Annotated in this window: 114 protein-coding genes, 5 tRNA genes and 1 pseudogene (2 of these 120 cut by a window edge); 80 read left to right on the top strand and 40 right to left on the bottom strand. The window is 37.5% G+C overall.

Going from position 1 to position 115,343, the window contains the following annotated elements:
* Positions 1–136 carry the end of a TonB-dependent receptor gene (locus GWI97_RS13665; protein WP_087802210.1) on the top strand. Its footprint begins 2,108 nt before the window's first position, so only the last 136 of its 2,244 coding nucleotides appear in the window; the start codon falls outside the window, past its left edge; its stop codon occupies positions 134–136.
* Positions 137–241: 105 nt separating this feature from the next.
* Here the strand turns inward: GWI97_RS13665 and xseA are convergent, their stop codons facing one another.
* On the bottom strand, positions 242–1,624 hold the full coding sequence (xseA, locus tag GWI97_RS13660; protein WP_103004676.1) for an exodeoxyribonuclease VII large subunit: 1,383 nt from the start codon (positions 1,622–1,624) through the stop codon (positions 242–244).
* A gap of 169 nt (positions 1,625–1,793) precedes the next feature.
* Here xseA and guaB point away from each other — a divergent pair, with 169 nt between their 5' ends.
* The 3 genes from guaB (at position 1,794) to GWI97_RS13645 (ending at position 6,337) form a co-directional block, all read left to right on the top strand.
* Complete coding sequence (guaB, locus tag GWI97_RS13655) at positions 1,794–3,260, top strand: IMP dehydrogenase (protein WP_036936121.1); 1,467 nt, start codon at positions 1,794–1,796, stop codon at positions 3,258–3,260.
* An 83-nt stretch (positions 3,261–3,343) separates the two neighbouring features.
* Positions 3,344–4,921 (top strand): glutamine-hydrolyzing GMP synthase, encoded by a 1,578-nt coding sequence (guaA, locus tag GWI97_RS13650; RefSeq protein WP_036936123.1) that lies wholly within the window; start codon positions 3,344–3,346, stop codon positions 4,919–4,921.
* A gap of 219 nt (positions 4,922–5,140) precedes the next feature.
* Complete coding sequence (locus tag GWI97_RS13645) at positions 5,141–6,337, top strand: tyrosine-type recombinase/integrase (RefSeq protein WP_161752050.1); 1,197 nt, start codon at positions 5,141–5,143, stop codon at positions 6,335–6,337.
* Between the two features lie 7 nt (positions 6,338–6,344).
* Here GWI97_RS13645 and GWI97_RS13640 read toward each other — a convergent pair whose 3' ends face one another.
* From GWI97_RS13640 to GWI97_RS13585, 13 genes and pseudogenes are all read right to left on the bottom strand, one after another.
* Positions 6,345–6,533 carry a hypothetical protein gene (locus tag GWI97_RS13640; protein WP_072064174.1) on the bottom strand — a complete coding sequence of 63 codons (189 nt, stop codon included), beginning with the start codon at positions 6,531–6,533 and terminating at the stop codon, positions 6,345–6,347.
* Positions 6,533–6,730: a hypothetical protein gene (locus GWI97_RS13635; protein ID WP_161752049.1), complete on the bottom strand. Its 198-nt coding sequence runs from the start codon at positions 6,728–6,730 to the stop codon at positions 6,533–6,535. The genes GWI97_RS13640 and GWI97_RS13635 overlap by 1 nt, the downstream gene beginning before the upstream one ends.
* Before the next feature lie 2 nt (positions 6,731–6,732).
* Positions 6,733–7,373, bottom strand: a pseudogene (locus GWI97_RS13630) (MT-A70 family methyltransferase).
* Entirely contained in the window at positions 7,370–7,843 is a 474-nt protein-coding gene (locus tag GWI97_RS13625) for a class I SAM-dependent methyltransferase (protein WP_161752048.1), read from the bottom strand. Before GWI97_RS13625 ends, GWI97_RS13630 begins: the two are co-directional and overlap by 4 nt.
* 50 nt (positions 7,844–7,893) lie before the next feature.
* Positions 7,894–8,562, bottom strand: a complete 669-nt coding sequence (locus GWI97_RS13620) for a hypothetical protein (RefSeq protein ID WP_161752047.1) — start codon at positions 8,560–8,562, stop codon at positions 7,894–7,896.
* Positions 8,563–8,631: 69 nt separating this feature from the next.
* Positions 8,632–9,165, bottom strand: a complete 534-nt coding sequence (locus GWI97_RS13615; RefSeq protein WP_161752046.1) for a hypothetical protein — start codon at positions 9,163–9,165, stop codon at positions 8,632–8,634.
* Positions 9,165–9,659, bottom strand: coding sequence for an ASCH domain-containing protein (locus GWI97_RS13610; protein WP_161752045.1), 495 nt, complete (start codon positions 9,657–9,659; stop codon positions 9,165–9,167). Before GWI97_RS13610 ends, GWI97_RS13615 begins: the two co-directional genes overlap by 1 nt.
* 23 nt (positions 9,660–9,682) lie before the next feature.
* Entirely contained in the window at positions 9,683–9,952 is a 270-nt protein-coding gene (locus GWI97_RS13605) for a hypothetical protein (RefSeq protein WP_161752044.1), read from the bottom strand.
* 55 nt (positions 9,953–10,007) lie between these two features.
* A complete protein-coding gene (locus GWI97_RS13600) occupies positions 10,008–10,265 on the bottom strand; it encodes a helix-turn-helix transcriptional regulator (protein ID WP_161752043.1) in 258 nt (85 codons plus the stop codon).
* Positions 10,266–10,309: 44 nt separating this feature from the next.
* Positions 10,310–11,392: a RecT family recombinase gene (locus tag GWI97_RS13595; protein WP_161752042.1), complete on the bottom strand. Its 1,083-nt coding sequence runs from the start codon at positions 11,390–11,392 to the stop codon at positions 10,310–10,312.
* A gap of 45 nt (positions 11,393–11,437) precedes the next feature.
* Entirely contained in the window at positions 11,438–13,162 is a 1,725-nt protein-coding gene (locus GWI97_RS13590; protein ID WP_161752041.1) for a PD-(D/E)XK nuclease-like domain-containing protein, read from the bottom strand.
* Positions 13,149–13,310, bottom strand: a complete 162-nt coding sequence (locus GWI97_RS18245; protein ID WP_004243375.1) for a hypothetical protein — start codon at positions 13,308–13,310, stop codon at positions 13,149–13,151. Before GWI97_RS18245 ends, GWI97_RS13590 begins: the two co-directional genes overlap by 14 nt.
* 248 nt (positions 13,311–13,558) lie before the next feature.
* Positions 13,559–14,167 carry a DNA-binding protein gene (locus tag GWI97_RS13585; protein ID WP_072068383.1) on the bottom strand — a complete coding sequence of 203 codons (609 nt, stop codon included), beginning with the start codon at positions 14,165–14,167 and terminating at the stop codon, positions 13,559–13,561.
* A gap of 134 nt (positions 14,168–14,301) precedes the next feature.
* Here GWI97_RS13585 and GWI97_RS13580 point away from each other — a divergent pair, with 134 nt between their 5' ends.
* The 24 genes from GWI97_RS13580 (at position 14,302) to GWI97_RS13470 (ending at position 36,658) form a co-directional block, all read left to right on the top strand.
* Positions 14,302–14,523 carry a hypothetical protein gene (locus GWI97_RS13580; protein ID WP_231135526.1) on the top strand — a complete coding sequence of 74 codons (222 nt, stop codon included), beginning with the start codon at positions 14,302–14,304 and terminating at the stop codon, positions 14,521–14,523.
* 139 nt (positions 14,524–14,662) lie between these two features.
* Positions 14,663–14,848: a hypothetical protein gene (locus tag GWI97_RS13575; RefSeq protein WP_004243371.1), complete on the top strand. Its 186-nt coding sequence runs from the start codon at positions 14,663–14,665 to the stop codon at positions 14,846–14,848.
* A 10-nt stretch (positions 14,849–14,858) separates the two neighbouring features.
* A complete protein-coding gene (locus GWI97_RS13570; protein ID WP_036976826.1) occupies positions 14,859–15,701 on the top strand; it encodes a hypothetical protein in 843 nt (280 codons plus the stop codon).
* A complete protein-coding gene (locus tag GWI97_RS13565) occupies positions 15,701–16,426 on the top strand; it encodes an ATP-binding protein (protein ID WP_004243368.1) in 726 nt (241 codons plus the stop codon). The genes GWI97_RS13570 and GWI97_RS13565 overlap by 1 nt, the downstream gene beginning before the upstream one ends.
* A 246-nt stretch (positions 16,427–16,672) precedes the next feature.
* Entirely contained in the window at positions 16,673–17,086 is a 414-nt protein-coding gene (locus GWI97_RS13560) for a hypothetical protein (RefSeq protein WP_161752040.1), read from the top strand.
* The gene (locus tag GWI97_RS13555) at positions 17,083–17,478 is read left to right on the top strand and encodes a RusA family crossover junction endodeoxyribonuclease (protein WP_161752039.1); all 396 of its coding nucleotides are present in this window, start codon (positions 17,083–17,085) and stop codon (positions 17,476–17,478) included. Before GWI97_RS13560 ends, GWI97_RS13555 begins: the two co-directional genes overlap by 4 nt.
* Positions 17,479–17,525: 47 nt before the next feature.
* Positions 17,526–17,777, top strand: a complete 252-nt coding sequence (locus tag GWI97_RS18240; protein WP_202609431.1) for a hypothetical protein — start codon at positions 17,526–17,528, stop codon at positions 17,775–17,777.
* 215 nt (positions 17,778–17,992) lie between these two features.
* Positions 17,993–18,568 carry a hypothetical protein gene (locus tag GWI97_RS13550; RefSeq protein WP_161752038.1) on the top strand — a complete coding sequence of 192 codons (576 nt, stop codon included), beginning with the start codon at positions 17,993–17,995 and terminating at the stop codon, positions 18,566–18,568.
* 59 nt (positions 18,569–18,627) lie between these two features.
* A complete protein-coding gene (locus GWI97_RS13545) occupies positions 18,628–18,987 on the top strand; it encodes a hypothetical protein (RefSeq protein WP_161752037.1) in 360 nt (119 codons plus the stop codon).
* A gap of 104 nt (positions 18,988–19,091) precedes the next feature.
* Positions 19,092–19,655 (top strand): terminase small subunit, encoded by a 564-nt coding sequence (locus GWI97_RS13540; protein WP_049203721.1) that lies wholly within the window; start codon positions 19,092–19,094, stop codon positions 19,653–19,655.
* A complete protein-coding gene (locus GWI97_RS13535) occupies positions 19,655–21,139 on the top strand; it encodes a hypothetical protein (protein ID WP_004243357.1) in 1,485 nt (494 codons plus the stop codon). The genes GWI97_RS13540 and GWI97_RS13535 overlap by 1 nt, the downstream gene beginning before the upstream one ends.
* A gap of 185 nt (positions 21,140–21,324) precedes the next feature.
* Positions 21,325–21,534, top strand: a complete 210-nt coding sequence (locus tag GWI97_RS13530) for a hypothetical protein (RefSeq protein WP_020945812.1) — start codon at positions 21,325–21,327, stop codon at positions 21,532–21,534.
* 9 nt (positions 21,535–21,543) lie between these two features.
* The gene (locus GWI97_RS13525) at positions 21,544–23,208 is read left to right on the top strand and encodes a portal protein (RefSeq protein ID WP_161752036.1); all 1,665 of its coding nucleotides are present in this window, start codon (positions 21,544–21,546) and stop codon (positions 23,206–23,208) included.
* Positions 23,205–23,519: a Bbp19 family protein gene (locus GWI97_RS13520; RefSeq protein WP_161752035.1), complete on the top strand. Its 315-nt coding sequence runs from the start codon at positions 23,205–23,207 to the stop codon at positions 23,517–23,519. The genes GWI97_RS13525 and GWI97_RS13520 overlap by 4 nt, the downstream gene beginning before the upstream one ends.
* A 28-nt stretch (positions 23,520–23,547) precedes the next feature.
* A complete protein-coding gene (locus tag GWI97_RS13515) occupies positions 23,548–24,225 on the top strand; it encodes a peptidase (protein WP_161752034.1) in 678 nt (225 codons plus the stop codon).
* A 15-nt stretch (positions 24,226–24,240) separates the two neighbouring features.
* Complete coding sequence (locus GWI97_RS13510) at positions 24,241–25,221, top strand: major capsid protein (protein ID WP_161752033.1); 981 nt, start codon at positions 24,241–24,243, stop codon at positions 25,219–25,221.
* A gap of 58 nt (positions 25,222–25,279) precedes the next feature.
* Positions 25,280–25,711, top strand: coding sequence for a Bbp16 family capsid cement protein (locus tag GWI97_RS13505; protein WP_161752032.1), 432 nt, complete (start codon positions 25,280–25,282; stop codon positions 25,709–25,711).
* A gap of 8 nt (positions 25,712–25,719) precedes the next feature.
* Positions 25,720–26,061: a hypothetical protein gene (locus tag GWI97_RS13500; protein ID WP_099660564.1), complete on the top strand. Its 342-nt coding sequence runs from the start codon at positions 25,720–25,722 to the stop codon at positions 26,059–26,061.
* Between the two features lie 51 nt (positions 26,062–26,112).
* Complete coding sequence (locus GWI97_RS13495; protein WP_004243342.1) at positions 26,113–26,718, top strand: hypothetical protein; 606 nt, start codon at positions 26,113–26,115, stop codon at positions 26,716–26,718.
* The gene (locus tag GWI97_RS13490) at positions 26,718–29,180 is read left to right on the top strand and encodes a hypothetical protein (protein WP_161752031.1); all 2,463 of its coding nucleotides are present in this window, start codon (positions 26,718–26,720) and stop codon (positions 29,178–29,180) included. The genes GWI97_RS13495 and GWI97_RS13490 overlap by 1 nt, the downstream gene beginning before the upstream one ends.
* 1 nt (position 29,181) lies before the next feature.
* Complete coding sequence (locus GWI97_RS13485) at positions 29,182–29,652, top strand: hypothetical protein (protein WP_237585393.1); 471 nt, start codon at positions 29,182–29,184, stop codon at positions 29,650–29,652.
* Entirely contained in the window at positions 29,652–30,200 is a 549-nt protein-coding gene (locus tag GWI97_RS13480; protein WP_004243338.1) for a hypothetical protein, read from the top strand. The genes GWI97_RS13485 and GWI97_RS13480 overlap by 1 nt, the downstream gene beginning before the upstream one ends.
* A gap of 2 nt (positions 30,201–30,202) precedes the next feature.
* Complete coding sequence (locus tag GWI97_RS13475; protein WP_237585392.1) at positions 30,203–33,268, top strand: hypothetical protein; 3,066 nt, start codon at positions 30,203–30,205, stop codon at positions 33,266–33,268.
* 9 nt (positions 33,269–33,277) lie between these two features.
* Positions 33,278–36,658, top strand: coding sequence for a hypothetical protein (locus GWI97_RS13470; RefSeq protein ID WP_161752029.1), 3,381 nt, complete (start codon positions 33,278–33,280; stop codon positions 36,656–36,658).
* A gap of 31 nt (positions 36,659–36,689) precedes the next feature.
* Here GWI97_RS13470 and GWI97_RS13465 read toward each other — a convergent pair whose 3' ends face one another.
* Positions 36,690–36,941, bottom strand: a complete 252-nt coding sequence (locus GWI97_RS13465) for a hypothetical protein (RefSeq protein WP_161752028.1) — start codon at positions 36,939–36,941, stop codon at positions 36,690–36,692.
* A gap of 173 nt (positions 36,942–37,114) precedes the next feature.
* On the opposite strand from GWI97_RS13465, the gene GWI97_RS13460 reads away from it, so the two are divergent.
* Complete coding sequence (locus GWI97_RS13460; RefSeq protein ID WP_161752027.1) at positions 37,115–39,244, top strand: hypothetical protein; 2,130 nt, start codon at positions 37,115–37,117, stop codon at positions 39,242–39,244.
* Between the two features lie 16 nt (positions 39,245–39,260).
* Here GWI97_RS13460 and GWI97_RS13455 read toward each other — a convergent pair whose 3' ends face one another.
* Both GWI97_RS13455 and GWI97_RS13450 read right to left on the bottom strand, forming a co-directional pair.
* Positions 39,261–40,292 carry an acyltransferase gene (locus tag GWI97_RS13455; RefSeq protein WP_161752026.1) on the bottom strand — a complete coding sequence of 344 codons (1,032 nt, stop codon included), beginning with the start codon at positions 40,290–40,292 and terminating at the stop codon, positions 39,261–39,263.
* A 19-nt stretch (positions 40,293–40,311) separates the two neighbouring features.
* Complete coding sequence (locus GWI97_RS13450) at positions 40,312–41,301, bottom strand: acyltransferase family protein (RefSeq protein WP_161752025.1); 990 nt, start codon at positions 41,299–41,301, stop codon at positions 40,312–40,314.
* A 229-nt stretch (positions 41,302–41,530) separates the two neighbouring features.
* On the opposite strand from GWI97_RS13450, the gene GWI97_RS13445 reads away from it, so the two are divergent.
* The 4 genes from GWI97_RS13445 to GWI97_RS13430 are packed head-to-tail and all read left to right on the top strand — an operon-like array spanning position 41,531 to position 43,012.
* Positions 41,531–41,902, top strand: a complete 372-nt coding sequence (locus tag GWI97_RS13445; RefSeq protein WP_020945795.1) for a putative holin — start codon at positions 41,531–41,533, stop codon at positions 41,900–41,902.
* Complete coding sequence (locus tag GWI97_RS13440; protein ID WP_161752024.1) at positions 41,899–42,171, top strand: phage holin family protein; 273 nt, start codon at positions 41,899–41,901, stop codon at positions 42,169–42,171. The genes GWI97_RS13445 and GWI97_RS13440 overlap by 4 nt, the downstream gene beginning before the upstream one ends.
* Before the next feature lie 2 nt (positions 42,172–42,173).
* Entirely contained in the window at positions 42,174–42,518 is a 345-nt protein-coding gene (locus tag GWI97_RS13435) for a M15 family metallopeptidase (RefSeq protein WP_161752023.1), read from the top strand.
* Positions 42,518–43,012 carry a hypothetical protein gene (locus tag GWI97_RS13430; RefSeq protein WP_161752022.1) on the top strand — a complete coding sequence of 165 codons (495 nt, stop codon included), beginning with the start codon at positions 42,518–42,520 and terminating at the stop codon, positions 43,010–43,012. Before GWI97_RS13435 ends, GWI97_RS13430 begins: the two co-directional genes overlap by 1 nt.
* Positions 43,013–43,352: 340 nt before the next feature.
* Here GWI97_RS13430 and GWI97_RS13425 read toward each other — a convergent pair whose 3' ends face one another.
* The gene (locus tag GWI97_RS13425) at positions 43,353–43,940 is read right to left on the bottom strand and encodes a hypothetical protein (RefSeq protein ID WP_052038484.1); all 588 of its coding nucleotides are present in this window, start codon (positions 43,938–43,940) and stop codon (positions 43,353–43,355) included.
* Positions 43,941–44,087: 147 nt separating this feature from the next.
* Between GWI97_RS13425 and GWI97_RS13420 the strand changes: the two genes are divergently transcribed.
* Positions 44,088–44,867: a nucleotidyltransferase domain-containing protein gene (locus GWI97_RS13420; protein WP_087802244.1), complete on the top strand. Its 780-nt coding sequence runs from the start codon at positions 44,088–44,090 to the stop codon at positions 44,865–44,867.
* Positions 44,851–45,903, top strand: coding sequence for a DNA polymerase beta superfamily protein (locus GWI97_RS13415; protein ID WP_103004679.1), 1,053 nt, complete (start codon positions 44,851–44,853; stop codon positions 45,901–45,903). The genes GWI97_RS13420 and GWI97_RS13415 overlap by 17 nt, the downstream gene beginning before the upstream one ends.
* A 128-nt stretch (positions 45,904–46,031) precedes the next feature.
* Here GWI97_RS13415 and sra read toward each other — a convergent pair whose 3' ends face one another.
* Together sra and cutA are read right to left on the bottom strand one after the other, a co-directional pair.
* Positions 46,032–46,265: a stationary-phase-induced ribosome-associated protein gene (gene sra, locus GWI97_RS13410; protein WP_036936229.1), complete on the bottom strand. Its 234-nt coding sequence runs from the start codon at positions 46,263–46,265 to the stop codon at positions 46,032–46,034.
* Between the two features lie 380 nt (positions 46,266–46,645).
* Positions 46,646–46,954, bottom strand: coding sequence for a divalent-cation tolerance protein CutA (cutA, locus tag GWI97_RS13405; RefSeq protein WP_036936231.1), 309 nt, complete (start codon positions 46,952–46,954; stop codon positions 46,646–46,648).
* A 372-nt stretch (positions 46,955–47,326) separates the two neighbouring features.
* Between cutA and GWI97_RS13400 the strand changes: the two genes are divergently transcribed.
* From GWI97_RS13400 to GWI97_RS13385, 4 genes are all read left to right on the top strand, one after another.
* Positions 47,327–48,310, top strand: a complete 984-nt coding sequence (locus tag GWI97_RS13400; RefSeq protein WP_036936233.1) for a sugar-binding transcriptional regulator — start codon at positions 47,327–47,329, stop codon at positions 48,308–48,310.
* 254 nt (positions 48,311–48,564) lie between these two features.
* The gene (gene modA, locus GWI97_RS13395; RefSeq protein WP_036936236.1) at positions 48,565–49,320 is read left to right on the top strand and encodes a molybdate ABC transporter substrate-binding protein; all 756 of its coding nucleotides are present in this window, start codon (positions 48,565–48,567) and stop codon (positions 49,318–49,320) included.
* A gap of 99 nt (positions 49,321–49,419) precedes the next feature.
* A complete protein-coding gene (locus GWI97_RS13390) occupies positions 49,420–50,196 on the top strand; it encodes an ABC transporter permease (protein WP_103004681.1) in 777 nt (258 codons plus the stop codon).
* Positions 50,190–50,816: an ABC transporter ATP-binding protein gene (locus GWI97_RS13385; protein WP_036936241.1), complete on the top strand. Its 627-nt coding sequence runs from the start codon at positions 50,190–50,192 to the stop codon at positions 50,814–50,816. Before GWI97_RS13390 ends, GWI97_RS13385 begins: the two co-directional genes overlap by 7 nt.
* A gap of 21 nt (positions 50,817–50,837) precedes the next feature.
* Here GWI97_RS13385 and GWI97_RS13380 read toward each other — a convergent pair whose 3' ends face one another.
* Positions 50,838–51,530 (bottom strand): XRE family transcriptional regulator, encoded by a 693-nt coding sequence (locus tag GWI97_RS13380; protein ID WP_087802252.1) that lies wholly within the window; start codon positions 51,528–51,530, stop codon positions 50,838–50,840.
* Between the two features lie 109 nt (positions 51,531–51,639).
* Complete coding sequence (locus GWI97_RS13375; RefSeq protein ID WP_036936246.1) at positions 51,640–51,897, bottom strand: hypothetical protein; 258 nt, start codon at positions 51,895–51,897, stop codon at positions 51,640–51,642.
* A gap of 705 nt (positions 51,898–52,602) precedes the next feature.
* On the opposite strand from GWI97_RS13375, the gene GWI97_RS13370 reads away from it, so the two are divergent.
* Both GWI97_RS13370 and GWI97_RS13365 read left to right on the top strand, forming a co-directional pair.
* Positions 52,603–53,010: a DUF4878 domain-containing protein gene (locus tag GWI97_RS13370; RefSeq protein WP_036936249.1), complete on the top strand. Its 408-nt coding sequence runs from the start codon at positions 52,603–52,605 to the stop codon at positions 53,008–53,010.
* A complete protein-coding gene (locus GWI97_RS13365) occupies positions 52,989–53,570 on the top strand; it encodes a YiiX/YebB-like N1pC/P60 family cysteine hydrolase (RefSeq protein WP_087802255.1) in 582 nt (193 codons plus the stop codon). The genes GWI97_RS13370 and GWI97_RS13365 overlap by 22 nt, the downstream gene beginning before the upstream one ends.
* Before the next feature lie 69 nt (positions 53,571–53,639).
* On the opposite strand, the gene GWI97_RS13360 is transcribed toward GWI97_RS13365, so the two are convergent.
* A complete protein-coding gene (locus tag GWI97_RS13360; protein WP_036936252.1) occupies positions 53,640–54,428 on the bottom strand; it encodes a glucose 1-dehydrogenase in 789 nt (262 codons plus the stop codon).
* Between the two features lie 250 nt (positions 54,429–54,678).
* On the opposite strand from GWI97_RS13360, the gene GWI97_RS13355 reads away from it, so the two are divergent.
* On the top strand, positions 54,679–55,383 hold the full coding sequence (locus tag GWI97_RS13355) for an RNA ligase family protein (protein ID WP_036936255.1): 705 nt from the start codon (positions 54,679–54,681) through the stop codon (positions 55,381–55,383).
* A complete protein-coding gene (locus GWI97_RS13350) occupies positions 55,380–56,516 on the top strand; it encodes an AAA family ATPase (protein ID WP_161752021.1) in 1,137 nt (378 codons plus the stop codon). Before GWI97_RS13355 ends, GWI97_RS13350 begins: the two co-directional genes overlap by 4 nt.
* Before the next feature lie 146 nt (positions 56,517–56,662).
* Here the strand turns inward: GWI97_RS13350 and GWI97_RS13345 are convergent, their stop codons facing one another.
* Positions 56,663–57,154, bottom strand: a complete 492-nt coding sequence (locus tag GWI97_RS13345) for a DUF4822 domain-containing protein (RefSeq protein WP_036936261.1) — start codon at positions 57,152–57,154, stop codon at positions 56,663–56,665.
* Positions 57,155–58,182: 1,028 nt separating this feature from the next.
* On the opposite strand from GWI97_RS13345, the gene GWI97_RS13340 reads away from it, so the two are divergent.
* The 4 genes from GWI97_RS13340 to GWI97_RS13325 all read left to right on the top strand — a co-directional run bounded on the left by GWI97_RS13340 (position 58,183) and on the right by GWI97_RS13325 (position 62,295).
* Positions 58,183–59,403, top strand: a complete 1,221-nt coding sequence (locus tag GWI97_RS13340; protein WP_036936264.1) for a PfkB family carbohydrate kinase — start codon at positions 58,183–58,185, stop codon at positions 59,401–59,403.
* Positions 59,404–59,430: 27 nt separating this feature from the next.
* The gene (locus GWI97_RS13335; protein ID WP_006532984.1) at positions 59,431–60,168 is read left to right on the top strand and encodes a glutamine amidotransferase; all 738 of its coding nucleotides are present in this window, start codon (positions 59,431–59,433) and stop codon (positions 60,166–60,168) included.
* A gap of 128 nt (positions 60,169–60,296) precedes the next feature.
* Positions 60,297–61,253 carry a DMT family transporter gene (locus tag GWI97_RS13330; protein ID WP_036936267.1) on the top strand — a complete coding sequence of 319 codons (957 nt, stop codon included), beginning with the start codon at positions 60,297–60,299 and terminating at the stop codon, positions 61,251–61,253.
* A gap of 10 nt (positions 61,254–61,263) precedes the next feature.
* Positions 61,264–62,295: a methylphosphonate esterase gene (locus GWI97_RS13325; RefSeq protein WP_161752020.1), complete on the top strand. Its 1,032-nt coding sequence runs from the start codon at positions 61,264–61,266 to the stop codon at positions 62,293–62,295.
* A gap of 108 nt (positions 62,296–62,403) precedes the next feature.
* On the opposite strand, the gene glpX is transcribed toward GWI97_RS13325, so the two are convergent.
* The gene (gene glpX, locus GWI97_RS13320) at positions 62,404–63,384 is read right to left on the bottom strand and encodes a class II fructose-bisphosphatase (RefSeq protein WP_087802261.1); all 981 of its coding nucleotides are present in this window, start codon (positions 63,382–63,384) and stop codon (positions 62,404–62,406) included.
* A 206-nt stretch (positions 63,385–63,590) separates the two neighbouring features.
* On the opposite strand from glpX, the gene GWI97_RS13315 reads away from it, so the two are divergent.
* The 10 genes from GWI97_RS13315 (at position 63,591) to GWI97_RS13270 (ending at position 71,274) form a co-directional block, all read left to right on the top strand.
* Positions 63,591–66,623 carry a DUF2339 domain-containing protein gene (locus tag GWI97_RS13315; RefSeq protein ID WP_161752019.1) on the top strand — a complete coding sequence of 1,011 codons (3,033 nt, stop codon included), beginning with the start codon at positions 63,591–63,593 and terminating at the stop codon, positions 66,621–66,623.
* A 96-nt stretch (positions 66,624–66,719) separates the two neighbouring features.
* Complete coding sequence (locus GWI97_RS13310) at positions 66,720–67,124, top strand: GFA family protein (protein WP_036936274.1); 405 nt, start codon at positions 66,720–66,722, stop codon at positions 67,122–67,124.
* Positions 67,125–67,418: 294 nt separating this feature from the next.
* Positions 67,419–67,982, top strand: a complete 564-nt coding sequence (locus tag GWI97_RS13305) for a LuxR C-terminal-related transcriptional regulator (RefSeq protein WP_224215349.1) — start codon at positions 67,419–67,421, stop codon at positions 67,980–67,982.
* The gene (gene uvrC / locus GWI97_RS13300) at positions 67,966–69,798 is read left to right on the top strand and encodes an excinuclease ABC subunit UvrC (RefSeq protein ID WP_036936278.1); all 1,833 of its coding nucleotides are present in this window, start codon (positions 67,966–67,968) and stop codon (positions 69,796–69,798) included. Before GWI97_RS13305 ends, uvrC begins: the two co-directional genes overlap by 17 nt.
* A 55-nt stretch (positions 69,799–69,853) precedes the next feature.
* Positions 69,854–70,402 (top strand): CDP-diacylglycerol--glycerol-3-phosphate 3-phosphatidyltransferase, encoded by a 549-nt coding sequence (gene pgsA, locus GWI97_RS13295; RefSeq protein WP_036936280.1) that lies wholly within the window; start codon positions 69,854–69,856, stop codon positions 70,400–70,402.
* A gap of 141 nt (positions 70,403–70,543) precedes the next feature.
* Positions 70,544–70,619, top strand: a tRNA-Gly gene (locus tag GWI97_RS13290).
* A gap of 25 nt (positions 70,620–70,644) precedes the next feature.
* Positions 70,645–70,718: transfer RNA gene (locus tag GWI97_RS13285), tRNA-Cys, on the top strand.
* A 5-nt stretch (positions 70,719–70,723) separates the two neighbouring features.
* Positions 70,724–70,810: transfer RNA gene (locus tag GWI97_RS13280), tRNA-Leu, on the top strand.
* A 126-nt stretch (positions 70,811–70,936) separates the two neighbouring features.
* Positions 70,937–71,023 (top strand) — tRNA-Leu (locus GWI97_RS13275).
* Positions 71,024–71,187: 164 nt separating this feature from the next.
* Positions 71,188–71,274: transfer RNA gene (locus tag GWI97_RS13270), tRNA-Leu, on the top strand.
* Positions 71,275–71,927: 653 nt separating this feature from the next.
* Here the strand turns inward: GWI97_RS13270 and GWI97_RS13265 are convergent.
* The 3 genes from GWI97_RS13265 to GWI97_RS13255 form a co-directional block, all read right to left on the bottom strand.
* Positions 71,928–72,365 carry a helix-turn-helix domain-containing protein gene (locus tag GWI97_RS13265; RefSeq protein ID WP_161752018.1) on the bottom strand — a complete coding sequence of 146 codons (438 nt, stop codon included), beginning with the start codon at positions 72,363–72,365 and terminating at the stop codon, positions 71,928–71,930.
* The gene (locus GWI97_RS13260) at positions 72,362–73,348 is read right to left on the bottom strand and encodes an AraC family transcriptional regulator (RefSeq protein WP_036936284.1); all 987 of its coding nucleotides are present in this window, start codon (positions 73,346–73,348) and stop codon (positions 72,362–72,364) included. The genes GWI97_RS13265 and GWI97_RS13260 overlap by 4 nt, the downstream gene beginning before the upstream one ends.
* A gap of 163 nt (positions 73,349–73,511) precedes the next feature.
* Positions 73,512–73,742: a FaeA/PapI family transcriptional regulator gene (locus GWI97_RS13255; RefSeq protein WP_036936285.1), complete on the bottom strand. Its 231-nt coding sequence runs from the start codon at positions 73,740–73,742 to the stop codon at positions 73,512–73,514.
* Between the two features lie 950 nt (positions 73,743–74,692).
* On the opposite strand from GWI97_RS13255, the gene GWI97_RS13250 reads away from it, so the two are divergent.
* The 6 genes from GWI97_RS13250 to GWI97_RS13225 all read left to right on the top strand — a co-directional run bounded on the left by GWI97_RS13250 (position 74,693) and on the right by GWI97_RS13225 (position 81,189).
* Positions 74,693–75,256 carry a fimbrial protein gene (locus GWI97_RS13250; RefSeq protein WP_123822165.1) on the top strand — a complete coding sequence of 188 codons (564 nt, stop codon included), beginning with the start codon at positions 74,693–74,695 and terminating at the stop codon, positions 75,254–75,256.
* 474 nt (positions 75,257–75,730) lie between these two features.
* Positions 75,731–78,370 carry a PefC/AfrB family outer membrane usher protein gene (gene pefC / locus GWI97_RS13245; protein WP_123822164.1) on the top strand — a complete coding sequence of 880 codons (2,640 nt, stop codon included), beginning with the start codon at positions 75,731–75,733 and terminating at the stop codon, positions 78,368–78,370.
* Positions 78,363–79,091 (top strand): type 1 fimbrial protein, encoded by a 729-nt coding sequence (locus GWI97_RS13240; protein ID WP_036936289.1) that lies wholly within the window; start codon positions 78,363–78,365, stop codon positions 79,089–79,091. Before pefC ends, GWI97_RS13240 begins: the two co-directional genes overlap by 8 nt.
* 90 nt (positions 79,092–79,181) lie before the next feature.
* Positions 79,182–79,883, top strand: a complete 702-nt coding sequence (locus GWI97_RS13235; RefSeq protein ID WP_036936292.1) for a fimbrial chaperone — start codon at positions 79,182–79,184, stop codon at positions 79,881–79,883.
* A 24-nt stretch (positions 79,884–79,907) separates the two neighbouring features.
* Positions 79,908–80,561, top strand: coding sequence for a hypothetical protein (locus GWI97_RS13230; protein ID WP_036936294.1), 654 nt, complete (start codon positions 79,908–79,910; stop codon positions 80,559–80,561).
* A gap of 13 nt (positions 80,562–80,574) precedes the next feature.
* Positions 80,575–81,189, top strand: coding sequence for a fimbrial protein (locus GWI97_RS13225; RefSeq protein ID WP_036936297.1), 615 nt, complete (start codon positions 80,575–80,577; stop codon positions 81,187–81,189).
* 2,379 nt (positions 81,190–83,568) lie between these two features.
* Here the strand turns inward: GWI97_RS13225 and GWI97_RS13220 are convergent.
* Complete coding sequence (locus GWI97_RS13220; protein WP_036936300.1) at positions 83,569–84,633, bottom strand: ABC transporter ATP-binding protein; 1,065 nt, start codon at positions 84,631–84,633, stop codon at positions 83,569–83,571.
* Positions 84,634–84,887: 254 nt separating this feature from the next.
* Here GWI97_RS13220 and GWI97_RS13215 point away from each other — a divergent pair, with 254 nt between their 5' ends.
* From GWI97_RS13215 to GWI97_RS13205, 3 genes are all read left to right on the top strand, one after another.
* A complete protein-coding gene (locus tag GWI97_RS13215; protein WP_052038488.1) occupies positions 84,888–85,904 on the top strand; it encodes an extracellular solute-binding protein in 1,017 nt (338 codons plus the stop codon).
* Positions 85,905–85,953: 49 nt separating this feature from the next.
* Positions 85,954–87,495, top strand: a complete 1,542-nt coding sequence (locus tag GWI97_RS13210; protein WP_036936302.1) for an ABC transporter permease — start codon at positions 85,954–85,956, stop codon at positions 87,493–87,495.
* Positions 87,496–87,733: 238 nt separating this feature from the next.
* On the top strand, positions 87,734–88,096 hold the full coding sequence (locus GWI97_RS13205) for a hypothetical protein (protein WP_087802271.1): 363 nt from the start codon (positions 87,734–87,736) through the stop codon (positions 88,094–88,096).
* Positions 88,097–88,512: 416 nt separating this feature from the next.
* On the opposite strand, the gene GWI97_RS13200 is transcribed toward GWI97_RS13205, so the two are convergent.
* The 4 genes from GWI97_RS13200 to copM form a co-directional block, all read right to left on the bottom strand.
* The gene (locus GWI97_RS13200) at positions 88,513–89,544 is read right to left on the bottom strand and encodes a glycosyltransferase family 9 protein (protein WP_036936306.1); all 1,032 of its coding nucleotides are present in this window, start codon (positions 89,542–89,544) and stop codon (positions 88,513–88,515) included.
* 288 nt (positions 89,545–89,832) lie between these two features.
* A complete protein-coding gene (locus GWI97_RS13195) occupies positions 89,833–91,002 on the bottom strand; it encodes an iron-containing alcohol dehydrogenase (protein ID WP_036936307.1) in 1,170 nt (389 codons plus the stop codon).
* A gap of 242 nt (positions 91,003–91,244) precedes the next feature.
* Positions 91,245–92,156, bottom strand: a complete 912-nt coding sequence (locus tag GWI97_RS13190) for an AraC family transcriptional regulator (RefSeq protein ID WP_036936309.1) — start codon at positions 92,154–92,156, stop codon at positions 91,245–91,247.
* 164 nt (positions 92,157–92,320) lie between these two features.
* On the bottom strand, positions 92,321–92,695 hold the full coding sequence (copM, locus tag GWI97_RS13185) for a CopM family metallochaperone (RefSeq protein ID WP_087802273.1): 375 nt from the start codon (positions 92,693–92,695) through the stop codon (positions 92,321–92,323).
* Between the two features lie 289 nt (positions 92,696–92,984).
* Between copM and GWI97_RS13180 the strand changes: the two genes are divergently transcribed.
* The 5 genes from GWI97_RS13180 (at position 92,985) to GWI97_RS13160 (ending at position 96,890) form a co-directional block, all read left to right on the top strand.
* Positions 92,985–93,770 carry a class I SAM-dependent methyltransferase gene (locus GWI97_RS13180; protein WP_123822163.1) on the top strand — a complete coding sequence of 262 codons (786 nt, stop codon included), beginning with the start codon at positions 92,985–92,987 and terminating at the stop codon, positions 93,768–93,770.
* A gap of 202 nt (positions 93,771–93,972) precedes the next feature.
* Entirely contained in the window at positions 93,973–94,392 is a 420-nt protein-coding gene (locus GWI97_RS13175; RefSeq protein WP_087802275.1) for a hypothetical protein, read from the top strand.
* Between the two features lie 460 nt (positions 94,393–94,852).
* Complete coding sequence (locus tag GWI97_RS13170; RefSeq protein ID WP_036936320.1) at positions 94,853–96,082, top strand: sugar transporter; 1,230 nt, start codon at positions 94,853–94,855, stop codon at positions 96,080–96,082.
* 133 nt (positions 96,083–96,215) lie between these two features.
* Positions 96,216–96,548 carry an SMR family transporter gene (locus tag GWI97_RS13165; RefSeq protein WP_036936322.1) on the top strand — a complete coding sequence of 111 codons (333 nt, stop codon included), beginning with the start codon at positions 96,216–96,218 and terminating at the stop codon, positions 96,546–96,548.
* Between the two features lie 33 nt (positions 96,549–96,581).
* Positions 96,582–96,890 carry a putative hemolysin gene (locus GWI97_RS13160; RefSeq protein WP_036936325.1) on the top strand — a complete coding sequence of 103 codons (309 nt, stop codon included), beginning with the start codon at positions 96,582–96,584 and terminating at the stop codon, positions 96,888–96,890.
* Between the two features lie 65 nt (positions 96,891–96,955).
* Here GWI97_RS13160 and dsbB read toward each other — a convergent pair whose 3' ends face one another.
* Both dsbB and nhaB read right to left on the bottom strand, forming a co-directional pair.
* Positions 96,956–97,480, bottom strand: a complete 525-nt coding sequence (gene dsbB, locus GWI97_RS13155) for a disulfide bond formation protein DsbB (protein ID WP_103004690.1) — start codon at positions 97,478–97,480, stop codon at positions 96,956–96,958.
* Positions 97,481–97,654: 174 nt separating this feature from the next.
* Positions 97,655–99,199, bottom strand: a complete 1,545-nt coding sequence (nhaB, locus tag GWI97_RS13150) for a sodium/proton antiporter NhaB (RefSeq protein ID WP_161752017.1) — start codon at positions 99,197–99,199, stop codon at positions 97,655–97,657.
* 233 nt (positions 99,200–99,432) lie between these two features.
* Here nhaB and fadR point away from each other — a divergent pair, with 233 nt between their 5' ends.
* The 5 genes from fadR (at position 99,433) to GWI97_RS13125 (ending at position 106,255) form a co-directional block, all read left to right on the top strand.
* Positions 99,433–100,152: a fatty acid metabolism transcriptional regulator FadR gene (fadR, locus tag GWI97_RS13145; RefSeq protein ID WP_036936331.1), complete on the top strand. Its 720-nt coding sequence runs from the start codon at positions 99,433–99,435 to the stop codon at positions 100,150–100,152.
* A 473-nt stretch (positions 100,153–100,625) separates the two neighbouring features.
* The gene (locus GWI97_RS13140) at positions 100,626–101,930 is read left to right on the top strand and encodes a D-amino acid dehydrogenase (RefSeq protein ID WP_036936333.1); all 1,305 of its coding nucleotides are present in this window, start codon (positions 100,626–100,628) and stop codon (positions 101,928–101,930) included.
* 13 nt (positions 101,931–101,943) lie between these two features.
* Entirely contained in the window at positions 101,944–103,056 is a 1,113-nt protein-coding gene (alr, locus tag GWI97_RS13135; RefSeq protein ID WP_036936336.1) for an alanine racemase, read from the top strand.
* Between the two features lie 49 nt (positions 103,057–103,105).
* Positions 103,106–105,409: a carbamoyltransferase HypF gene (gene hypF / locus GWI97_RS13130; protein ID WP_036936338.1), complete on the top strand. Its 2,304-nt coding sequence runs from the start codon at positions 103,106–103,108 to the stop codon at positions 105,407–105,409.
* A gap of 93 nt (positions 105,410–105,502) precedes the next feature.
* Positions 105,503–106,255 carry a MipA/OmpV family protein gene (locus GWI97_RS13125; protein WP_036936340.1) on the top strand — a complete coding sequence of 251 codons (753 nt, stop codon included), beginning with the start codon at positions 105,503–105,505 and terminating at the stop codon, positions 106,253–106,255.
* 104 nt (positions 106,256–106,359) lie between these two features.
* Here GWI97_RS13125 and GWI97_RS13120 read toward each other — a convergent pair whose 3' ends face one another.
* Both GWI97_RS13120 and gapA read right to left on the bottom strand, forming a co-directional pair.
* Positions 106,360–107,244, bottom strand: a complete 885-nt coding sequence (locus tag GWI97_RS13120) for a D-hexose-6-phosphate mutarotase (RefSeq protein ID WP_036936341.1) — start codon at positions 107,242–107,244, stop codon at positions 106,360–106,362.
* 113 nt (positions 107,245–107,357) lie between these two features.
* Complete coding sequence (gene gapA, locus GWI97_RS13115) at positions 107,358–108,353, bottom strand: glyceraldehyde-3-phosphate dehydrogenase (RefSeq protein WP_036936343.1); 996 nt, start codon at positions 108,351–108,353, stop codon at positions 107,358–107,360.
* 343 nt (positions 108,354–108,696) lie between these two features.
* Here gapA and msrB point away from each other — a divergent pair, with 343 nt between their 5' ends.
* Together msrB and GWI97_RS13105 are read left to right on the top strand one after the other, a co-directional pair.
* A complete protein-coding gene (gene msrB / locus GWI97_RS13110; RefSeq protein WP_036936345.1) occupies positions 108,697–109,134 on the top strand; it encodes a peptide-methionine (R)-S-oxide reductase MsrB in 438 nt (145 codons plus the stop codon).
* A gap of 82 nt (positions 109,135–109,216) precedes the next feature.
* Entirely contained in the window at positions 109,217–109,498 is a 282-nt protein-coding gene (locus tag GWI97_RS13105) for a YeaC family protein (protein WP_036936348.1), read from the top strand.
* A gap of 121 nt (positions 109,499–109,619) precedes the next feature.
* Here GWI97_RS13105 and pncA read toward each other — a convergent pair whose 3' ends face one another.
* The 3 genes from pncA to sppA all read right to left on the bottom strand — a co-directional run bounded on the left by pncA (position 109,620) and on the right by sppA (position 113,410).
* A complete protein-coding gene (pncA, locus tag GWI97_RS13100) occupies positions 109,620–110,264 on the bottom strand; it encodes a bifunctional nicotinamidase/pyrazinamidase (RefSeq protein ID WP_036936350.1) in 645 nt (214 codons plus the stop codon).
* Between the two features lie 22 nt (positions 110,265–110,286).
* Positions 110,287–111,309, bottom strand: coding sequence for an asparaginase (ansA, locus tag GWI97_RS13095; protein WP_036936353.1), 1,023 nt, complete (start codon positions 111,307–111,309; stop codon positions 110,287–110,289).
* 244 nt (positions 111,310–111,553) lie between these two features.
* Entirely contained in the window at positions 111,554–113,410 is a 1,857-nt protein-coding gene (gene sppA, locus GWI97_RS13090; protein WP_036936357.1) for a signal peptide peptidase SppA, read from the bottom strand.
* Between the two features lie 543 nt (positions 113,411–113,953).
* On the opposite strand from sppA, the gene GWI97_RS13085 reads away from it, so the two are divergent.
* Both GWI97_RS13085 and selD read left to right on the top strand, forming a co-directional pair.
* The gene (locus GWI97_RS13085) at positions 113,954–114,505 is read left to right on the top strand and encodes an NAD(P)H nitroreductase (protein WP_087802279.1); all 552 of its coding nucleotides are present in this window, start codon (positions 113,954–113,956) and stop codon (positions 114,503–114,505) included.
* A gap of 15 nt (positions 114,506–114,520) precedes the next feature.
* A protein-coding gene (gene selD / locus GWI97_RS13080; protein WP_036936362.1) for a selenide, water dikinase SelD crosses the window boundary here: on the top strand, positions 114,521–115,343 show its 5' portion. It continues 221 nt past the right edge of the window; only the first 823 of its 1,044 coding nucleotides appear in the window; the start codon lies at positions 114,521–114,523; its stop codon lies off the right edge, out of view.

The following is a 115,343-nucleotide window of genomic DNA, read 5'->3' as shown; positions in this document are numbered from 1 at the left end:
GCATAACTTAATGAATAAAAACTATTCTAATGCACTTGATAGAAGTAATTCATCACCAATTATGCAAGATTCGAGTGCTAATACACAAACAGCTCGCGGTAGAAGTTATCTTTTTGCAGGGGAAGTGCGTTTTTAATATAACGTAATGATTATCTTAAAACATAAATAATAAAAAATCGGCACCAATATTATTTTGATGCCGTTTTTATATTTATATAAAGCTTAAATCACTTGATTTGACTTAATCGTTATTTTTAGCAGTTGTTTTGCGTTTTGCTCTTATCTTTTGTTTTTTCACTACTTCACTGGTGATCCAACCATCTTCAACACGTGTTTTTAATGGATCGCCCACTTTCACTTGTTTGGTGTTTTTCAGCACTTCTCCAGACGCTGTCTCACTAATAGTGTAACCGCGAGAAAGTGTTGCGAGAGGGCTCACGCTTTCTAAACGAGAACAGCTAATAGCAAACTGTTCACGTTGACGAGATAGCTGTTGTGAAATACTTTCTCGCATACGGTAGATCAACAGCTGTTGTTGGCGAAGTAATGCTTGAATTTTTGAGTTAGGTGCTTGGTAATTAAGACGTTTTTGTAATTGTACCTGTTGATGTTGCTTAGTTTGTAATAGTCGCTGAAAACTAGAAATTAAGCGCTGTTGTGTTGAGGCTAAAACATTTTGCTGACGAGCAAGGCGCAAATGAGGGTGCTGTTGTTGTAAACGATGATGGAGTTGTGTTATTGCGCGAAGCTTTTTCGCTAAATAGTAATCCATTGCCATTTCAAGGCGTTGTTGTTGAGATTGCAATTGGCGTAATAGTTCAAGTTTATTACGACTGATTAACTCAGCAGCTGCAGAAGGCGTTGGGGCCCTAAGGTCGGCAATAAAATCGGCAATAGTAACGTCGGTCTCATGGCCAACTGCACTCACAATAGGAATTTCGCTGGCAAAAATAGCACGAGCAACACGTTCATCATTAAATGCCCAGAGATCTTCTAATGAGCCACCGCCACGACCGACAATTAAAACGTCACACTCTTTACGATGGTTAGCCAGTTCAATAGCATGAACAATTTGCATAGGAGCTTCAGCACCTTGCACCGCGGTTGGATAGATAAGTACAGGCAAAGAAGGATCACGACGACGAAGAATATTTAAAATATCGTGTAGTGCTGCACCTGTTGATGACGTGATAATACCAATTTGTTTGGCGGGTGATGGCAGAGTTTTTTTATGAATGGCATCAAATAAACCTTCTGCGCTGAGTTTCTGTTTTAACAGCTCAAATTGTTGTTGTAAAAGTCCGTCACCCGCAGGTTGCATACTTTCAACAATCAATTGGTAATCACCTCGTGGTTCATACAATGTAATTGTTGCACGCACTAAAACTTGCTGACCATGTTGAGGACGAAAATTTACTTTGCTATTTTGACCACGAAACATCGCCGCTCTAATTTGGGCATGAGTATCTTTTAACGTAAAATACCAGTGTCCAGAAGAGGGTTGAGTAAAATTGGAAATTTCAGCGCTGATCCAAATGCGACCCATTTCCATTTCTAATAACTGGCGAACGGTCTTATTTAGACGGCTAACAGTAAAAATATTATTGTTTATCGGTAGTGTCATGTGAGCCAGATCAAATTTTAAAACAAAGACTTAATTGATTGATACTACCTAAGTTCGTGGCAGGATCAATAAAAATTTTGAAAAAAAGCTAGAAGCAACCGATTACGGTGTGTATAATTCCGCGGCAATATTTTCTATTTCCTAAAAGCCGCCTTGGTGAGATATTGCTATGTTACGAATTAAAAAAGAAGCACTTACATTTGATGATGTTTTGTTAGTTCCTGCACACTCCACTGTTCTTCCTAATACTGCCGATTTATCAACTCAACTGACTGAAACTATCCGTCTAAATGTTCCTATGCTTTCTGCTGCAATGGATACTGTGACTGAAGCGCCTTTAGCTATCGCATTAGCTCAAGAAGGTGGAATTGGCTTTATCCACAAAAACATGTCAATCGAACGCCAAGCTGAAGAAGTTCGTCGTGTGAAAAAACATGAAAGTGGTGTGGTCACTGATCCTATCACCGTAACACCAGAAACTTCTTTACGCGAAGTTCAAGCAATGACAGAACGCAATGGCTTTGCAGGTTACCCTGTTGTCACTAATGATAACGAATTAGTCGGTATTATTACTGGTCGTGATGTTCGTTTTGTGACTGATTTAGATCAACCTGTTACTGCAGTAATGACACCTAAAGATCGCTTAGTAACCGTTCAAGAAGGTGAAGCCCGCGATATCGTTATGCAAAAAATGCATGAGAAACGCGTAGAAAAAGCGTTAGTGGTTGATAATCACTTTCACCTGAAAGGTATGATCACAGTAAAAGATTTTAAAAAAGCAGAACGTAAACCTAATGCTTGTAAAGACGAACATGGGCGTTTACGCGTTGGTGCTGCTGTTGGTGCGGGAGCAGGTAATGAAGAGCGTGTGGCCGCATTAGTCGCGGCAGGTGTTGACGTTTTACTTATCGACTCATCACATGGCCATTCCGAAGGGGTATTACAACGTATTCGTGATACTCGTGCTTTATATCCTAACTTACCTATTATTGGTGGTAATGTTGCAACAGCAGAAGGTGCTTTAGCACTGGCAGATGCTGGTGTTAGCGCAGTTAAAGTAGGTATCGGCCCTGGTTCAATTTGTACAACACGTATCGTAACAGGTGTTGGTGTACCACAAATTACGGCTATCGCTGATGCGGTTGAAGCACTGAAAGATCGCAATATTCCTGTTATTGCTGATGGTGGTATTCGTTTCTCTGGTGATATCGCGAAAGCATTAGCAGCAGGTGCGGCTTGTGTTATGGTGGGTTCAATGTTTGCAGGCACAGAAGAATCTCCAGGCGAAATCGAACTATTCCAAGGTCGTTCTTATAAATCATACCGTGGCATGGGTTCATTAGGCGCGATGTCTAAAGGTTCATCAGACCGTTATTTCCAAACTGATAATGCAGCAGACAAATTAGTCCCAGAAGGTATAGAAGGTCGTGTTGCTTATAAAGGTTTATTAAAAACTATTGTTCACCAACAAATGGGCGGTTTACGTTCGTGCATGGGTTTAACAGGTTGTGCAACTATTAAAGAATTAAATACTAAAGCTGAATTTGTTCGCATCAGCGGTGCGGGCATTCAGGAAAGCCATGTTCATGATGTTACTATTACAAAAGAATCACCTAATTATCGCTTAGGTATGTAATTTATTCCGAGAAAGGCTTGTTGTACTGATACGGGGCAAGCCTTTCAACTTTATGACTTTATCTGTTTTGGAATTCACCACAAATGACAGCAAATATCCATAATCATCGCATTCTTATCCTTGATTTCGGTTCACAGTATACGCAGCTTATTGCTCGTCGTATTCGTGAAATCGGTGTTTATTGTGAACTCTGGGCATGGGATGTAACCGAAGAGCAAATTCGTGAATTTAATCCTAATGGTATTATTTTGTCTGGTGGTCCTGAAAGTACGACAGAAGATGACAGCCCTCGTGCACCAGAATACGTATTTAATGCAGGCGTTCCAGTACTAGGCATTTGTTATGGCATGCAAACGATGTCGATGCAATTAGGTGGCGATGTCGAAGTTTCTGGTGAGCGTGAATTTGGTTATTCACAAGTTGAGATCCGTGAAACCTGTGCATTATTCCGCGATATTCAAGACTCAGTAAGTGAAGATGGCAAACCATTATTAGATGTATGGATGAGCCACGGCGACAAAGTAACTGCTATCCCTTCAGATTTCGTCACAGTCGCAAGCACTGAAACCTGCCCGTTTGCAATTATGGCCAATGAAGAAAAACGTTTCTATGGTGTTCAATTCCACCCAGAAGTGACACATACTCACCAAGGCTTAGCTATTTTAAAACGTTTTGTTTTAGATATCTGTGGTTGTGATGCATTATGGACTTCGGCTGCAATCATTGAAGACACCGTTGCTCGTTTGAAAGAGCAAATTGGTGATGATCACGTTATTTTAGCGTTATCAGGTGGTGTTGATTCATCTGTTACCGCGTTACTCTTAAATCGAGCAATTGGCAAGCGTTTAACTTGCGTATTTGTTGATAATGGTTTGCTGCGTCTAAATGAAGCAGAACAAGTGATGGAAATGTTTAAAGGTAAGTTTGACCTTAACATTATCCATGTTGAAGCTGAAGATCGCTTCTTGGCTGCACTGAAAGGTGAAAGTGATCCAGAGAAAAAACGCAAAATAATTGGTCATTCTTTTATTGAGATTTTCGATGAAGAAGCGGTTAAACAGCCACAAGTTAAATGGTTAGCGCAAGGTACTATTTACCCAGATGTCATTGAATCCGCGGCATCTGCAACGGGTAAAGCACACGTGATTAAATCACATCATAACGTGGGTGGCTTACCTGATGACATGAAATTGGGTTTAGTTGAGCCATTAAAAGAGCTATTTAAAGATGAAGTTCGTAAAATTGGCCTAGAGTTAGGTTTACCTTACGATATGCTTTATCGTCATCCATTCCCAGGCCCAGGTTTAGGGGTTCGTGTATTAGGTGAGATCAAAAAAGAGTACTGTGATTTATTACGTCGAGCGGATGCTATTTTTATTGAAGAACTGCATAAAGCTGATTTATATAACAAGGTCAGTCAGGCGTTTACTGTGTTCTTACCTGTACGTTCAGTCGGTGTAATGGGTGATGGCCGTAAATATGATTGGGTCGTTTCATTACGCGCAGTTGAGACGGTAGACTTTATGACGGCACATTGGGCACATTTACCGTATGACTTCTTAGGACGTGTTTCTAACCGTATTATCAATGAAGTAGGCGGAATTTCCCGTGTTGTGTATGATATCAGTGGTAAACCACCAGCAACGATTGAGTGGGAATAAAATACCGTTTATCAGCAATAGTTGATAAAGGTTAAAAAACCAAGAGCCATCAGTAAGTTACTGGTGGCTTTTTTGTTTTCTATGGTTGGTAATGGTTGACAAGAACCGAAAAAAATGACGGTATATGTGGCGGTGTCATTTATAAATAAAAATAATTTCAACCAAACACCGTCGCAATAAAACCTATTTTTTGACGGTGTTTTGCCGAAAGGTGGAAGCATGCTGACCGATACAAAACTAAAAAGCTTAAAGCCACAAGAGAAACTTTATAAAGTGTCTGACAGAGATGGTTTATACGTGGCAGTCAATACTGGCGGGACTTTATCGTTTCGATATGACTATCGATTTAATGGGAGAAGAGAGACGATATACTTTGGTAGTTATGGTCCTGACGGTGTTTCTTTGGCTAAAGCGAGAGAAATGCTAATTGAAGCTAAAAAGCTCTTAAATGCAGGTATATCACCGGCTTCGAGAAAACGTGACGGTGTGGAGTCGAAAAAGAACAAGACGGTGTTTCGTGAGTATACCGTCAGATATCTTAATGATACCCAATATGCCGACTCTACAAGGGCCATGAAAGAAGCGATTATTGAAAAAGAAATCTATCCCGTATTCGGTAAGCTTCAACTAGAAGAGATCACCACACCACGGCTGAGAGCATTGTGTGAAAAGATAAAAGATAGGGGCGCAAAAGCGACTGCATTACAAGTGCGTGAGATAGTTGGCTCTGTTTTTACTTATGCCATAGATAGAGGTTATGAAATTAGTAACCCAGCAGATGCAATAAAGGCATCTTCGATAGGGACTTTTCAGGCACGAGAAAGGGCAATATCACCGAAAGAAATCGGTATCTTATTTCGTGAACTAGAAAACTATAGTTGTTATCCAACCTTAAAATTGGCCGTTAAATTTGTCTTGCTGACATTAGTCAGAAAGTCTGAGTTTATTCACGCCACATGGGATGAAATAGATTTTAAAAATAGGCAATGGGTGATCCCTAAAGGGCGAATGAAGGGGAGAAAAGAGCATGTTATTTATCTCTCTGACCAGGCAATGGATATCCTAACTGGTATGAAAGTTTGCGCCATGGGAAGCAATTACTTAATGCCTGGTCGATATGATATTAAAAAGCCTCTTTCTAATGCTGCATTGAATAACGTGATTGATGGCACCGTAAAACGTATCAATGAAAAAGGTATTGAGTTCGAACCGGTTACTGTTCACGATTTACGACGCACGGCAAGCACGCTATTGCACGAAGCAGGTTATAACTCAGATTGGATAGAGAAATGTTTAGCACACGTTCAAAATGGCGTTAGAGCCGTTTACAACAAAGCTGAATATGCTGAACAGCGCAGGAAGATGTTACAAGAGTGGGCTGATATGGTGGATGAATGGATAAAAGAGAAAGATTAACGCTCGGTCATTCTTCGCCAAGTGTTTTATAAGCAAGTAGTGACGATAGATAAAGCACACCAACAACAGGCCAGATTGTGGAGTAAAACAGTCTGGCGACAATATTTTTTATATTGTCGCTTTCGTGTTTAGACTCTGAAAACAGATACCCAGCAAGCCATAAGTACACCGCTAATAATGTGAGTAAAATAATCATTAGCCGTTTTTCCTTTTGAACTGAGCGTGATCATCACCACACTCTTTAGAGCAATAAACGCTGTTTTCTGTTACAGGCTCTTCACGACACCAGATACAAAATCCCGTTAAGCTTTTTGCTGGTGGTTCTCTGTTTGCTAATGCGGTGTTGATTTGTAGAGCCGTTAAGTCATTAGCATCATCTGCGATATCAGGCATATTTATTCCTTACAAATAAAATGAGAGTTGATAAGTTCGATACTGTTGTTAGGACATTGATTGCCCCATGCATCCCAACCTTGTGACATGTCACGAGCGAATAGCTCAATGCGATTTACATCACCGTACAACTCTTCAAGACGGTTTTTTACTTCCCACGGCTTTTCGCTATGCTCACCTAAACAACTAAATACGATTTGCTTAACGCTAGCACTAATGCGCTGTAATCCATTACCTCGAGTAGCGATTAAAACATCTTCACTATTGGCTCTGGTGTAGTTACCTCCATTCATTTTTGTTTCAGCATCTAATAGTTCAAACAGGTCGTGATAATCAAATAACTCACTGTTTTGAATCGACTTATCAATTCGTTGCCATGCTAAAGGGTTAAACTTAATCCATGTAAAAGCTTTCATTGTGCGGACTTTAAAGCCCCAAGCTTCAGCTAATTTAATAGCCTCGAGTACAAAATTACCTGTATACACATGGCAAGAACTGCGTTATCAGATGCGATAGAATGAATAGGGATATGGGTTAAATTGAAGAGAGAAGTTGTTGGATAATGATTTTTAGCAGCACCGTTTGAAACTTTATTTTTGTAATCCCAAGGAGGATCACAATAGATAAGGTCGTATTTTTTCATTCGTTCCCTTTATAAAATGCTATCCAGTGTGTTTTATCGTTTTTCCCTACACGCTGAACAGTAGTTGGTTTTTCATTAGTTAAAGCTAATATTTGTTTAACTGGTATTTGAGTTTCATTCCACTTAAACAATAAGGTTCCATTTGGCTTTAACACACGAAATGCTTCACTAAACCCTTTTGATAAATCTTCTTTCCATGAGTCTTTATTTAACGAACCGTATTTTTTAAACATCCAGCTATTTTTGCCAACTCTAATTAAATGAGGAGGGTCAAACAGCACTTGATAAAATGAATTATCTGGTAATGGAAGGTTTTTAAAATCAGAAATAATATCTGGTGTTATATTTAAAATTCTCCCGTCACATAAAATATGTTCTTCGGCTCTAATATCATTAAATAAAACACGGTCATCTTGTTTATCAAAATAAAACATGCGAGAGCCACAACACATATCAAGTATTGGCTTCATTGTATCCTCTGGATTTTAGGTATAAAAAACCCTGCTAGTGCAGGGTGATGCTATAAACTTTTACAGTAATCTTTGAAATCTTTTACACATAAATCAATTTTACATATAGACTCATCTATACTTAAAGAATTTAAATATTCGAGTATATTTATCCCGTTTTTACATGGAGATTTTAATATTAAAATTAAATTTTCAATGCATGTAGTTATTTGAATACTGTGTTTGTATAGAAATAGATAATTTTCTGAAATATTTATATTAACTGATGCGGAGTTTGAGTGTATAGAAGACAAGGATGAGCTATCAAATTTAAACATTCGAGCATTACCTAATTCTTTCCCATCTTCATCTTTTAAAATAAATGCATGTATATCATGACCACCAATATATTCTACAAATGAATTGTTGTTTTTGTCTAATAAGTTACGTAGTTTAACCAATTGAATTACTATTGTTTTTAGCTCGTCAGCATATGCAGTAAATATATTTAGATAACTAATAGATATTTCTTTTTGCCTTTTCTTTTCTGAGTTTTCTACATGTTTTTTTTGTAAAGAATAAACAGTAATGGTGGCAACTATACCAAATGTAGACATAAAACTGAAAAACGTACTCCATTTGTTATTGTCGTCAATATTCCAATAAAAGAATATAGCGAAAGTTACCACCATCAAAACAATTACCGCAACAACAAGGAACGTTAGCCATTTTTTACTCATAACTCCTCCTTAATTAAAGCAGAAATCATACTCACATCCATGTGACTAATCCACTGTCAAAACACCTCCTTAATTCACATTTATTTGCTTTAATGCCTCACGAATAGCGTTTAATCGTGATTCCATTCGCCAATAGTCGGGGTTTTCTTGTTTAGGCCATGGAGCTAACCACGGATCATCTCCAAGAAGATCACCATATTTATTAAATGGGTCACAACTAAGTACATCCTGTTTTATATCATCCCTATATTCAGCATCATCAAACATGCTACGAGCTTCAAACTCGTTAATATCCTTATTCTTTCTTAACTCGATTATTTGCTTTCTGACAAATGCAATATTTTCTTTATTATCAGCGTCAATTTCCCTTTCTAAGCTTGAATCTAAACAACCAATCCAATATTGGTTTGTTATCCATAATAAAAACTCAGTAAGAGACATTCCCATGCCACCCCAGTAACATGACCATGACTTTCCAAACTCACTAATAGTCACTCGACCTTGACGGTTATTACCGTAATCTTCAAGGTAAACATGGATAGGGTCGTGTCGCTCAAGATCTGTTATTACTAACTTAGTAACTTGAGATTGTTCAATTTTCATCACTCCACCTTTTTAAACTCAATAACCCATCCCCATTCGTTGCTTACCCAGCTGTCTTTTCCGTATATATCTATCCATATTTGAGCGAACCATGAACGCGAAAAATCAGGGAAATCATACTCACGCGATACAGCGTCAATGGAAGCGTGATTTTGTGGTGCGCCTTCTTTCATTGCGTCTTGCTGTGATATTTCCTGAACCTGTTGCAACCAAATATCAGTAATTTCAATTTTTCCTTTGATATTACCGTCCTTGTTTGCAATGTTGATAATGTCGCCAATCTCACCATACGGGCAATCAACATCAACAAATCCATGCCGCCATGCTGCGCATACTTGCTCTGATAGTGTGTAATCATCTTGCCATGCGCTAAGATAGCGTAACCCATCTTCGGTTACTTTTGGTTGTGGTTTAATCGGCCTGCGTGTCTGCGTTTTTCTGCCATCTATGACAGCCTTTAGCATTACATCGTTAAACTTGATTCTGTCTTTCATATTCATTCTTCCGCATTGCATCCTTACCAATAAACCATGACAGCCGTTGCTAAAAATGCACCTTTAACATCTTTGCTTGATTCATGGTAATACGCTGAATAACCAGGCTTGGGAACTGCTTTGAAATAACAAATATCTACCTTGTTGTATTTTTCCCAAAATTGGCGGTCACTCTCATCTATTTCCCCAGACTCAATGGCTGAATTAATCACCTCGTTGGCGGTATGTTCCCCTTTCATTAGTAGCGTTTGAATACTATCGTTGCTAATTTGTATAATTGATGGATGTTTCATCGTCATTCCTCTTCATTGCATCCTTACACTGAGTTCTTTGGTTAACGGGTAGGGGTTAGACGTTACTCACAAACTGCCCAGCTTCATTACGCTTACGTTCGGTGTAACACTTGGGTGTCTCTCTTGATTTAGCTTTCTTATCTATCCATTCATATACTTCATGAGCCTCCCATGCCACGCAACGCACCGACAAATACATACGCTTTGGAAAATCGCCTTTCTTCTCTAAGGTGCGAATAGTTGAACGAGAAAGCCCTGTTAGCTTTAAAACATCAGGCATACGAATAGGGTTGGTAGGTAATTTAATATTCATATTTAAACTCCTTGCGGAGCAGTACCGCTCCGCATTAAATAGGATCACTGGTATTCAGGGCGCATATCATCAAGCGTGATAGAGAAAGACTCGTATAACTCATCACCGAGTTTTCTTTTGCTTGATTTAAGTAGCTTGTCTACTTTTTCAAATGCTTCTGTGGCTTCGGGTGAGCCAGATTCAGGAAGTGAGTTAATAGAAGCTTCTAGGGTATTGCGTGCATCAATGCGGTGGTATGCCTGTACTGCTTTATTTTTTAATTCAGTAAATAGGTTGATCCCCATTTCATTTTTTAAGTTCTCAATTTCTGCACGAATATTTTTAGCTTCTTCGACAGTTTGAACATCATCAATAGCTAATCTAAAGGCTTCAGCATTGAACTTAGGGATAAACTCGCCTTGAGTCTCGTTTACCGGTTCAGCATTGATTGGCTGTTGCTGATTGGTGATTTCATTAATGCTTACACGTTCTTTCGGTGGAGTGATGTCTTTAATCGGACGATCTTCAAGTTCTTCTGGTGTATACACACCTAGGATAACTTCAGGGCAATAAAGACGGGCCCAATATTTTACAGCGAGATACGCTAACTGCTGTTTTGGGTTTGTTGACCAGAGAGGGGAATTGCGAGTAACGACACTAGATAGGTAAATTTTCTCTCCCCACGTAATTTCACTTTCACCACGAAGAATTGCCCCTACACGTATCCATAAACCATGCTCATCTGCATCAGTCCAATCACGAACACGAAATGAATAGTCTTTACCGTTTCGTTGTTTTGTTATTTCTTTGCTTTTGGTTAGTTTCTCCCAACCAGTTTCGCTATATTCATAATGAAAGCGCCCTTGAATAGCTGTTGAGCTTGATACTAAGGCGTTTACTAATTGCGCCTCATACCCAAGAACGCCATTAACGGTATAGGTTTTTTGAGCCACAACAAACGGGTTCATATCCCATTGCATCGCTTGCATGGTAATGGCTAAACAATCAGAATCGTTACCGCGCAAATGTTCGGGTACTGTAATTTTCCCTTTAGCCATTATTTTTGAAAACTCAATTAGGCTACTTAACTTATCAGGGTTGAATACTGCTAAGTTGTTACTCTGATCAATAGTGGCTACTTCTGACATAATATTTACTCCAAGCGTGCGCCTGATTGTTCAAGCGCAGTTTTATTAAGCGACTTCGTTTTGCAGTTCTTCTAACTTTCTCTGCTCAAAGTCAGTGATACCGATAGTGAGAGTAGTGGTGATTGGCGCTGGCCAATATCCTGTATCCATAGCTTCACGGATATCACGCAGTGTCTTTTTGTACTCAGCGCGACCCAGTTCAAGTAACTCAGGAGAGGCTTCAACGATAGCAACCCAGTGGTAATGCTCGTCTTTGTTAACGAATATCCAGAAGAACTGATCCAGCATTGCCACGTCACAATACATAGCTGCACTGATGTGATAATCTCGATTAATGATTTCTCTGCGGATCATGGCTTCAATGGCATCTTGTTTAAATCGACCAAGTGCTACTGATTTGAGGTCAAAACCTAATCGGTTATTTTCTGTTTGAATTTCGATATCAGGACGAACACGAATTTCAAGGCCGGTATCTTCATCAATGCCGTAGTAGCTCACTTCTGATACGCGGTTAGGATGGTTTAATAAACTGGATGCTTCTTTGTGGTTCATAACAGCGTTACGCATGTTATTTGCCATTTCATAGTCAACGGTTTGAACATGAATTTTTGAATCGTCACTAAGCCATTGGCTAATGATTTCATCTTCAAATACAGCATCAGGTTTTACTTCTTTAATGACCTGCATGAGATCATCTTTCTTGACGGGTTTTCTAAGTGGCTCAGGCTTATTTGTTTCTGCTAAATATAATTCAGGGTTGATGTGGTGGTATATCTGCTCAAGTAATGCGTCTGTATTACCTGAGGTTTTCAATGGTGTTGGCAAAGTATCATTATAGGCTTTGATACAGGCTTTCATTGCTGCACCAGTAAATTTTCCATCTTCGGGGATGGTTTTAAATTTATCGGGCAACTGCATGTATATCTGACCTAGATCTTCGGCTTTTCCGCTGGTGGAAAGTTGCGGTGTCAGAGTGGCATTATGTTCTTCAATAATTGCTTTTAACTCATCTTGTGAGAGCTTTTTAGGCAACTTATTGTTGTATTCGTCAATCCATGACTTCATTGTTTCCGTTGTTGTAAAGGCACCTTCTGGAATAATTGGTTTAACACTGAATTCAGCATCAAACTTTTCAGGTTCCATTGTTAACGTGTGAAATGCGCTACCTAAGTCGAAACAACGCTTATTTTCACGCTCAATAACTTTTGTTACATGGCGTAACTCGTAATACATCAAACTAATACGAGCATCTTTTAGCATCGAACTACTGATACCGTTTGAACTGTGATACACCTCGTTAGGAATATCGGGATAACGACCAGGTTCAAAATAAGCAGGTTGGTCATTTTTTTCCTTTGAAATATCTTCTACCTCCTTGAGTTGACCGCTTTGGTTATCTTTAGTAGCGTGAAAAATCACCTCTTCCTGAGGCGCTTCCTTTTTTTCTACCTCATTTGAGGTGTTTTTTGGATTTATTAATGAGTTAAAGTGATTAACTCTATGACGAACGCTACGCATATCAGGGTTATCAATAAATGACATAATAGCGTTAACGATTTGCTCTTCACTGAGTTCACTGCTGATATTAGGAACCAATGAAAGTGCAAGTAGCGTGATATTAATAAAGTGGTCATATTGCTTAAATTCTTCTTTTTCAATATCACCGTTGATATGAGCTGTTAGCGCATCTACTTGTTCGCTATCAGTAATATCTTGGTTAAGTAAAAGAGCTTTTGCAATCAACATATTTAAGTGCTTAGTGTCTGACATTTTGTTTACCTACTAATTGTTCTGTTTGTAATGCGAGCTTTCTTACATAAGCCCACTCAATACCGGCTTTAAAATTGTCAAATGACTGTGACTCATTTAAGCCAGATAAGGTAAATACATGCTTACCGTCTTTGATATAAAAGATCATGACTAATCACCAAATTGGTTATGTCTGAGCGCATTAAAAAATCAGTCTCTTTTATCCATATTGTTAAAGAGCAAATTAACCGTATTGGTTAACTTATGCTTTTAATCATAACCATAAATTAACCATTGTCAACCATGAAAAACAAATAAATCACCAATATGGTTATGTTTGTTTTTATCACTATGAAATTTAATGATTTATTAAGAGTAAAAAGAAGCCAGTATATGACTTCTTTTTAATGGAAAGGGTTAGTCGTGGGAGATAGGCTGGTTTTTATTAATGATAAATTCAATGAAGTTTTCAATAGCAGCTTGTTCGCTGGTGGGAAGTTTTGAATAGGCTCTTCTATCATAGTTAATAGTGCCTTTATCATTTTTAGGGATCAGTAATTCATAGGCTTGGCGACCCATTGCTTTTGCAATGGCATCAATGCTTTCAGCGGTGGCACTGGCTTCACAATTAATAATGCGGTTAACTGTTGATTGTGCAAGCCCTGAATCGACAGAAAGCTTAACTCTTGATTTTATTCCATCGTTTAACATAAATGTTGTGATGTTATCTGAGAGTATCTTGCCAATTTCAGTCGGAATATATTCCTCTTTTTCTGACTCCGCATGACCTTCTTTTAAGTGGTCTACATCCATCCAATATTTGCTAATTCTAGTCACATATTCAATTTTGCGTGACATTGGGTCGGTGAGTTCACGATGACTTTTTAAATCTTTTGGTGATAGGTAACGAGAGATCATACTTGGTGCTACGCCTAACGCATCAGCCAATAGTTTTTGTTTGCCGTTGTAGTAGCGTTCAATAATATAAATCAGGTTATCTTTTCTAATTTCAGCAATGCTTTTCATTTCTCCAAGTCCTTTGGTGTCTATTCTTTATACAAATTTGATTAAGTTATGGTGTATTAAACAAACAAATAACCCTTTTGGTAAAGTACCTAAACGGTTACTATTATTTATTGGTTAATCAAATTGGTGAAATTATGGAAGTTTTCGACTTTAAAAAATTTTGGAATGGCTTAACGATTAAGCAAAGAGAAGCATTCTCTCAAAGAACGGGATATAGCCAATTGTATCTATCACATCAGCTACGCTATGCAAAACGCAAACCATCACTAAGTAAACTCAATAAGTTATATGATGTCTGTATTGAGTTCGGTGCAGATGCAACCAGAGAGCAATTAATCAATTTCTTTATTCGATAATAATTCAAAGGCTGTTTATAGATAAGGATCACTTCGGTGGTCCTTAATTTTTTATTGATAACCAATAAGTCTTTTTAGGTTGATATATTTTAAAATAACGGATAGCATTTGCACATACACATAATCAAATGAGGTTGAAATGGAGATTATTAGTCGAAAAGAAGCTGCGTCAAAAGGGCTTGGAAAATTTTTTACAGGTAAGAAATGCAAGAACGGTCATGTTGCTGAACGTTATGTTTGTAATGGTGTTTGCGTTAAATGCAACTTTGAAAATTCAACAGTCTATCGCTCTGTGTTAAAGCAATTAATTAACAGCGCTAAGTGAATGGTGTTTTATGCGTGACTATGGAAAAGTTTCCCCACAATTTTGGATAGGAAAAACAGGTAAGGAAATAAGAGAAAAAGGGCATGAAGCACTTATTGTCTCTATGTACTTATTAACCAATCCTCACGCCAATATGATCGGAATGTATTACCTACCTATTATCTATATGGCGCACGAAACAGGGCTAGGTTTAGAAGGGGCTTCTAAGGGGCTTCTAAGGTGCATTGAAGCAGGTTTTTGCCACTATGATGAGGATGCTGAAGTTGTTTGGGTGATCGAGATGGCAAAATATCAAATAGCATCATCTTTGAAGCCATCAGATAACCGGTGTATCGGTATACAAAGAGAGTATGACTCTCAGCCTAAAAATCAATTTCTATCAATGTTTTATGATAAGTATAAAGATGCTTTTAATTTAAGTTCTGCAAGAGAATCATCGATAAAAAATGAAAGGGGCTTGGAAGGGGCTTTGAAGACCCTACGAAGCCAAGAACAGGAGCAGGAACAAGAACAAGATATAAAACCCCCTAAATCCCCCTTGAAAAAAAAGTCGGTACAAAAGCGAGGTTTTAATATCCTGGAAGAAAAAATACCTGATTGGCTAAATCCTGAAGTTTGGGAGAAGTGGATTGAGTACCGAAAGGAAATCAAGCACCCGATAAAATCGAAACAAACGTTCAGTGGACAAATAAAATTACTCACTGAGTGTTATGAGTTAGGTTTTTCACCTGAAGAAATAATTAGCAAAACCATTACAAATGGCTGGCAAGGACTATTCAAACCAAACGTTTCACCACCACAACGGATCATTCAACCTCAAAAGAACGATGAGTTTATACCGGAGGACTTCTGATGACTGCATCATCAACCTTAGCAAGGCTAAAGCGAATAATGCCTGAGCATATTAAACCTAAATTTACTACTTCTGCTGAATTAATGGCATGGCAACGAGAGCAGGGTGAAATTGATTCAATGAGGATCGCAAATGAAAACCGAGTAGCTCGTTTAAATAAAATCATGGGTAGATCAGGTATTAGCCCATTACACCAAAATTGTTCATTCGATAATTATGACGTTACATGTGAAGACCAACAAAGAGCGTTGTACAAAGCTAAGAGATACGCTGAGCAATTTGGTAAATCATTTGGTGGGTTCATTTTCAGTGGTAATCCTGGTACTGGAAAAAATCATTTAGCGTCAGCCATAGGCAACCACATTATCCAAAAAGGGAAAAGTATTCTGATCGCTACACTGCCGGACATAATGATGAAGGTTCGTGAAACCTATCAAAAGGATGCTAAAACAACAGAGTCAAAACTGATAGATGATCTGTGTGATGTTGATTTGCTAGTGCTTGATGATGTGGGTGTACAACGTGGAAACCTCAATGAGGAATTAATTATATTTCAAGTAGTGGACCGAAGACTAGCAAACAAAAAGCCTGTTGGAGTGCTTACAAACCTAAATTATACCCAACTATCCAAAGTGTTGGATGAACGAGTAATAGATCGACTCCGAATGGGAAATCCAACAACGATAAATTTCACATGGCAAAGCTATCGGCGTTTAGTTAAGTAATTTCGTAAACTAAAAATCAAATAGGGGTTATTGGATATCAAAATTCTTAGCGTAATAAACACTGGTGAGTTTTATTTGTTGTAGGTATGCGATTGGGTGTCTGAGTAGTGAAAACAGCGTATAGACGATTTGAGAGCGTTTTAAGTGGGTATGAGTTTAATTAAAAACTCTGTTTTTTTATACTTGAAAACATAACCAAATTGGATATATTAACCATAATGATTAATCTCTTAAGGGTTATCGTACATGAAATTTATGCAGGATTTTGTTGTTGAAATATTACATGACAAGAAAAAACCGTTATCAGTTAACGAAATAACCGAGATTGCCTCAGAGCTTGATGGTAAGAAAAATCGCTCAACGACCAATTATGCGTTGATCAAGTTGGTTGAATGCGCGGTTGTTGAGCGCAAAGCGGTAGTCGGTATTGGTTATGTATACACGCTAGCGCCTGATTACATGGAGCGTCTACGTGATTTAGATATCAAAAAAGAAGCCTCTCTAATGACCAAGAAGTCAGCAAAACCTACGGATAGGCATGTTATCTGTCAGAAAGGCTCACTAACTTACGTCAGAAAGAGTTTACCACCGTTACAGCATGGAAAGATTGCTGATATTCATAACCGTATGAACGCAATGCTGGTGGCGGTACGCGCATGAAACAGCAAATTTATTATATCAATCCTGTATCAAAGCCACGTATGACACAGCGTGACGTATGGAAGAAAAGACCCGTTGTCGTTAAGTACCACGCTTTTTGTGACGAGATGAGAGCTAACCGTTTTACGTTACCGGAAAGCGGTGCTCACCTAACGTTTGTTATTCCTATGCCTAAATCATGGAGCAAGAAGAAACGCATTGAGATGAATGGTAAACCTCACCAGCAACGTCCTGATGTCGATAATCTGATTAAGGCCGTTATGGACGCCATATTTGATGAAGATTGCAGAGTGTGGAATATCAGTGCGTCAAAGCTTTGGGGTGAACAAGGGAAGATAGGGGTAACGTTACCTGAAAATACAGAAAATCATGAACTTATTACCATTCGTTAAGTTCGTGACTGAGTTAATTAATCGTTGAATGAGTTTGGGAAGAAATTATGAGCCAAGAAATTGATGCTATTAGGCCATTCAACATATCAAACAACCGTGACATGTCACGCAAGAGGATTTTTCAGATGGATGACGGAGCGGTTTACAAAATTACTGGCACATGGAACGGAAAACCATTTGAAAAGCTAATGCAAGCTGAATGTGAATTAGATGCAGAGGCAACGATAATCTTCTGGGCTAATTTATGTGGCGCTCATGCAGACAATTTGAGCGTCGAATACCATAGCGCTATTAATTGAGGGTTGAGTGATGAAAGGAACAGAAATTAAAAAATTGATGTGGATTTATTCTGATGAAAGGATGAGACGTAAGCGAAGATATGTGAAAGCTGGAAAACAAGCGGACGATTGGAATCGTAAGTTATATAAGCCATATCGTAGTGAGCGAGTTATGAACCGATTGTTACGATTAAATTCATTGAAACTTGTGAGTTTTTTTAATTGAGGTCGAAATAATGGTATGTGCTGATTGTGGTGGAGAAGTTGTTTGGATTGGACCTATAACAAATTTATCTCATACGGAATGTAAGCAGTGTGGTGCAATAAATAATTATCTTAACGAACAGGGTGAGGATGATTTGCAAAGCAATGAAATTGCAATGATGAAAATTAAGACCTCAAAACTTACAGGTAGAGCGCTTAACTATGCAGTAGCATTAGCAGTTGGTGGATATGAATTAATTCCAGTACCTCCTGATATTGATGGAAAAAATGAGGGGATGGTATTAGCTCCAGTTGGATATTTAGAGAGCGGTTATACATTTCCACCTAAAGGTGGGCTACGAATTGATTTTTTCGTTAAGCAATATTCAAGTGATTGGCGTGAATGTGGCGAGCTTATAAATAACTACTGGATTGATTTAATGTTTGAGGAAGTTGATGGGGTTAATTATTGCTATGCATCACCGCCACATTTAATGGGTGATTACGCCACTGCTAATACTGCTCAAGAAGCTATTTGCCGAGCGGTTGTTATGCTTGAGATAGGTAATGAAGTTGAGATACCTGAGGAGCTAGTAAATGTTAACTAAGTACATTTTATTCGCTGTATTCTGGTGTGTCGTTGTTACTGTGATTGGAGTGTCACTTAATGGCTAAATCACCTGCTGAACGTAAGGCATTACAACGTAAGCGCCAAAAGGAGTTTGGCGTAACGAAGATTGAATTGCTGGTGGATAATCAAGAGCTGGAGATGTTAATGCGTAATTGTTTTCTGCGTATGCCTGGTCGTGAACCGTATGATGTTGTTGAATACTTGCAGATGCTTATTCGTAAAGATGATGCCGAGTATAAACGACAAGCTGAGGAACTATCTAAGCGTAAGTGTGAGCGTTGTGGTGAGCAGTTACCTGTTCAGCAATGTTGTTTATCTGGTGATGCTAAATGTTGGGTAACTTATGGATATCGCGAATTACAACTTAACTTGGTTGACAGAACGATAGCAAAATAGAAATTTGGTTGACGCGATTTTGTCAACCAAATAAGTTTAGGTAATGCTTATAAAATTTGAATGTTATATTTTGAATAGCCATAATAACCAAAGAGGTGATGATTATGACTATCAAAAGACCAAGAAAGAAACCTGCACGACAGCCAACGCCTATCAACGACAAGATGGAACGTTTCTGTCAGGAATATATCAAATCCCCCGATAATCAAACTGATGCTGCAATCTCTGCTGGATATGCGTCTGGCAGTGCTTGCAAACGCGCATCACAGCTAATGGCTGATCCCCGTATTCAAGAGCGTATCGCACAACTTATGCAACAGCGCAATAAGCGCACCAAGATGAGTGCAGATAATGTACTCAAGCGCTTAGTTGATATGCTTGATGCAGATATTGCCGATATTCTCAATGAGAAAGGCGATATTAAACCAATATCTGAATGGTCACCTATTTGGCGTAAAAGTGTTGCTGCATTCGATATCATTGATATTGACGGTGATACTCGCATTAAAAAAGTGAAGTTGCTGGATAAAATTAAGGTGCTTGAACTGATTGGTAAGCACGTTGATATCAATGCTTTTAGAGATAGGGTGCAGGTTGATGTAAACGTATCGCTGGCTGATAAGTTGGCATCTGCTCGTAAACGTGCTCAGCAAGGGAGCATTGAGTAATGTCAGAAGCTTTGCAGAAGTCACCAGAAGAACAACTCATTGAAGATATTGCATCATTTACGCATGATCCATTAGGTTATGCGTATTACGCATTTCCGTGGGGTGAAGCTGGTGGAGAGCTTGAAGAATACAATGGCCCTCGTCAGTGGCAAGCCGAAGCATTAAATGAAATCGGTGAACATCTACGCAATCCAAAGACACGCCACCAGCCATTATTACTTGCTCGTGCTTCTGGTCATGGTATCGGTAAATCGGCATTTATTTCAATGATCATCAAGTGGGGTATGGATACCTGCGAAGATTGTAAGGTAGTCGTCACTGCCAACACTGAAAATCAGTTACGCACTAAAACGTGGCCAGAAATAGCGAAGTGGCAACGGCTATCACTTACCAATAATTGGTTTACTTGTACTAAGACAGCTATCTACTCAAACGATCCTAATCACGCTAATGCTTGGCGTGCTGATGCGGTACCGTGGTCAGAGAACAATACGGAGGCATTCGCAGGGCTTCACAACAAAGGTAAGCGAATTATCTTAGTATTTGATGAAGCGTCTAACATTGCCGATCTGGTATGGGAAGTGGCAGAAGGGGCGTTAACGGATGAAGGTACCGAAATCATTTGGATAGCATTTGGTAACCCAACTCGTAATACAGGGCGCTTTCGTGAGTGTTTTCGTAAGTTTAAACATCGTTGGAACACCAAGCAGATTGATAGCCGTACCGTTGAAGGTAGCAACAAAGAGCAGATTAAAAACTGGGAAGAGGACTACGGCGAAGATAGCGACTTCTTTAAAGTCCGTGTTCGTGGTGTGTTCCCGTCAGCATCAGAACTACAGTTTATCCCAACAGGTTTAACTGATGAAGCCATGAAGCGGATTGTCACACAGGCAGAAGTTGCTCATGCGCCTGTAATTATTGGTGTTGACCCTGCCTATTCTGGTATTGATGACGCGGTGATTTATTTACGTCAAGGTTTATTCAGTAAGTGTTTGTGGACGGGCTTTAAAACAACTGACGATGTTGTTATGGCAAAGCGTATTGCTGACTTTGAAGATCAATACAAGGCTGATGCTGTTCATATCGACTTTGGATATGGTACCGGCATTCACTCCATTGGAACAAGTTGGGGGCGCGTGTGGCGTTTAGTTAAGTTTGGCGGTGCATCAACAGATCCACAAATGCTAAACAAACGTGGTGAAATGTATAACAGCGTTAAGACATGGCTAAAAATTGGTGGGGCTATTGATGATCAGGAAACCGCAGATGATTTGTCATGTGGTGAATACAAGGTTCGTGTTATCGATAGCAAGATTGTACTAGAAGATAAAACAGAAATTAAAAAACGTCTTGGTCGTTCACCGGGTAAAGGTGATGCGCTAGCACTGACATTCGCCTATCCAGTCACCAAAATAGATAGAAATTATTCCTCACCTCATTCTGGCGTTAATGTCAGCAATTCAGATTACGATCCATTCGCATAAAAAAAGCCCTCTGGAGTAGAGGGCAAACAGTCCTAAGTTAAAGCACGCTGTCGTGGTAACAATACCGAGAAAAAATGCAGTGGCATTGCATAACCAAAATGGTAGTTATAATTTTTAATATTGTCAAATAGCATGTATTATTAATTTAATATGCAATATTGGTTAATTTAATCTATGGGTGAATTATGTGCGGATTAGGCTCAACTCCAAAAATTACTACTCCTCCACCAGTTCAGGCAGCACCTCAAGAACAAGATGCGGCAGTAACGGGTAGTCGTGATGATGAAATGCGTCGTCGCCGTGCAGCCGCAGGTCGTAAGTCTACGTTACTAACAGGTGCGCAGGGTGCGACAAGTTCAGCATCCACCAGCGGTAAAACCTTACTTGGTCAATAAGGGGTGACTATGTCAACGCCATTGAAACAACAGCTACTGCAACAATTTAATCAGTTGGAAACAGAGCGTAGCTCATTTGAACCGCATTGGCGTGAATTGTCAGATTTCACTCGTCCTCGTAGTACGCGCTTTACTGCGTCTGATGTTAATCGAGGAGATCGCCGTAATAGTAAGATCATTGACCCTACGGCGTCTTTAGCTTCATCGGTACTTTCCAGTGGAATGATGTCAGGCATTACAAGTCCTGCTCGTCCTTGGTTTCGTTTAGCGACACCTGATCCTGATTTAATGGATTATGGCCCTGTAAAACTTTGGCTAGAAACCACCGAACAGCGTATGAACGAGGTGTTCAATCGTTCTAATCTCTATCAGTCATTACCGTTGATGTATGGTGATTTAGGTACTTTCGGCACTGCTGCAATGGCAGTTGTTGAAGATAGCCAGCGTATTATTCGTACTGTTCATTTCCCTCTTGGCAGTTACTACATTGCGAATAGCCCAAGCCTAAGTGTTGATGTTTGCTATCGAAAATTTACGATGACCGTTCGTCAGTTGGTGATGGAGTTTGGGCTTGATAGCGTCAGTGATACTGTTAAATCAATGTGGAATTCAAGCCAGTACAGCCAATGGGTTGAGGTGGTTCATGCTGTATATCCAAACCTTGAGCGACAAACAGGAAAGTTAGAGGCGAAGCATAAGCCTTTTAAATCCGTTTATCTTGAAGTGGCGGGTGATAACGAGAAAGTGTTACGTGAATCTGGCTATGATGAATTCCCGATCATGGCACCACGCTGGGAAGTGAACGGCGAGGACGTTTACGGTTCATCCTGTCCTGGTATGTTGGCGTTAGGTGGTACTAAAGCACTTCAATTAATGCAAAAGCGTAAAGCGCAGATGATTGATAAGCTGACCAATCCACCTTTACAAGTGCCAGCCTCATTAAAAAACCAACGGGTAAATACCATACCCGGAGGCATTAACTATCTTGATGAGGCAAATCCTACTAATAAAATTCAAACGATTTTTGATGTTCAACCCGTAGCATTGAAAGCACTACTTGAAGATGTTCAAGATACCCGTCAACTGATTGATACAGCTTACTTTGTTGATTTGTTCCGCATGATGCAAATGGTGAATACGCGCTCTATGCCGATTGAAGCCGTTGTTGAAATGCGTGAAGAGAAGCTATTGCAATTAGGGCCTGTTCTGCAACGCCTTGATTCTGAGTTACTCGACAAACTGATTAATCGCACTTTCTCAATCTTAGTAAATAAAAACTTACTTCCCATTGCACCTGATGAAATGCAGGGAATGGATCTAAAGGTTGAGTACATTTCTGTAATGGCTCAGGCACAGAAAGCGATTGGCGTTGGCAGTATCGAACGCTTTGCTGGCTTTGTTGGCAATCTGGCAAAAGTTAAGCCTGAAGCCCTTGATAAGCTTAATGCTGATGATGCTATTGATAATTATGCGTCTGCTATTGGTGTCTCTCCAACTATCGTTGCAACCAATGAGCAAGTACAAGCCATACGTCAACAACGACAAGCACAGCAACAACAAATGGCTCAGATGCAAATGGCGCAGTCCGCTATTGATGGTGCTAAAACGCTCAGTGATACCAATCTTGATAATGATAGTGCCTTGTCCGCTATGGCTGGTGGAGGTGCTCAATGACACATCCATTCGATGCGTATGAAGACGAGAGAATTGCTCGCACCGAATACGATATTCAACGAAAAAATAGGCAAGAGAAAGAAGAACAACAGCTAAAAGAGGTTATGTCCACAGAAGCTGGGCGTGCTGTTATTTGGCGTTTGATTTCTGACTCTGGCGTATTTCGTAGCTCTTTTTCTAACGATCCCTATGCAACTGCCTTTAGAGAGGGTGAGCGTAACTATGGGTTAAAAGTTTTCAAGCAATTACACCAAGTTTGCCCTGAGCTTTATGCGCAAATGGCAAATGAAGCAGTTACACCAAGCGTTTAACCAGATTTAAAGAATGGGAGAAACAGTCATGAACTTATGGCAGAAACTAATCATGCGTCGCTTGTATAACGAGCAACACGGCGAGGGAGGTGAAGGTGGTGGCGGTACTGCAACGGAACCTACTCAAGAAACATCAGCAACAAATAAAAATGAGCCACCAGCAAACAGTGATGATCCTACTAAAAGCACTGAAAAAGAGAATGGTGGAGAGCAGGGCAAGCCGGCTGATAAGAAAAATGATGCCAATAAATCAGATGTAGGTGCGCCTGAAAAGTATGAGTTTAAAGCACCAGAAGAAGGGCAAGAACTTGATAAGGGTGCATTAGACGTCTTTGAGCCGATTGCTCGTGAGCTGAATTTAAACAACGAACAAGCGCAAAAACTGGTTGATGTTTATGGCTCTAAAATCATGCCAGCGATTAATAAGCAACTTGCTGAAGGTTGGCAAAAACAGACAGAGCAATGGGCTGAAACTGTTAAAGCAGATAAAGAGCTTGGTTCCGCTGAATCTATCGGTGCGGCACAAAAAGCAATGGATAAGTTCGGTTCACCTGAACTGAAACAGTATTTAGAAGAATCAGGACTAGGTAATCATCCTGAGCTTATTCGTATCTTTGCCGGTATTGGCAAAGCAATGTCAGAGGACGGTCTTGTCACTGGCAACAGTAACGGCAGTAAAAGTGCTGCTGATGTTTTATTTGGATAACAAAGAGGAAATAACATGCCTGCTTTAACTCTCGTTGATTGGGCTAAACGACAAGGCCCTGACAGCAAGCAAGCGAAGATCGTCGAATTGCTGAATCAGTCTAATGAAATCCTTGATGATATGGTTTTCGTTGAAGGTAACTTACCAACGGGTCACCGTACAACTGTTCGTACTGGTTTACCATCTGCAACATGGCGTTTGCTTAATTATGGTGTACCGCCAAGCAAATCAACCACAGCACAGGTTACTGATGCGATTGGTATGCTGGAAACCTATTCTGAGGTTGATAAAGATCTTGCTAACTTGAACGGGCAAAAGAATGAATTTCTATTGTCTGAATCAATTGCATTCTTAGAGTCAATGAACCAGCAAATGGCTGAAACGGTTATTTATGGTGATGCGACGGTTCATCCTCAGCGCTTTACGGGTTTAGCTGCACGCTTTAACGATATGAAAGCAAAGAATGCAGTCAACATCATTGATGCTGGTGGTACTGGCAGTAACTTAACTTCTGTGTGGTTAGTCGTATGGGGGGAAAACACGGTTCACGGTATTTTCCCTAAAGGTTCTAAAGCAGGTTTAGAGCAAAATCATTTAGGTGAAGTTACTTTAGAAGATGAGAACAAAGGTAAATACCAAGGCTTTCGTACTCACTTCCAATGGAAAAATGGTATCTCAGTTCGTGACTGGCGTTATGTTGTCCGTATCGCCAATATTGATTTATCCAAAATTGGTAAAGATCCAGAAAAAGCGGACACACTCGATTTACCAGACTTGTTTATTCAAGCAATTGAGAAGATCCCTAACCTCTTTATGGGGCGTCCTGTTTTTTATTGTAACCAGCAAATCCGTAGCTGGATGCGTCGCCAAATTAAAAACAGCAAAAACGTCAATATTTCTATGGCAGAAGTTGCCGGTAAGAAAGTTGTTTCATTCGATGAAATTCCTGTTCGCCGTGTTGATGCCATCTTAACGACTGAAGATCAGGTGGAATAAGTTATTGCGGTGTCGTTTAACGGCTCCGCTAACTTTCATTTATTTGGAGATAGTCAAAATGATTTTAGATAAAGAAACGCTTTTTTCACTGGATCAGGCGGTTACTGCATCTGCTGTAAGTAAGCAAATTATCGACTTAACGCCAGTGCATGGCGCATTTCGTGATATCGGTATTGGTGAGCCATTAGAGCTGTTTGCACAAGTGACTGAACAGGCTAAAGCTGCAGGTGAAGCGACGGTTCAAATTAATTTAGAAACCGCGACAGACGATAAATTCTCTGATGCTAAATCTATCTTTGAATCTGTGGCAATACCAATTGCTGATTTAAATGCAGGTAAACGTATTGTGGCGAAAGTACCTCAAGGCGTTTTGAAGTACCTGCGCCTGCAATATGTTGTTGCAGAAGGTCCATTAACGGCGGGTAAGTTCACTGCGGGCATTAACCTAACTGTTGATGCTCATCCTATTTACGATGCTGTAACTCAATAAGGTGTGACATGTCACGATATAAGGTTTTAAAAAAATCATTTATCGCTGGGCGTCTACTTGAAATCGGTGAAGAGGTTGAGTACGACGGTATAGCTGGCGATAACTTAGCGTTAATTGGTGGCGCTGATGCTCGACTTAATACTCATAGTGTGGCTGATGGGGCTGGTGATAATACTGGTGAAGGCATAAGTAATATTGCTGTTAGCGGTTCAGGTGTGGCAATTGATTCAAGCCTTGATGTGCTTCGTGAGCAATATACCCAGCTATTTGGTAAAGCACCTCATCACAATATGGGCGCAGATAAAATGCGCACCGCAATAGATGAAAAGCGGAAAGAACTTGGGGTTTAACCCCCGATGATAAAGGGGGCGGAAGCCCCTTTTTTATTGGAGATAAATGATATGGCCTCAGAAATTGAAATTTGCAATATTGCATTAAGTCGCATTGGTAATAGTCGTTCAATTAATAGCATGACTGAAGCCAGCAAAGAAGCCGTTCAATGTAACCTTCATTATGCGCAATGCCGTGATAGTGTGCTTGCCGATTTTCCTTGGAACTTTGCGACTAAAAAGGTGGCATTAGCCAATACAAATAATCCCCCACCTAATTGGGCGTATGCCTATCGCTATCCTAATGATTGTCTAAAAGCCATTGGTATTGTTGAACCTCATCAAAAGTACCGTAGACCAGATACGGCAATCCATTTTCATGTTGGTTCAGATGAAAATGGTACTGGTCGATTAATTTTTACTGATCATCCTAGTGCATGGCTTGAGTATGTTGCACGTATTACTGACGTCAATATGTTTGATGCGTTATTTAAAGATGCCCTTGCATGGCGTTTAGCTGCTGAATTGGCTCGTCCATTGGCATCAAATGCGGGTATTGGTGGTGAAGCACTACAAATTTACCAAGGTGTTATTAAAAGCGCGGCAGCACATTCATTAAGTGAGTCAGCAGAGCCAACTGATTATATGGATGAATTCACACAAGCGAGGTTGTCATAATGCCATTTAGTCTTATTCAACCTAGTTTTTCAGGCGGTGAAATTGCACCAAGCCTATATGGTCGTGTTGATCTTGCGAAGTATTCAACTGCACTGCGCAAGTGCCATAACTTTATTGTTCGTCAATATGGTGGCGTTGAGAATAGACCAGGCACACGATTTATTGCTGAAACAAAGTATCAAAATAAGAAGTCTCGCCTTATTCCTTTCCAATTCAGCACCGTACAAACCTATGCGTTAGAGTTTGGTGATCGTTATATTCGCGTGTTTAAAGATGGTGGGCAGGTTCTCTATGCTGATGGTGAACATAAAGGCGAAGTGTTTGAATTAGCGACACCTTATAAAGAAGCTGATTTATTTGATTTGAAGTATACGCAATCAGCCGATGTTATGACGATTGTTCATACTGATTATCCACCAATGGAGTTACAGCGTTACGATCATGATGATTGGAAGTTAGTCTCCGTTGAAACAAAGAATGGCCCCTTTGAAGATATCAATACCGATAAGGCAATGAAAGTTTATGCCAGTGCAAGCACGGGGCAAATTACGTTAACGTCTACGCATGATATTTTTGGTACCGAGCAAATAGGTAAACAGTTCTATCTAGAACAACGTGATATTGATGCGGTTCCTGTATGGGAAACAGATAAAACAACCAACCTTAATGATCAACGCCGAGCTGACAGTAACTACTATCGTGCCAATAGTGGCGGTAAAACAGGAACACTAAGACCGTCACACACGGAAGGAATGAGCTGGGATGGTTGGGGGGGTGATACAGGGATACAGTGGGAATATCTGCATAGTGGTTTTGGTATCGTAAAAATTGAAACAGTTAGTGAAGATGGCAAAACAGCCACAGGAAAGGTGATCTCTTATATTCCATCCAATGCCGTTGGTGAAGATAATGCAAGCCATAAATGGGCGCGTGCAGTGTGGAATGATGTTGATGGTTATCCAAGCACCGTTGTTTATTATCAACAACGTTTATTCTTTGCTGGCTCTCGTGCCTACCCACAAACGATATGGGCCAGTCGTAGCGGTGACTATAAGGACTTTGGACGCAACAACCCTATCCAAGATGATGATCGCATTATCTACACATATGCAGGTCGTCAAGTTAATGAAATTCGCCATTTGATTGATGTCGGTTCGCTGGTGGCATTGACCTCTGGTGGTGAATATCAAATCACAGGCGATCAGAACAAAGTACTTACACCTTCCAGTTTTTCAATGTCATCACAAGGGGCTAACGGCTCAAGTGATTTACCGCCAATCTCTGTTGCGAATATTGCGCTTTATATACAAGAGAAAGGCAGTGCTGTGCGTGATTTATCGTATTCCTTTGATGTGGATGGGTATCAAGGCACTGACTTAACTATGTTGGCAAATCACCTATTTCAACGCCACCGTATTGTTGATTGGTCATTTACTACGGTTCCATATTCTATTGCATGGTGCATTCGTGACGATGGGTTAATGCTGGCTTTAACCTATTTAAGAGAACAACAAGTTTTTGCATGGGCGCCACAATCGACAGAAGGGAAATTTGAGTCAACGTGTTCGATCAGTGAAGGCAATGAAGACTCAGCTTATTTTATTGTCCAGCGTACAGTAAACGGCAAACAGGTTCGATATGTAGAGCGCTTGGCTAGCCGTTTATTTACTCGTACAGAAGATGCTTTCTTTGTGGATTCAGGCTTAAGTTATGACGGTAGAAACACAAATGATGTAAAAACAGCAACCATCACGGGTGGATCAGGTGAGTGGAACTATCAAGAAAACTATCAATTAGTGATTTCAGGCAATCCGGTCTTTAGTGCTTCTGATATTGGTAGTGCCGTCAATATTCCTTATTTTGAAGATAATGAACATAAAGAGCTTCGCTGTAAGATTGTTCAATATGTATCTGCAAATCAAGTGGTTATTTCTGCTAATCGCAATATTCCACCAGCATTACAAAATACGCCCACTACTGAATGGAGTATTGCCCGCTATCGCTTTGCTGGCTTAAATCATCTTGAAGGTAAGACAGTTAATATTCTTTCTGACGCTAATGTTTCACCACAGGCTATTGTCACCAATGGCGCAGTGGAAATTGATACACCATCAGCCGTGGTACATATCGGATTACCTATTACCAGCGAATTAGAAACGCTTGATATCCATATCAATGGGCAAGAAACATTACTTGATAAGAAGAAGCTTATTAAGGTTACCAGCTTAATTGTAAATAGTAGTCGGGGTATTTGGGCTGGTACTGAAAAAGAACGGTTATATGAGTATCCTCAACGTCAATTCGAGTTTTACGACAATCCTGTCGATGATGCCACAGGCATTGTTGAAATTAATTTAGATGCAGATTGGAGCAAAAACGGACGTGTCTTTATTAGACAGGTTGATCCTTTACCGTTAGCGGTGCTCTCTGTTATTCCGCGTATTGATGCTGGTGGTTTCTGATATGAAAAAACATCATGTACAAATTATTCCTGCCACTCATGAACATATCGTTCGTTTATTGCCACATGTAAGACAAGCTGATGTTGATGAGTTCTACGCTATGTCAATGCAAACACCTGAACAGGTATTACGACATGGCTTATCTGTTTCTACTAAAGCCTATGCCGGCATTATTAATGATGAGGTGGTGACTATTTTTGGTGTTGCTTCTGGCTCATTACTTACTGGTTTAGGTGTTCCTTGGTTGGTGGGGACTGACTTATTAGAGCAACATCAGAAAACCTTTCTACGACGCTGTAAACCCATCTTAAAACAGATGTTAGTGCAATACCCAACACTGATGAATTATGTCGATGAACGTAATCATATTGCTAAGGCTTGGCTCCATTGGTTGGGGTTTCAGATTGAAGAAGCAAAGCCAGCAGGTTTACTTCAGTTACCTTTCCATCGTTTTACATTGAGGGCTAAATAATGTGTGAACCAACAACATTAGCGGCAGCAGTAATTGGTACTTCTGCGTTGCAAGCATACGGACAATATACCGATGGTAAATTTCAAGCATCAGTGGCCAATCAAAACGCCAAAATTAATGAAGATGCTGCACTTGATGCAATTAATAAAGGAAATGCTCAGGCACAAGAACAGCGTAGACGTACTCGCCAATTGGCCGGCACACAGGCGGCAACAATGTCAGCCAGTGGCATTGATTTAAGTACTGCGGGTGCTTTAGATATTTTGGGTGATACTGCCGCAATGGGTGAGCTCGATGCGTTAACTATGGTAAATAACGCTTCTCGTGAAGCGTATGGCTATCGTATGCAAGCTGAGAATGATCGCCTTAATGCAAAAATGGCAAGACGCTCAGGCAATATGGGTGCAATGACAACGTTATTAACAGCACCTATTCAAGCTTATGGCGCGTATCAGTTGGCTGGTGGTACATGGAGTCCGTTCGGTGGTGGTGGCTCAGGTGCTGCGAAAGCCGGCAAGACATTTGCTAAAGCACCAAAAGGATTTTAATTATGCCAAAGGTTCCTACATACGATAATAGAACGGTTATGCCTGAGCAGTTACCAAATAATGGGTTTTCTGTTCAATCATCACCTGATGCTTTTGGCGCTGGCTTTGGTCGTGCTGGTGAGCAATATGTCGGTTTATTTGCAGAAGCAAAACAAAGAGCCAATGTTGCACTGGCGCAAGATGCCGCATTACAGCTACGACAAAAAGCCAATGAACTGATGACCGATCCGCAAAATGGATTACTTTCTCAGCAAGGTAAGAATGCGATTGGTAAAGCATCTGAGTACGAACAGTCATTTCGTGATTATGCCGGTGAAATATCATCAACACTGCCTGACGATATTGTTCGACAAAGCTTTATGCAACAAGTGCAAGAAATGGGTGTTCAGTTTGCATCACAAGCTAATCGTCATGAGATGGGGCAAATCAAAGCTTATGAACAAGATCAGTTTCAATCAACGCTAACATTAAATGCAGAGTCTGCCGCATCAATGTACGGAGATAATCAGGCTTATATCTCTGCACATAAACAAGTGTTTCAGCAAATAGAAGAGTTTGGATTATCACACGGTTGGGGTGAAGAGCAGATCCTCGCCAAGAAACAAGAATTCAAAGTGGCAACTGCTCGTAAAGCGATTGAAAATCAACTCGGTGCTGATTATATGGGGTTCTTAGAACGAAATGGAGAACCTTCAAGCCTTGGTGGTGCTACCAGAAATAATGCGTTCTATGGTGGTACTGTTAGTAAAGTTAAAGGAATGACCCAGCAGGGCAATATTAACTTACTCAATAGACCAACAGTTAAAAACGAAGACGGCTCAATTAGTACAGTAAGAACGATTTCTATTGGTACTGATGATGGTGAAGTGCTAATACCTACCGTAAGTGACGATGGCAAGCTGTTATCTGATGATGAAGCCATTGCGTTATACGAGCAAACAGGTAAGCACTTAGGAATTTTTGATAACCCAGAAGATGCAACTGCTTACGCTGATAATCTGCATAAACAGCAAGAGAATATGTATACACCTAGTAACGGTGATACAAGAGGCGTTAGAAACAACAACCCTGGTAATATTCGTATATCTAGCAATAAATGGGTAGGGCAAACCGGTGATGATGGTGCATTTGCTAAGTTTGCCACACCTGAGCACGGCATTAGAGCATTAGGTAAAAATCTACTTTCTTATGCTCGACAAGGTTTCGTTACACCTGAGCAGATTATTAATCGTTGGGCGCCACCAGAAGATAATAATGATACTCAGGCATACATTGAGTATGTATCTGATTACCTCGGTGTTGCACCTAATCAGCCATTAGATTTAACGAATTTAGATACCTTAACACATTTATCGACAGCGATAATGTATAAAGAGAATGGGCGTAACCGTGTTAATTACACTGATGAGCAGATAGCAACAGGTATACAGTCAGCACTTGGTTTTGTTGAATTACAAGCGACATCAGAAGCACCAAAACTATTAACTGGATCTGCCGCTTTCGATGCCTTAGATGAAGCTGACCAAGCAAAATATTTACGACAAGCAGAACAACTACGTAAGCAAAAGCAAGGTGAGTTACAACAACAATTCGGTACTCGAGTCGCTGACTCTTACGCAGCATGGGAAAGAGGACTTGAAGCACCTAATGCGCCTACTCATGATGAATTAATCTCTGCGTTTGGCTATGACAAAGGTTCAGCTATGTCTGCTGATATGCAAGAAGCTAAACGTTATGCTGGTTTTATGTCAGCAGCTAAAGAGATGTCTCCACAAGCACAGCAAGCTTTGTTATCACAAATTAGACCTCAAACGGGAGAAGCAAACTACGAAAGCAAAATTCAACGTTGGGAGAAATTTGGTAAGTTCGTTGAAGGTAATATCAACGAACAAGATAAACAGTTTGCAGCTAACCGATTACAACTTTCAATACAAAATAACTTTCCGCTTGATCCTAATGATAAGAATAATCAGCAAGCAGCAGATGATTACTTTGAACAACATATTCAGCAGAGCTTTAATTTGCGTGATGATAATAGCTTAAATGCCGTTGCTGAACTTACTGCAAGAACAGGGATTATCCCATCACAAGTTAAATCTGTATTGAATATGGGGGCAACATCTAAAGATCCTGAAGTTGTTCTTCCTATCGCGAAAATGTATGGGCAGATATTTGATAACAATCCGGCATCAGCTACGGATATCCCATCAAGCACAATGGCGTATTACTCAAAAGTATATAGTTTAAGTCGTGCGGGTATGCCTGATGAGAAAGCGGTAGAAACTGCATTTAAGACGACATTTGAACAAGATGAACGCACTAAGCAAATGATCGCTTCTCAAATCAGGGATAAAGGATATATCAAGGATAGAGATAAGGCAGCACAATCTAATATCAATGATTTTTACCCTTGGTATAAACCATTTTCTTCACCAAACGTCAGTAAGCCTGGTACACAAAATGGTGCTTACTTACGTGACTATCAAACACTGTATGACGCTAACTTTGCTGAAACAGGCGGTGATGCAGAACTAGCCAAGAGAATGACCAACGCTCAAATTAAAAGAACATGGGCGGTATCTAATATCAATGGCAGTGAAGAAGTTATGCGTTATGCACCAGAAGCCGTATACGGTATTAATGAATCAGGTGCTGGCAACTGGATCGCTGGACAATGGGAAGAAGAGAAAAAGCAATTAATGTCTAAGTCATTTGGTGGCGCTTCTTCTGGCACTGAAATCGTTATTGTCTCTGATGCAGTGACACCAAGAGATTACAGCTACGGCATAATGATAAAACAAACCGGTAGTGATGATATCCCTATTTATCGTCCATACACGGGAGATAACGGCTTACCTATTCGCTTTAAACCTGAGCAATCATCATCCCCGATGTATAAAGCTATTATGAGAGAAAAAGAAAAAAATATAGAAAGAGCAAGGGCACAAAGAGAGGGGTGGGAGTTCATCGATCCTGATAATCCACCGATGAAAGTAGAAAAAGGTATCTTTTTTCATACCCTCACACCTGAGTTTAATCCAGACCCAAGACAAAAAATGGTTAAATAGGGGGAATGAATGCCAATATATGAATTAAAAGATGAGACAATAACTTCGGATATTAATTCTATCCAACAAAAAGAACCAACCTATGGTGATAATGTTTCACCGTCTTGGTATGACCCTATTAATCCGCTTGATGATAGACGGCAAACTAAAGAATTACGTGATGCGGCGTTTCGTATCGATAACTCAGTGGGTAGCTTGATTGCTACTGCACCTTTTAATCAATTTGAAGATGTAGAAGGCTATAACCCATTTGAAGATGAATTAACGCTTTCAGGCTATGAAGACTATGCTGATGCTTTTATTCATTCAAACTCTCCTCAAGAAACTGCTGCAATAAAACAACGTATTGATCGTGAGCGTAACGATAAGCAAATGTTAGCAGATGCTGGCGGTGCTGGTGTTGTGAGTAGTATTGCTATGGGGGTTATTGATCCAATTAATGTTGCCGCAATGATGATACCAGGTGGTGCAATAGTAAAAGGCGGTAGTGTTGGTGCAACAGCAGGTAAGTTTGCGCTAGCAAATACCGCTGGTGGTATTGCATCTGAAATGGCATTACATAGTACCCAAGAAACACGAACATTAACTGAAAGTGCAATTAACATTACACTTGATGCCATGATTGGTGGAACCTTAGGTTCAGCTGCGCAATTAGTAAAAAACCGTGGTGAATTGGTAACAAAAGTAAGAAATGATTTAATTGGAGAACAACAATCAGGGCAACAAAATATTCCAAATAATATTCCTGATAATTCTAGTGTTGGTGCTATGGAAGTACCTAACACCACATTAGAACAAGAAACCTTAAAAGGGCCATCATTTATTAATAGCACAATGAATGTTAGCCCTGTTGGCCGTGTTGCTCAATCCCCCTCTAAAACAGCGCGCCAAATTAACCAACAACTCACAGAAAATAACTTTACCTTTGCTAAAAATGAAGAAGGCATTGCGACATTTACCGCTGTTGAAACAAAAGTGAGAGGTTATGAAACTCTCGTTTATAAGCAAGTAGAATCAACGAAAGACCACTTTAAACAGTATAGTCAATCTGGTGGCCGTGATATGAGCTATTACCAATTTAGTGAAGCTGTTGGTGATGCTATGCGCAATGGTGATACTCATGCGATACCACAAGTGGCAGAGGCGGCACGTTCTATTAGACCTATTGTCGAAGCAACCAAAGATAGAATGGTTGAATTAGGGATCTTACGTGAAGGTGTAAAGGTGACAACAGCACAAAGCTATTTCCCTCGTATTTATAAATTCGACAAAATTTTAAATGATCGTACTGAATTTAAGAAAATCATTGCTGACTGGTTAGAAGAGATTAATCAAACCTCAATAAATAAAGCTAAAGGTAGCCTTGATCGTGCTGAAATTGGTATTGATAAAGCACGTAACGCTTCACCACAAGCTGAACGTTTAGGGCTTGAGATTAAAGAGGCTGAGAGTTGGTCAGGTAAAAAATCTTTGTTGATGGATGATATTAATAAATATCAAAAAATCATTAATGAAAAGAACGCGGTAGAAGTTGAGCTAAATTCACTTTCTAACCTTACTAAGCTAAATAAAACACAAACAAGAAGACAGGCAACATTACAAAGAAAGTTACAACGTATTAATGATGCTGAGAATAAATTGCCTGCGTTACAACGTAGTGTTGATATTCTTGATAACCCTCGCAAGTTTAGAAATGAACATCGTCGTTTAACACGAACAGCAAATTCATTAACTCGCCATGACAGAATTAGACAATCCGCATTAAATCGCATGACACCTTTAGAGCGTGAAGAGTTAGATGCGGCAGCAGATGATATCGTTAATAAAATTATTGGTGCTCCGTCTGGCATTGTACCCAGTGAACTGATCCCTGATGGGTTAGTTAAACGTGCTGGTTTTACAAAAGATAGAACGCTAAACATTCCTGATGAACGAATTAAAGACTATCTCGAATCAGATGTTAACTATGTGATGGAAAACTATATTCGCCAAGTTGCGCCTGAAATTGAACTTACGGCTAAATTTGGCCGTGTTGATATGGATAATCAAATCAAAGCGATTACAGAGGAATACAACCAACTTATTGCTGATGCAACCACGCCTAAAGAACGCAGTCGATTAGAAGCACGAAGAGAGGCGGATTTACGTGATATTCGCGCGATGCGTGACCGTTTATTAGGTACTTATGGAGCACCTAAAGATCCAGCAAGTCTATTTGTGCGAGCTGGCCGTGTGGCTCGTCACGTTAACTTTTTACGTTTATTGGGGGGTATGACAATATCATCGTTACCTGATATGGCTCGTCCGATTATGCAACACGGTTTACGTAGTGCGTTAAAACCATTGGGTAAGATGCTAACTGATATCAGTGCTATGCGCATTGCTAAGGCCGATTTGCGTGAAATGGGTATTGGCCTTGAATATGCATTATCCAGTCGTTCTAAAGTGATTGCTGACCTTAACGATCCATATAGCAGACGTAGCTATTTAGAACGTGGTTTACAGTGGTCATCACAGAAATTTGGCAACCTTACGCTGATGAACCAATACACCGACACGATGAAAATGTGGTCTGGCGTTATTACTCAATCTAAGGTACTGAGAGCTGCAAATACTTTAGATGCTGGTGGTTCGTTAAGTAAACGAGAAATAAAGAAACTGGCTCATATTGGTATTGATAAATCAATGCTAAAGCGTATAGCAGATCAGTTTAAGCGACATGGTGAAGACTTAGACGGCATGTTAACAGGGCATAGCCATTTGTGGGATGATCGTGTTGTGCGTGAAACTTTCCAAGCGGCAGTATTAAAAGATGTAAGAACTACAGTTATAACACCAGGCATTGGTGATACACCATTAATGATGAGCAGTGAACTAGGTAAGATAGTTATGCAGTTTAAAACCTTCTTCTTTGCTACTCATAATAGAGCGTTGGTCTCAGGCATACAATCGGGTGATGCATCATTCTATTATGGTGCATTGCTTCAGGTTGCACTTGGATCCCTAGTCTATGTTCTCAAGGCCAAAATGGCAGGACGAGATATTAATACCGAACCGGCTAATTTAGTAAAAGAGGGTTTAGACTGGTCAGGAATGATGGGCTGGTTAGGTGAGCCTAACAACGTATTGGAAAACCTTAGCGGTGGTACTTATGGTATGAGTGCCATGTTTGGTGGGCCACCAGCATCACGTTATCAAAGCCGTAATGGGATTGGTGCATTGCTAGGTCCTACATTTGACCTTGGCGGTGATATTAAAAATATCACATCAGGTGTATTAAACGGTGAGTTTGATGATAGAGAAGTGCGATCTGTACGAAAACTATTGCCTTTCCAAAACTTGTTTTATTTGTCACCATTATTAAATCAAGTTGAGGAGCAGATGAAGTAACAAATAGCACCGCTTAAGCGGTGCATTACTCTCATTTCTTTAATTCAGCTAAAATACATTCCACCAACGGTATTATATTTTTATTGCCTCTCATCTTTTGAACTATAAAGTTTCTCATTGCTATCAGTTCTACAAGTGGAGCTGATACATCATGACCATCTTCTCCCATCTTTGTTAAAAGTGCTTCAAGGTTTGATTTTGTAATTAATTTTTCAATCCCTTCATCGGTATTCACTACATCTGGATAGTTAGCTGGTGCAGGGTATTTATACTTCTTTTCCATGGCTAAAGTCCTCACTAATGAAAATAATTACGTAAACTATAATAATGTAAATGCATTAAAATGTTCATCTAAATGGTTAATTTAATTTTCTATTTGATAGCCATTATTGCAAATATGGATATATTTTGTAGTTAAACGTATCATGTCTTCATTAACACCAGAGGAGATGAGCAATGACGGTATCTACTGAACTAAGCCATGAAGAGTATGTAGGTAATGGCGTAACAACGGATTTTGATTTTCGTTTCCGTATCTTTGAAAGCAAACATTTGATTGTTGTGGTTGCTGACAGTGACGGCATTGAAACAACATTAAAGAATGGTACTGATTACACTATTGTCGGTGCAGGTTCTTATCATGGCGGTAAGGTGGTTTTAAATAAACCTTTAGCTAAAGGCTGGAAGATATTATTAGAACGTGATTTACCTGTTGTACAAGAAACTGACTTACGTAATCAGGGAAAATTCTTTGCTGAGGTACATGAAGATGCCTTTGATTATTTAACGATGTTAATTCAAAAAGCATTGGGTACTTTCTCTTTAAGCTTACGTAAGCCTACCTATCTATCGAATTACTATGATGCCAAGGGCAATCGTATTGCTAATTTGGTACCGCCAAAGTTAGGTACTGATAGTGCCAATAAAGACTATGTTGATAACAGTATTAAAGATATTGATAGTAAGACACTACGAGTCAAGGATAAACCTATTAATGCGTTACCAAACACTGAACAGCGTGCCAATAAAATTTTAGCGTTTGATGATCATGGCCAGCCAATAACTGTTTTACCAGAGAGTGGTTCTGCTTCGGATGTATTGATTGAATTGGATAAGCCCACTGGTGCATCAATGATTGGTATGCGTTCAAATAAAAGTATTCAATATGAAATCGATTCGTTATATAAATCTATAAAAACGTTGCCATCAAAATTTAGCATTGCTTATTCGGAAGATATTGTAGGCTTTGATTATGCCCAAGGCCTTGCTGAAACAGATAATTACTGGTTTATCGGCTATGACAATGAGCACACTGGGCATGTTAAGCGTATCTGTAAATTAGACTTCACAAGTATTGATAGTGGAATTATTACCTCATCACATTTACAGGGGATCGCTGTAATTGATGACAATACCATTATGGTGGGTGGCTACAATGATGGTGAGATTATCAGTTATAGTTTCACAACAGGGATATCAACAACTATAACTACTGTTGGATTCAGGAAAGATTATCCGTTCTGCTGGGATGGTGAGTATATCTACCAGATACAAAATATCGACCCGAATATTTCCACCGCTGAATTCAGTTATTTGGCGTTACTGAAGCCAGGTATTGGAATTATTAGGTACTCAGAAATGCTAAGGAAGTATATTAGACAAGGTTATATTCAAGGTATGACTATTCATAATGGGGAGCTTATATTTTTTACTGGTGGTTCATTTTCAGGAGATAAGCTAGCAAACAGGAACATTGCAACAATTTATAAAACATCGTTGTCTGGTGTTTTACTTGACGCAAAACAATTTTATAAAACAAGTTTTATAGCTAATTTTGGAACAACACAATCATATGAATCGCAAGGAATAAGCTGTATTAATAATAAACTCACATTATCATGCTATGTGTCTGGTAGATTATTGTTATTGCGTGAGGATGATTCTATTTCAGGCAAGGATATCGGGACAAGTTATAGTTTAAGTGAAGTGTTTTATCATGGTATTAATGAGGTTGGTATTTCTGATTCTCAATTATTATCTAAAGGTATTCAATTAATTGTAAGTGCAATGGTGGAAAATAGCCGATTAGTTCAGTCAGTATCATCTGATACCCCTAGCTTACAATCTATTATCGGTATGCAGTATGGCGTATTAGAAATTATAAAAATAACAAATTATCGTGCAATTTGCAGATTCTATTATTGCGCTAGTGGGTTTTTGTCACCAAAGTCAGCAATTAGTTATGTCTTTGGTGATACGGCAACACCATTTTATTATCACAAGTTAGGTAGAATGATTTCTCCAGTATTGTATCAATCAGCTACTATTGCTGAAATAGGAGAAATATTGATACCGAATATTTTATCTCTAAACAAACTAGTAGTAGAAGTGACAAACACAACAGCAACAAATCCAGTAGTACGTAATGTTTATGATACAGATGATATTAGTCACATGACTGAAAACGCAATCTCTGTAGTAACTTCAGTGGGTGGAAGTGATATATCATATAGAATAACATCATCAGGAATAAAAGTATTAGCTATAAAAGGGTTTCCCATTATAAGATATATCACGGGGTCTTAAATTTTAATTGGGGTCGTTACACGACCCTTCTTAATAATGGTATTTTAGATAATATAAAAACAAGTATCAAAGATAGAGTAAATGTTAATATTGATGATATAACAGTCAATATGAAATTACTTTCTGCTAAATATATATTATTAAAATATTTAATTTTCCATGTCAATGGCATGATTAACATATGGCAAAGATATATTCCGAAACTATATTTGGATATTTTTGATATAGATGTTGGAGTCGTTTTTATTTTCATGAGAATAATATAAATACCACAAGACATCATTAATACATTTGGCATAAAATATGCCTGATATGTTTCTTTAGGTATTCCATTGGAGCTAACAAAGTAAGTTAGATATATTGTTGATATTAATCCAATCAAAAAAACAATAATCGCATATGATATTTTTATTTTACATTCATTTTTTTGTAAAAAATAACCGAGTAAAGCAAATCCAGACCACAGAGGGATAACGTCGAGTTTGAAAATAAAAAATAAATTTCCTTTTATAATATCAAAACTTTGAAGAAAAGGTATTGCAGAAAACCAAATGAACCATAGTAGTAGTGAATATTGTACTACAGCCTCATTATAGGATATTATCCTTAATAAAGGAATCATTAAATAAACACCAATAATTGCATATAGAAACCAAAGATGAAAATAGGCTGAGTATTTTAATAGTAACCATGGTTCAAAAAAAACATTTGGATTAGCATGTGCTGGATCTAATTGATAAAGGTTTCTCGCAAATAATATATATATATATGACCAAAAAATTAATGGAATGATTATTTTAAATATTCTTTTCTTAAAAAATAAAATTATAGGTTCATTTTTTCCTATTAGTAATGCACCAGATAGCATAAATAATACAGGAACACACCATCTAGTAGCACTCATGATAATATTAAACTGAGTCCAGTTATCACTCCATATTTTAAATGGTGAAGATGATGTATGTAAAAGGATAACAGAAAAAATAGCTATTATTCTAAGAAAGTCAAAATTATGTCTTTTTTTATTTAAACCATTTAAGTAGTTCATATGTAAACTCTTTTGTATTTTATTGAAAATATTTATACTTATTAAAAGTATATCTATGTAACACACAAGATACACATATTATAAAAAGAGAAAAACATATTGCTGCAAAAGGAGTTAGTACATATAAGTTAAAACCAAACATGGATGTTAATGATAAGATTATCCCTTTTGAAATACTTTCTGTTCCACAGATAACTAATGTTTTTTTCCCAACGTTACTAATTAATTCTATTTTTGATAGTATTAAGCTTATGAAAATGAAATTATAAATTATAATTAATGATATGATTGGTGTTATTGTTAAAGCGATAGGTTTTATTCCGTAGGATAATTTATAAAATATTGAGTTGCCATTTATGTAAAGATAGATTGATATCAGTGAAAGAAAACTAAAAATAAGTATATTTTTTATGTTCAACAGTTCTATTTTTTTGATGTTATCTGAAAACAAATAACCTAAGGTGTAAAATAGCATATAATAAATAGAGCTATCAATGTTAAATACAAGTTGTGGTTTTGATGATGGTGGTGAACTTGGTAATAAGGATATTAAGTAAAATAAAATAATAGATGCTAATAATAATGAGGATTTATTTTTGAAAATTTTACTTGTTATTTCGAAAAAGATTGATGTAAAAAAAAGGCAAGGAAAAAACCATAAAGCTTCAGCATAAAAAGTAGTATTTCTTATTCCAAATAGTAATGGGCTTATAATATCAAATATATCTTTATTAGAGTTTGGGAATCGAAGAAAAAAAACTACTATTGCAACAATTGAAAAAACAAAATAAGGAATTATTAGTGTTCTAAATTTTTTTGCTATAAATAAAAATATACTCTCTGAATTTTTGTGAAATATACCTGATAAAAAGAAAAATAATGGCACATGAAATAGGTATACAAAGCTATATAGTTTCCCCGCACCTTCACCTATGTGACCAAGGATTATAAAAAATATTCCTAAAGCCTTTAATGTATCAATCCATAAAATTCTATTTTTTATATTCATAAAAAGTCCAAAGTTTTCAAATATTGCTAATTACTATAAGAAAGATTCTTACATTGTGCTAAAGAGTAAACAATTTTTCATTTTATCATTAAAATAATTAAAAAAATATGTTCAGTATAAACATTATTCCTATATAATATTTGGTATTCATTATTCTTTTTTTGCATTTTTGTTTATCTTGTTGGTTATGTAGTATTATGATTATTCATTAATCACTGGTACTACACTCATGCAAGAAGATGTCTACACAAAAGCAGGGATCGGCACTACTGCTTTTCTTGGTTACTTCGCAGGGCTTCCAGCAGAAGTTGTTATGGGTTCACTGTTGGGAGCTATCTTCTTTACTACAGCTGCTACTGAATATAGCTTTAAACGTAGATCGGTATTAGCTTTTCTAAGCTTCGTTTGTGGTCTTATATTCTTTAGCCCTGCAGCAACTATCTTTATTTCTGTTACTGGTCTTTTCGGTGTGAAACCTGAGCAATACGAAATCGAACATATCGATGCCGTAGGTGCTTTTGTTTCCGCTTTGCTTGTGGTTAAGTTAAGCGTAAAAGCATATGGAAGGGCTGATATACCGAAACAAGGAGGGCAACAATGAAATGCGAAACATTGCTCACTATTGTTAATGCCATCATCTGTACCGTCATATTTCTACGTGTGTTCTATTTTAAACGTGGCGGCAGACAACACTGTAAAAAAGGTGGATGGTTAGCTTTCCTCATTCTTGCTTACTCTTCAAGCGTACCTATTCGCGCTTACTTTGATCCTAATTATCACGCTGATATCTACAACATCTTTGCCAATATCCTGATCTGCACAACGTTGCTGGTCAGTAAGGGTAATGTTATCAAGTTTATAAAGGGGTGAATATGTCATTAGTTGATAAACAGAATACGTTTACAGGTATGGTTGCAAAGCTGATCACCTTTGCTCAGCAGAACGGGTATAAGCTGACATTTGGTGAGGCTTATCGAACACCAGAACAAGCACAGCTTAATGCAAAGAAAGGATCGGGTATTAGCAACAGTCTGCATACTCAACGTTTAGCAGTTGATTTCAACCTATTTGATGCTAACGGAAAATACCTTACAGTCACCAGCGACTATAAAGAGCTGGGTGAGTATTGGGAATCATTGGGTGGAAGTTGGGGCGGGCGTTTTAAAACTCGCCCTGACGGTAATCATTTTTCATTAGAGCACAATGGGGTTCGTTAATGAATAAAACCGTCATAGCGTTAATTGCTTTGGCTGTTTCCTTTACCGCTGGCTTTGTTGCTGGCGGTATTTATTTTGATAACCAAGCAATGAGTAAACAGATTGCAGGTAATCAATTAGATGAAAAGGATGTGGCCACAAATATTGATCTGCGTAAACAAGCAGACAATGAACAGCAGAATAGGTTGGAGATATACCATGACGAAGAACAGCATGATACGATACGCACAGATACTTTGCTTGATCGTGTTCTTAATCACTTTGATAGGGTGCAGCTCTCAACCGGTACCACGAAAACAGAAGTTGCAAGTACCGATAACGCCAATACCTGCCGAGTTGAGAAAGCCAAAGCCAGTGAACTTTCTCGACAACTACGAGAAACACTTGAACGATATGGGCGTGAAGCTCAGCGTGCAGATGAAAATACCAGAACACTCAACCTTTGTATTTCAGAGCTGGAAGCGAAGGAAAAACTCCTCAATTCTTACCGATGAAAAAGTAGACAGATTTCATAATGACGGTATCGGTGACGGTGTTAGTGATATCTAATTTAAATATAATTTATATTTATCAGTGAGTTAATTTTCTAGAATATAATTGAGTGGGAATAAAATAACGTTTATCAGCAATAGTTAATAAAGGTTAAAAAACCAAGAGCCATCAGTAAGTTACTGGTGGCTTTTTGTATGTTTCTATTCATTAGAGATAGGATTATTTTTATAAATAATAAATTTAATAAAGTTTTAAATTAATACTTAATTATCTTTTTTAAGATCATGAATCTGATTTTATTCAGATGGTTGCTCTAATAATTTTTTATTAAAATAAAAATCATTAAATACCGTTACCAATAACTGTTCTTAATTCTTTTTTAATATCTTCTTCAAACCATGTACCGTTATTAATAACAACTATGTTGTCGATTTTATCTGCTAAAACAATCTCAGTTTTAATATCCCTTTTATCTAATAATATTTGTATATGTTGTAAATAACGGCGCTTACCAGTAAACCAATTTTTATTAATAGTAAGTAAATTTATAGCATCAATATATCCGCATCCTATCCATTGTTTTAAATGAAGTAATGAGATTTTATTTTCTTTGGAAAAAGTAGGGCGAAGAAGATAAAACTGACCACATGCAGTTTGGGTATCGTAAATTTCTTGTAGAAAATCTTCGACACTTTCTCCACTACTAACAATATTAATTTTACCCGTAAAGGTATCCACTAAATAGGCATTTACACCAATATAACAATGTTCTAGTTGATTATAAATAACATAGCCTTCAGAGTTACAACGGATTATCCAAAAATCTTGTTTAGGTGATAACTCACAAAAATAAATAACAAATTGCTCAGCATAAGGAGTTGAATGACAATGATTAAGAACGATATCTTGTGCTTGTTGTGAGGTTATCATTTTAATTTATAAACCACCTAATTACACATGGGGAAAATGAGAATTTGACTAAGTTTGTATTGGCTTATGTCTGTGTTATAACCATAGAATATTAGCGTTAAGATGTAAATTAGTGAAAAAAGTCACAAATAAGGAGATAAGGACATCATGCAAAATGAGATTTTAAAAAAAATACCACAAATAGAGCAAGAGTATCAGGTAAAGCTACTCTATGTTGCTGAAAGTGGAAGCCGAGCTTGGGGATTTGCATCAACTGATAGTGATTACGATGTCCGAGGTATTTTTATACGTCCGCGTAATGCTTATCTTTCTATCGATAAACCTAAAGAAACTTTCGAATGGATAGAAAATAGTTGGTTTGATGTAGGTGCTTGGGATATTACCAAAGCACTACACTTATTACGAAAATCGAACTGTATATTATTAGAATGGCTCCAATCGCCAATAATTTATCAACAATATCCTAATGTTCAAAAAGAGTTATTTGAGTTAGCAAAACTCTATTATCAACCAAAAGTAATTGTTCATCATTACAGAGGAATTGCTAAAGTTGTGAGTGGCTATTCTCCAGAAAATAAAACAAGAAATGAAGCTGATGTAAAACCTATAAAATTAAAGAAATGGTTCTATCTATTACGCTCTCTGCTGTCGGCTTATTGGACAGTAAAAACAGGTGATATACCACCTATGGAGCTAAATAAATTGATAAAAATCCTATCCGTAGAAGAACAAAAAGCTATCCATGAATTAGTAGAATTTAAATCAGATAAAGATGAACATTTTACTTGGGTCCCAACAGATGCGATGCAACACCTAGTTATTTTTTTATGGCGAGAGACGGATATTCAATTAGCAAAAAGAATAGTTCCAGATAATGATATTTTAAATAATTGGTTTAGGAAAAAATTAGATGAAACTGACCATTGAAGATATAAAACCTTACCTTTTATTTGAAAGTATTGCTGGAAGTCGTTCACATAATCTTGCGACAGAAACGTCAGATACAGATATCAAAGGGGTGTTTTATCTCCCAAAAGATCTCTTTTATGGATTGGAATATACACCACAAGTAAGTAATGAAACCAATGATATTGTTTATTATGAGCTTGGGCGATTTGTGGAACTATTGTGTGTATCTAATCCTAATATATTAGAACTTCTTAATTCACCAGAACATATGGTTATTTATCGGCATCCCTTAATGTCATTAATAAAACCTGAATGGTTTTTATCTAAAACATGTGTTCAAACATTTGTACACTATGCACAAGGACAAATTAAGAAAGCTCAAGGATTAAATAAAAAAATAGTCAATCCAGTCGACAAAAAATTAAAAAATATTCTCGATTTTTGTTATGTCATTGAAGATGGAAAAACAATACAAGTTAATTCTTGGTTAGATAATCGTCACTGGAAACAAGAGTATATTGGGTTAGCAAAATTAGCTCATGCCCAAGATTTATATGCGATGTATTATGACGAGATATCGCTTTTTCAAGGTATAATGAAAAAAGAGACTGCTAATGATGTCTTACTAAGTAGCATCCCCAAAAAAGCTAAAGTACAAGGATATCTAAGCTTTAATAAAGAAGGTTATAGCGCATACCGTAAGCAATATCATGATTATTGGCTGTGGGTTGAGCGGCGTAACAATGCACGTTACCAGCAAAACATCGATCACGGGCGAAGTTACGATAGTAAAAATATGATGCATACATTTAGACTATTGTATGTTGCATTAGGTATTGCACAAGAAAATAAAGTAAAAGTTTGGTGTGATAATAGAGATGATTTATTAGCGATTAAAGCGGGAAAATTTAGTTATGATGAATTATTAGAGCGTAGTGAGAGGCTTATCAAAGATATAAAAAAAGCATTTCAATTAAGTGCACTACCTGATGAAATTAACCATTCAATTGTAAAGAATACGCTCATAAATATAAGAAAAGAGCTTTATAAATAACAGGAAAATAAATTAATTTAGAAAACTAATATCCCTTACCTTATGTAAGGGATATGCTATTTTTAATATTTTATGTATACAAATTGATTACAAAAATAGTTCTTAAATAGCGTCAACGTATAAACATATTAATTAGTAGCAAGATACTCTGGATAAGCATCTGTTAACTTCATATATATACGCTTATGCTCTGCATTTTTTCTGAAGTCCTGTTTTAAACAGATTTTAGCTGTATTTTTTAACTCAGCGGGTACATTTTCAGCATTTGCAGAGGCAATAATGGAAAAACGGACTTTCCTTTTAGTACGACTTAAATTATAAGGTAAACCTAAAATACGTCTTGCGACTCTGTTTGTTTTCATAACTCACTCCTTTTTGTATGTTAATTAGAGAAAGCTTTTTTATTATAACAGAAAATAAAAAGAATAAGATGTTGCTAACGTTATTAATTTAGCATTAAAGGCTATTTAACCTATATATTTAAAATATACTAAGAATTAGAAAAAAAAACATACTTGATCGTATAGGATTTAATTAATCATCTAGATTGTTGTTAGTTGAAATTAAAATATTTATCATTATAAAGTGTATTTTAAATACCTATCACAATCAGAAAAAGAAATTTAATTTAATATTAACAATGGGTTATTTGTCTCATTAATGAGATGATGTAAAATATTTTTATTCACAATTTATTGTCATTTTTTTGAAAAAGAGAACTCGATGAAAACTTAACGTTATATTAATTCAAGGAGTTATAGATCCAATTAAGATAACCTTTAAAACCACTTTCAATCGGTATTATAATGACTTCGGGAGTATCATATGGATGTATTTTGACAAGAGTATCAATTAAGTTTTGTTGTTTACTCTTTTCGGATTTTATCATCATAAGTATTTCATTATCTTCAATAATTTCATTATTCCAGTGATAAATGGATTTTATTTGAGGTATTAAATTTACACAGGCAGCTAGTTTTGCATTGATGAGGTTGTGAGCTATTTCATTAGCAATTTTTTCATTTGGTGCTGTTGAGTATGCAATTATCATTGTTTTTTCCTTGTGAAATCAATTTGATTCTTTATAGCAACAATAAGACTTAGGTGATTTTAATTTTATCAAAATAAAACTTTTTAAAACTTAAAGCTAATATTTTTATTTTTATCAAAATAAAACAGTATTTTCAAAAAAAACTTTCTCGTTATGAACCGTTTACGGCATTATTAAGGGCTTTTTACGTATTATGAGGTTCTTGTAGTAAAGAAAAATATCAGGGTGCCGATATTATTAGTAGATTAATAGAATGTATCTATTTGTGTTATAAGGCTTAATTTAGATAAAGACATTTTTATCTTTAATAATATCTCTAATATAAAATAAATTAATTAGTCAAAAGATTTATAAAAATTTGTGGGGTTTAAAATGGATAATAATTCGCTAAAGAACGCGAGTTTATTTGATAATGATCCCGTTCTCTATGCTGCATGGCTTTACTATCAGGACGGACTCAGTCAAAGTGAAGTTGCAAATATTATGGGTGTTTCTCGAGTCACTGTCGTGAAATATTTGCACTTAGCTAGAGAAAAAGGATTCGTAAATATTAGTTTAGATTCATCGGTATTTTCTACGATTGATTATGCAATCAGAATAAAAGCAAAATTCGATCTTAATAATGTGCTTATTTTACCTGATGAAGAAAAAAATAAATCGCAACATACATTAAATATGAACAGAGAAAGATTAGCAAAAGCAGGAGCTATGTATCTTTCTCAAATAATAAGTGATGATGATATTTTAGGTGTTGCTTGGGGACGAACAATTTATAAGTTAGGTAATTACCTTCCACCCAAGTCATTAAAGAATGTCACCGTACTACAAATGATAGGTGCTGTCGCACCACAACCTGATTTTAAAACGGCAGAAGCAGCTGCATTAATTGCAAATAAATTATCAGGATGCAGTATTAATTTACATGTTCCGGCTGTTGTTTCAAGTGCGCGTTTAGCTATGGAGCTTCAAGCCGAACCAATTATTAGACGTAATTTTTCAGCGCTGAATCAATGTAATAAAGCACTCTTTGTTGTAGGTAATACACTTGATGATAACCCTTTGGTAACAACCAGTGTTTTAACCCGAAGTGAAATGGCGCAATACCGTGCATTAGGTGCTGTAGGTGTGATTTGTGGACGTTTTTATGATGCTCAAGGCAATCCTTTGGTTTCTGATATTGACCTGAGGATCATGGGAATAAGCCTAGCTCAGTTAAGGCAAATACCACAGCGGCTTTTTATCGCTGGGGGAGGAGAAAATATTCAAGCAACAATAGGGGCGATAAAGGGAGGTTACGCGACTGATATTGTTATCGATGAAGTGACGGCTTTGGCATTATTAGAGCTAGAAAGTTAATAATAAAATCCTCGTGAAAACGGGGTTTTTTCGTGTAAACCACTATTTTATAATCTATTTTTTCTGATAAAAATAAACATATTGACGTATTTATTTTTATCAGTTTCTTTTTGTGAAACTCACAGATAAAAGAAAAGGTAAAAATGATAAGTTGTTAACATTTTTCTCTTTTTTTATATGATCCTCTTGCCTTAGACTTTTATCTCATTCATTATATAAAAAATTACATAACGATAGTTAGGGTTACCCATTTTATGAAAAGGCAATTACTGACTGGCCTAGGGTTAGCACTAGGATTAATTTGTCATAATACACTTGCAGCTGAACTTCATCTTTATGCTGGTGCAGGTTTAAAACAACCGATAGAACATGTTATTAATGTATTTGAAAAAGAGACAGGAAATAAAGTCACAATTGAATATGGCGGTTCAGGCCAAATATTAACACGTTTCAATTTAACTAAGCAGGGTGATTTATTCTTTCCAGGTTCACAAAATTATGTAGAAAAGTTGGATAAAGAAGGATACGTTGTTAACCAATATTCTATTGTTCGCCATATTCCCGTTATCGCTGTGCGTAAAGATAAAATCGGTGATATTAAAACACTGGAAGATCTTGCGAAGAGCTCGTTAAAACTAGGTATGGGCGATGCCAAAGCTATTGCATTAGGAAAAAGTGGCGAACAACTTATTGATGCATCAGGTCAAGGCGATAAATTACGTAATAAAGTGGTTGTACGCACTGCTACAATTAAACAATTGCTTATGTATTTACTTAATGGCGAAGTAGATGCTGCTATTATTGGATATGCAGATGCAATAAAAAACCAAGATAAGTTGGTTTTACTTCCCGTACCAGAAGGTAGCCCTGAAGAAGTAGCAACACTTGCGGTTTTAAAAACATCAGCAAGCCCAAAAGAAGCTCAGTTACTGGCCGATTATTTTACACGCGCTGAAGGGATAAAAGCTTTTACTGATTATGGTTTTCTTCCTGTAATTTCAAAACCATAGATTTTTCTCACATAAATTGTATTTTTCGCCACCAACTCACTGGTGGCTTTTTTTATTATTAAAGCAAAATAAATCTTATTTTTAAAAAAAGGAAATAACGTGTTTCGTTGGGCATTAATTCCACTTTTTTTATTGTTATTTTTGATCTTAGGATCACTCATTGCATTAATATGCCAACTTTCATATGTTGAGTTTAGGCAAGTTATTACTGATCCTGAATTTCATTTTGCTATTGGTATGTCACTTAGTACAGCATTAACTTCTTTATGTTTGGCGATTATTTTAGGTGTGCCAGCTGCATGGGCAATGGCAAGAATACCCTTTAAAGGAGATCGTTTTATTGATGCTTTACTTGATTTACCTTTGGTGACACCGCCTTTAGTTATTGGTATCGGATTATTGTTATTATTAGGAAATCAGGGACCTTTAACGGGATTTTTCCCCGAATTATCACGTTCACTCTTTTCTCCTTTAGGTATTATTATTGCTCAAACTTACGTTGCTAGCGCTATTATTATGCGAAATAGTCTTTCTGCTTTTAAATCTGTTGATCCTGCCTATATTCAAACAGCGCAAAACTTAGGGTTAACACCAACAAAAACATTTTTTCTTGTTGAAATTCCTCTTTGTTGGCCTGCATTAATGAGTGGATGCATTATTGCTTTTTCTCGTGCGATAGGTGAATTTGGCGCCACTTTAATGTTGGCTGGCGCTACTCGTTTAAAAACAGAAACATTGCCAATGGCAATTTATTTAAATATCGCAAGTGGCGATTTTACGCTAGCGATAGGTTGTGCGCTTGTTCTTATCGCTATTGCGATCACTTTATTATTTGCGTTGCAGCGCTTACAACAAGAAAGGAAGACATCATGCTAGAAATTCGTTCATTAACGTCGGGTATATTAAAAGATGTTTCGTTGGGGATAGAAAAAGGAACATGTTTAGCAATAACGGGTACGTCAGGAAGTGGTAAAACAACACTTTTAAATGCAATAGCGGGATATACTTCGTACTCTGGAGATGTCTATCTTGCAGATAAAAATATCAATACACAGCCAGTGTGGCTACGTTCTTGCCGATATTTAAATCAACGACTTTATTTATTTCCATTTATGACTGTAACGCAAAATTTATGGTTGGCGCAATATGGAGCAAAGCAAAAACGTAGTAAAGAAAAAGAGCGGATAATCTTAGAACAAATGGGAATTGCACATTTAGCAACCCGTTATCCACATCAAATTTCGGGTGGGGAGCAACAACGTGTTGCATTGGCAAGAGCGCTTATTAGCCAACCCAAACTGTTATTACTGGATGAACCTTTTTCGAGTTTGGATTGGGAAACACGTTATCAGCTTTGGGACTTAATTGGCTCCTTGAAATCTAAGGAAATGACGATGATCATGGTGACTCATGAACCGCGTGAAATCAGAGCACTAGCTGATAAATCGGTGTTATTGTCTAAAGGACATGTTATTACTGAAAATTCAATACGGTGAGATTACATTGTTATTTATTAATTACCATGCCATTACTGACCAGTGAATAATTCGGCCCATAATTTTTACAGAGTCAGTTTCAGCGGTTTCATCAGGAAATTCGTCTTTGTTGTAGCTACGAATAATCAACTTACCTCCTGGTTGGCGATAAAGTAATTTTATTCTGAATAACGCATCTTGCTCAATAGCATAAATACCACCGTCAACGATACGAGTATTACCTGTATCTACAGTAACGGTTGAACCATTCGGGATAACGGGAGACATGCTGTCGCCATAAACAGAAAAACAAATAACATTTTGAGATGATGCGCCATAACGGCGTAACGTACTTTTTGAAAATCTTAATTTATATCCGTTATGATCTTCATTAGTACAACAGCCATCACCCGCGGCGAGTTCAATACTTTTAAAATAGGGAATTTCTACTTCATCTGCATCTAAAGGGGTATTGCTATCCCATTCACTAACAGGTTGCCATTCATTTTCAGGTGGAATTTCAGAAGCAATATCAGGTTGTTCTTCACCTTCTAAAAGCCAAGTTAAATCGCAATTTAATGCTTTTGCTAATTCAGGTAAAAAACGGGGGCGTTTAGTTTTACCACTTTCTAATTGTTCGATAGATTGCTGTGTGGTGCCTGCTAAGGTAGCAAGTTCTGATTGTGTTAAACCTAACGCAATGCGCTTGTCTTTGGTACGTTTCGCAATAGACATTAGTGACTCCTAATACGTGTCCTTACATATTCAAGTACAAAGAGTATACCGTAAAAAGAAAACAAATTAAATTGTATTTTATCTTAATGATAAATTTAAAGTAGGTTAACTACTTTATTTGGAAAACATCATCTGCACTGTTTGGTGGTGTGAGATAAGGATTCTCATCAGTAACATCAGGATCTCTTAAGACTTCTCCACAGAAAATAATAAGGTCAGGTCTTTTTTGTTTTAAGTAGTTAAGTCGTGTTGTGCATTCATCTTTAGTATAAATTGTTTCTGTAATAGGAACTGCATCACAAGAATCATTTCCACAAGGACTTACCAATAACACATAACCGACCAGCATGAGCTGTGAAGTAAACATAAAATATCCTTTTAACTATTCATGTTTGGTCATCAAAATCAGACAGCTAGATTACCTATTTGTTGATAAAAAAGCAGTTTTTATTTGTCTTAAATAGCATTAATGATGTAAAAAGGCGTATGTGATCACAATTTTTCTAGTGTTTGTTTGTATTTATTAGCGATGTGTTATAGGCAAATAACGTAAATAAGATGGAATAATACGAGAAAATATATTGTGAAAACAAATAGAATTGTTTTTTAACATAATTTAATGTTCTAATATTGTTATAAATGACATTAAATTGAGATACTTCATAAAATATTAATATAAATAATATTTGTTAGTTAGATAAATTAGGATGAATTACGCGATATTTAGTCAAAATTAAAGCAATTATAACAATAAAAAGAGAATAATTTTATTTTTAATACTTTCAAAAATAATGATGTTTAGTATTATCAAATTTGGGCTTTCATCGTGCTCTTGCAAAATATAAAAATGAATGGAAAAAATTAAATTATTTTTTATTTTTTGATAAATAAGAACATAAAAATATGCCGGATTTATTTTTATCACGTATAATTTATAGTAGAAAAATCTAAAGTAGTGTTCTTTATTGAGGTAGTGATTAAATAATATATTAGTTATTTTATATCTTAATATAGGGCCTGTTTTTATTAATTCTGTTGTTCGGAAAATAACGTATTAGGGTAATGGTGAATTATGTTAAAAAGAATAATGGGTTCTCTATTTTTAATATTTGCAGTAATAACACTATCAGCTTGTAATGATAAAACGGATGGTCCTGGTGTGGTAGCGGTTGCATTTGTTGAAGCGATTGCTGAAGGAAATGGTGATAAAGCTATTTCATTAGTTAATTTAGGTGAGATAGAAAAGGATCCAAGAGCTGAACAATTTAATAGCAAATTTAAAATGATTGTTGCTGAAACAGGAAAACAAGTTAAAGAGCAGGGTGGTTTGAGTAAAGTTGAAATCGTCAGTATTGAATATAGTGACGATAAAAATAGTGCGATTGTGACATTAAAAACCGTATTAAAAGATGGTGTGGAAAAAACTAAGGCACAAGAGATGGTTAATGTAGATGGTAAATGGAAAGTAGCTTTCAAGTGATCATTCGTGTATTTAATATTTTAGTTTTATTCTTAGTGAGCGCATTTTATGCGCTCGCTTTGCCTTATGATTTAAAAAATGGCGATTTAGTTTTTCGAGATGGCGATGAAGCGATCAGTGAAATAATTAAGCAAGTCGATAGAAGTGGATTTAGTCATGTAGGAATGGTGTGGATTTCGGATAATGGTATTCAAGTGATTCATTCAACACCCAGTGAACATATGGATAGAAAAGATGGCGTGACTATTGATAATCTAGCTTTTTTTATTCGTCGAGCAAAACCTAATTCTGTCCGCTTTTATCAAGTGAAAGGAAGCGAAGAAGCTAGAAATAATGCTGTGCAAATCGCATTAAGTCGTGTGGGTGAAAATTTTAGTATTTACCCGAAGCAAGGTGTTTATTGTACAGAATTAGTTGCTGATGCGTGGCTAAAGGCGGGAGTATCTATTTCAACAGGAACTCAAAAATTAGATATGCCATTTATTTCAGATATTTCTCTTATTCTTCCTGAAAATTTAATCAACTCTGAAAATGTTTTTATTTATTTAGAAAAAGAATAAATCATCACACACCCCCACTTCTTAGTCATTTTAATAACCAAAAAGTGGGTGTTTTATTACTCGTTAGTCTTAACCTTTACCGCCTTGAAAAGAAGAGTAAAGGGTCATTCCACCATCAATAAAAATGGTCTGTCCTGTAATATAGGTTGATTGTTCTGATGCTAACCATGCGGCAACGTTGGCAACCATTTCTGGTTCAGCTGCATATCTCATCGGGATCATATTTTCTAATTCTTCACGAAGAGTATCGTCTTGCATTTTTTCTTGATTGATAGGCGTATTTACTGCTCCTGGGCCAATCGAATTAATTCTAATGCCGTGGCTTGCATATTCAAGAGCAAGAGATTGAGTCAGCATTCTTACACCACCTTTACTTGCGGCATAACTTGCAAATGTTGGCCAAGGGATAATCTCATGAACAGATGACATATTAATGATATTGCCTTGAATGTTATTTTCTACAAAATATTTTAATGCAGAGCGGGCAGTGAGAAAATAGCTTGTTAAATTTACATCGATAATTTTACGCCAGTCAGCTAAATCAACAGCGTGAGAGGGTGTTTGTGTTTCAATACCCGCGTTATTAATAAGAAGATCTAGCTTACCAAAATGGTTTATAGCGCAATAAATAAGATTATGAGCAATATCCTCGTTACTAATGTCACCCCCAAAAATAATTGCTTTACCTGAATTTAATTTATTTAAATCAGTTGCAAGGCATTGGGCCTCTTTTTCATTAGAATGATAATTAATTACGACATTCATTCCTTCAGCGATTAATCGAGATACAACAGCAGCACCAATACCTCTTGATGAACCTGTAACGACAGCTACTTTTCCTTGGAGATCGTTGTACATGTTTCCTCCGATATTTGATGTCAAAATTAGGCAAAAAAGTAATATAAGAGATAAAAAAGTTATTTATCTAGCACTCTATTCAGCTTGAGGTTAATATAACCATCTCCTTATTTTCTCTCTCTTTATTGTAGGTTGTTATTATGTAATACGCATTAAGGCACTGAAGGAATAGTGCAAATACAGAAAAATTGACTTACCGAATTTCTCTTTAAATTTGGTAGGATTTCTGTTACTTAATGAGTATTAAATAATGAATAATCAATCACAAAAATATGATAGAACCTATCACTATCCTTTTTCACCGGGCACAACGAATGATGATCGTATAAATGTGCAATGGTGGAAGGATATTTGCCAAATAAAACACCTTATCCATACAGAAAAGTTGGATGGAGAAAATAATTGCCTAAATAAAATGGGCGTTTTTGCACGCTCTCATGCCACACCAACGCAATCGGCATGGACTTCTCAATTGCGTCAACGTTGGCAGTTGATGAAAAATGATTTAGGTGAATTAGATATTTTTGGTGAAAATCTATATGCCATTCATTCTATTGAATATGCGCACTTAGAAGAATATTTCTATGTGTTTGCGGTTCGTTATAAAGATAAATGGCTAGGTTGGGAAGAAGTGCAGTTTTATGCTTCTCTGTTTGATCTTCCTACCGTGCCAGAAATTAAACTGCCTGAATGTCAGGATAAAACAGAGTTTGAAAATATGATTGTTTCACAAGCCAAACAGGTAAGTTTTTTTCAATCTCAAGATGTTTTAACGCAAAAGCCAACTCCAATGGAAGGTATTGTGACACGAGATGCACAGCCATTTTCTTTAAATGATTTTTCTCATCGTGTTTTTAAATATGTCAGAAAAGATCATGTAAAAACGGATGTTCATTGGAAAAAGAACTGGCGACGCGCGCCGTTAATCTGGGAAAAAATACAGGAGTCTCAATGATGCTTCACAAGAAATTACACACTGAAATGTCATGGGAACAACTTTGTGAACTGTATGATGAAATCAGTGATATGGCTGGTGTTATACAAGACTCGATTCATCATGCAGAAGGTGATGTGGCAATACATACACAACGAGTAATCAATTCAGTTAAATCATTACCTGAATATAAAACTCTGACAGAAAGAGAGCAGCAAATTTTATGGATATCGGCATTGCTTCATGATGTAGAAAAACGTTCTACAACACGAGAAGAAGAAGGGCGTATTATTTCACCTGGTCATGCACGCAAAGGCGAATTAACAACGCGACGTTTTCTCTATGAAAAAGTACCTTTAAGCTTTGCCGATAGAGAGCAAATTGCAGCTTTAGTTCGCTTTCATGGATTACCTTTATGGGTAATGGATAAAACAGATCCTAAAAAAGCCTTAATTGTTGCATCGTTAAGAGTGGATTGCTATTTACTGGCTTTATTGGCTAAGGCCGATGTTTTAGGGCGGGATTGTGATGATAAACAAGGGCTTTTTGATAAAATAACTTTATTTATGCTTTATTGTGAAGAGTTAAATTGTTGGCGTAGACCTGCACCATTTCCTTCTGATGAAGCCTGTTTTCACTATTTTTATACAGAAAATAGCACTGATTGTAATTATGAGCCTTATCCTGAAAAAGGCAGTGATGTCACGATACTGTGCGGGTTACCTGGTATGGGGAAAGATACTTATATTCGTCAATTTTGTGCAGATATTCCTATCGTGAGTTTAGATGACCTACGCAGGCAACATAATATTAAACCCGATAATCGAGATGCTAATGGTTGGATAGCACAAAAAGCAAAAGAGCAAGCTCGTATTTATTTGCGAGAGCATAAACCTTTTGTTTGGAATGCCACGAATATTACAAGGCAAATGCGCGATCAGCTGGTTACTTTGTTTTATCGTTATAATGCAAAAATAACGCTGGTTTACATTGAAGTGCCTTATGCTCAATGGCAAAAGCAAAATAATGCAAGGAATGAAGTGGTACCTATTAAAGTAATGGATCGTATGTTAAGTAAATTGGAAGTTCCAACACCGGAAGAAGCACATAAAGTCATTTATTGGATTGAAGGTAAATCACAATCATTATTTTAATGTAACCTGTTAATTTCGATATTTAGCTTTGTTCAAACCGTAGAGTGAGAAGTAAGTTATAACCATAAAGTAAGGGCTACTTTGGTTTTACAAAATAGCCCTTTTTGTTTGGAAGAGAATAAGACTAGGTAAATAATGTATTAAATTTATTTCTTAATATGATGCACAATGTCGAAATAAGTGTTGCGATCTTCTGCGTTTGGATAAATACGATAAGTATATTCATCGTTATTAATCGTGATATTTTCTACATCACGGGTAAATAGCGTTTTACCTTCAGTATCTTTAGCAACTAAGGTACGTATCTTGCCATCATCTGACATTGACCAATCGCCTTGCATTTTTTGTTTACCTTCCGGTGTAAACATAATGAATGTGCCATTCGGATAATATTCAGCAAGACCAAAATAATTACTGACTTGGGCATTATCGGCAGTTGTTTTATTGCCTTTTTCGTCAATCGCATCAGTCGTTACCCAGACTTTTTCTATCATGACTTTCTCATAATCATTAAGTTCTTTTTGAGTTTGGATAACACCTTGAGCCTGAATATTAGCCGATGATGTTGAACTCTCCGCGGCAAAAAGGGAAAAGCTAGCGCTTAATAATGAGATTGCGATAAGTGACTTTATTTTCATTGATATATCCTTATTTTACGTTGTACTTTTTGTCAGGAGTTTATATTTTGTCTGACGGTATGTATAAATTTAGGCATAAAATGGATGAAGTGCGAGGAAAGAAGTATGACAAAATGTTTCTGATAAAAAGATTAACTGACAAAAATAACTAGCGATAAATATCGTGTTTGTTTGTTTTTTTAGTTTTATAATCTAATTATATTTTTATTCCAGTTATAATTATGTCAAATTGAGTGAGTAAAAAACAAATGCTCTTCTTTGATGGTAAATGAAAAAAAATAAAATTCCTCATTGATTTACAAAACAAAATTAAAGTTTGACTAAATGATGTATCAAATAGACAAAGTATAATGGGTTTTTTTGATAAAAATCGCTAGAAAAAAAGATGAAATCAAAAAATAAGTTTTATTTCTCCTAAAAAGGAACTTCACTATTTGATTTAACGTTATCAAGATCACAAAAATAGAAGATGAATATTGAGTGTGTTTTAGCCATTGCTTTTATATTACTTAACTAAATGACGCCAATTTATAGAGAGGGGGCTGTTTTCAGTCAATATAATGATTAAATTTTCTTTATTATAAAAACGTTATGAAAATAATGATGATAAAAATAATTAATGCATTGCTCGATTCAATTAAATTGTATTTAATTTAAGCATTATTACTGCTTTTTTGTATAAAGATACAATTAATTTTTTGTAACTGCCTATCTTTAAAAGTAATTTTTATTTTTCTGTTTTAATTTATATTACTACCCATCGCCAAAAATAAAAATATAGTATTAAATTTACTTATGATAAATAATTTAAAAATAAATTATTTATCGCATTGTTTTTTCTTAAAAAGAAATAAGACTTTAATTTATTTATTAAATAATCTTACGATTATCGTTATTTATTTCTGTTTATTTTTGTTTTTTATTTTTGTATTTCTGCTTTTTTTTGCTTTTAATAAATAACATATGATTGTAATCACAATCCCATAACAACTAATAAACTAAAGTTGTTGCCATAGAGGTAACATTAAATGAAAGCAGAGCGTCATAAAAAAATAATAAATCTGATCAAGGGTAATGGTGCAGTAAAAGTTTCTGTTTTAGCAAAAGAACTTGATGTTACCAAAGAAACAATTCGATCAGATTTAAATACATTAGCCGAAAAAGGAATTATAAAAAGATGCCATGGTGGCGCTTTTATAGAATTTGAGACATTAGATAAAGTGGCTAAGAAAGAAATTATACAATTTCTAGAATGTAATGATCAAATTGATAAAAACGATTTAGCAAACAAAACAGCAATAAATAAGGTGTGCGTACTGGGTTCATTTAATGTTGATATGATTAGCTATTTGCCTAGATTGCCAGAAGCCGGGGAATCCTTATTATCGAATAAGTTTATCTTCTCACCAGGAGGTAAAGGTTGTAATCAAGCACTGGCCGCTAGCTATGCCGATGCTCAAGTGCATTTTATTACTAAAATAGGTACTGACCAATTTAGTGATTATGCAGTTAATTTTATATCGTCATCAAGAATAAAAACATCAACGATATACCAAACTGAAAATTATCAAACAGGTACAGCCTCTATTTTTGTTTCAGAGGAAAGTGGAGAGAATATTATTTCTATTTACTCAGGCGCTAATATGGATATCTCAGCAGATGAAGTAAAAATACAGAAAGATAAAATTATTGATGCAGATATTATCTTATTACAGTTAGAAACGAATATTGAAGCATTAAAAGAAATTATTGCTATTGGAAATGAAAATAATATTCCTATTATTCTTAATCCAGCGCCTTATAACAAAATAGTTAATGAATTACTTCCTATGATAGATGTATTAACACCTAATGAAACGGAAGCGAGTTTATTATCTGGAATAGAAGTTATTGACTTAGTATCTGCAAAAAATGCGGCTGTTTCTATTTATCAACAGGGCGTAAATAAGGTGGTTATTACGCTAGGTAGTAAAGGTTCGTTAGCTTATGACGGATATAAGTATATTTACTCGCCGGCCTATCCGGCAGTGGTAAAAAATACTGCAGGGGCAGGTGACGCTTTTAATGGTGCGCTCGCCGCCTCATTGGCAAAAGGAAAGCAGTTTTCTTATGCGTTACGCTATGCATCAGCTTTTTCATCATTAGCTGTTGAGACGAGTAATGCTTCAGAAATGCCTGAAGATATTAATGTCATGCATCGCATCAATCAAACAACATATTCACAGATTGTCACCCAATCCCCTGAATAAATAATCTTTTTTGAAAGAGGAATAAAAATGAAAATCTTATTTATTGGTGAGTCATGGCATATTCATATGATCCACTCTAAAGGCTACGACAGTTTCACTTCTAGCAAATATGAAGAAGGTTCAACGTTCTTATTAAGTTGCTTAAGAGAGAAAGGTGTTGAAGTCGATTATATGCCAGCTCATACCGTTCAGGTTGCTTTTCCACAAACAGCAGAAGCTTTAGCTAAATACGACGTCATTGTGATTAGCGACATTGGAGCTAATACATTCCTGTTGCAAAACGATACATTCTATAACATGAAAGTTATTCCTAATGCTCTGGGATTAATTAAAGAATTCGTGGTGAATGGTGGTGGCTTATTAATGATTGGTGGTTACTTATCATTTATGGGTATTGAAGCTAAAGCAAACTATAAAAACACATTACTTGCAGAAGTTCTGCCTGTCGAAATGCTTGATGGTGATGATCGTGTTGAAGCACCTGAAGGTGTATTCGCAAGTGCAGTGAATGCAGAACATGCATCGGTAAAAGGCTTTGGCGAATGGCCGATGTTCCTTGGTTATAACAAAGTATCTGCTAAAGAAAATACAGAAACAGTATTAAATATTGGTGAAGATCCATTGCTGGTATTTGGTCAATTTGAAAAAGGGAAAACAGGTTGCTTTATGAGTGACTGTTCACCGCACTGGGGGAGTAAAGAATTTTTAGCATGGCCACATTATGCTGATATGTGGGTCAACATTCTGAAACAAATCGCGCGTTAATTTGAATTAAGAATAACTGTCATAAAAAGTAAAAAGCGCAGAGTTGCAACTCTGCGCAAATAAAAACCGATTACTTGAAAAATAAAAAAAGAAATCACTCATAGCCAATAATCCAAAAGGAACATCTTATGAGTACAAAAAATTTATCAACACCCTTGCTGATGTTAGCAACTGTGTTAGCAGGTATGCTATCACCAATGCAATCTGCGGTGAATGGGCAGTTAGGACACGTTTTAAAAGATGGTAACGCCAGTGCGGTTATCTCTTTTGCCAGTGGTTTAGTGGTGATGTTTTTTATCATTATGTCGAAAAAACAGTACCGTCAGCAATTTGCTTCTATTCCAAGTTTAATTAAAACGCGCAAAATTCCATTATGGAACTGGTTTGCGGGTCTTTGTGGTGCGATGGTTGTTTTCTCTGAAGGGGCTTCGGCAAGTGCATTAGGGATTGCGACATTCCAAACAGCATTAATTTCAGCACTGTTATTATCCGGTTTATTGTGTGACCGCTTTGGTATCGGTGTCGATGAGAAAAAATATTTCACATCATATCGTATATTAGGTGCTGTGCTGGCCGTAGTTGCAACTCTATTTGTTGTTTCTCCACAATGGCATTCAACTTCATTTATTTATTTAGCAATCTTACCTTTCCTTGCAGGGCTATTAGCTGGTTGGCAACCCGCAGGTAACTCTAAAGTCGCGGAAGCGACAGGTTCCATGATGGTATCTATCACTTGGAACTTTATTGTTGGCTTTACAGTTTTAACGATTGCTTTAGTTGTTCGTATGGCATTAGGTCACATCACCCTAGAATTACCAGGAACGTGGTGGATGTATTTAGGGGGACCTTTAGGACTGATGTCTATCGCATTAATGGCTATTTTAGTTCGCGGTTTGGGTTTGCTGATGTTAGGCGTTGCCTCTACAGCAGGCCAGTTGTTGGGTTCTGTCTTAATTGATCTGTTATTACCTTCATTAGGCAATACCGTTTATTTGGTGACAATTATCGGTACATTATTTGCGTTAGTGGGGGCGATTGTTACCACAATCCCAGAGTTCAGAGCCACAAAACCTGCGAAAGCATAGGAGTAACATGATGAAAGGTTATATTCAAACTGTAACAGGCCCTGTTAAAAAAGAAGATATGGGACTGACATTACCTCATGAGCACCTGTTTAATGATCTCTCTGGTGTTGTTGATGAACCTTTTTATGAATTCTCACATGTATTAGTTGATAAAAAAATCAGTGCAGATATCCAATGGGGACTTAAATACGATCCATATTGTTGTTGCGATAATATGGATAAGAAACCAATCGAAGATGTTATTTTTGAATTAAATAACTTCAAAGAGTTAGGCGGAAGAACGATTGTTGATGCAACTGGCTCTTCATCCATTGGACGTGACATTAGAAAACTAAGACAAGTTGCAGAAATAACAGGTATTAACGTTGTGGCTTCTTCAGGGCTTTATATTGAGAAGTTTGAAGGCGAGCGACTGGCTGATGATATTGATGCAATGGCAAAGATTATTGATGATGAATTGAATGTAGGTATCGATGGCACTGATATTCGTGCAGGTATGATTGGTGAAATTGGGGTTTCTCCTTTCTTTACTGACGGCGAAAAAAATAGTTTACGTGCCGCCGCAATCGCCCAAAATAATAATCCTCATGCTTCTATGAATATTCATATGCCAGGCTGGCAACGTCGTGGTGATGAAGTTTTAGATATTTTATTATCTGAAATGGGCTGTAATCCTGCTAAAATTTCATTAGCACATTCTGATCCATCGGGTAAAGATATTGATTATCAATGCAAAATGCTTGATCGCGGTGTTTGGCTTGAGTTTGATATGATTGGCCTTGATATCTCTTTCCCTAAAGAGGGCGCTGCACCAAGTGTTATGGATACTGTTGAAGCTGTCGCAACCTTAATTGAAAGAGGTTATGGTAGCCAAATTGTATTAAGCCATGATGTGTTTTTAAAACAAATGTGGGCAAAAAATGGGGGAAATGGCTGGGGATTTGTTCCGAATGTCTTCCTTTCATTATTAGCTCAACGTGGTGTTGATAATTCTATTATCAAAAAGTTATGTGTTGATAATCCAGCAAATTTATTGGCTTAAATCTGAGTTCAAATAAATAACAATAAACATACCCCTTGAAATCTTTAGCGGCATCTTAATCGAGTGCCGCTTTTTTATGTCTCAAAGAGTAGGAGACAAACTGAAAAATTAACGTAAATGGTAATTTTTAATATAACGTAGTGAATGTGTTGAACCATTAATCACTAAAGAGTGTGTTTGTAGATATTGGGATTGTTGGTTAACACCAGATAAAAGATCACCGGTCGTAATGGCGGTTGCTGCAAACATTACATCGTGATTACGAACTAATGTATCTAGTGATAATTTGATATTTACATCGGTTCCCATTTTATGACAGCGAGCTATTTCACTGACAGCAAAATCTCTATTTTCTGCAGTATTTCCTTTTGCTATATCGCGAGTGATCAGACGAGCTTGCATATCTCCTCCAAGCGCCTTAGCAATCGCGGCACTAATAACACCTTCTGGAGCTCCGCCAATACCGTACATAACATCAATACAGTTATTTGGCATTGTGGCATATAAAGAAGCAAGAACATCACCATCCGGTAACGTAATGACATTGATCCCTTTGGTGCGAAGATCGTTAATAACATCGTGGTGGCGAGGTTTGTCTAAAATAGCCAGCGTAAGTTGCTCAAGTGGTTTATTTAATGTTTGTGCAATTGCATCAAGGTTATATTCTAGGCAGTGATTAAGATCAATAACACCAGACGCTTGTTTACCGACAATTAATTTTTCCATATACATATCGGGTGCGTGTAAAAAACTGCCTTCAAAGCCTGCTGCTAAAATTGCAAGAGCATTGTTTTCTCCCGTAGCTACCATGCGAGTGCCATCAATAGGATCAACAGCAATCTCTATTTTTTCACCTTTGCCACGACCAACTTGTTCGCCAATATAAAGCATTGGCGCTTCATCTATTTCGCCTTCACCGATAACGATTTCACCATTGATATCTAAGCTATTTAAACGAGCTCTCATGGCACTTACAGCGGCGTCATCCGCTGCATTTTTATTTTGTTTTCCGATCCAAGGCATTGCTGCAATAGCCGCAGCTTCTGTGACGGAAGCAATCGCGTTAGTTAATTCGTCATTTAATTTCATATTATGAGTGTGCTTTTTAATATAAATGGAAGATTAAGGGAATTAATAGATCATACCTTTTTTTTGAAATTGTGTGGTAGGTTTAAATCAAGAGTTCTTAAAATTGATTATTTAGGAATAAACTAAGATAAATCTGTGAAAATTAAAGTATAACTAAGGTTAAGAGATTAAAACCATGTGATGCTGAATACAAAAGGATTAGGTTTATGGACGATTTTTTGACGCTTATTATTATAATATTTGTCGTGGTATCTTTGTATTGGCAATATCATTCTTATACAAATACCAACTCATTGTTGTATCGAATTAAGCAACTTGAAGAAAAACTGACCGAACAACAAGCGAAATTATTTAAGTTATTAAATAAAAAGGGTGCTGTAGATGAGCGTACAGCACTTGATGCGAGTAAAGATGAAGTAGGTGATTTATCCTGTGAAATAAAAAGGGAGCTAAAATCAACTTCATCAAGTAATCAGTCTCAGACAAGTACACTTACAGAAGGAATACAAGATAAGGTTGAGAATAAAGAATCTCCTGCTCCTCAACAAGCACAAGCATCAAGAGAAACGTCATTTGATAAAGTTTCTCCGAAAGAACAGCTATCGGTTGCTGATGCCTCTACCTCCATAAACAAAACACTTAACACAGAAGATCAACATACTAATAATTCAGCATCGGCTAAGTCGGGCTCGCAACCTTATCAACCTAAAATTTCGACGAGCCGTTTTGCTCATCGTTATCAGAACGAGCCAGAAAATACGCCACCTGATATTACGCCAACATCACATCTAGAAAATACCGTGAATGTAGCGAGAACTAATCTTTCTGCATCTCAATCTGCTAATTTAGGAGCAACAACATCTCAAGTCAGACCTGCATCACAATACAGGCCTGCTTTAAATTTGAATACACGTTCTCAGCAAAAAACAATTTTGGGGCTTATTTGGAATTGGGTCGTTACTGGAAATCCGCTGGCAAAAATAGGGATGTTATTACTCTTTTTTGGCCTTTCTTATTTACTTAAATACAGTATTGAAAATGAGCTTATCTCCGCATCAACACGCTTAATGATGGCAGGAAGTGGTTGTTTGGCATTATTAGGGATCGGCTGGTGGCTTAGAAAGAAAAATCTGATATATGCACTTATTTTGCAAGGTGGCGGAATAGGTGGGCTTTATATCACGATATTTGCGGCGACTAAAATTTATGATTTTATTCCTATTGGTATTGCCTTAGCCATTATGGTGTTTATTTGCATCGCCAGTGTTATTTTAGCTGTTCTTCATCGAGCTATTAGCTTAGCAGTATTAGCCTCATTAGGTGGTTATTTAGCGCCGGTGTTATTGTCTACAGGAAGTGGCAATTATATTGCGTTGTTTAGTTATTATCTTATTCTTTCTATTGGCATTTTGGTTATCAGTCATTGGCAAGTTTGGCGTTTATTAAATCTTATTGGTTTTGCTTTTACCTTTAGTATTGCTTTTGTATGGGCGATACCAAACTATACGCATACTGATTACTTACCTTGCCAACTTTTCTTAATGGCCAATTGGTTAATCTTTGGTGTTGCAACTGAACTTTCAACGTTAAAAAATAAACTGAAACTCAATATTCCTTTCGATGCCACATTATTATTCGGCACACCATTGATTGGTTTTATCTTCCAACATCGATTAGCATCAGAATGGGAATATGGTGTTGCTATTGCTTCATCTCTTTATGGATTAGCCTATTTTGCACTAAGTTGGCTTGTGCTTAAATACTATCGCGAAGAAGGAAAATTACTGGCTATTGCCTTTTTTATGCTGTCAGCCACATTTGCTACTTTAGCCGTACCATTTGCTTTTTCTGCTGAATGGACATCGATGGTATGGGCAATTGAAGGCGTAATGATACTTGCATTCTCTGTTTTACAGCAACAAAAAAAACCAGCTATCGCAGGGACTCTTTTAGTTGCAGTATCCTTTGCTTTAATGTTTAACACACGTGTTATTTTGTTAGGCGATTGGCTAATGCTTATCACACTAGTCATTGTCGTATTCGCTGTAGCGGTACTGTGGTATCGAGCTAAATTTATTAATATTGATAGCCGTGCTATTGGATATGTGACACTATTTATTGCTGTGGTGAGTTGGGGATATTGTGTATTCACTTTGCAAGAGTATGGTGAATATTGGTTCTCTCCAAGTGTAAAATCCATTACTTTTGCTTTTATTCTTATTAGCTGCTGGGGAATGTATTTAGCCGGTAAGAAAGCACTATTTTTTGAATTAGCAAGTTGCTCTGTTTTATTATGGCCGATGTCAGCACTTATTATGTTAGTGTATATTTATTTAGCCGGATCATTAATAGATAATTGGTTAAGTGCCATTATATGGGTGGCAATATTTGCGAGTGGTTTTTGTTTACTTAAGGTTAATACATTATTACCAGCAAAAAGATTAAATAAAGCATTAATTCATATTATGCATCTTGTCTTTATTGGATTATTCTTGTTGACTGAAGTTGTTTGGCTAATGGGTACCACTTATCTTTATGTCAGCCTACACTTTGCTAGTATCCTTTTTTCCACAAGCTTATATATAGCGATAAGTACTCTATTTGTTATGAGAGTTAATTGGATTAAAGCGTATCAAAATACTTATTTAGTAATAACTGCGCCTGTTTTAGCTCTGCTTGCACTTTCTTTAATTTTTGCAAATATGAATAACGGTACCGAAAGCGGTATTAAATTTATACCTCTCTTTAACCTGATGGATCTCATGGGAATTATGGGAATATGGGTAGGCTATAAATATATTTCAGTAATAAAACAATCTCCTAAATATCAACAGTTGTTACAAAATAACTTACCATTATACAATTATATCATTCCCGCAATGATCTTTTGGTGGGCTAATGGGATTTTATTAAGGGGATTAGTCTTTGTCACGGATATTGACTGGACAATGTATGAAATTATTAATTCTAAAGTGATCCAAACCGTATTAGCGATTATTTGGGCCATTACTGCATTAGTAACAATGATGATGGCAACTCGCAAAAAATCACGTTCAAGTTGGTTTATTGGTGGGGGGCTATTAGCCGTTGTTATCGCTAAACTCTTCTTGATTGATACATCATTAAGTAGCGGGTTACTTAGAGCATTGGCCTTTATTGGTGTTGCCATACTGATTTTGTTAATTGGTTATTTCTCACCATTACCACCCAAAAAGCAAAGTAAGAATACAACAGTGTAAGAAATATCTACATTTAAAAAATTCTTATTTGGGAAATAAAATCATGCATATAATCTTAAAAGATTTATGCATGATTTAAAGAAGAGGAGAGTATCGATGCATCAAGGTCAATGTTTGTGTGGTGCTGTTAAATTGTCAACCGCGAAAAATATCACTGAACTTAGTGTTTGTCATTGTAGTATGTGTTTACGTTGGAATGGTGGTCCAGGTTTCTCGATTGATTGTCAGTCAGATTTAAATATTGAAGGTGAAGAAAATATTACACGCTATGATTCGTCATTATGGGGTGAAAGGGCATTTTGTAAGCACTGCGGTTCTCATCTTTTTTATCATTTGAAGGAAAGCAATACTTATTATGTATCAGCAGGATTGTTTTCTGAAACAAAAGAAAGCAAACTTACTATGCAAATTTATATAGATAACAAACCTCATTATTACAATTTTGTAGAAAAAACACGCATGCTTACAGAAAAAGATATTATGAATATGTTTAATAAATAATATTATTTTCATCTATTGATTATATTAAAGGCTCTTTTATATGAGCCTTTGTTTATATTTGAACGATTAAAATCATTTACTTAATGAGAATAAATTCAGACTGTAAAAAAGTGGAATGTTAATGAGTAATACAATATGATAATTGTGTTTTAAATAGAAGTGGGACTTTTAAATATATTAACATAAAAGGAAAAATTATTGATCAATACAATAATAATAAGTCAGGTTGAATTATTTAGCTTGGGAATTAAAACACTTCTTTGTCAGATTAAAAAAATCAACATTCGAAAAATTATGGCTGATGAAACAGAAGCATTTCGTTATTGTCGTCAAGTTTCTGTTAATCTTATTATTATTTACTCATCTCCTTCTGTTTCATTAATTGATTCAATAAAAAGGATTAAACGTTCATTTTTATCAATTAAAATTATTGTTATTTCACCCAACACGGATTCCATTTTATCTATACCGCTTCTTCAATTAGGAATTGAAGGTTTTGTTGTCCTTGATACTTCGTGTGAAAATATTCTTCAAGCCATTCGTCAAGTATGTATTGGTCAACGTTATTTAAGCCAAGAACTGGCTATGGAAATTGCATTGTCTAAATTACAAAAAGATGTGAATCCATTGCACTATTTATCAGAAAGAGAACTGCAAGTGATGTCTATGATAATTAGAGGAAAAAAAATCACACAAATTGCAGAGGCGTTAAATCTCAATACAAAAACAGTAAATAGCTATCGTTATCGAATGTTTAGTAAACTTAAAATCTCAGGTGATGTAGAATTAACACATATAGCAATACGTTATGGGTTAATTGAGATAGAGAGTCATTTACAAAGTGGAAGACAAATTTGATGCTAAAGCATTCTTAAGCCGAGTCACCGATAAACCGGGTGTTTATCGAATGTACGATGCTACAGATACTGTAATTTATGTCGGTAAAGCCAAAGATCTGAAAAAAAGGCTTTCGAGTTATTTTCGTGTGCAAGTGAATAGCCGTAAAACCGAAGCATTAGTTAAATGTATTGCAAATATTGATGTGACTATTACACATACAGAAACGGAAGCATTGTTACTAGAGCATAGTTACATTCAGCGTTATCAGCCTCGTTATAATGTGTTATTGCGGGATGATAAATCTTATCCTTATATCTATTTAAGTGGGGATAAACACCCAAGACTTGCTAGCTATCGCGGTGCAAAGCATGCAAAAGGGGAGTATTTTGGGCCTTTTCCTAACTCTTTTGCAGTAAGAGAAACTTTGGCTTTGATGCAAAAATTATTTCCTATTCGTCAATGTGAAGATAGTGTGTATCGCAATCGCTCAAGGCCTTGTTTGCAGTATCAAATAGGGCGGTGTCTTGCACCTTGTGTGAAAGGTTATGTTTCAGATGAAGAGTATGCTCAACAAGTTAATTATGTACGGCTTTTCCTCTCTGGTGATGATTCACAAGTGATTGAAGGTCTTGTGAAGCGTATGGAAGAAGCAAGCTTAGATTTACGTTTTGAAGAAGCTGCACGTATTCGTGATCAAATCCAAGCCGTAAGGCAAGTGACTGAAAAACAATTTGTTGCCAATATTGGCGATGATCTTGATGTGATTAGTGTTGCTTTTAATGGCGCGATTGCTTGTGTGTATGTTCTCTTTTTCCGACAAGGTAAGGTGTTGGGAAGCCGGAGTTATTTTCCTAAAGTTCCAGCAAATACTTCACTTGATGAAGTTGTTCAAACTTTTATTGGTCAATTTTATTTACAAGGAAGTGCAATTAGAACATTACCGACTGAAATTTTGCTAGATTTTAATTTGGATGACAAAGCGATCCTTTCCGAGTCTATTTCTTCTATTGCGGGGCGAAAAATTCAAATTCAAACCAAACCTCGTGGTGATAGAGCGCGTTATCTTAAGTTAGCCAGAACAAATGCAGCTACTGCATTGGCTTCAAAACAAGTCGAACAATCGACAATTTCACAACGTTATGCCTCATTGATGTCTCTTCTTGATATGAAAGAGATAAAACGAATGGAATGTTTTGATATTAGTCACACTATGGGGGAACAAACTGTGGCTTCATGTGTAGTATTTGACATGAATGGTCCATTAAAATCGGAATATAGGCGTTATAATATTAGTGGTATTACTCCTGGTGATGATTACGCTGCGATGAATCAAGTACTCACTCGACGCTATGGTAAATCATTAGAAGAAAATAAAGTCCCTGATATTATCTTTATTGATGGTGGTAAAGGGCAATTAGCACAAGCAATAGAGGTATTTAATTCTCTGGATGTGGATTGGGATAAGTCACACCCGAAATTAATTGGTGTTGCTAAAGGGAGTGATCGTAAGGCAGGACTTGAGACCTTGTTTTTTGTGCCTGAAGGTGAAGGAATGGCATTACCTTCTGATTCGCCGGCGTTGCATTTGATTCAACATATTCGTGATGAATCGCATCGTCATGCAATAACAGGGCACCGTCAACGTAGAGCAAAAGTGAAAAATACCAGTTCATTAGAATCTATTGAAGGTGTGGGGCCTAAACGTCGTCAAATGTTATTAAAATATATGGGAGGGCTACAAGCTTTACGAGATGCAAGTGTGGAAGAAATTGCGAAAGTCCCCACAATTTCGACAGCATTAGCAGAAAAAATATTTAATGCGTTGAAACACTAAGTGTATTGATGCACCATATTAATAACTCTCACTTTTCTAGGTCGTGTAGAACGCTATGCAACTAAATATTCCAACTTGGCTAACTCTATTTCGTGTCGCTTTAATCCCATTCTTTGTTTTGGTGTTTTATTTACCCTTCAAAGATGCCCCATTGATATGTGCTATTATTTTTATGGTAGCGGCTGCAACCGATTGGTTTGACGGATTTTTAGCGCGTAGATTGAAACAAACTACTCGCTTTGGGGCTTTTCTTGACCCCGTGGCAGATAAAGTAATGGTTGCTACAGCACTTGTTTTAATTACAGAGTATTATCACGAGTGGTGGATAACTTTACCGGCAGCAACCATGATCGCTCGTGAAATCATTATCTCTTCATTAAGAGAGTGGATGGCAGAATTAGGAAAACGCAACAGTGTTGCTGTTTCTTGGATAGGAAAAGTGAAGACAACCGCACAAATGGGATCGTTAGTTGTGTTATTATGGCGTCCAACGATTGAAGCAGAGTGGTTTGGATTTGCTTTATTGTATGTCGCAACCGTGTTGACTTTCTGGTCAATGTTTCAATATTTGAGCGCAGCATGGTCAGATTTGCGTGAAGCTTGATCGAAATGACTGAAAATTCACCGAACAGTCAAAAAGATGCAAATATAGTGTTGACTAGATTCAGGAAATCAGTAGAATGCAACGCATCGAAAGACACAACGGTTTACGGAAATAAATAAGTAAATCAGCAAGTTCGGTAATGCGGGAATAGCTCAGTTGGTAGAGCACAACCTTGCCAAGGTTGGGGTCGCGAGTTCGAGTCTCGTTTCCCGCTCCAATCTCTTACGAGATTGAGCAGTTGAGGCGCGTTGGCAGAGTGGTCATGCAGCGGATTGCAAATCCGTGTACCTCGGTTCGATTCCGGGACGCGCCTCCATTAATGCCCAGGTGGTGAAATCGGTAGACACAAGGGATTTAAAATCCCTCGGCTGTAAGGCTGTGCGGGTTCAAGTCCCGCCCTGGGCACCATCTCTTTTAGATAAAGAGTATGGTGCAAAAAAGCCCATTGTGAATAATGGCATCATGTAGTAATTAAGTCGTCCATACCAGTATTTATCTTAAGTAAAAGAATTTACGGACGCACCACAGAATTTAGCCCAGGTGGTGAAATCGGTAGACACAAGGGATTTAAAATCCCTCGGCTGTAAGGCTGTGCGGGTTCAAGTCCCGCCCTGGGCACCATATAAAATACGGACCTTAACTTAGGTCCGTTTTTTCTTCCACGACTTACTTTAGTGAAAGAAGAACAAAGAATTAAGTTAGCTATTTTAGAAGTGAATGTTTTAAATTTATTTGTTGCCTTGTTTGATTAATAAGTATTGCCTGTAACAAGTAAATATAATTTAGCCCAGGTGGTGAAATCGGTAGACACAAGGGATTTAAAATCCCTCGGCTGTAAGGCTGTGCGGGTTCAAGTCCCGCCCTGGGCACCATATAAAAAAGCGGACCTCGATGAGGTCCGTTTTTTTTTTTGATTATAAAAAAGTAAAAATTAAATTGAATACATTATATTATAGTCACTTAAGCTAATATGGTTTTATAAATTTGATAGTGATCAGACGCTAGATATTTAAAACAGAGACGTGAGATAAATAACGATTTGGAGTGGGTTTAAGCGGGTTATAACGAATAAGTTACTGTAATTAATTTTCAGTATGTGTAAGAAAACTTCCTCACGAATTGATGGGTTAATCCTGTACAACATATTGACAGATAGAGCTCGTCCGTAGCCGGATGTGGCTTCTTAGCTAAATAGCCGATTGCCTTCAGAATAGAAGGTATCTTTCGAAATGTTTGATGGTAAAGACGTCTATCCGTATTTTTGCGTTAATGCAGTCCAGAAGGCGCTGATGCTGAGCCAATCACTGAAAACGGACATAAAAATTGCAGACAGTGGTTTTTGAAATACCCAACTATTATTGCACTTCAGTCCGTGTTTTTTAATGTTTTTTTACCGATAAAATTGAATGTGCTAAATACGAGATATTAGCATTATTTTAACCTTAATTAATAAGCGGTTATCGGATACGTTTTCTTGACTCATTTTTTGAGCTTTCATCGCTTTTTCTGAAACTGTACGCCCTTGTTATCGTCTTTTTCGCTTATCCATCACCATGCTCTCGTCTTGTGGTGGGCAAATAAAAGAACGCGCTGAGTCCGCCACAAGATCTAAATTAATCGGAGATGACAGCGGGAGCGTCTCAATCGACTCGTTTTTGTTTTCCGTTAACATCATCAGCGGTGCTAAAAACTCCTTGAGTGAGAGATTAAAACAAAGACATATTGTGACAATAGCATCGATAGATAGTGTGGTGACGCCATTTTCATAACGTGAAACCTGTTGCTGGCTGATACCTAACATCTTACCCAATTGCGTGCCATTTAGCGTTTTTTTTAAGCGCAATGCTTTCAACTGACGTCCGACAATAAAATTGATATCTTTTTTGAGCCTATTCTTCCTGTAAGGCGAACTACCATAGGATAGTCCATTTTTCATTTGTTGCTGTTTTGGAAATGATGTCATTCTGCTCTCTCCAATGGGTTTAATTGCGTATTATGAAAATGACCTTGCTCTTGAGCTTGAAATTGCATTACCGTTTGATTCCGCAGCTTTTTAAATTGTCGATTTGCCATACGTAGGTTGGCGAAACCACAACTCTTGACTAAAACATCCAAATCAGTATCTGGCATATTCCGGATGGTCATCGCCAGTAATTCACAACGAGCAGAAGCCAGTAATTCGGAGAAAGACAGCTGATAGCGAGCCAGTTTGTACTGCAATATGCGTATTGACATACCGTAGTAGTCGGCTAATTCGTTGATACTGTAATGGGGATTAGTCATATTCTGGCGTATCAAGTGGGCAATAGCACAAATATCAAAATTGGGAATAATATTTGTTTTGTTAAAATTACACGGACAGGCGACTTGCTCACTTTGTAAGGTAAGCAGTGTTTTTATGCCATTAAGTAATTGCTTGTAACATCCATCGCTCAGGGGGGCATAATAATCACAGAGTAAATTATTGACCATATTGCCATAACGTAAATGGTTGCCGACTTTCCAAAACAGTTCTGACAAGGACTGGCGTTTCAATCCTGTCTCATGAATATCAAGATTAAAAATCAGCCCATAATGATGAGATAGACTCTTTAACGTGAAAGGCTCCCAAGCGGGAATGAGCATATAACTACCTGCAGGAAGATGGATATCTTTCTTTTTCGCATTGACAATCAAGCTGGACAACGAATGAATGAGCACGCAATGTTGTTGGCAATGTGAGGCACAATCCGCATGAATGAAATGCGTGGTATGGGTAAACATATCCAGTTTAACGGCTTGAATAAAAGGTAAAGAGGTAAAGGTATCAACACAAATCGAGCCTTTAAAAAGTGGGTTAAGTGCGGTGACATTGACCTGATGAAAAGCAAGATAGTCAGTCAGCATTTGCTGGCAAAGTGGAATATCGGTGATATTTTTGACGTTAATCCGATGTTGGTTATGCATAATGGTGTATCCCTGAAGCAATACTAAAAATAATGAATTTAATAACATATTGTTTTTTTGATTTTTTAATAAAGATGAAATGTTTATGTTAATGTTGTTTATATTTACATTTACCTTTGACTCACTTTTTCTGTTTAATTTGTTATGCCGGATTGAAGGTTTTTTAGGGTAATATCCAACTAATCTTCCGACCTTGATGGGGTTTACTGCGTTTAATCAATCCCTGTAGATGAAGAACACCCAAACAATAGCGAGCTTTGTAGACGGAAATACAAAAATGTAAAGCAACTGACTTGGTAGTGAACGGTTGGTTTAACACACCTCGTTGCTCGAGGAATTCTAAAAGCTGTTCATAAGAAATCAGTTGATTGGGTTTGAGTGTTTCTGCGGTCATGGCAATTCCTTAATCTCTAAAATGCAAAAGGCACAACAAGGTATCAATCCTACGTTATGAAAGAGGAATGCTGATGATTAAATCTACTCATAGAGCACGGATTTTCATCGGTCTTCACAGTACGTGTTTGTACTTATATTTTAGCCATCATAGAAAGGCTTTCCCCTATTTTTTCATTTCATTATTCGAGTTAAAATGAATAAACATACTTATTTCTAAGCATTATTTTAATTTATTAACATTATATGAATATTGAACTGGATATAAATAAATTGATTTCCATATTGGTTATTACGCAAAATAAATTAAAAAGAGTCAATAAAAATAAGAAATAAATAAAATTTCGTATTTCTTCTTATTTTATTCGCAATATGGTTTTTTGTTTAAATGGTTTGATGTATATCATTTTTATGTTGACTAAAAAAAAACCATTAAATAACTTTCCTTATACAATTAATTTCTTATTTCCATAATTTATTATCAATATAATATATTGATTATATTGCATTATTTTATTTACTTTTTAGTTTATAAGTTATTCTATCGAGATTGTGAGCTATTTATTGTAAACATTATTTAATTTTAATTATTTTTAAGTTATGACGTCTTTTGTTTCAGATTTTATCAAATAATAATTTTTATCATTTTTACGATCTTTTATTTTAATCAATATGTTTTTTCAACGTGTTTAATTCTTAAATTAAAAACAAAATAGAGATTAAATACTTTTTCTTGTTTTTGATTAGACATAAAGATCGCAAATAATCAATTTGATAGTAAATGTGACCAAGATTAAGATCCGTATGATTAGGGTAAGGAAATTCCTACCACTAGCCTTAATTGAATAAGCGGGTTCGATAGAGCAATTATATTCGTGATAGGTGTGGTAGGCGTAATTTTTAAATTCATTTTTAGTACGTTAATCATTCAATAAATAAGGATAATAAAATATGAGTTTTACAGTAAAAGAAGTAGCTTTGGCGGTCGCAGCCTGTTCAGTGATGGCGTTATCTGCATCATCAATGGCAAGCACGCTCGTCTTTACCGGTGCGGTAACATCGTCTACCTGTGATGTGCAGGCGGTTTCGTCAGCAGGTGTTGTCACCCCTGAAATCCAGTTAGGGAATGTTGCTCCCGACACCACAACTGCACTTCCCGTTGCAGTGGCTTTTAAATTATCCCCCATTAATACAGCATCTTGTACTCAAACTAACGCAGATATTACCTGGAGTTCTCCTAACTTAATCCAGGCAGGTCTTGCGAATACTGGCACCGCGACCGGAGTTCATATTGAGTTGAAACCTCAAGCAACAGGTAACGCTCTTGATGGCGCATCAGCTGTTCATGCGAATGATGTTATCAGAGGGGGATTAAATACGGTCAAATATTCAGTTTCTACTGGTACACTTTCCGGTTCATTCGATTATACCGCTCAGTTAGTGCGCGACGCAGGTGCGACACCTACTGCAGGTACTGTTGGTTCAATGGCCACTTACACCGTTGCCTACTATTAATTACTGTTTTTAATTTATTAAATAAAATAAAACCGTGAGTTAAAAATAATTGAAGTAGAAAAAAAGAGATAAATAGAAAGCCTTCTTGGTTTTCCACGAAGGCTTTATATATAAATAAGTTTATATCGATATAGGTATCATTATTTTTGATAGTAGCGCTGTATTTTTTAGTACATATTTACAACAGGGTAACTGATTGAATCTATTTACTTTTATTTATTAACTCAATAGGTTAAATACTTTTAATTCCTATTTATTTTTTCTTGGTCAGTTTATGAAATTTTCAATGTGAAAATAAAAGTAAATAGCGAAAGATTAAAGTCGAGAGTGGCGCCAGAAATAACCAACGTGGTTAAAAATTAAAATAAGCAACAAGACGCAATTAATAACTTTAATCAGTATTCGGGGACCATTAAATAACTTAGATAATGGCGTATTCCGGAGCTGTTGAGTGGTAAATTCAGGGGAATTATTATGCGAAAAGGCAGGAATAAAAACAGTTCCTACTTATCAATGACGAGGATTAACAGCATCAATATCAGCAACGGGACTTCCCATGCATTGGTGTTTTCCACTAAATCAGCCTGCTCTGGTAATAGCCGGCGATTTCTCTTTATAGGGTTTAAGCTCAATACGTTCACTCGTTTACTTTGCTTGTCTTTCATCCCCGGGTGTCTTGCTCTATCCTTGACGGCAGACGCCACTGAACTGAACCTTAATTTTATCCACGGTACAAACAAACAACACGCTCCCGCTATTTTGCAAGAAGGCACTCGGTTTCCATCAGGACAGTATGTCGTTGATGTCGTCTTCAATCATCAGCCATTATCGCGCCAGATGTTGACGATTAGCGCTGAAGATGCAAAAACGCTGTGTTTAACACCAGACTGGTTGAGCCAAGCACACCTATTGCTAAACTTAGACATGTTTAAAGCTCAATATAACCGTGATAGAGACTGTTACCGCATTGGTGAATATCCTGCGGCATCGGTTCGTTTTGATTACGGGACTCAAACATTATACATCAGTGAACCGCAAGTGACGCTACTGACGTTAGAGGCCGGTGATGATTGGGATTATGGCATCGCAGGTTTAAAGCTTCGTTACAACACCAACGTCAGTAAAGGTCAACAAAGAGAAGCGGTGTATTACGGCAACATTGACCTCAATGCGAATGTCGGTCGTTGGGTGCTCAGTGGTAGCACCAGTGGGTTTTCAGGACGTGGCTTTGAATCACCACAAGCGATGGTATCCACAGTGGTTGCGCCTTTACGGGGTAATTTAGAGCTCGGGAAAACGCGCACTCGCAGTACATTGATGTCAGATTTTGGTTTCTATGGTGTCTCGCTACGTTCGGATAACAGTATGATACCGTGGTCTACACGCGGGTACGCGCCCATTATTTCTGGCGTGGCAAATAGTAATGCACGTATTACGGTAGCGCAAGGTGGATATACTCTATCCTCTCAGGTAGTTCCTCCCGGTGAGTATGCACTGAAAGACATTTCACCCATTGGTAATGGCGATATTACCGTGACGGTAGAGGAAGAAGATGGGAGTCAAACAACACGAGTCTACCCGGTAACTACACTCCCTACTTTATTAAGAGCCCATGATTTTAATTACAACTTGTCAGTCGGTACGCGTAGTGATGACAGCCAAACCAAAGGGGTATTTGTTGCAGGTAGTTTAGACTATGGTTTTGAACCGGCAACATTAAATTTGTCGGGTATATTACATCGACAATATCAAGGGGTAGGCGTTGGGCTCAGTCGCAATATGGGCAAATGGGGGGCATTAGAGGGCAGTGTTAACTTCTCTCGCAGTGTGTTTGATAACCATGAGCCGTATTCACTTCGATTGTCTGCGCATACAGATGATCCACAAGAGCAAATACAAAATGCACGTAATGATTGGTTGTGGAATAGCTACAGCGGAGGGAGATTGGCATCCGGTCCGCAAACGGGGCTCAGTGCTACGATAAAATACGCCAAAAGTCTGGGAGAAAAAACGAATCTCCACCTTCTAACGTGGCGCTACACGGGGGAAAAATATGTGGACTTTGCCAGTTTCAATCCGCGTCAGGTTTGGCTAAATGAAAATCGCAAGGAACGCTATGAAGCAACGATTAGTCATGGTATCGGGAGCTCATACCTCAATTTCTCTGGATGGACACAAAGTTACCGGAACCGCAGTAGTAATGACAGTGGGGTGAATACCTCCTTCAACACGAGCGTAGGGGCGGCAGCGGTTGGGTTGTATGCCAGTTACAGTCACACCCCTTGGTCACCCAATGACTACAGTCTTTCGATGAATGTCAGTATTCCGTTTGATATCGCAGGTAAGCAGCAGTTCAGCTCAACAGGCATTAATTATTACCGTAACAGAGGCACGCAAATGAACACATCCGTGTCAGGCAATCCGACTGAGAACATGAACTATAACGTCAATGCCAGTGTAGGGCGCGATAACCGCAATATTTCTGTATCTGCAGGATATGCGATGGATACATTGCAACTGAGGGGGTCTCTGACTCAAGCCCATTACCGTTATGGCGGGAGCCAGACCTCGAGTTCACTGAGTGCTTCTGGGGCGGTGTTGGGAACGACCGAAACGGGCTTGATGTTTACTCGTGAACAAAATGCGACGGTGGCGGTGGTGAAAATTAAAGATATCCCCGGCGTGACATTTAATGGCTCTCGACCCACAAGTTACCGAGGGGTAACAGCACTTCCTTTATCGGAGTACAGCCGAAATTATATCCGTATTAACCCGGATAACGTCCCAGATAATATTGACCTTTTAGATACGGTGTTCAGTGTTGTTCCGACGCGTCAGGCGATTGTGTACCGAGAGTTTGGTTATACACAGGTGAAGCGGTATGTATTAAGAATGACGGGGGTTGATAGAAAACCGCTTCCTCAAGGCAGTACGGTGTTGACCTCAAACGGATTAGATGTGGGGTTTATCACCCAAGGCGGTGTTTTCTTAGCTAACTTGTTGACTGAGCCAGATTTTTTGACCGTAACGACTCCACAGGGTACACAGTGCCGAGTGAATATGACGGGCGTAAAACCGGATGCAAGAAATTTGACGGAGGTACATTGTGAATAATGAGTCTTTACAAAATAGTCGACATTGTCCACATGACCTACAAAATGAGCGTTTGGAAAAAAAACGCATACAAAGTGATTTTTGTCTCTTGCGGGTAACGATATTAACCATGGGGTTGGTGGCATTGATGTTAGGTGGCGCCATCACGTTGTTAATCCAGCAGGCAATTGCAGCAGGAACAGCGAGTACAATATTGACATTGAAATCTCGAGTGACGCGCGCCACGTGTAACATTCTCACCACCGATGGAGGTGTAGTACAACTGCCCACGATAAGCCCCACGACGATAGGCTCTGGTGAATGGCTAAGTGCGGTGACACCACTCAATATTGGTGTGAATTGTTCATCTGAACCCGAATCCTGGCTGACCCTGTCGATGTCGGTGACGCCAACCTATACACGCAGTGGTGATTACGGCAGTGACAATGATAAAGCCATTGGCTCTCGGCGGCCAGAAAACACAGCGGGACCGGATTTATTTTTGGTTGACAGTGATAACGGTCATCAATGGGTATCATTTACCCCTGTTTTAGCGAAAAGCCAAACAGATTGTGACCGGTATCCCGGGCAGTCTTGCGTGAATATGACGCCCCTGTTTCCAGGGAATTATCGTTTGCCCTTGGGGGTGCAGATGGTAATTCCGGTTGGTGATATACGCAATGAGATGATAGCCCCGGGTCTTTGGCAAGCAACCCTAAATATCGATATCACTTACCAATAATGAACATGCGCAAATTCATTTGAAACGACGGTAGATAACACATAAAACATCACCGATAACACACCATCGAGAACACAATAAGGACAAATAATGATGATATATCGAAAACTGGGCTTCCTGTTAGTGGGGCTTCTGATTAGCAGTCAATCTATGGCGGCATTTACCCTCAACGGAACCCGGTTTATTTACGAAGGTGGAAGTAAAAACAGCTCATTTGAAGTTACGAATCATGCAACTGATATGTGGGGTGGTCAGGTCTGGATTGACAATGTCTCTTTGCCGACAGATACCGTAACACTGATACCCGCTCCCACCTTTTTTAAGGTAGACGGTGAACAAAAGCAAGTTGTTCGCGTGCTGAATGTGAATGATAGCGTCTTACCTAAAGATAAAGAAAGTTTATTTCGCCTGAATGTGCAGGAAATTCCACCTGCCCCGAAAACGGGAAATAATGTCTTATCGCTGGCGATGAACACGCAAGTTAAACTGCTGTATCGTCCTGAAGCACTAAAAGCAGGTCGACCCGATGCAGAAAAACAGTTGCGTCTTGAGCAACGGGGGGGGAACAGTGTGTTGGTTAACCCGACCCCTTATTATTTTGCTGTGATGAAATTGTATGCGGGGGCTTCAGATAAAGCACCGGTGATACCGACGTCTGCTCAGTCAACAGAAGCATTGAATACATTGGCACCGCATACTGAAGTATCGTTGGGTAAAACGGTGACACTACCCATCACCATGACGGCAGTCGATGATTACGGCGCTAATCGCAACTATACCCTCGAGAAATAACAGAAAATAGAGAGTCATTGTGCGATGAAAATAAATGAAGATAACCGAACTAAAACGGATGTGAGTGAACATCAAACTTGTTGGTCACTGCTCACGGGGGCAGGTCTGGCACTTTTATTGATGGTTGGATTGAGTCGTGACGCCAGCGCGTTAACCATTACTATTCCGTATGATTATACCATTACGGCAAATACCTGTTGGTTAAGTCCTGAAACCAGCGGAGGCTCAGGTTCATTTGTGGGGCAATTTGGCGATTTTACATTGGCATGGGATGGTGCGCTCGGTACAAGCGATGTTACGGGCTACACAAAAAGCATGAAGACATTTGGTTTCAATATGAACTGTGATGGTGATATCTATCAGCCGAGGCTAACCATTACCGCCACAAATCCTCAATATGATGAGCCTTCTCATGTGATGTACACAACGGATACAACGAATTCAGCGATGGGATTTGCGATTCAATTTAATAACGATAATACCGACAGAACGCAATTAAATCCAAGCATAACCCCCACCAATGGAATGATGATTAATGTGTCTGAAGTTAACCCGGGTAACGTAAAAGTTATTCGACTGAATGCATGGCCCACATTAATGCCTGATAAATCAATTAGGGATATTACGGGTGGGATGGATGTCAGAGGAACCGTGACGATTGAAGTGCGGTATAACTGAGAGAGGGGGCACAATGAAGCTATCCATATTCCCTGTTATTCGGCTGACGTTGGGGTTGTTCTGTATCATCCCGGGAGTGAGCTCTGCTGAAACGGTCGCGACGGCAGTCTATCATTTAAGCGCAAAGGTGACAGCATCAACTTGTGAAACACAATTGGCGACATTTAATCACGTTAGTCCCGATATTGACTTCGGTCTTTTAACTGCAGAAAGTCCGGAAAAAACAAAGGAAATAACTTTAGTGCTTGACTGTAGAATTTCTCCTTTTATGCCCCAGACCATAAAGCTCTCATTTGAGCCCTCTGCCACGGGTTATGTTGACCCCAATAACGAAGGAAGACTCTATTCAAGGGTATCAGGAAGTTCGCCACAATCGGTAGGAACAGGACTGTACTACGACTGGCAATGGGGTAATAACCTTAGCATAGATAATACAATTTCGGTAAATAAAATATTTCCCTATACGGCCATAAACCTCAGAGAAAACTCAACGAACACGTATACTCTAGTAGAAGGAGGCGATGTTTACGATTTTTCTATTCTTATCACTCGGAGAGTGAATGATTTTTCTGAGGTAACAGCAGGAGAGTATGAGACATCGGTGACAGTGAATATCAGTTATCAATGACATATGAAGATATAAATAGCCTAAGCGTAGAAAAACGGAGGAATGATGAACATCTCTGGGCGTTATGGCAACAAGTAGCCTGTTGGTTGTGGAAACAACGCAAATCGCAGGTGGATACCCTGTTTTGCCGAAATGTTGGCGAACCGATACTGCGGGATCTGTTCAGGCAATACTTATACTACAGCATAGAAGATGGTGGTGAAATAGAGACGCCTAAAGTTGGGATAGCGAGGAGCTGTTCGCTCAGCCCCTTGGTAGGAGCGAGTTTATTATACCATTATGACAGCGATTTTGGATAACGAGAGGGGATTTATTATGCTCGCTATATGGATGATTTTATGGTGCTTGCGAAAACCCGTTGGCATCTGCGTCGGAGTATTCAGTAGCTTAATGAATACATGGATATCGGTAGTTTTGAAGTACATCCGGATAAAACCTATATAGGCCGGATACAACACGGATTTGACGGGTTAGGTGTGTATTTTGATAGAACGGGTATCACCGGACTCAGTGAAAGAGCAATAAAACGGCATCGAGAACGGTGTCTGCGGCTTTACGAGCAAGCATGTTGTGATGGACTGCCTGAGGCAGAGATTAATGAACGTGTGCAGGCATATCGGGCCCGATGGAAAAATATGTATGGGGATTGTTGGATTCTCAATAACAACGTATCAGTACGTAGCTAGCAAAGCGGTATGAGAAAAGGGGTACGTCATAACCAGTCGTTTCCTTTTCAATTTTGTTACTCCTATACGATAATTCGCCAATTACTGAAGCGAACTTAATTGCACTTTATTACCCATGAAATTAATAACTAAACATGGTAAGGGCATGATGACCCTCCTAAGGCCCGACCCGATAATGTAAGTCCTGGGACGACACGTCCTGTCTTTTATTGCCGATCTAGATGACTCACTAACATAGCTCTCGACGATCTCCATGTGATTTCTCTTTCGTTAAATCATATGGTCATTCTTTCTATCTAGATCTAATGTTTGGTGAGATGTTACTATCTCTACTACTTATGGAATGTTAAAAATATGCAATCGATCCTTAATTTTCTTTTAATGGCACTCTTGTTAACCACCGTCCCTGTCTATGGTGCCTCCGTGGTTTTCCAACCCGTTAAACCTAATTTTGTTATGTGTGGCTGCACAGGAGTATTTGCCGATACTCGTACCACATGGGGAACAGCATATATGTTACCTACCCGCGCCCTCAGTACACATACTGCATCAATTACCACACTATCTTTAACACAAACTTCTGTCTCGATCTCCCCTCAATATCGTAATTACGGTGTATTTATCAATACGGGGACATCAAAAGGCTGGATTGACCAATCCACATACTTCTACAACCGCTCAACAATCGAACTCCTATATGTCCTATCGCACGATTACAAGGTACCCGATGTAGTGGGTAGGGTGTTATCAGCTTGGTCTTCCGACGCTGTTTCATCCGGGTGTTCACCTTCAAACACCCCCTCCCCATTACTCAGTGCGGCTAATTTGACAGATCTTGTTTTCGAAAACATTAACTTTTCCGAACCCATTGAAACTCGATTACTTCCTGGTAGACATACCGGAATGTATCAAATTGAAATTCCTGAATCGCTAACTGATCAGACTTGTTCATCTATGAGTCACCATTACTTTTAATAGATCCCGTGATTCTACGCTAAATCAGAATTTGATGAGGAGAGCGTGAAGGATGAAATTATTGCTTGCAAAGAAAAGGGTATAACAGCGCTATCTGGTGCGAACTTTCCTACCTGATTTGTTGGAGTCTTGTATGATCATTAACTCTTTGAAAAGGACTATACCCTTTCTGGTGAGATTCATGTCTGGTAGCGCTTGCTAAGTTAGGTTAAACCCTGTCTGGATTTCGAAAATTTATATGTGTTAAACCTGTTTTTTATCAGTTATCTTATGAACAACATCCCGAACGCTGAAGTAAACAACTTCGCAATTGGGACTACTTACAGGAGGTTTATATGAACCGGAAAGAGAGGTGGCATAGCGTCATTTTATTACAATAGGCGGCAATTTCCTTGAAAAACAGAGTGATGTACTATCAATCATGTTCAATAATTATCCGTTGCTTATCTACGCCCAGAGGGAAGAGAGAACAGCAAGTGAATACTGCGCGATCACTACATCTCCTTAATGTTGCACCTCACATTCCCATCAACACTAAAGGGTCGCTATACTGTTTATCACCAATTATTCCACGGAATCTAAATATTTGTGCCAAAATAAAAAGAAGAACTATAAAAATTAATAACCGATAATCAGGTTGTTTGGGAAAAAATAATATTTAATAAAAAGCTTTTATAAATATATTACTAGCCAATAGCAACAATAATAAATGAATGTATTATTTTGTGTAAAATAACCCTTTTGAATGAATACATAATAGGTAATACTCACCTACTTGTAATGGGGTTGTATTAATGATAGTCAAATCAAGGTATTGACCGTTAATACTAATGACAACATCACTAGTCATACCTTTAAATTGGTATTTTTCTAATACAACCATCACGCCTCTATGAGAAGGAACGGAGTTAATTTGATTTAAGGTGATATTTTCTGGCCGTAATATTATTTTACCGTGATGACCATCATAAGTACCATCAGATGTAACCGTAATTTCACCCAACAGGGTTATTACCTTTCCTGAATGGTATTCACCTTTTAATATATTGACATCACCAATAGAGTAGGCGGTGGAAATATCTACTGGGTAACGATAGATGTTTTGTGGGGTATCAATCTGCACTAATCTGCCTTCACGTAATATTGCAATATAGTCAGAACATTGTATAGCCTCTTCCCGATCATGAGTCACGATAATTGCTGATTGTCCCGTTTCCCTCAAAATATTTATGATTTCAGCGCGTAACTCAACACGTAACGCACTATCCATTGCAGAGAAAGGTTCATCAAATAGGATTAGTTCAGGTGATGGAGCTAATGCTCTTGCCAATGCAACTCGTTGCTGTTGTCCTCCAGAAAGTTCATGGGGCATAGACTGAGCCAATTCAGGTATCTTCATTAAATGAAGAATAGAATTAATTCGATTTTGTTCTAATGGCAGTTGACCTTTACCATTTCCTAAACCATAAGCTACGTTCTGATAAACATTGAGGTGTGGAAATAAGATACCTTCCTGTACAACATAACCAATATGGCGATCTTTGGCATGCACGAAAGTTCCTGATGATGATAGTATTCTGTTATATAAGGTAATTTCCCCACTGTCGGGTCTTTCAAATCCGGCAATTAATCGTAGCAGTGTCGTTTTTCCACAGCCAGAAGGACCCAGTAATGAAAGGATTTCTCCTTTATTTAAAGTAAAGCTAATATCTTCGCTGACTTTTACTTTTCCATCAAAGCTTTTGTTAATGTTATGTAATGACAATACCGTGTTTTTATTCATTTTTTCCATCCCTGTTATTGTTTTATCAGAAAGATAGTAATGACTTATCTATTTGATTTTTAAATATTCTAGAATAGTTAATCACCGCTCCTCAGTCATATTTCATTCTCTGTTTAGCGATAAAGTCTATGGGCTTATTTATTAAATCAGAAAAAAGATAAGAGGTACGCCCACTCATAAAGTAAATAATTTATATTCTCATTCTCATTATGATAAAGTATTTTGGTTTACAAATCGATACATGAGGCTAATAAATGAAAAAAAGGTATCAGCTGCTTATTTCATCACTTACACTCAGTGGTGTTTTATTTTCAGAAATCGCTCAGGCTGACTTGTTAATTTATAATGGGCAACATAAGGATGGCGGAATAGAACAGGTTGCTGCGGAATTTACACAAAAAACAGGGATCCCGGTTAAGTTAAAATACGGTAAGTCTTCCGAACTTGCCGGTTTACTGAAGGAAGAACAGGATAAATCCCCGGCAGATATTTTTGTTGCGGAAAGTACAGGACCTTTCCTGTCATTAAGTGCTGAAAAATTATTAGTACCCATTAATGCCGATGCGTTAACCAATGTGAATTCTGAGACTATCCCTTCCGCATCGAAACAGGATTTTGTTCCCATTGGCGTTCGTAGCCGTGTTTTGGCCTATAATCCGGATAAAGTTAAAGAAAGCGACATTCCTAAAACATGGACAAAAATGGTAAATGATCCTGCGTGGAAAAATCGTTTTTCTTATCACCCGGGATCAGGTGCGCTTGTTGATCAAATAGCCGTTTATAAAAAATTACATGGATTAGAGGCGACAAAAGCGTTTTTAGCTGCGATGAAAGAAAATGGTCAATCAATCAAAGGGCATATGGCTGCGTTAAAGAAAATCGATCAGGGTGATTTGGATGTTGCAATGATCAACCAATACTATTTATACCGTCTTTATAAAGAAAAAGGCGGTGCAGACAATGTTAAGGCAAAAATTTACTACATGCGTAATGGCGATGCAGATTCAGCATTAAGTTTTTCTGCTGCCGGAATATTACGTTCATCACAACATCAATCGGAAGCACAACAGTTTATCACTTTCTTAACGAGCAAGGCAGGACAGGAACTGTATGTCCAAAATTCGGCAGAGTGGCCGGCCAATACTCAGGCAGTATCGCCAGTGAGCTACTTAGTGAAACTTGATAGCCTGGATCCGCCTAAAACGTCATTTACAACTAAGGAAGAAAGTGATGAGGCAAAAGCGTTAATAAAAGAGGCTGGGATCCAGTAATACAATTAATCAGAAAAATTATTTTTTCAATGAGATAAAAGGAGCTGGTGTGTTTTTTCATACCAGAAAAACAAAACAACCGCCGTTACTTCTGGCGGTTGTTATTGTGATTATTACATTACCAATGTTATTACCCATTCTCTATATTTTACAGTATGGAATAACGTTAGATATTCATCAGACTTATCACCTTATTTTTCGTGCAGAAACATTTTTACTTTTACGAAATACGTTACTTTTGTGTTTTACAGTGACATTGATAAGTGTGTTATTAGGGGGACTATGTGCATTTTTACTTGAACGTTGTCAGGTAAGAGGAAAGAACTTACTCAGTGTATTAATTAGTTTACCTCTTTGTATCCCGGGTATTGTCAGTGGCTTCACCTGGTTTAGCCTTAATACACGCATTTTTTCAGGCTTTTTAGGGGCAAGCCTTGTAATGACGCTCGTGTCTTTTCCATTAGCATTTTTACCTATATCAGCTGCATTAAAACGCATTGACTCAACGTGGGAGGAAGTGAGTTATTCATTAGGGCGTTCCCGGTTTTATACTTTTCTTCATGTCCTGTTACCGCAATTAAAACCCGCAATAGGCAGTGCTGTTCTTCTGATTGCTTTGCATTTACTGATTGAATTCGGTGTTATTGCGATTATGGGTTATGATACTTTCAGTACCGCTATTTTTGCAGAATTTGAGGCTTATTATAATACTCAGACGGCTGCGGTACTCTGTTTTGTCTTGGTGCTTTTATGTTTATGCATTATTGGTTTTGAATTAAAAATCCGAGGACAGGCAAATCGGGTTCGTTCAGGTAAGGGGGTTGTTCACCCACCAAAACTTATTTATTTAGGTTATGGAGAGTGGTTTGTCATTGGATTTGTTTCTTTAATTTTTATTTTAGGTGTTGTTGTACCTGTCATTGTGTTATGTCAGTGGATTTATGAAGGAACGGCCATTCATAGTGAGTATTTTTCCTGGAAAACCTATTTTAACGTCATTGCCGATACGATATTTATTTCGTTAATTTCTGCGGCAATAACAGTATTGGTTGCGTCCCCTTTAGTCTGGTTTTCTGTTCGTTATTCGAGTTTTCTCTCCCGGTGGCTGGAGCGCTTACCTTTTATTTTACACGCAATTCCATCGATTGTTGTTGGTTTGGCTATTGCACGATACACGGTCTTATATGCAGGTATTTTCTATCAGACCTATTATGTGTTAATTCCGGCCTATTTGATGCTTTATCTGCCATTAGCCCAGACAACACTGCGCTCTGCTGTGGAGCAACTTCCTTACCATATTGAAGAAGTTTCTGATTCTTTAGGGCAAAAAAGAGCCACTTTATTAATGCGGGTTATTTTACCCTCAGTCCGTCCTGGAGTCATTGCCGGGCTGGCACTGTGCTTTTTGCAAATGATGAAAGAATTAACTGCAACTCTTATTTTATCACCTGCGGGTATGTCAACAATCGCCATTGAGATTTGGCATGCTCAGGAAGGTTTATCTTATTCTATAGTTGCTGTTTATGGTCTGTCTTTAATTTTATTTTCAGGTATTCCGGTTTATTTATTGAAAAGACATTACTCAGGGTGAATAGGTTCGTGATACTATTTTTGTCACTTAAGATATCAACTGGTTGCCTATTTGGGTATTGCTACCTACTATTTTTACCACCTCAGAGTGCTGATAACCAAGCATGCTTGATAAGCACTCTGGATTTGATGAGCGCATTCACTGCCACTGACGACACTGAAACACCTGAAACGCTTTTCAGAAATGAAACTCGGCGTTAAACATCTGCTGTCCATCATCTTAATGGGGGCAGCAGGCGTTGCGGGATAAACCCAGTGAACATAACCCGTCGGTACGTGAAGTAGTGCTAGTGCAACGCTGTGAGATGGTGCAACTTTGCCCGCTGGATAATGACCTGGAGGACTTTATTACCTTTAAGTTTGACCGGGCAGGTAAAAAAGCCGGTGAGGCCATTAATGCTTCTGGTATTCAGATGATACGCGAAAAGATGACCATCAAAACCGGGCATCAGCCGTACACCAAGCAGGATGTGTATACCAGTAATCTGTATCCCCTGACCATTGGTAACCTGATGGTTGCGGCAATGAATACCGTGGCTGAAATGGGCGTCCTCGTCATTAATGGTGATATCATCAAAATTGTCACATCACAAACGCGCTGACCGCCTGATACCTGGGCATATTCCCATGCGAAATCGTTTCATTACACTAGGTGAAAACTGAAAGAGGCGGTCGTACAATACACCAATCGATATGACTATCACCGGGGTTAAGTACGAAAGCATGGCAAGCTCTGAGATTTACGTGTTTCTGCGGTTCAAATTGTCAGAACAGGGTTAAGACGTCCCCATAATGAACCCAGGGTGTCCGACAATAAAATTGGTGAGTAAATGTTTCTTACACATACTGAAAATTAGTGACAGTAACCTGTCTTTCTATATCCCCGAATTTATCGCGCGTTTCTATTTCAAATATCTTACGTCTAATCATGATAGTGTGTAAAATAAAAAATCACCTTATCAGTTGTGGCAATAAAGGTGATTTATATTTGATATTGTTTTGTCTAAGTGATCGCCGATTAACTTTTTGTGTCTAAGGCAATAATTCTATTTCTTAGTGTAATAAAACGAGTAAATACGTCGTCTACCGTAAGAAGCTCTACATTATTTTCAGGTGCTTTTAGTACTTCATTCGCAATATGCCACGGTCCCCAAAAATCAGCATCACTATTACCAAACATAGCTACTGTTGGTACACCAACACCTACTGAAATATGTAATGCTCCCCCATCACTAGTTAGCATTTGATCACATAAAGACATACCGGCCATTAATTCTCTAAGGTTTTGTGTAGGCACTGGTGTGATAGGAATATTTTTGCACTGTTCGAGAATAAATTGTGCTTTTTCGTCATCACCAGGGTGCAGTTTATTATCGCTCCTGCCTGGCGACCAAAAGAGAAGAATATGACATTTTTCGCGTTGTGTTAATTGGTGCGCTAACGCGATAAATTTTTCTGCTTGCCAACGTTGTTGTGGCTTGCGTGAACTAATTTGTAAGCCATAAATAGGAATATTTTCAGTTATTTTAATACGTTGGCGAATTGTAGCGATCTCTTCATCTTTGACGTACAACTTTAAAGGACCTGCTTTTTTCTCTATTCCAAGAGGATGGCTTAGTTGACAGAACAACTCAGCGATATGACCTCTATTAGACGGTGTTGGAATTGGATCTGTCACTGCTGAAGGTGTGTCATTGCCAATAGCGACAATACGCTTAGCACCTGATAATTTTGCCCATTGCAATGCTCTTTTGGCCCAATGATCACGAGCAATAATGGCAACGTCATAATGTTGACGACGCATATCAAGAATAATTTTCAAGCGACTAAGAATAAGTTTTAAAGATGATTGGCCTGATTTTTTATGATGTAACTTGCTGTAAACATGGATATTTCCGACAGAAGGGTTACCTTCTAGAATCGCTTGATTGTAAGAGTTTACGAGTAGATCTATTTTCGTATTATATTCATGGGCAAGAGAATCAATTAATGGTGTTGTAAGTATTAAATCACCAATGTTATCTCTTTGTATTATTAATATTTTAGGCATAGTTAGATTTATGTATATTCGAATGAGAGAAATTCATTGCTGAAAAGTATAACTTCAGCAGTAATCATATTATATATTTATGATTATAGGCTATTCGATATGTAGAGGCATCTTTATCAGAGAATTAATCTGCTTTTTGAAGAGAAAATAAGAGGTGGATAAGTTCAAATGTTGAGCTATTGATAATACGATGACTATTTCTTAGATAATCATCGTATTTATTACATGCCTAAATATGAAATTTATTTTAGTGGCTAAGCTGATGCTGACAAGGGTATTGATAGATAATTAGAAACACGCTTCTAAAATATCGAGAACATCTTCAGTTGTTAGCTTTTTATAACCCTTGCCAATAATTGTTGTGGATTGAGCAATACTTGGGAGCATCTCTTTTGTTGCACCTAGTGCTTCTAACGAAGTTACCATTCCGCACTCTTTTGTGAAACTTTCAAGTGCATCAATACCTTCAAGTGCAATTTGGTCTTGCGTTTTACCTTCTGTAGATACTCCCCATACCTGGGTGGCAAAGCGTACGAATTTTTCAATACCGAATTTATAGATAAAACGATAATAAGGCAGAGAAATTGCAGCAAGTCCCATTCCATGAGCACAATCGGTATAAGCCCCCAATTGATGTTCAATCATATGGACTTGCCAATCTTGCGTTTTTGATAGCCCCGTCAGTGTGTTTAGTGCCAGAGTTGCATTCCACATCAGATTGCTTCTTGCTTCATAATCAGACGGCTTTTTAAGCGCAATACGTAAATTATCAATAGAAGATTTTAATAAACTTTCAATTAAATAATCGGTTGTATTTGCACCTTGATCAGAAAAGTATTGTTCCATCAGATGAGACATTGTGTCATATACACCACTCACCATCTGATATTGAGAAACCGTAAAGGTATATTCTGGATTTAAGATTGAAAACTTAGGAAATACATTGGCAGGAAATACACGGCCAATTTTATATTTTGTTTTTTCATGCGTAATAACAGAACCGCCATTCATTTCGGAGCCAGTGCCTACCATAGTAAGAATTGAAGCAACAGGAATAATTTTATTTGCAATTTCTTGATATTCAACCCAGTACTTTTGGAAAGGATCTTCATTTTCACAATAAGCAGAAACAGAGATCCCTTTGGCACAATCAATAACAGAACCGCCACCAACAGCTAAAATTAAGCTGACGTTATGCTCACGAACTAATTGAGCACCTTCCATCATTTTTGCATAAGTTGGATTAGGCATCACACCTGATAACTCAACCACTTTTTTTCCTGCATGTTTGAGTATTGCCATCACTTCATCATAAAGGCCATTAGATTTGATTGCATTACGACCGTACATCAGCATGATGGTTTCGCCATAATGTGATAATTCATCATTTAATTTAGCAAGAGAGTTCTTACCAAAATGAATAGTTGTCGGGTTGTAGTAAGTAAAATCGAGTTGCATTTTGATATCCTATTGCAATATTAATTTGATAGCTATCTCATTGAAGTATAGTTTGTTCTTTTAACTTCAAGAAATATTGGTCTATTTTTGTTTAATAGAGATGCTATCGCTTCTGCATTGAGATATGAATGTCCGATCTTCTTAGTCTCTTGCCTAATTTTCCAAAAGATAACAAAGTGATAATAAATAATATAAATAGGTAAAAAAGATAAAACGATTGGATTTATAAAAAGCGGTTGTATTCAAATATTGTTAGATTCTTTGAGCATCTTAATATCGGTTGCTGGAGGCGATCCAAATAATCGACTATATTCACGACTGAATTGAGAAGGGCTTTCATAGCCAACACGAAAAGTGGTTGTTATTGCACCTAAGTTTTCAGTTAACATTAATCGGCGAGCTTCATTGAGGCGAAGTTTTTTCTGAAATTGAAGTGGTGTCATTGATGTCATTGTCCGAAAATGAGTATAGAAAGCAGATTTACTCATTCCAGTGCATGAGGCTAATTCATTGATATTAATTGGCTTTATAAAGTTGTTTTTTAACCAATCAACCGCTTTTGATATTTGATGGCTATGACTACCCGCTGTAACGATTTGATTTAAACGCTCACCTTGCTCAGTGATCAGCAAGCGATAAAAAATCTCACGTTTTATGCCTGGAGCAAGAATTTTAATACTATCAGGCTCATCAAGAAGTGTAAGCAATCGAATAAATGCATTTAATAAAGGTTCTGATAATTCACCGACGGCAATTCCTTTTTGAGCATTTGAGTTTAAATTAAATATTAGCCCACTATCGACGATCAGTTGAGATATTTCTTGTAGATCTAATTCCATAACTAGCCCTAAAAAAGGCTTATCCTTGCTGGCTTTCATAATATTCGCCATAACAGGAAGTTCAATGGAAGAAATTAAAAAATGGTTGGCATCATAAATAAAGCTTTCTTCTCCTAAAATTACTCTTTTTTCACCTTGAGCAATTAAGCATATGCCTGATTTATGTGTATGACTGGTAATAGGTGTGGGAGAACGCCAGTGTGTTAATGCCAATCCTGGGATTTGAGTATCAAAATAATGCGTATTGTGAGTCCATTTTGCAATTAGCATGGCAAGTTTTTGGTTTAATAACGCCATGTTTTCTCTATTATTCATGCAGACTCCATACTGGGGAAAAGGAAAATATTACTTTAGTAATAAAATTATAATGTATGAGACGAATATTAGACAATTAATTGATTTATCTTGGATAAGAAATTTTGCAGGAAATATTAAAAATGAGATAGGCTGTGCTACAAAAAATCACAGCCGATATCAATCTATTGTTGATGAGCTTTATTTTTTTCTAACCATTTTTGCATTTGTTCAATTTCTGGCCCTTGAGCATCAATAATGGCTTGAGCTAGCTTGCGCATTTCAGGATCTGTACCGTATTTCAATTCAATTTTAGCCATATCAATAGCGCCTAAATGGTGGGCAATCATTCCATCAGCAAAAGCAACATCTGCATTATCAGTGTTCATTCCTTTTGCCATATCAGCATGCATTTTATTCATGGAATCATTGAGTTCTTTCTGCATTGGTGAACTATTATGCGATGTATCCATATTCATGTTCATATGTGTATTGTTTGCCATTGCACCAAAAGAGATAGTACTCATTAAAATAACCGCAGCAGGTAAAATTTTTTTCATAACAGTTTCCTTGGATTTATTGTGAAATTGTTATTACTTTAAAGATTCCCCTTAGGGGAAGGTCAATGTTGTTATATAAAGTTTAATATTCTTTACTTTTAATGACATAATTGCAGAGTGTTTTGATTAAGTCATTCTATCTTAATTAGTTTTATAGCAAAATTTAAAATTTATTTGTTGTGTACTTTAAGATTTTCTTTATAAAAATAGAAAAAGTAATGATAACTATTCCCATCAAATGTTTTTTACTATAAAGTTGTATTATTGATGCAACTTTATAGGTGGCGATATGGAAACTCAAACAACAACACAAACTTTATCTCAAGAACAGCCAAAAGCAGGACATACTTTTTTAGCCAGTTTAGGGAAAACGCGCTTAAGGCCAGGTGGTGTTGAGGCATCTGATTGGTTAATTAATAATGTGCATTTTACCTCTTCAAGCCAAGTTTTAGAGATTGCTTGCAATATGGCGACAACGTCAATCGAAATTGCACAAAAATATGGTTGTCATATTATTGCTGTTGATATGGATGAAAAAGCGTTAGCTAATGCACAACATAATGTTGAGAGTGCACAGTTATCACATTTAATTCAGTTAACAAAAGCCAATGCATTATCTCTCCCTTTTCCTGACAATAGTTTTGATGTGGTTTTAAATGAGGCCATGTTGACAATGTATGCGGATAAAGCCAAAGCTAAATTAGTAAAAGAGTATTATCGTGTTTTAAAACCGGGTGGCCTGTTATTAACACATGATATTATGAAAATAAATAATGATGTAGATAAAGACGATTTAATTGGGGTAGTAAAATCGAACGTAGCTCCTATGTTTAAGCAAGAATGGCATGACTTGTTTATTACTACTGGATTTTTAGAAGTAAAAATAAAATCAGGCAATATGAGCTTAATGTCACCTATAGGTTTAATTCATGATGAAGGGTTATTTAGAACAGCAAAAATAATTAAAAATGGGTTGAAGAACAAACAAAATAGGCAACGATTTTTATCTATGTTTCGTTTTTTTAGAGAAAATCGCCATAATTTAAATTATATTGCGTGTTGCTCTAAAAAATGATTTTTATCAAGATAATTTTATATATTGATTAATAGCACCTACGACTAGGTGCTTATTTTTATAAAAATAAAATAAGAATAATTAGAACTGTATACCTCCGTAATAAAATGTAAAAAATAAAAAGAATCGTAATCCAGATTGAACCTGATTTATTTAAACTATATATATTAAAAACAGAGATAACTAATATGCGGGGTTAAAGATGAAACAGGTATTTATTATTGCAGGAGGGCTTTTATCACTGACAATCATGCTGGCTATTTTTATTGCAATTTTAATGGTGTCTGTCTTTAAAGAAACGACGGCTGAAATTTGGAATGAAGGGCGTGAAGTAATTGAAAGTTCATCATCAAAAATGAGTGAAACTATTTCTACTGTAGAGGCAAAGCGCGATACATTTATGGCTGTCTATAGGTCAAAAGAGAATAATGGTAGTTGTCAGCAATTAGCTCAGAAGTTAAATGAGGTTGAAAGTGGGCTTTCTAATGGAAGTTTAATTTTACCTCGCTCAGCTGTTGAGCAAATTTCTACCATTAAAAATGCTTTTGATAAATCAACATCATCTACAAGAAACATTGCTTGTAAGCAAGCAATTCAAGTTATTGATAATTTAAGCCAGTAATTGATATATCCTTCCTGTTTTTATTCGTTTGTTATCCCAATATAAGAATGTTTTTAATAAATAAATTAATATTTCTTATCATAATCCAATGAATATACTGTGGATTTTCACTCATAATCGTTTATTTTTATTATTCTAAGTAGACTGAGAATATGCTATTTATATCTGTAATCTTACTATGCTTAGATTATGTTAACGTTAAAAAGAAGTTGCGTTAGGGATTTAAAGTTATGAGATGAATATGCTAAAATTGATAGCTGATTCGCTTTAGCTATGAAGTTTAGTCATAATTTGGTTTATTTTTTGTTTTTAACAAAATGCATTTTTGTATTATGCCATTTTTTATTATCAATAAAGTAAAACCTTTTTAAGGTAAGTGTACAAAGCGAGTCATATGGAAGCTTATATTATAAAGTAATGATATATACATCAATATTATTTAAGAAAACATTGACTAATTATGAATATCGTAGCACCAAACATAAACGAAGTAAGTCGCCAAACAGCGTGGATCAGGGTTATAATATTGTCGTTTGCAGCTTTCGTTTTTAATACAACAGAATTTGTTCCTGTTGCTCTGTTAAGTGATATTTCTGAAAGCTTTGGAATGCTCCCGGCTCAAACAGGTTTAATGATCACAATATATGCTTGGGTGGTCGCCTTAATGTCATTGCCCTTAATGATAATGACAAGTAAAGTTGAACGCCGTAAGTTACTTATTATCTTATTTATTCTTTTTATTTTAAGTCATATTTTGTCAGGTATTGCATGGAATTTTAAATCGCTGATAGCAGGGCGCATAGGTGTTGCTTTTTCTCATGCGGTTTTTTGGTCTATTACTGCCTCATTGGCAATTAGAGTGGCGCCTCCTGGTAAACGAGCACAAGCACTCGGTTTATTAGCAACAGGAACTGCATTAGCGACCGTTCTTGGTCTACCTATTGGGCGAGTTGTTGGGCAATGGTTAGGATGGCGTGCAACATTTATGGGTATTGGTGCTTTAGCTTTAATTACTATGTTTGCGCTAATGCGCTATTTGCCGTTATTACCGAGCGAGCATTCAGGATCATTAAAAAGTGTGCCTGTCTTATTAAGACGTGGACCATTAATGGGGATTTTCTTATTAACGGTCATTGCCGTTACGGCGCATTTTACGGCTTATAGTTATATCGAGCCTTTTGTCATTGATATCGCAAAATTAGATCAAAACTTTGCGACGTTAGTTTTACTTATTTTTGGTGGCGCTGGCATTATCGGTAGTGTGCTGTTTAGTCGTTACAGTGCCAAGATGCCAACTTCATTTTTATTTTTTGCTCTAATTTTACTGACTGCTTGCTTAAGTTTATTGATGGTAAGTAGCCAAAATTTAACGACATTTATTGTGTTGATTATATTTTGGGGGATTGGTTTTATGTGCATTGGTCTTGGTATGCAAGTTAAAGTGATCGATTTAGCGCCAGATGCAACAGATATTGCGATGTCTATTTATTCCGGTATTTTTAATATTGGTATTGGTGCAGGCGCTTTGATTGGTAATCAAGTTATTTTACATGCGGGCATGCCAAATGTGGGGTATGCAGGCACGATATTAAGTATTCTCGCCGTTATTTGGTGTGGTTTCATTTTTAGTCGTTATCGCGTTTCTATGGGAGGAGCGCCTCGTAAAAAGAATCAGCTTCACCAACACTAAATAAATATTTTCACTTTGAAAGGCATCTATTTTACATGAAAGGTGCCTTTTTTATTTGTTGTAAATGAATATCCCCAATATGGCTTGTGATAAAATTCACAAAATTGACTTTGTATAAGATTAAGGCGAAAAAATGAATGGATTAACTTACCTAATATTGGCGATCATATCGGAAGTGATTGCGACAACAATGCTAAAAGCTTCTGAGGGCTTTAGCCGATTATATCCATCAATTATTGTCGTTATCGGTTATTGTTTTTCTTTTTGGGCGCTTTCTCAAGTGGTAAAAGTGATGCCATTGGGTATTGCTTATGCAATATGGAGTGGTTTAGGGATAGTGTCAGTTTCTGTTGCGGCTGTTTTTATCTATCAACAGAAGCTTGATTTACCGGCAATTATTGGCATGGGATTGATTATTGCTGGTGTTTTAGTCATAAACTTACTCTCAAAAAGTGCTTCACATTAATAGGTATAGTAGGAAGAGATTAGGGTGCCTTTGATGCAAAAAAAATTTAAAACAACGTGTTATCTCTTTATGGTGGCTGGCTTTACTTTTATTGCAGGATGCAACAGTTCAACCCAGACACAATACTCATCAACACAAACAGTGAATAAAAGCAGAGCAATGCCAACGACAAGCCTTAGTGTCCCTTTAGATGAATCGGCTAAAGCAACGTGTGTCTTTTCTGGTGGAGTACCGTCTTTAAACTATGAGTTACATGGTGGGCAGACACCCGTGTGTCAGTTTGCTAATGGTAAGCGTTGCAGTGAACAGGCTTTAATTGACGGTGTTTGTATCCCAGGATAAGACTATAGCTTAAGTCTTATTTTCAACAATAAATGGCCCTTAGCAAAACGTTAAGGGCCATTTATTTATTCTTTTGATTTAAAAGAACTTGTGATTTGGCTCATTAAGACCAATAAACCCACAACAAAGTAAGCAGAGAAAATAATCAGCATCCACTGAGGCATTTCTAATGTTAAGAATTGCCATTGGCTGACAGAGCAGTCACCTGTTGCTTGGAATATGGAAGGAAACCAATTTTGTAATGCAAACCAAGAAGGTAATGTGACAAAAAAATCACATGTTGCAAAAGGTGATGGATTAAGAATAAGTTGCGTATGCTCCCAAGCCAGTTCAATACCCCGGTAAGCTGAGTAAAGCCATAAAAAACTACCTGCCATACGCATGAGTGTCATTTTAGGTGCGCTTGCACCAATGAGTGCGGCAACTAATATTCCTAATACTGCGATGCGTTGATAGACGCACATCACACAAGGCATTAATTCCATTCCGTACTGAAAATACAATGCGGCACCTTCAAGGCCTATTGCAGTTAATGCAAGCAATAGCCATGAAAAACGGCGTTGTGACCAGTGACGAAGAGCAGTCAGCATAATAATGTCCATTTAAATAGTAAAATAAGTGCCTATTTTGCCCAAAAATCAAGCGCAAAAAAAGTTAAAACCTTTTATTTCACAAATATTTACATTCAACCTTTTTTTAATGAAAAAAATAGGACTTTTACTTGATAAAAGTCCTATTTATGTGGTGTAACTGTAGAATTATTGTTATGGAATAGCCACTAAGCCTATTTCATAAAACCAATGTGTTGCAGGAACAAGCCAGAACTCAACCGCCAGCAAACCAAATAATGTCATTACGATAGTATATGGCAGTGCCATTACCACCATTCGTCCATAGGATAAACGGATAAGTGGAGATAATGCGGAGGTTAATAAAAATAAGAATGCAGCTTGGCCATTTGGTGTGGCGACAGAAGGTAAGTTTGTCCCTGTATTAATAGCAACACCAATATGTTCATATTGTGATTGACTAATTAGTCCATCTTGTAATGCCGTTAAGGCTTCACTGATATAAACCGTACCGACAAACACGTTATCTGAAATGGCAGACAATAGACCATTAAATAGATAGAAGAGTGAGAGTTGTGAGGACTCTGAAGCTTGGAGAACAAACTGAATAATTGGACCGAATAATTGTTGGTCAATAATGACGGCGACAATGGAAAAGAATACTGTCAATAATGCAGTGAACGGTAATGCTTCTTCAAATGCTTTACCGAGCGCATGTTCTTCTGTAATACCACAAAATGCTGTTGCAAGAATGATAACAGATAAACCGATAATACCGACTTCTGCTAAATGAAATGCTAAAGCAACAATTAACCAGATCCCAATTAGTGCTTGAACCATCAGTTGTGCTTTTTCTTGAGAAGTGCGTTTTTTACTGTTTTTCTTATCATACTCGGTTAGAACTTTACGAACTAAATCAGGTAGTTCAGCACCATAACCAAAAAGCTTAAAGCGCTCTACTAAATAGCACACAGCAAGACCTGCAAAGAAAACAGGAATAGTGACAGGTGACATTCGAATAAAGAAGGTCACAAAATTCCACTCTAAATGTTTTGCAATAATCAGGTTTTGGGGTTCACCTACCATGGTCATTACGCCACCTAATGCAGTACCTACACCAGCATGCATCATTAAGCTACGTAAAAAGGCACGGAATTGTTCTAATGTTTGTTTTTTCTCTGCGGTATCAATAAATCCATCATTATTTAGCTCTGTTCCTGCTTGGTTAGAAGCAAAATTATGATAAATAGAGTAAAAACCGAGAGAAACACTGATCACAACAGCGATAACGGTTAAAGCATCTAAAAAGGCAGATAAAAATGCACTTGCAAAGCAAAAGGCGATAGACAATATTCGTTTAGAACGAATGGATAAAAGCAATTTGGTAAAAGCAAAAAGCAATAATTGTTTCATAAAATAAATACCCGCAACCATAAAGACCAGAAGTAAAATAACTTCAAGGTTGTTGGCAATTTCATGACCAATTTGTTTTGGGCTAGTCATTCCAATAATGACGGCCTCAATGGCAAGTAATCCTCCGGGTTGTAATGGGTAACACTTTAACGCCATAGCTAGTGTAAAAATAAATTCTACAACTAATAGCCAACCGGCGACAAAAGGGTCAACAAAGAAAAAAATCAGTGGGTTGATAATTAAAAAAGTAAGAATAGCAAGCTTATACCAATCGGGAGAATTTCCCATAAAGTTCTTTAGTAATGCTTGTCTTATACTCATATCCATTAGGTTTCTCATCCTCCAAACAGAGATTTTAAGCGCTATCATGCGCGATCTAACCATAGTACGCGTTAATTGCTGTGAAATTAAGCGTGTTAGTAATAATAAATTGATAAAACTGCATCAGGTTTTATGATGCCACTCACTATTTAATGATGGTTGAGCTATATCAAAATTACGCATTCTGATATTATCTTTTTCATTATTAGCAGAAAAATCGCTACGGAAGAAATAAAAATATGGTTATTAAGGCTCAAAGCCCCGCAGGTTTTGCGGAAGAGTATATTGTTGAAAGCATCTGGAATAATCGTTTTCCTCCTGGTTCTATTTTACCAGCAGAACGTGAACTATCTGAATTAATAGGTGTAACAAGAACTACATTAAGAGAAGTATTACAACGCCTTGCTCGTGATGGATGGTTAACGATTCAACATGGAAAGCCAACGAAAGTAAACAATTTCTGGGAAACATCAGGCCTTAATATTCTTGAAACCGTGGCACGTCTCGATCACGATCGAGTACCGCAACTCATTGATAATTTATTAGCAGTACGAACTAATATTTCAGCTATTTTTATCCGTACTGCATTCAGAAGTAACCCTGAAAAATGTATCGAGGTTTTAAATCATCAGCTAACAACAGAAAATAGTGCTGATGAGTTTAGTGAGTTGGATTACAACATTTTTCGTGGTTTAGCTTTCGCTTCAGGAAATCCGATTTATGGTCTTATCTTAAATGGTTTGAAAGGTTTGTATACGCGTGTTGGCCGTTACTATTTTTCAAATATCCAAGCTAAAGAGCTTGCATTAGCATTCTATAAAAGACTTGCCACGTTGTGTGAACAAAAAGATGTTGAACATGTAATGGAATGTGTTCGTCAATATGGTAAAGACAGTGGGATTATTTGGCAAAGTTTACAATCACCACTCCCAAGTGATTTGGAAGAAGTTAAACGCTAATTTTTACTGTTTTTTCAGAATAGAAAAGACCAGTATCCTCATTGAGTTGTGATACTGGTTTTTTTATGTGGTTAAAAAGAACAATGTTTCATTTTTTAGGCAATGCTTTAAATAGGTTAATTTTAGTAAAAAGAGTTACCAAAGTGAGTTAATTAAAAAATTATAATCTACAATTAGATTTTTATTTAGGTTTTTATAAATTTTATATTCCCATCCTTTACAGATTAAATTCTCTTCAAAGTAAATTAATTTATTTATCAATATTTTTATAATTTATCGATAAAAACGTATCGTATTGATTTTAATTGTTAATTTAATAATACTTATTAAAAATTACTTACTTAATAATAGCTAAATGTGACTTAACTCTAAAATTTGCTTTTTTATTAGTCTAGATGATTATTCTATATTGGCTTTTTGTGTATGGAATATTATTCTTATGTTATATCAATGTAAATTATTGGAGTCTTGCCATGAAAGTAATTATCTTAGGTGGCGGCGTTATTGGTGTAACCAGTGCGTGGTATCTTGTGCAACAAGGTCATGAAGTCATTGTTGTTGATAGACAAAGTAGTGCGGCAGAAGAAACAAGTGCTGGCAATGCTGGTCAAATATCTCCAGGGTATGCAACTCCTTGGGGAGCACCAGGCATTCCGATAAAAGCGATAAAATGGATGTTTCAAAAGCATGCTCCCTTAGCCATTAAACCGGACGGTTCACTTTTCCAATTGCGTTGGATGTGGCAAATGTTACGTAATTGTGATGCATCACATTACACTATGAATAAAAGTCGCATGGTGCGTATTGCTGAATATAGCCGTGATTGCATCCGTCAGTTGCGTCAAGATACAGGAATTGAGTATGAAGGGCGCCAAGGCGGGACTCTTCAACTTTTCCGTGATCAAAAACAATTTGATAATGCAGCCAATGATATTGCTGTCTTAAAACAAGAAGGTGTTGCTTACGAATTATTGACGGCGGATCAACTTAAATTAGCAGAGCCTGCACTAGAGCATGTGAGCCATAAACTTACGGGTGGTTTGCGTTTGCCGAACGATGAAACAGGTGATTGCCAAATTTTTACGAAAAAGCTCGCTAAAATGGCAGAAGATGCCGGTGTGACATTCTTATTTAATAAAGAAATCAAACATTTGTTATTCGATGGTGATAAAGTAGCGGGCGTTCAATGTCACGATGGATTACTCACTGCAGATCACTATGTTGTTGCAATGGGCTCTTACTCAACAGAATTTTTGAGAAATAAAGTTGCCATTCCTGTTTATCCGCTTAAAGGTTATTCACTCACGATGCCGATTATTGATGCTTCAAGAGCACCAACATCAACTATTCTAGATGAAACCTATAAAATTGCAGTGACGCGTTTTGATGAACGAATTCGTGTCGGCGGAATGGCTGAAGTCGTCGGTTTTAATTTGAATGTTTTAAAATCACGCTGTGAAACATTAAAAATGGTTGTACAAGATCTCTATCAAGGTGGGGGGGATATAGAGAAAGCCACATTCTGGACAGGACTAAGACCTATGACACCAGATGGTACGCCTATTGTCGGGCCAACGGCTTATCGTAATTTATCTTTAAATACGGGGCATGGCACATTAGGTTGGACAATGGCATGTGGCTCCGGACAATTATTGGCTGATTTAATTTCAGGAAATAAACCTGCCATTGCCGCTGATGATCTTTCGGTATTTCGGTATATCGATGGCTTTAATACTAAATTGCTCTTACCTGGGCAAAAACTTGATGCAGCTTACTAATTGAGGAAAAAACATGTCCAGACCAGCAAAAGTAACCATTAACCTCGATGCATTAAGCCATAATCTGTCTGTTATTAAAGAGAGAGTAAAAGGCAGTAAGGTGTGGTCTGTTGTAAAAGCAGATGCTTATGGACATGGATTATCCTGTGTTTGGCCAGCATTAAGTCATACCGATGGCTTTGCATTAATTGAATTAGACAAAGCCATAATGCTAAGAGAGCAAGGGTGGGTCGGCCCTATTCTTTTACTTGAAGGTTTTTTTAAGCCAGAAGACGTTTATTTATTAGATCGTTATTCTCTAACGGCAACGATTCACTCAGATTGGCAATTTGATGCCATAGAAAAGGCACAATTAGAACGCCCCGTTAATATCTATCTTAAACTGAATAGTGGAATGAATCGGCTAGGTTATCGACCAGATGCTTATAAAGAAGCTATTGTTCGTGCAAAGAGTATTAAAAATATTGGCTCTATTATCCAAATGTCGCATTTTGCTAATGCAGATACAGGGCTGAATATGGACGCGCAAAAAGCGGTAATTAATCAAGCTATGATAGATGAATTACCCCGATGCTTAGCAAATTCGGCAGCAACGCTATTTAACCCTGAAACATATCAAGATTGGGTGCGTCCAGGCATTATTTTATATGGTGTTTCGCCGTCAGGTGTTTGGTTAGATATTGCTGATTTTAATTTACAGCCAGTAATGACATTTAATAGTGAAATCTTGGCAATTCAACAAGTGAAAAAAGGTGAGCAGATAGGCTATGGCAGCCGATATACCGCTGAACGTGATATGCGAATAGGGGTTGTTGCCTGTGGTTATGCCGATGGTTATCCAAGACATGCGCCAGATGGCACACCGGTTATTGTTAATGGACATAAAACACAATTGGTGGGACGTATTTCGATGGATATGTTAACTGTTGATATTACGGATTTACATGATGTTAATTATGGTAGCCCAGTTGAGTTATGGGGAGAGCAACTGCCTGTTGACGATGTTGCAACGGCATGTGGCACTATTGGTTATGAGTTACTGTGTGCTGTCGCTCCTCGAGTCGCTGTTGAAGTGATGATAAATCTACCTAATTCCACTTTTTCTGATCTAAATGAAAGTTGTTGATAATCACTAAACTAGAATAAGCTTAAATTTATTTTGATTTGGTGATCCTATGAGTAACGGCATTGCATTGCGTGTGAAAGGTAAGGTTCAAGGCGTTGGCTTTCGTCCATTTGTTTGGCAATTAGCACACCGCTTTGGTTTATTAGGGCAAGTGAGTAATGATAGTTTAGGTGTATTGGTACATTTAACCTCTTCACCTAAAAACGCACTGTTTATCGAAGCACTACAAGCAGAATGTCCCCCATTGGCACGCATTGAACGTATAGAAGAATCACCCTATCAATGGGAACAAATACCGACAGATTTTATTATTGTAAAAAGCGGTGGCGGTGAAATGGATACACAAGTGGTGCCTGATGCCACGACTTGCCAAGCGTGTATTGATGAATTGTTTGATCCTCAAAACCGTCGTTATCACTATCCTTTTATTAACTGCACACACTGTGGTCCCCGTTTCACTATTATAAAAAAAATGCCTTATGATAGGCCATTTACCTCAATGTCTGAATTTCCATTCTGTCCAGAATGTCAACATGAGTATGAAGATCCCGCGGATAGACGGTTTCATGCTCAGCCTAACGCATGTCCTGTTTGTGGCCCTCATATCTGGCTTGCGAATAATCTTGGTGATGAACTAGCAATAAAAGAGCATGCATTAGCTCAAGTTTGTGAAGCGCTACTCGCTGGAAAAATTGTTGCAGTTAAAGGCATTGGTGGTTTTCATTTAGTGTGTGATGCACGTAATAATGAGAGCGTTGCATTATTACGAAAACGTAAATATCGACCTGCTAAGCCATTAGCAGTGATGATAACGGATATTGAGCAAATTAAAGAAGATAAGCATGATCTGCATTTTCGTTTAGCTGCAATTAAAGCACTACAAAGCACTGCTGCACCGATTGTGTTAGTTCCGAAAACAGTTGCACCTCAATTGAGTGAGCTTATTGCTCCAGGCTTGTCTGAAATAGGTGTAATGTTACCAGCAAACCCATTGCAACACCTATTAGCGCGTGGTACGCATATTCCGCTTGTGATGACATCAGGAAATGCATCGGGTCACACCCCCGCATTAAGTAACGAAGAGGCCTTAATGCAATTGCGTGATATCGCAGATTTGTTCTTGATGCATAATAGAGAGATTATACAGCGAGCTGATGATTCATTAGTGCGTATTGAAGATAAACAGAGTGTTATGATCCGCCGTTCCCGAGGCTATGTTCCTGATGCGATTTCGTTACCTGATGGTTTTGAGTCACAACCCTCGGTACTTGCAATGGGAGGCGATCTTAAAAATGTATTTTGTTTATTACGTCAGCACCAAGCCATTATGGGACCCCATTTAGGGGATCTTGATGATTTAAGTGTGCGACAACAACTGATAAAATCATTAGATCTTTTCCAGCAAATTTATCGCTTTACACCCAAAGCCATTGCGATAGATGCACATCCTAACTACGTTAGTCATCAGTTAGGTAAACAATTCGCTCAAGCGCAAAATATCCCTGTTATTAACGTTTCTCACCATCATGCGCATATTGTTTCTTGCCTTGCCGAACATGGACATACTCATCAGCAAGGTGCTGTAGTAGGTATTGCACTTGATGGTTTAGGTTATGGGCAAGATGGCTCTTTATGGGGCGGAGAATGTTTGTTGGTGGATTACCAAAAATCACAACGGATTGGAGGGCTTCCTGCGGTTGCAATGCCAGGGGGAGATCTGGCTTCTATTCAACCTTGGCGAAACTGGTTCGCACATTTAGCTACTTTTTCTAAAAATTGGCAAGGTAGTGTTATCACCCAATTGATACCTAGTCATGATTTGCAAATATTAAGTAAAGCAGTTGAGCGCGGTTTGAATTCACCAAAAGCGTCTTCTTGTGGCCGCTTTTTTGATGCGGTTTCAGCATCTTTAGGATTAGCACCTAAAGAAATAAGTTGGGAAGGTGAAGCCGCATGTTACTTACAAACAGCAGCATTAGCGTGTCAAAAAGAAAAACAAACGGAAATTATTAAGCAATATGGGCATTTAATGCCTATAAAAAATAATGTGCTCGATCTATCTGTTTTTTGGTCACAATGGGAAAATGTAAAGCTTAATGTCAGTGAAAAGGCATGGCTATTTCATTATTTATTAGCTGAAAGTTTGGGCAATATTGCATTGCAATATGCTGATGAACATCAGATTGATACCATTGTACTTACGGGAGGTGTGTTAAATAACACATTACTCAAACATCTGTTTAAGAAAAAATTAAATAATAAAAAAGTACTTATCCCTATGATATTACCCGTTGGAGACGGTGGTATTGCATTAGGGCAAGCGTTGATTGCTACACATTTAATGCAAAACTAAAATGATTATAGGTAAAATAATACAAGTTTAGTTAATTGTGACTGAAATAGGTTTTTGGTTGCTACTTTATTAATGACAATATGGAAAATTATCGTGAGTAATAAGAAGATTATCATTTCTTTAGCCGTTATTGCAGGACTTAGTACACCAGTAGCATTCGCTGGAGAATGGTCACTTGGTGGTTCAGTCTTAGCGCAAATTACGCCTTATAAAGGGGCAAAATCAAAAGATTATTTATTACCAGTGCCACAAGTTAACTACCAATCAGAAAATTTTTATTTTGCGACATTAGCCGCAGGATATTACTTGTGGAATACCCCTAAAGACCAACTTTCTGTTGATTTACACTATTATCCTCAAGCCTATAAGCCAAGTGATAGTGATGACGAACAAATGAAAAAATTGAATCGTCGTCGTGATACTATGATGGGAGGCTTTACTTATAAACATCATGAATCATGGGGTAGCTTAAGAGCGATTGTGTCGGGTGATATGCTGGGTAAAAGTAACGGTATTATCGCTGATGCAGCCTATTTATATCCTTTCGAATTAGGTAATTGGTCTTTTCAACCTGGGGCGGGTGTTGTGTGGGAGAACAAAAAGCAAAACCGTTATGCTTATGGTATTACCCATGCAGAATCGCAACGTAGCGGTTTAGCTGAGTACCGTCCGAATGATAGTTGGAGACCTTATGTTGAGGTTTCTGCTAACTACAAATTTACCGAAAAATGGAACTTCTTTGCGATGGGGCGAGTTGACCACTTACCAAGCGAAGTGAAAGATAGCCCAATGGTGAATAAGTCTGTCACTGCGATTGTATGGACAGGTGTAACTTATACATTCTAATTAAAGTATGTTTAACGCAGTTAATATTAAATAGACTATCAAATAAAAAAAGCTTCGATTTAACCTCGAAGCTTTTTTTTATTTGTGTAATATGCGAGCAATATTTATTTTTCAGCAATATTCTTACGAACCCGTACCACCATCGATAAACGACCAGGATGAACATTATCTGGTTTTAATGGTTGGTGGATGCGAGCGGTTTCTACACAAGCCATTTTGCGATACCCACCAGCGCTCATATCTTTCATTGAGCTGGCGAGTTCTGCACCTGGATTCCAACATACCACATCACTATGGTGATAATGATGAACCTCAATTGTGCGCTCCCAACCATCGTCACGAATAAGATTGAAATCGTCAGGCTCTGTGTAAAGCCTGTCAGTGCGTCCATTAAAGCGCAATGCGGTTTCATCAGTATAAACTTCGTTGTCCGCTACCGTGTCAATGTAGTGGCCTCCTAAGCCAGTGACAGAGACATTATCAATATCACTTACATTAAAATAAGAGTGAAGGGCGGCTGTCGCTTCATAATCACCATAAGATTCTAATTCTATCTCGCAAGTGGCGCCTAATTTAAAACGCGCAATAACGGTGAACGGGTGAGGCCAATATTTTTGTGTTTGTTGGCTCTCTTTGAGGGTCATTGTAATGAGCACACCATCATCTTGTTCTGTGTGTGCGCTAAATTCCCAAGGCAGAATACGTGCAAATCCATGACTCGGTGTACCTGCTGAAGCAAACCAAGGCCAGCAAATAGGAACGCCACCTCGAATTGCAATACCGGGAGTGAAAAGAGACGCGTCGCTTACCCAAAAGACAGGATGTTCTTGTGCGGGTTGCCAAGCAATTAAATGTGCGCCTTGAAGGCTGATAGCAGCGCGTACTTTAGGATGCGAAATAACAAGGATAGGAAGCTCGCCTAATTGACGACGACTTAAGTAAGGTGATATTTGTTCAATAATCGGCAAAGAAAATATTTTCTCATTCATTATCTTATGACCTTATGTCACTGACTATTTCAATACAATAAACTGACTGGCTAAAAAATAAAAGAGCCACCCAAAGGTGGCTCTAAGCAATATCTTGATTTTCTAGGCTCTAATTATTTAGAGATATGAGAAATCAGATCCAGAACTTTGTTTGAATAACCAACTTCGTTATCGTACCAAGCTACTAATTTAACAAAGTTGTCGTTCAGTGCGATACCAGCTTTAGCATCAAATACTGAAGTCAGAACTTCGCCATTGAAGTCAGTTGAAACAACTGCATCTTCAGTGTAACCCAGAACGCCTTTCAGTTCGCCTTCAGCTGCTGCTTTGATAGCATCACAGATTTGTGCGTAAGATGCTGGTTTTTCCAGACGAGCAGTCAGGTCAACAACAGAAACGTTAGGAGTAGGAACACGGAAAGACATACCAGTCAGTTTGCCGTTCAGTTCAGGAATAACTTTACCTACAGCTTTAGCAGCACCAGTTGATGATGGGATGATGTTTTGAGAAGCACCACGACCACCACGCCAGTCTTTTGCAGAAGGACCGTCAACAGTACGTTGAGTTGCAGTTGTTGCGTGAACAGTAGTCATCAGACCTTCAACGATACCGAAGTTGTCGTTGATAACTTTAGCTAAAGGCGCTAAGCAGTTAGTAGTACAAGATGCGTTAGAAACGATATCTTGGCCTGCGTATGATTTATGGTTTACGCCCATTACGAACATAGGAGTGCTGTCTTTTGAAGGACCAGTCAGAACAACTTTTTTCGCGCCAGCTTGGATGTGTTTACGAGCAGTTTCGTCAGTTAAGAATAGGCCAGTTGCTTCTGCAACAACGTCAGCACCGACTTCGTTCCATTTCAGATTTGCTGGATCTCTTTCTGAAGTTACGCGGATGGTTTTACCATTAACAACGAGGTGGCCATCTTTTACTTCAACAGTACCGTTGAAACGGCCATGAGTTGAATCGTATTTCAGCATGTATGCCATGTAGTCTGCGTCTAACAGATCGTTAATACCTACGATTTCGATATCTGAACGTTCTTGAGCAGCACGGAAAACGATGCGGCCGATACGACCAAAACCATTAATACCTACTTTGATAGTCATATGTATTCCACCAGCTTTAATTTAGTGAATTAAAAAGTTGCTTCTAAAGTTACCAAAACCGCGCCAATCGTCAAGCGGAATCGTGTCAATAATTGCAAAAAATCAATTAAAAAAACACTTTTCGCTTAAAGAATGGTCGTTTTAGCTAAATGTTACGCTGTGTATTATCGGGATCAATGCCGATAAATGAAGTTACCTTTGCTCCGTTATGTGAAATTCATCACATTTCAAAAACTAAAGATTACTCTTGTTGATTTTAGACTATATTTTCCAGATTTGTTGTTAAATCTTTGTTATCATTCACTGTTGTTTTAAAAAGCATTTTTCTGAGATCGAGGTCCCTATGACAGATAATGAAAAGAAAGTGAATATTTCAAGCAATAACAATCACCTTGATTTATCAACACTCAATGAAATGCAACGTTATGTGACGCAACAACACGGCACAGAACCTCCGTTTAGTGGTAAGTTATTACATAATCGTCAAACAGGGATTTATCACTGTTTATGTTGTTCTGCTCCCTTATTTTATTCAGATACAAAATTTGATGCAGGATGTGGCTGGCCGAGTTTTTACCAACCCGTTAATAGTGATGCAATACGCTATCTTGATGATTTTTCTCATAATATGAAAAGAACGGAAATACGTTGTCAGCAATGTGATGCACATTTAGGTCATGTTTTTAATGATGGCCCAGCCCCTACAGGAGAGCGCTATTGTGTTAATTCTGCTTCACTGTCATTTACGAACAGTGAGACGGGTGAAGAGCAGAAAGGTTAATAATCATTAAGTTAACAAAATAATAACAAGTGAAAAAACGATTCAGCTATTTTAAGTAATTATTTAGCTTATGGAGTAATCAATGGAAGTTAATGAACTTATTTCGATGGTAACCCCTGAAATTTATCAGCGTATTTCAACAGCAGTTGAATTAGGCAAATGGCCTGACGGCGTGGCATTGACAGATGAACAAAAAGAGCATTGCATGCAGATCGTTTTATTATGGCAGGCAAAAAATAACCACACACCTGAACATATGACCGTGGGAACCAATGGGCAAATTACGATGAAAAGTAAGCAGGAATTAAAAGCCCAATTTCAAACTGAGCGCTTAGCCACATTAACCCCAATGGATGATGATTAATGCTGATAGTAATTGGAGAATTGGGTTGATAACCAAAGTGGTCATTTATTAATGATAATAATTAATAATCGCCACTTTTTTGCTTTGTCATTGTAAAAAAGTGGTCGTAAAAACCATAAATTTATTGATTGTTACGATTAAACCAAAGTGCTGAATCTATTAATGTCGCTCCCTTCGCTTGCATCTCTTCTAGCGCTACTTGGCTGTCGTTATCTTGAATATTGACACCACGGCAACCGTCAGTAATAACAGATACTTGATAACCTAGCTGTAAAGCATCCAGCACTGTAAATTTAACGCAGTAATCAGTAGCAATACCAAGAATATAAAGATGTTTTATATTAAGCGTTTGCAAAAGGGTATGTAAGCCAGTTTGATATTCATGGTCGTTATCAAAAAAGGCACTATAGCTGTCAATAAGGCGGTTTTGGCCTTTGTAAATAATGTGATTAATTAATGTGTGATTGAGCTCAGGGTGAAATGTAGCGCCGTGAGAGTTTTGCACGCAATGCACAGGCCACCAAACTTGGGGTAATCCGTTCAGTTTCCCAATTTCGCCTACAACGGTGCCTGAATTTTTAGCAAAGCTGAGATGATCGGCTGGATGCCAATCTAAACTTGCAATTATCGGGCTTTTAGTTTGCTTGAAACCATTAATGAGCTGATTGGCTATTTGAATAACCATCTCACTCTCGTTAACAGCTAAAGCACCCCCTGTACAAAAATCATTTTGTATATCAACCAGTAATAGCGCAGAGTTTTTCACTAAGTTTGCCCTTTTATTAAGCTTAGTCGTTATCGTTTAATGTCATTTCACCGCGAAGGTTTTGTTGCATTAAGCGACAAATTTCAGTGTAATCATATTGTTGGCTAAGGAGATAATGCAGTTTAGTTAATGTTGCCTCAAATGTCATATCATAACCACTAATAACGCCGACTTCAGCTAAGGCTTGACCTGTTGCATAACCTTCCATATTCACTCGACCAGAAATACATTGTGTAAGATTGATAACCACAATGCCACGCTCTGTTGCTTCGCGCAGTGTAGAAAGTAAAGCAGGGTGAGATGGTGCATTACCTACGCCATAAGAACGTAATATTAATGCTTTCACTGGTTGCATCAGAATATTTTTAACGATCTCATCTGAAAGACCTGGATAAATTGTGACAACACCGATAGGTTGAGGCGTAATATTATGCGCAACAAATTTACCTTTTCCTTTTGGAAATGAATTAATTTTAAATTGCTTAATATTAATCCCAGCTTCTAAAAGAGGGGCGCTATTCGGCGATGCAAACGCATTAAAACCATCTGCATGTGCTTTTACTGTGCGGTTACCGCGATACAGCGTGTTATTAAAGAAGAGTGCGACTTCATTAATTGGATGATGTGCTGCGAGATAAAGTGCATTTAGCAGGTTTGTTTGTCCATCTGAACGTAGGGCTTCTAAAGGAATTTGAGATCCAGTGACAATAATGGGTTTGCTAAGATTCTCAAACATAAAAGAGAGTGCTGAGGCCGTAAATGCCATGGTATCAGTACCATGAAGAATAACGAATCCGTCATAGTTATGATAATTTTCATTAATATCGTCAGCAATAGATTGCCAGTCTTCAGGTGTGATATTTGAAGAATCAATTAAAGGAAGGTGCTCTTTGATTGTAAAATCGGGCATCTCTTCACGATGGAATTCTGGCATTTTAGCTAATTGGCGTTGTAAATGTCCTGATACAGGAATATAGCCATGTTCAGAATGTTGCATACCAATAGTACCGCCAGTATAAACAACGTAGATTGATTTCTTTTGCATCAGACAAAGCACTCTTATTAAGCTGTGAGAAATACCTGATTATAGGGAGTTTGCAGAATAAAAAAAGGAAAGGATGCTAAAAAAAGAAAATAGAGATTAACTAATATCTGCTTTAAATCATTGTGTTAAAAATCACTTATATGCAAATGAATAAAAAGTATTCATTAGAATATTGCGCTATAAACGAAGAGGGAAAGAGAGAAATACACCTACTCAGAGTGAGCAGGTGTATATACGAAACAGATTATTGAATATCACCACATGATAAACAATATGCATAGCGATTGAGTGGATCGTTCATATTGCGATAAAACTCTGTCTGTGTTTTAACTTCTTTTAAAACAGGTGCTGGCAAATAAGCTTGTAAAGGATCAGGAATAAGCGCTTTTGCGTTAGAGGATAAACTCATTATAATCTGTTCTGACAGACTTAATTCAGGTTTCATCCAATCAACAACCGGTTGGTCGATTTTTGCCATTTTAGCAACTGTATCAATTGCATCATCAAAATCACCGAACTCATCGACTAAACCGACATTTTTTGCATCTATTCCTACCCATACACGGCCTTGAGCAATCCGATCAATTTGAGCAGGTGTTTTCTTGCGTGATTCCGCCACTAAATTAAGAAATGTTTTATAACCACTTTCGATATTGAGCTGTAAAAGCTCTGCAAATTCTTCAGGTAGTTTATTAGTGACAGATAATCCGGCTAATGGTGAAGTTGTTACACCATCGGTATAAACACCAATCGACTCTAAGCTATTTTCAAATGTATTAATAACACCAAAGATACCGATAGAACCCGTTAATGTTGAAGGGCTAGCAATAATCTTATTTGCTGGTGTTGAGATCCAATATCCACCTGATGCAGCCATACCACCCATTGAGACAACTACATATTTTTTCTGTTGTTTAAAAGCGGCCACTTCACTGCGTATTTGCTCTGAGGCTGAAACGCTACCTCCAGGGCTATTTACGCGTAAAACAAGCGCTTTAATATTAGGATCCAGTCGTGCTTGACGAATTTGATTAGCAATAGTTAATCCCCCTGCAGAACCAGGGATACTTTCACCATCAATAATGGCACCTTGAACAACCACTACGGCAATATTACCTTCATCACTTGCTGGCAATGAGGAGGTTAACGTATCGGCATAATCATAAATGCTGATATTGTTAAATTGATTATTTTCTTTATCCCACTGGAAGGTTTCTGTCATATCGGTTTCAAACTGCGCGTAGGTGCTTACAGAATCCACTAATTTACGATTTAGGGCATAAGTTGCGTTATTGCCATCTGCATTGCGTAGCTGGACAATCATCTCTTTTGCACCAGGGAAAACATCTTCCTTTGTAATGCTACGATTTTCGGCCACTTGGGTTAAATAAGTAGACCATAATGCATTAACTAAACGTAATGATGCTTCACGAGACTCTGCTGACATATCATTGCGCATTAATGGCTCAACCGCAGATTTATATGTACCTACACGGAAAATATGGGTACTGATTTTTAAGTTTTCTAGCAGTGTTTTGTAATAGAGATTTTGGAAGCCAAAACCATAAACACCCACGGCGCCTTGAGGTGTGAGATATACTTTATCCGCATAAGAGGCGAGATAATATTGAGGTTGAGTATAATAACCACTTACTGCAAAAATAGGTTTGCCTGTTTTTTTAAATTCATTAAGCGCTTTGCCAATATAATTTAGTGACGGTTGATCAGCGCCGGCGAACTCATCAAGTTTGAGCACCATACCTTTAATTTTCGGATCTTGAGAGGCAAGGCGTAGCGTATCAACGACTTCAAATAATGAATTCTCTTGAAGTTGGCTACCAGAAACGCCTAAAAGCTCACGTCCAACTTCACCTAAAGGATTTTGTGTTGCGGTTTGATCAACAATCACGCCTTTAAGATCAACAAGAAGGGCACCCTCATAATCAACCGGTTTTTGTGCTTCTTTGGTAATTAAGAAAATACCAATGACCATAAAGAGAAGGAAAAAGAAAATAACGTTTAAGATTAATTTCCTGATAAAGTTAATGGCTTGCCAACTAAATTTTAATATCGCGCCAATTAACTCCATAATTTTATTCATATTATCTCCACATCATGTAAAGCTAAATTTTAATCCTAAACAGTCATGCTAGAATTATTGGTAAGCAGGCTACATCCACATAATCTCATACCATTAAAACAAAAAATGTTATTAACAATAGAGAGAATAGCAATAACAATGAAGGAGTATTCTAATATAGCTCTTATTGAATGTCTGTCACTGATTTTTAAGAAATCACTATTGATAACGTTTAGTTTAAGCTCTTATTAAGTCTATATTTATAGGATGTAAAAATAGCTAAACAATGTTACTTAATAAAACATTAATATTTGGCAGATAATCGTCAAGTTAAAAAAGAGATGTACGGTTAAAAAAGCTAATTAACCTCACCATACAAATATTAATCATTTTCTGAACAATAAATCACGATTAAATCGTGGCTCACCTTATTTTGAGAAAAATCCCCGCCTAAATCTATGGATGGTGGTAATATAACAGTTTGTTATACTGCGAATTGATAAGAACTGTCCATCCTCATAAGAATGGGATCTTGCTAAAATAAAATGCTGACAGGAGAATTAAATGGATGCATTAACACTGCTTTTGAACCGCCGTTCAGCTTCTCGACTGACTACGCCAGCCCCTGATAGTGAAGCCCTCAATACTATTTTACAAGCAGGTATGCGTGCACCTGATCATGGTGCGCTTAAGCCTTGGCACTTTATTGTGATGCAAAATGAAGGTATTGCACGTTTTAGCCAATTACTGCATAAAGCGGCTGTTGTTGGGAATTTAGGGCCAGAAGTTGAAGAAAAAGCAAAGAATGCACCTTTTCGAGCCCCACTGATCATCACTGTTATTGCGAAAGTGAAAGATCATCCTAAAGTACCTGAATGGGAGCAAATAGTTGCAGCCGGTTGTAGTGTACAAGCAATGCAAATGGCGGCTGTTGCACAAGGATTTGGGGGGATTTGGCGTTCAGGCTCTTGGACTCATGATGCTGTCGTAAGAGAAGGTCTTGGCTGTGGTGAACATGACCATATTGTGGGTTTTCTGTATTTAGGTACGCCAGCCTTGAAAGCGCCAAACACGGTTTCTCCTGCTGATTTAACTGATTTTGTGACTTATTTTTAAAAAGGATGGCATGTTATGTCTGAAGCAATTCGTTTAACACAATACAGTCATGGTGCAGGTTGTGGCTGTAAAATCTCGCCGAAAGTGTTAGAAACTATTTTGCACAGTGAGCAAGCTAAATTTCATGATCCTCATTTACTCGTGGGTAATGAAACCAAAGATGATGCTGCTGTTTATGATTTAGGAAATGGCACTGGGATTATTAGTACTACTGATTTCTTTATGCCTATCGTTGATAACCCTTATGATTTCGGGCGTATCGCAGCAACGAATGCGATTAGTGATATCTTTGCGATGGGCGGGAAACCCATTATGGCGATTGCTATTTTAGGTTGGCCTATCAATAAACTAGCACCTGAAATTGCGCGTGAAGTCATTGAAGGTGGACGAACTGCTTGCCAAGAAGCGGGCATTTCATTAGCAGGTGGACACTCAATTGATGCGCCAGAACCTATTTTTGGTCTTGCTGTAACAGGGGTTGTCCCTGTTAGTAAAGTAAAGAAAAACAGCGAAGCTAAAGCAGGATGTCAGCTATTTTTAACAAAACCTTTAGGTATAGGCGTGTTAACAACTGCTGAGAAAAAAGGTTTGTTAAAACCAGAACACCAAGGTTTAGCGACAGAAATTATGTGCCGTATGAACAAAGCCGGTGCTGATTTTTCTGATATCGAAGGTGTTACCGCAATGACCGACGTTACAGGGTTCGGTTTATTAGGCCATTTGAGCGAAATTTGTGATGGCTCCGACGTACAAGCGACGATTTATTTTTCACAAGTGCCAAGATTGCCAGAAGTCGAGTCATATATCGAACAAGGCTGTGTGCCAGGAGGGACCGGTC

The sequence above is a fragment of the Proteus sp. G2300 genome (assembly GCF_009915965.1).
Taxonomy (GTDB): domain Bacteria; phylum Pseudomonadota; class Gammaproteobacteria; order Enterobacterales; family Enterobacteriaceae; genus Proteus; species Proteus vulgaris.
Note: the sequence above shows the minus strand (reverse complement) of the source record. Positions and strands in the feature narration are given on the sequence as shown.

Bases quoted from the DNA above. Each gene is read 5' to 3' on its own strand.
- GWI97_RS13375 (WP_036936246.1), bottom strand. From the start codon at position 51,897: ATGTTTACTTCACAGCTCATGCTGGTCGGTTATGTGTTATTGGTAAGT.
- GWI97_RS13540 (WP_049203721.1), top strand. From the start codon at position 19,092: ATGACTATCAAAAGACCAAGAAAGAAACCTGCACGACAGCCAACGCCT.
- GWI97_RS13445 (WP_020945795.1), top strand. From the start codon at position 41,531: ATGCAAGAAGATGTCTACACAAAAGCAGGGATCGGCACTACTGCTTTT.
- GWI97_RS13560 (WP_161752040.1), top strand. From the start codon at position 16,673: ATGAAATTTATGCAGGATTTTGTTGTTGAAATATTACATGACAAGAAA.
- GWI97_RS13370 (WP_036936249.1), top strand. From the start codon at position 52,603: ATGTTAAAAAGAATAATGGGTTCTCTATTTTTAATATTTGCAGTAATA.
- modA (WP_036936236.1), top strand. From the start codon at position 48,565: ATGAAAAGGCAATTACTGACTGGCCTAGGGTTAGCACTAGGATTAATT.
- GWI97_RS13335 (WP_006532984.1), top strand. From the start codon at position 59,431: ATGAAAATCTTATTTATTGGTGAGTCATGGCATATTCATATGATCCAC.
- GWI97_RS13195 (WP_036936307.1), bottom strand. From the start codon at position 91,002: ATGCAACTCGATTTTACTTACTACAACCCGACAACTATTCATTTTGGT.
- GWI97_RS13265 (WP_161752018.1), bottom strand. From the start codon at position 72,365: ATGACATCATTTCCAAAACAGCAACAAATGAAAAATGGACTATCCTAT.
- GWI97_RS13235 (WP_036936292.1), top strand. From the start codon at position 79,182: ATGATGATATATCGAAAACTGGGCTTCCTGTTAGTGGGGCTTCTGATT.
- alr (WP_036936336.1), top strand. From the start codon at position 101,944: ATGTCCAGACCAGCAAAAGTAACCATTAACCTCGATGCATTAAGCCAT.
- GWI97_RS13400 (WP_036936233.1), top strand. From the start codon at position 47,327: ATGGATAATAATTCGCTAAAGAACGCGAGTTTATTTGATAATGATCCC.
- GWI97_RS13415 (WP_103004679.1), top strand. From the start codon at position 44,851: ATGAAACTGACCATTGAAGATATAAAACCTTACCTTTTATTTGAAAGT.
- GWI97_RS13460 (WP_161752027.1), top strand. From the start codon at position 37,115: ATGACGGTATCTACTGAACTAAGCCATGAAGAGTATGTAGGTAATGGC.
- GWI97_RS13500 (WP_099660564.1), top strand. From the start codon at position 25,720: ATGTCACGATATAAGGTTTTAAAAAAATCATTTATCGCTGGGCGTCTA.
- GWI97_RS13180 (WP_123822163.1), top strand. From the start codon at position 92,985: ATGGAAACTCAAACAACAACACAAACTTTATCTCAAGAACAGCCAAAA.
- GWI97_RS13590 (WP_161752041.1), bottom strand. From the start codon at position 13,162: ATGTCAGACACTAAGCACTTAAATATGTTGATTGCAAAAGCTCTTTTA.
- ansA (WP_036936353.1), bottom strand. From the start codon at position 111,309: ATGCAAAAGAAATCAATCTACGTTGTTTATACTGGCGGTACTATTGGT.
- GWI97_RS13190 (WP_036936309.1), bottom strand. From the start codon at position 92,156: ATGAATAATAGAGAAAACATGGCGTTATTAAACCAAAAACTTGCCATG.
- fadR (WP_036936331.1), top strand. From the start codon at position 99,433: ATGGTTATTAAGGCTCAAAGCCCCGCAGGTTTTGCGGAAGAGTATATT.
- GWI97_RS13550 (WP_161752038.1), top strand. From the start codon at position 17,993: ATGGTATGTGCTGATTGTGGTGGAGAAGTTGTTTGGATTGGACCTATA.
- glpX (WP_087802261.1), bottom strand. From the start codon at position 63,384: ATGAAATTAAATGACGAATTAACTAACGCGATTGCTTCCGTCACAGAA.
- GWI97_RS13340 (WP_036936264.1), top strand. From the start codon at position 58,183: ATGAAAGCAGAGCGTCATAAAAAAATAATAAATCTGATCAAGGGTAAT.
- guaB (WP_036936121.1), top strand. From the start codon at position 1,794: ATGTTACGAATTAAAAAAGAAGCACTTACATTTGATGATGTTTTGTTA.
- GWI97_RS13570 (WP_036976826.1), top strand. From the start codon at position 14,859: ATGCGTGACTATGGAAAAGTTTCCCCACAATTTTGGATAGGAAAAACA.
- GWI97_RS13625 (WP_161752048.1), bottom strand. From the start codon at position 7,843: ATGAAGCCAATACTTGATATGTGTTGTGGCTCTCGCATGTTTTATTTT.
- GWI97_RS13440 (WP_161752024.1), top strand. From the start codon at position 41,899: ATGAAATGCGAAACATTGCTCACTATTGTTAATGCCATCATCTGTACC.
- GWI97_RS13585 (WP_072068383.1), bottom strand. From the start codon at position 14,167: ATGAAAAGCATTGCTGAAATTAGAAAAGATAACCTGATTTATATTATT.
- GWI97_RS13640 (WP_072064174.1), bottom strand. From the start codon at position 6,533: ATGATTATTTTACTCACATTATTAGCGGTGTACTTATGGCTTGCTGGG.
- gapA (WP_036936343.1), bottom strand. From the start codon at position 108,353: ATGACTATCAAAGTAGGTATTAATGGTTTTGGTCGTATCGGCCGCATC.
- GWI97_RS13200 (WP_036936306.1), bottom strand. From the start codon at position 89,544: ATGCCTAAAATATTAATAATACAAAGAGATAACATTGGTGATTTAATA.
- GWI97_RS13485 (WP_237585393.1), top strand. From the start codon at position 29,182: ATGAAAAAACATCATGTACAAATTATTCCTGCCACTCATGAACATATC.
- GWI97_RS13160 (WP_036936325.1), top strand. From the start codon at position 96,582: ATGCAAAAAAAATTTAAAACAACGTGTTATCTCTTTATGGTGGCTGGC.
- GWI97_RS18240 (WP_202609431.1), top strand. From the start codon at position 17,526: ATGAGCCAAGAAATTGATGCTATTAGGCCATTCAACATATCAAACAAC.
- GWI97_RS13620 (WP_161752047.1), bottom strand. From the start codon at position 8,562: ATGAGTAAAAAATGGCTAACGTTCCTTGTTGTTGCGGTAATTGTTTTG.
- GWI97_RS13545 (WP_161752037.1), top strand. From the start codon at position 18,628: ATGGCTAAATCACCTGCTGAACGTAAGGCATTACAACGTAAGCGCCAA.
- GWI97_RS13420 (WP_087802244.1), top strand. From the start codon at position 44,088: ATGCAAAATGAGATTTTAAAAAAAATACCACAAATAGAGCAAGAGTAT.
- GWI97_RS13435 (WP_161752023.1), top strand. From the start codon at position 42,174: ATGTCATTAGTTGATAAACAGAATACGTTTACAGGTATGGTTGCAAAG.
- GWI97_RS13530 (WP_020945812.1), top strand. From the start codon at position 21,325: ATGTGCGGATTAGGCTCAACTCCAAAAATTACTACTCCTCCACCAGTT.
- GWI97_RS13250 (WP_123822165.1), top strand. From the start codon at position 74,693: ATGAGTTTTACAGTAAAAGAAGTAGCTTTGGCGGTCGCAGCCTGTTCA.
- GWI97_RS13380 (WP_087802252.1), bottom strand. From the start codon at position 51,530: ATGTCTATTGCGAAACGTACCAAAGACAAGCGCATTGCGTTAGGTTTA.
- GWI97_RS13315 (WP_161752019.1), top strand. From the start codon at position 63,591: ATGGACGATTTTTTGACGCTTATTATTATAATATTTGTCGTGGTATCT.
- hypF (WP_036936338.1), top strand. From the start codon at position 103,106: ATGAGTAACGGCATTGCATTGCGTGTGAAAGGTAAGGTTCAAGGCGTT.
- xseA (WP_103004676.1), bottom strand. From the start codon at position 1,624: ATGACACTACCGATAAACAATAATATTTTTACTGTTAGCCGTCTAAAT.
- GWI97_RS13610 (WP_161752045.1), bottom strand. From the start codon at position 9,659: ATGAAAGACAGAATCAAGTTTAACGATGTAATGCTAAAGGCTGTCATA.
- GWI97_RS13360 (WP_036936252.1), bottom strand. From the start codon at position 54,428: ATGTACAACGATCTCCAAGGAAAAGTAGCTGTCGTTACAGGTTCATCA.
- GWI97_RS13255 (WP_036936285.1), bottom strand. From the start codon at position 73,742: ATGACCGCAGAAACACTCAAACCCAATCAACTGATTTCTTATGAACAG.
- GWI97_RS13325 (WP_161752020.1), top strand. From the start codon at position 61,264: ATGAAAGGTTATATTCAAACTGTAACAGGCCCTGTTAAAAAAGAAGAT.
- GWI97_RS13355 (WP_036936255.1), top strand. From the start codon at position 54,679: ATGAATAATCAATCACAAAAATATGATAGAACCTATCACTATCCTTTT.
- GWI97_RS13350 (WP_161752021.1), top strand. From the start codon at position 55,380: ATGATGCTTCACAAGAAATTACACACTGAAATGTCATGGGAACAACTT.
- GWI97_RS13260 (WP_036936284.1), bottom strand. From the start codon at position 73,348: ATGCATAACCAACATCGGATTAACGTCAAAAATATCACCGATATTCCA.
- GWI97_RS13165 (WP_036936322.1), top strand. From the start codon at position 96,216: ATGAATGGATTAACTTACCTAATATTGGCGATCATATCGGAAGTGATT.
- GWI97_RS13450 (WP_161752025.1), bottom strand. From the start codon at position 41,301: ATGAATATAAAAAATAGAATTTTATGGATTGATACATTAAAGGCTTTA.
- GWI97_RS13645 (WP_161752050.1), top strand. From the start codon at position 5,141: ATGCTGACCGATACAAAACTAAAAAGCTTAAAGCCACAAGAGAAACTT.
- GWI97_RS13365 (WP_087802255.1), top strand. From the start codon at position 52,989: ATGGAAAGTAGCTTTCAAGTGATCATTCGTGTATTTAATATTTTAGTT.
- GWI97_RS13470 (WP_161752029.1), top strand. From the start codon at position 33,278: ATGCCAATATATGAATTAAAAGATGAGACAATAACTTCGGATATTAAT.
- GWI97_RS13505 (WP_161752032.1), top strand. From the start codon at position 25,280: ATGATTTTAGATAAAGAAACGCTTTTTTCACTGGATCAGGCGGTTACT.
- GWI97_RS13525 (WP_161752036.1), top strand. From the start codon at position 21,544: ATGTCAACGCCATTGAAACAACAGCTACTGCAACAATTTAATCAGTTG.
- GWI97_RS13215 (WP_052038488.1), top strand. From the start codon at position 84,888: ATGAAAAAAAGGTATCAGCTGCTTATTTCATCACTTACACTCAGTGGT.
- GWI97_RS13310 (WP_036936274.1), top strand. From the start codon at position 66,720: ATGCATCAAGGTCAATGTTTGTGTGGTGCTGTTAAATTGTCAACCGCG.
- GWI97_RS13605 (WP_161752044.1), bottom strand. From the start codon at position 9,952: ATGAAACATCCATCAATTATACAAATTAGCAACGATAGTATTCAAACG.
- GWI97_RS13475 (WP_237585392.1), top strand. From the start codon at position 30,203: ATGCCAAAGGTTCCTACATACGATAATAGAACGGTTATGCCTGAGCAG.
- pgsA (WP_036936280.1), top strand. From the start codon at position 69,854: ATGCAACTAAATATTCCAACTTGGCTAACTCTATTTCGTGTCGCTTTA.
- GWI97_RS13105 (WP_036936348.1), top strand. From the start codon at position 109,217: ATGGAAGTTAATGAACTTATTTCGATGGTAACCCCTGAAATTTATCAG.
- GWI97_RS18245 (WP_004243375.1), bottom strand. From the start codon at position 13,310: ATGATCTTTTATATCAAAGACGGTAAGCATGTATTTACCTTATCTGGC.
- GWI97_RS13225 (WP_036936297.1), top strand. From the start codon at position 80,575: ATGAAGCTATCCATATTCCCTGTTATTCGGCTGACGTTGGGGTTGTTC.
- GWI97_RS13425 (WP_052038484.1), bottom strand. From the start codon at position 43,940: ATGATAACCTCACAACAAGCACAAGATATCGTTCTTAATCATTGTCAT.
- GWI97_RS13330 (WP_036936267.1), top strand. From the start codon at position 60,297: ATGAGTACAAAAAATTTATCAACACCCTTGCTGATGTTAGCAACTGTG.
- GWI97_RS13385 (WP_036936241.1), top strand. From the start codon at position 50,190: ATGCTAGAAATTCGTTCATTAACGTCGGGTATATTAAAAGATGTTTCG.
- dsbB (WP_103004690.1), bottom strand. From the start codon at position 97,480: ATGCTGACTGCTCTTCGTCACTGGTCACAACGCCGTTTTTCATGGCTA.
- GWI97_RS13580 (WP_231135526.1), top strand. From the start codon at position 14,302: ATGGAAGTTTTCGACTTTAAAAAATTTTGGAATGGCTTAACGATTAAG.
- GWI97_RS13305 (WP_224215349.1), top strand. From the start codon at position 67,419: ATGGCTGATGAAACAGAAGCATTTCGTTATTGTCGTCAAGTTTCTGTT.
- msrB (WP_036936345.1), top strand. From the start codon at position 108,697: ATGACAGATAATGAAAAGAAAGTGAATATTTCAAGCAATAACAATCAC.
- sppA (WP_036936357.1), bottom strand. From the start codon at position 113,410: ATGAATAAAATTATGGAGTTAATTGGCGCGATATTAAAATTTAGTTGG.
- GWI97_RS13085 (WP_087802279.1), top strand. From the start codon at position 113,954: ATGGATGCATTAACACTGCTTTTGAACCGCCGTTCAGCTTCTCGACTG.
- GWI97_RS13140 (WP_036936333.1), top strand. From the start codon at position 100,626: ATGAAAGTAATTATCTTAGGTGGCGGCGTTATTGGTGTAACCAGTGCG.
- GWI97_RS13170 (WP_036936320.1), top strand. From the start codon at position 94,853: ATGAATATCGTAGCACCAAACATAAACGAAGTAAGTCGCCAAACAGCG.
- GWI97_RS13535 (WP_004243357.1), top strand. From the start codon at position 19,655: ATGTCAGAAGCTTTGCAGAAGTCACCAGAAGAACAACTCATTGAAGAT.
- GWI97_RS13565 (WP_004243368.1), top strand. From the start codon at position 15,701: ATGACTGCATCATCAACCTTAGCAAGGCTAAAGCGAATAATGCCTGAG.
- GWI97_RS13515 (WP_161752034.1), top strand. From the start codon at position 23,548: ATGAACTTATGGCAGAAACTAATCATGCGTCGCTTGTATAACGAGCAA.
- pefC (WP_123822164.1), top strand. From the start codon at position 75,731: ATGCGAAAAGGCAGGAATAAAAACAGTTCCTACTTATCAATGACGAGG.
- nhaB (WP_161752017.1), bottom strand. From the start codon at position 99,199: ATGGATATGAGTATAAGACAAGCATTACTAAAGAACTTTATGGGAAAT.
- GWI97_RS13635 (WP_161752049.1), bottom strand. From the start codon at position 6,730: ATGCCTGATATCGCAGATGATGCTAATGACTTAACGGCTCTACAAATC.
- GWI97_RS13555 (WP_161752039.1), top strand. From the start codon at position 17,083: ATGAAACAGCAAATTTATTATATCAATCCTGTATCAAAGCCACGTATG.
- cutA (WP_036936231.1), bottom strand. From the start codon at position 46,954: ATGATAATTGCATACTCAACAGCACCAAATGAAAAAATTGCTAATGAA.
- sra (WP_036936229.1), bottom strand. From the start codon at position 46,265: ATGAAAACAAACAGAGTCGCAAGACGTATTTTAGGTTTACCTTATAAT.
- GWI97_RS13430 (WP_161752022.1), top strand. From the start codon at position 42,518: ATGAATAAAACCGTCATAGCGTTAATTGCTTTGGCTGTTTCCTTTACC.
- GWI97_RS13595 (WP_161752042.1), bottom strand. From the start codon at position 11,392: ATGTCAGAAGTAGCCACTATTGATCAGAGTAACAACTTAGCAGTATTC.
- GWI97_RS13575 (WP_004243371.1), top strand. From the start codon at position 14,663: ATGGAGATTATTAGTCGAAAAGAAGCTGCGTCAAAAGGGCTTGGAAAA.
- copM (WP_087802273.1), bottom strand. From the start codon at position 92,695: ATGAAAAAAATTTTACCTGCTGCGGTTATTTTAATGAGTACTATCTCT.
- GWI97_RS13520 (WP_161752035.1), top strand. From the start codon at position 23,205: ATGACACATCCATTCGATGCGTATGAAGACGAGAGAATTGCTCGCACC.
- GWI97_RS13510 (WP_161752033.1), top strand. From the start codon at position 24,241: ATGCCTGCTTTAACTCTCGTTGATTGGGCTAAACGACAAGGCCCTGAC.
- GWI97_RS13120 (WP_036936341.1), bottom strand. From the start codon at position 107,244: ATGAATGAGAAAATATTTTCTTTGCCGATTATTGAACAAATATCACCT.
- GWI97_RS13220 (WP_036936300.1), bottom strand. From the start codon at position 84,633: ATGAATAAAAACACGGTATTGTCATTACATAACATTAACAAAAGCTTT.
- guaA (WP_036936123.1), top strand. From the start codon at position 3,344: ATGACAGCAAATATCCATAATCATCGCATTCTTATCCTTGATTTCGGT.
- GWI97_RS13230 (WP_036936294.1), top strand. From the start codon at position 79,908: ATGAAAATAAATGAAGATAACCGAACTAAAACGGATGTGAGTGAACAT.
- GWI97_RS13490 (WP_161752031.1), top strand. From the start codon at position 26,718: ATGCCATTTAGTCTTATTCAACCTAGTTTTTCAGGCGGTGAAATTGCA.
- GWI97_RS13615 (WP_161752046.1), bottom strand. From the start codon at position 9,165: ATGAAAATTGAACAATCTCAAGTTACTAAGTTAGTAATAACAGATCTT.
- GWI97_RS13175 (WP_087802275.1), top strand. From the start codon at position 93,973: ATGAAACAGGTATTTATTATTGCAGGAGGGCTTTTATCACTGACAATC.
- GWI97_RS13465 (WP_161752028.1), bottom strand. From the start codon at position 36,941: ATGGAAAAGAAGTATAAATACCCTGCACCAGCTAACTATCCAGATGTA.
- GWI97_RS13495 (WP_004243342.1), top strand. From the start codon at position 26,113: ATGGCCTCAGAAATTGAAATTTGCAATATTGCATTAAGTCGCATTGGT.
- GWI97_RS13600 (WP_161752043.1), bottom strand. From the start codon at position 10,265: ATGAATATTAAATTACCTACCAACCCTATTCGTATGCCTGATGTTTTA.
- GWI97_RS13480 (WP_004243338.1), top strand. From the start codon at position 29,652: ATGTGTGAACCAACAACATTAGCGGCAGCAGTAATTGGTACTTCTGCG.
- GWI97_RS13345 (WP_036936261.1), bottom strand. From the start codon at position 57,154: ATGAAAATAAAGTCACTTATCGCAATCTCATTATTAAGCGCTAGCTTT.
- GWI97_RS13455 (WP_161752026.1), bottom strand. From the start codon at position 40,292: ATGAACTACTTAAATGGTTTAAATAAAAAAAGACATAATTTTGACTTT.